This is a genomic window from Paraburkholderia flava (genome assembly GCF_004359985.1).
Taxonomy (GTDB): domain Bacteria; phylum Pseudomonadota; class Gammaproteobacteria; order Burkholderiales; family Burkholderiaceae; genus Paraburkholderia; species Paraburkholderia flava.
In genome coordinates, this window is sequence record NZ_SMRO01000003.1 from 1 (window position 1) to 115,343 (window position 115,343).

At 63.6% G+C, this 115,343-nt stretch carries 105 protein-coding genes, 1 pseudogene and 1 riboswitch (1 of these 107 running past the window's edge); of the genes and pseudogenes, 50 read left to right on the forward strand and 56 right to left on the reverse strand.

The window, feature by feature from the left end; translation table 11 throughout:
* Positions 1-462: 462 nt before the first annotated feature.
* From E1748_RS22410 to E1748_RS22420, 3 genes are all read right to left on the reverse strand, one after another.
* Entirely contained in the window at positions 463-1,725 is a 1,263-nt protein-coding gene (locus E1748_RS22410; protein WP_133649481.1) for an SGNH/GDSL hydrolase family protein, read from the reverse strand.
* Between the two features lie 44 nt (positions 1,726-1,769).
* Entirely contained in the window at positions 1,770-2,126 is a 357-nt protein-coding gene (locus E1748_RS22415; RefSeq protein WP_133649482.1) for a hypothetical protein, read from the reverse strand.
* 129 nt (positions 2,127-2,255) lie between these two features.
* The gene (locus E1748_RS22420; protein WP_240766762.1) at positions 2,256-3,089 is read right to left on the reverse strand and encodes a hypothetical protein; all 834 of its coding nucleotides are present in this window, start codon (positions 3,087-3,089) and stop codon (positions 2,256-2,258) included.
* A 279-nt stretch (positions 3,090-3,368) separates the two neighbouring features.
* Between E1748_RS22420 and E1748_RS22425 the strand changes: the two genes are divergently transcribed.
* Both E1748_RS22425 and E1748_RS22430 read left to right on the forward strand, forming a co-directional pair.
* The gene (locus E1748_RS22425; RefSeq protein WP_133649483.1) at positions 3,369-4,625 is read left to right on the forward strand and encodes an aconitase X; all 1,257 of its coding nucleotides are present in this window, start codon (positions 3,369-3,371) and stop codon (positions 4,623-4,625) included.
* A gap of 10 nt (positions 4,626-4,635) precedes the next feature.
* Positions 4,636-5,088: an aconitase X swivel domain-containing protein gene (locus tag E1748_RS22430; protein WP_133649484.1), complete on the forward strand. Its 453-nt coding sequence runs from the start codon at positions 4,636-4,638 to the stop codon at positions 5,086-5,088.
* Between the two features lie 240 nt (positions 5,089-5,328).
* On the opposite strand, the gene E1748_RS22435 is transcribed toward E1748_RS22430, so the two are convergent.
* From E1748_RS22435 to E1748_RS22480, 10 genes are all read right to left on the reverse strand, one after another.
* The gene (locus E1748_RS22435) at positions 5,329-6,051 is read right to left on the reverse strand and encodes a GntR family transcriptional regulator (RefSeq protein WP_133649485.1); all 723 of its coding nucleotides are present in this window, start codon (positions 6,049-6,051) and stop codon (positions 5,329-5,331) included.
* A gap of 87 nt (positions 6,052-6,138) precedes the next feature.
* On the reverse strand, positions 6,139-7,377 hold the full coding sequence (locus E1748_RS22440) for a metal-dependent hydrolase family protein (RefSeq protein ID WP_133649486.1): 1,239 nt from the start codon (positions 7,375-7,377) through the stop codon (positions 6,139-6,141).
* 48 nt (positions 7,378-7,425) lie between these two features.
* Positions 7,426-8,424: a 4-hydroxyproline epimerase gene (locus tag E1748_RS22445; RefSeq protein WP_133649487.1), complete on the reverse strand. Its 999-nt coding sequence runs from the start codon at positions 8,422-8,424 to the stop codon at positions 7,426-7,428.
* 59 nt (positions 8,425-8,483) lie between these two features.
* Positions 8,484-9,386: a dihydrodipicolinate synthase family protein gene (locus E1748_RS22450; RefSeq protein WP_133649488.1), complete on the reverse strand. Its 903-nt coding sequence runs from the start codon at positions 9,384-9,386 to the stop codon at positions 8,484-8,486.
* Positions 9,387-9,458: 72 nt separating this feature from the next.
* A complete protein-coding gene (locus E1748_RS22455; protein ID WP_133649489.1) occupies positions 9,459-10,733 on the reverse strand; it encodes an NAD(P)/FAD-dependent oxidoreductase in 1,275 nt (424 codons plus the stop codon).
* A 122-nt stretch (positions 10,734-10,855) separates the two neighbouring features.
* The gene (locus E1748_RS22460) at positions 10,856-11,410 is read right to left on the reverse strand and encodes a GAF domain-containing protein (RefSeq protein WP_240766763.1); all 555 of its coding nucleotides are present in this window, start codon (positions 11,408-11,410) and stop codon (positions 10,856-10,858) included.
* 9 nt (positions 11,411-11,419) lie between these two features.
* Positions 11,420-12,829 (reverse strand): MFS transporter, encoded by a 1,410-nt coding sequence (locus tag E1748_RS22465; protein WP_133649490.1) that lies wholly within the window; start codon positions 12,827-12,829, stop codon positions 11,420-11,422.
* A 382-nt stretch (positions 12,830-13,211) separates the two neighbouring features.
* A complete protein-coding gene (locus tag E1748_RS22470) occupies positions 13,212-14,723 on the reverse strand; it encodes an aldehyde dehydrogenase (RefSeq protein ID WP_133649491.1) in 1,512 nt (503 codons plus the stop codon).
* A gap of 30 nt (positions 14,724-14,753) precedes the next feature.
* Entirely contained in the window at positions 14,754-16,151 is a 1,398-nt protein-coding gene (locus E1748_RS22475; protein ID WP_133649492.1) for an MFS transporter, read from the reverse strand.
* 182 nt (positions 16,152-16,333) lie between these two features.
* On the reverse strand, positions 16,334-17,065 hold the full coding sequence (locus E1748_RS22480; protein WP_133649493.1) for an enoyl-CoA hydratase/isomerase family protein: 732 nt from the start codon (positions 17,063-17,065) through the stop codon (positions 16,334-16,336).
* Positions 17,066-17,167: 102 nt separating this feature from the next.
* Between E1748_RS22480 and E1748_RS22485 the strand changes: the two genes are divergently transcribed.
* On the forward strand, positions 17,168-17,950 hold the full coding sequence (locus E1748_RS22485) for a GntR family transcriptional regulator (protein ID WP_133649494.1): 783 nt from the start codon (positions 17,168-17,170) through the stop codon (positions 17,948-17,950).
* Here E1748_RS22485 and E1748_RS22490 read toward each other — a convergent pair whose 3' ends face one another.
* Complete coding sequence (locus E1748_RS22490) at positions 17,951-18,484, reverse strand: hypothetical protein (protein ID WP_133649495.1); 534 nt, start codon at positions 18,482-18,484, stop codon at positions 17,951-17,953.
* Positions 18,485-18,709: 225 nt separating this feature from the next.
* On the opposite strand from E1748_RS22490, the gene paaA reads away from it, so the two are divergent.
* From paaA to E1748_RS22530, 8 genes are all read left to right on the forward strand, one after another.
* A complete protein-coding gene (gene paaA, locus E1748_RS22495; RefSeq protein WP_133649496.1) occupies positions 18,710-19,708 on the forward strand; it encodes a 1,2-phenylacetyl-CoA epoxidase subunit PaaA in 999 nt (332 codons plus the stop codon).
* A gap of 38 nt (positions 19,709-19,746) precedes the next feature.
* Entirely contained in the window at positions 19,747-20,031 is a 285-nt protein-coding gene (paaB, locus tag E1748_RS22500) for a 1,2-phenylacetyl-CoA epoxidase subunit PaaB (protein ID WP_133649497.1), read from the forward strand.
* Between the two features lie 7 nt (positions 20,032-20,038).
* A complete protein-coding gene (paaC, locus tag E1748_RS22505; protein ID WP_133649498.1) occupies positions 20,039-20,842 on the forward strand; it encodes a 1,2-phenylacetyl-CoA epoxidase subunit PaaC in 804 nt (267 codons plus the stop codon).
* 17 nt (positions 20,843-20,859) lie between these two features.
* The gene (paaD, locus tag E1748_RS22510; protein ID WP_133649499.1) at positions 20,860-21,408 is read left to right on the forward strand and encodes a 1,2-phenylacetyl-CoA epoxidase subunit PaaD; all 549 of its coding nucleotides are present in this window, start codon (positions 20,860-20,862) and stop codon (positions 21,406-21,408) included.
* A 1-nt stretch (position 21,409) separates the two neighbouring features.
* Positions 21,410-22,498 (forward strand): 1,2-phenylacetyl-CoA epoxidase subunit PaaE, encoded by a 1,089-nt coding sequence (gene paaE, locus E1748_RS22515; RefSeq protein ID WP_133649500.1) that lies wholly within the window; start codon positions 21,410-21,412, stop codon positions 22,496-22,498.
* A 130-nt stretch (positions 22,499-22,628) separates the two neighbouring features.
* Positions 22,629-23,477 (forward strand): DUF1835 domain-containing protein, encoded by an 849-nt coding sequence (locus E1748_RS22520; protein ID WP_133649501.1) that lies wholly within the window; start codon positions 22,629-22,631, stop codon positions 23,475-23,477.
* 15 nt (positions 23,478-23,492) lie between these two features.
* Positions 23,493-24,098, forward strand: a complete 606-nt coding sequence (locus E1748_RS22525) for a TetR/AcrR family transcriptional regulator (protein WP_133649502.1) — start codon at positions 23,493-23,495, stop codon at positions 24,096-24,098.
* Positions 24,099-24,328: 230 nt separating this feature from the next.
* Entirely contained in the window at positions 24,329-24,997 is a 669-nt protein-coding gene (locus E1748_RS22530; RefSeq protein WP_133649503.1) for a GNAT family N-acetyltransferase, read from the forward strand.
* A gap of 71 nt (positions 24,998-25,068) precedes the next feature.
* On the opposite strand, the gene E1748_RS22535 is transcribed toward E1748_RS22530, so the two are convergent.
* Positions 25,069-25,572, reverse strand: coding sequence for an Lrp/AsnC family transcriptional regulator (locus E1748_RS22535; protein WP_133649504.1), 504 nt, complete (start codon positions 25,570-25,572; stop codon positions 25,069-25,071).
* A 154-nt stretch (positions 25,573-25,726) separates the two neighbouring features.
* Between E1748_RS22535 and hppD the strand changes: the two genes are divergently transcribed.
* Positions 25,727-26,824 (forward strand): 4-hydroxyphenylpyruvate dioxygenase, encoded by a 1,098-nt coding sequence (gene hppD, locus E1748_RS22540; RefSeq protein WP_133649505.1) that lies wholly within the window; start codon positions 25,727-25,729, stop codon positions 26,822-26,824.
* Positions 26,825-26,953: 129 nt separating this feature from the next.
* Here hppD and E1748_RS22545 read toward each other — a convergent pair whose 3' ends face one another.
* Positions 26,954-27,151, reverse strand: a complete 198-nt coding sequence (locus tag E1748_RS22545) for a hypothetical protein (RefSeq protein ID WP_133649506.1) — start codon at positions 27,149-27,151, stop codon at positions 26,954-26,956.
* A gap of 354 nt (positions 27,152-27,505) precedes the next feature.
* Here E1748_RS22545 and E1748_RS22550 point away from each other — a divergent pair, with 354 nt between their 5' ends.
* Positions 27,506-31,108, forward strand: coding sequence for an indolepyruvate ferredoxin oxidoreductase family protein (locus E1748_RS22550; RefSeq protein ID WP_133649507.1), 3,603 nt, complete (start codon positions 27,506-27,508; stop codon positions 31,106-31,108).
* A 114-nt stretch (positions 31,109-31,222) separates the two neighbouring features.
* On the opposite strand, the gene E1748_RS22555 is transcribed toward E1748_RS22550, so the two are convergent.
* The gene (locus E1748_RS22555) at positions 31,223-33,508 is read right to left on the reverse strand and encodes an NADP-dependent malic enzyme (protein WP_133649508.1); all 2,286 of its coding nucleotides are present in this window, start codon (positions 33,506-33,508) and stop codon (positions 31,223-31,225) included.
* A gap of 252 nt (positions 33,509-33,760) precedes the next feature.
* Positions 33,761-35,014 carry an MFS transporter gene (locus tag E1748_RS22560; protein ID WP_133649509.1) on the reverse strand — a complete coding sequence of 418 codons (1,254 nt, stop codon included), beginning with the start codon at positions 35,012-35,014 and terminating at the stop codon, positions 33,761-33,763.
* Positions 35,015-35,378: 364 nt separating this feature from the next.
* Here E1748_RS22560 and E1748_RS22565 point away from each other — a divergent pair, with 364 nt between their 5' ends.
* Positions 35,379-36,065: an orotate phosphoribosyltransferase gene (locus E1748_RS22565; RefSeq protein WP_133649510.1), complete on the forward strand. Its 687-nt coding sequence runs from the start codon at positions 35,379-35,381 to the stop codon at positions 36,063-36,065.
* Between the two features lie 123 nt (positions 36,066-36,188).
* Here the strand turns inward: E1748_RS22565 and E1748_RS22570 are convergent, their stop codons facing one another.
* The gene (locus E1748_RS22570) at positions 36,189-36,887 is read right to left on the reverse strand and encodes a response regulator (protein WP_133650489.1); all 699 of its coding nucleotides are present in this window, start codon (positions 36,885-36,887) and stop codon (positions 36,189-36,191) included.
* Positions 36,888-37,122: 235 nt separating this feature from the next.
* Between E1748_RS22570 and E1748_RS22575 the strand changes: the two genes are divergently transcribed.
* From E1748_RS22575 to E1748_RS22595, 5 genes are all read left to right on the forward strand, one after another.
* Positions 37,123-37,743 (forward strand): YbhB/YbcL family Raf kinase inhibitor-like protein, encoded by a 621-nt coding sequence (locus E1748_RS22575; RefSeq protein ID WP_133649511.1) that lies wholly within the window; start codon positions 37,123-37,125, stop codon positions 37,741-37,743.
* A gap of 177 nt (positions 37,744-37,920) precedes the next feature.
* Entirely contained in the window at positions 37,921-38,868 is a 948-nt protein-coding gene (argC, locus tag E1748_RS22580; protein ID WP_133649512.1) for an N-acetyl-gamma-glutamyl-phosphate reductase, read from the forward strand.
* A gap of 509 nt (positions 38,869-39,377) precedes the next feature.
* Complete coding sequence (locus E1748_RS22585; protein WP_133649513.1) at positions 39,378-40,805, forward strand: DUF2957 domain-containing protein; 1,428 nt, start codon at positions 39,378-39,380, stop codon at positions 40,803-40,805.
* A 103-nt stretch (positions 40,806-40,908) separates the two neighbouring features.
* Positions 40,909-42,138 (forward strand): DUF2957 domain-containing protein, encoded by a 1,230-nt coding sequence (locus E1748_RS22590; protein ID WP_133649514.1) that lies wholly within the window; start codon positions 40,909-40,911, stop codon positions 42,136-42,138.
* Positions 42,139-42,362: 224 nt separating this feature from the next.
* Positions 42,363-43,187 (forward strand): OmpW/AlkL family protein, encoded by an 825-nt coding sequence (locus tag E1748_RS22595; protein ID WP_133649515.1) that lies wholly within the window; start codon positions 42,363-42,365, stop codon positions 43,185-43,187.
* A gap of 285 nt (positions 43,188-43,472) precedes the next feature.
* Here E1748_RS22595 and E1748_RS22600 read toward each other — a convergent pair whose 3' ends face one another.
* Positions 43,473-44,126 carry a LysE family translocator gene (locus E1748_RS22600; protein WP_133649516.1) on the reverse strand — a complete coding sequence of 218 codons (654 nt, stop codon included), beginning with the start codon at positions 44,124-44,126 and terminating at the stop codon, positions 43,473-43,475.
* A 49-nt stretch (positions 44,127-44,175) separates the two neighbouring features.
* Complete coding sequence (locus E1748_RS22605) at positions 44,176-45,045, reverse strand: NAD(P)-dependent oxidoreductase (RefSeq protein WP_133649517.1); 870 nt, start codon at positions 45,043-45,045, stop codon at positions 44,176-44,178.
* A gap of 102 nt (positions 45,046-45,147) precedes the next feature.
* Here E1748_RS22605 and E1748_RS22610 point away from each other — a divergent pair, with 102 nt between their 5' ends.
* The 4 genes from E1748_RS22610 (at position 45,148) to E1748_RS22625 (ending at position 48,905) form a co-directional block, all read left to right on the forward strand.
* Complete coding sequence (locus E1748_RS22610) at positions 45,148-45,894, forward strand: Mut7-C RNAse domain-containing protein (protein ID WP_133649518.1); 747 nt, start codon at positions 45,148-45,150, stop codon at positions 45,892-45,894.
* An 82-nt stretch (positions 45,895-45,976) separates the two neighbouring features.
* The gene (locus E1748_RS22615) at positions 45,977-46,261 is read left to right on the forward strand and encodes a hypothetical protein (RefSeq protein WP_133649519.1); all 285 of its coding nucleotides are present in this window, start codon (positions 45,977-45,979) and stop codon (positions 46,259-46,261) included.
* A 745-nt stretch (positions 46,262-47,006) separates the two neighbouring features.
* Positions 47,007-47,198, forward strand: a complete 192-nt coding sequence (locus E1748_RS22620; protein WP_133649520.1) for a hypothetical protein — start codon at positions 47,007-47,009, stop codon at positions 47,196-47,198.
* Positions 47,199-47,255: 57 nt separating this feature from the next.
* Positions 47,256-48,905, forward strand: a complete 1,650-nt coding sequence (locus E1748_RS22625) for an Nramp family divalent metal transporter (RefSeq protein WP_133649521.1) — start codon at positions 47,256-47,258, stop codon at positions 48,903-48,905.
* Between the two features lie 177 nt (positions 48,906-49,082).
* On the opposite strand, the gene E1748_RS22630 is transcribed toward E1748_RS22625, so the two are convergent.
* The 3 genes from E1748_RS22630 to E1748_RS22640 all read right to left on the reverse strand — a co-directional run bounded on the left by E1748_RS22630 (position 49,083) and on the right by E1748_RS22640 (position 51,497).
* The gene (locus tag E1748_RS22630) at positions 49,083-49,292 is read right to left on the reverse strand and encodes a hypothetical protein (protein ID WP_133649522.1); all 210 of its coding nucleotides are present in this window, start codon (positions 49,290-49,292) and stop codon (positions 49,083-49,085) included.
* Positions 49,293-49,418: 126 nt separating this feature from the next.
* Positions 49,419-50,681: an SDR family oxidoreductase gene (locus E1748_RS22635; protein WP_133649523.1), complete on the reverse strand. Its 1,263-nt coding sequence runs from the start codon at positions 50,679-50,681 to the stop codon at positions 49,419-49,421.
* Between the two features lie 42 nt (positions 50,682-50,723).
* Entirely contained in the window at positions 50,724-51,497 is a 774-nt protein-coding gene (locus E1748_RS22640; RefSeq protein WP_133649524.1) for a MipA/OmpV family protein, read from the reverse strand.
* Between the two features lie 171 nt (positions 51,498-51,668).
* On the opposite strand from E1748_RS22640, the gene E1748_RS22645 reads away from it, so the two are divergent.
* From E1748_RS22645 to E1748_RS22655, 3 genes are all read left to right on the forward strand, one after another.
* Positions 51,669-52,391: a response regulator gene (locus tag E1748_RS22645; protein WP_133649525.1), complete on the forward strand. Its 723-nt coding sequence runs from the start codon at positions 51,669-51,671 to the stop codon at positions 52,389-52,391.
* 1 nt (position 52,392) lies between these two features.
* Positions 52,393-53,706 carry an ATP-binding protein gene (locus tag E1748_RS22650; RefSeq protein WP_133649526.1) on the forward strand — a complete coding sequence of 438 codons (1,314 nt, stop codon included), beginning with the start codon at positions 52,393-52,395 and terminating at the stop codon, positions 53,704-53,706.
* A gap of 81 nt (positions 53,707-53,787) precedes the next feature.
* The gene (locus E1748_RS22655) at positions 53,788-54,672 is read left to right on the forward strand and encodes a DMT family transporter (RefSeq protein WP_133649527.1); all 885 of its coding nucleotides are present in this window, start codon (positions 53,788-53,790) and stop codon (positions 54,670-54,672) included.
* 48 nt (positions 54,673-54,720) lie between these two features.
* Here the strand turns inward: E1748_RS22655 and E1748_RS22660 are convergent, their stop codons facing one another.
* A complete protein-coding gene (locus tag E1748_RS22660) occupies positions 54,721-54,987 on the reverse strand; it encodes a hypothetical protein (RefSeq protein WP_133649528.1) in 267 nt (88 codons plus the stop codon).
* Positions 54,971-55,186, reverse strand: coding sequence for a hypothetical protein (locus E1748_RS22665; RefSeq protein ID WP_133649529.1), 216 nt, complete (start codon positions 55,184-55,186; stop codon positions 54,971-54,973). The genes E1748_RS22660 and E1748_RS22665 overlap by 17 nt, the downstream gene beginning before the upstream one ends.
* Positions 55,187-55,723: 537 nt before the next feature.
* On the opposite strand from E1748_RS22665, the gene E1748_RS22670 reads away from it, so the two are divergent.
* The 5 genes from E1748_RS22670 (at position 55,724) to E1748_RS22690 (ending at position 62,428) form a co-directional block, all read left to right on the forward strand.
* Positions 55,724-56,914 carry a CaiB/BaiF CoA transferase family protein gene (locus E1748_RS22670; protein ID WP_133649530.1) on the forward strand — a complete coding sequence of 397 codons (1,191 nt, stop codon included), beginning with the start codon at positions 55,724-55,726 and terminating at the stop codon, positions 56,912-56,914.
* 13 nt (positions 56,915-56,927) lie between these two features.
* Positions 56,928-57,920: a hydroxymethylglutaryl-CoA lyase gene (locus E1748_RS22675; protein WP_133649531.1), complete on the forward strand. Its 993-nt coding sequence runs from the start codon at positions 56,928-56,930 to the stop codon at positions 57,918-57,920.
* Between the two features lies 1 nt (position 57,921).
* On the forward strand, positions 57,922-58,305 hold the full coding sequence (locus E1748_RS22680) for a VOC family protein (protein WP_133649532.1): 384 nt from the start codon (positions 57,922-57,924) through the stop codon (positions 58,303-58,305).
* Between the two features lie 62 nt (positions 58,306-58,367).
* Positions 58,368-59,804 carry an MFS transporter gene (locus E1748_RS22685; protein ID WP_205965288.1) on the forward strand — a complete coding sequence of 479 codons (1,437 nt, stop codon included), beginning with the start codon at positions 58,368-58,370 and terminating at the stop codon, positions 59,802-59,804.
* A 596-nt stretch (positions 59,805-60,400) separates the two neighbouring features.
* Positions 60,401-62,428 (forward strand): TonB-dependent receptor, encoded by a 2,028-nt coding sequence (locus E1748_RS22690; RefSeq protein WP_240766825.1) that lies wholly within the window; start codon positions 60,401-60,403, stop codon positions 62,426-62,428.
* Positions 62,429-62,499: 71 nt separating this feature from the next.
* Here E1748_RS22690 and E1748_RS22695 read toward each other — a convergent pair whose 3' ends face one another.
* From E1748_RS22695 to E1748_RS22715, 5 genes are all read right to left on the reverse strand, one after another.
* Positions 62,500-63,399, reverse strand: a complete 900-nt coding sequence (locus E1748_RS22695) for a LysR family transcriptional regulator (protein ID WP_133649534.1) — start codon at positions 63,397-63,399, stop codon at positions 62,500-62,502.
* A gap of 86 nt (positions 63,400-63,485) precedes the next feature.
* Positions 63,486-64,421, reverse strand: a complete 936-nt coding sequence (gene catA, locus E1748_RS22700) for a catechol 1,2-dioxygenase (protein ID WP_133649535.1) — start codon at positions 64,419-64,421, stop codon at positions 63,486-63,488.
* 57 nt (positions 64,422-64,478) lie between these two features.
* Positions 64,479-64,769 carry a muconolactone Delta-isomerase gene (catC, locus tag E1748_RS22705; protein WP_133649536.1) on the reverse strand — a complete coding sequence of 97 codons (291 nt, stop codon included), beginning with the start codon at positions 64,767-64,769 and terminating at the stop codon, positions 64,479-64,481.
* Between the two features lie 32 nt (positions 64,770-64,801).
* Entirely contained in the window at positions 64,802-65,938 is a 1,137-nt protein-coding gene (locus E1748_RS22710; RefSeq protein WP_133649537.1) for a muconate/chloromuconate family cycloisomerase, read from the reverse strand.
* 116 nt (positions 65,939-66,054) lie between these two features.
* Positions 66,055-67,002, reverse strand: a complete 948-nt coding sequence (locus E1748_RS22715; RefSeq protein WP_133649538.1) for a LysR family transcriptional regulator — start codon at positions 67,000-67,002, stop codon at positions 66,055-66,057.
* Positions 67,003-67,156: 154 nt separating this feature from the next.
* Here E1748_RS22715 and E1748_RS22720 point away from each other — a divergent pair, with 154 nt between their 5' ends.
* From E1748_RS22720 to E1748_RS22730, 3 genes are all read left to right on the forward strand, one after another.
* Entirely contained in the window at positions 67,157-68,137 is a 981-nt protein-coding gene (locus tag E1748_RS22720) for an amidohydrolase family protein (RefSeq protein WP_133649539.1), read from the forward strand.
* Between the two features lie 83 nt (positions 68,138-68,220).
* Positions 68,221-69,573 (forward strand): MFS transporter, encoded by a 1,353-nt coding sequence (locus E1748_RS22725; protein WP_133649540.1) that lies wholly within the window; start codon positions 68,221-68,223, stop codon positions 69,571-69,573.
* A 77-nt stretch (positions 69,574-69,650) separates the two neighbouring features.
* Positions 69,651-70,772: a porin gene (locus tag E1748_RS22730; protein ID WP_133649541.1), complete on the forward strand. Its 1,122-nt coding sequence runs from the start codon at positions 69,651-69,653 to the stop codon at positions 70,770-70,772.
* Positions 70,773-70,828: 56 nt separating this feature from the next.
* On the opposite strand, the gene E1748_RS22735 is transcribed toward E1748_RS22730, so the two are convergent.
* Both E1748_RS22735 and E1748_RS22740 read right to left on the reverse strand, forming a co-directional pair.
* Positions 70,829-74,245 carry a hypothetical protein gene (locus E1748_RS22735; protein WP_133649542.1) on the reverse strand — a complete coding sequence of 1,139 codons (3,417 nt, stop codon included), beginning with the start codon at positions 74,243-74,245 and terminating at the stop codon, positions 70,829-70,831.
* Positions 74,246-74,555: 310 nt separating this feature from the next.
* A pseudogene (locus E1748_RS22740) lies at positions 74,556-74,945 on the reverse strand (SIS domain-containing protein); the annotation flags it as partial.
* Between the two features lie 460 nt (positions 74,946-75,405).
* Between E1748_RS22740 and E1748_RS22745 the strand changes: the two are divergent.
* Genes E1748_RS22745 through E1748_RS22765 form a run of 5 tightly spaced genes read left to right on the forward strand, consistent with a single transcriptional unit; the run spans position 75,406 to position 79,701 of the window.
* Positions 75,406-76,275 carry an STAS domain-containing protein gene (locus E1748_RS22745; RefSeq protein ID WP_240766764.1) on the forward strand — a complete coding sequence of 290 codons (870 nt, stop codon included), beginning with the start codon at positions 75,406-75,408 and terminating at the stop codon, positions 76,273-76,275.
* 1 nt (position 76,276) lies between these two features.
* A complete protein-coding gene (locus E1748_RS22750; protein ID WP_133649544.1) occupies positions 76,277-76,660 on the forward strand; it encodes an STAS domain-containing protein in 384 nt (127 codons plus the stop codon).
* Positions 76,648-77,058 (forward strand): anti-sigma regulatory factor, encoded by a 411-nt coding sequence (locus tag E1748_RS22755; protein WP_166653643.1) that lies wholly within the window; start codon positions 76,648-76,650, stop codon positions 77,056-77,058. The genes E1748_RS22750 and E1748_RS22755 overlap by 13 nt, the downstream gene beginning before the upstream one ends.
* The gene (locus tag E1748_RS22760; protein WP_133649546.1) at positions 77,043-78,035 is read left to right on the forward strand and encodes a SpoIIE family protein phosphatase; all 993 of its coding nucleotides are present in this window, start codon (positions 77,043-77,045) and stop codon (positions 78,033-78,035) included. Before E1748_RS22755 ends, E1748_RS22760 begins: the two co-directional genes overlap by 16 nt.
* Position 78,036: 1 nt before the next feature.
* Positions 78,037-79,701 (forward strand): ATP-binding response regulator, encoded by a 1,665-nt coding sequence (locus tag E1748_RS22765; RefSeq protein ID WP_133649547.1) that lies wholly within the window; start codon positions 78,037-78,039, stop codon positions 79,699-79,701.
* Between the two features lie 210 nt (positions 79,702-79,911).
* On the opposite strand, the gene glmS is transcribed toward E1748_RS22765, so the two are convergent.
* The 5 genes from glmS to E1748_RS22790 all read right to left on the reverse strand — a co-directional run bounded on the left by glmS (position 79,912) and on the right by E1748_RS22790 (position 85,535).
* Entirely contained in the window at positions 79,912-81,729 is a 1,818-nt protein-coding gene (gene glmS / locus E1748_RS22770; protein ID WP_133649548.1) for a glutamine--fructose-6-phosphate transaminase (isomerizing), read from the reverse strand.
* Positions 81,730-81,792: 63 nt separating this feature from the next.
* Positions 81,793-83,154, reverse strand: coding sequence for a bifunctional UDP-N-acetylglucosamine diphosphorylase/glucosamine-1-phosphate N-acetyltransferase GlmU (glmU, locus tag E1748_RS22775; protein ID WP_133649549.1), 1,362 nt, complete (start codon positions 83,152-83,154; stop codon positions 81,793-81,795).
* Positions 83,155-83,275: 121 nt separating this feature from the next.
* Positions 83,276-84,250 (reverse strand): tRNA 2-thiocytidine(32) synthetase TtcA, encoded by a 975-nt coding sequence (ttcA, locus tag E1748_RS22780; protein WP_133649550.1) that lies wholly within the window; start codon positions 84,248-84,250, stop codon positions 83,276-83,278.
* Positions 84,251-84,253: 3 nt separating this feature from the next.
* Positions 84,254-84,649, reverse strand: a complete 396-nt coding sequence (locus E1748_RS22785) for a dihydroneopterin aldolase (RefSeq protein WP_133649551.1) — start codon at positions 84,647-84,649, stop codon at positions 84,254-84,256.
* Positions 84,650-84,713: 64 nt separating this feature from the next.
* On the reverse strand, positions 84,714-85,535 hold the full coding sequence (locus E1748_RS22790) for an SDR family oxidoreductase (protein WP_133649552.1): 822 nt from the start codon (positions 85,533-85,535) through the stop codon (positions 84,714-84,716).
* 13 nt (positions 85,536-85,548) lie between these two features.
* Here E1748_RS22790 and E1748_RS22795 point away from each other — a divergent pair, with 13 nt between their 5' ends.
* The gene (locus E1748_RS22795; protein WP_133649553.1) at positions 85,549-86,766 is read left to right on the forward strand and encodes a class I SAM-dependent methyltransferase; all 1,218 of its coding nucleotides are present in this window, start codon (positions 85,549-85,551) and stop codon (positions 86,764-86,766) included.
* A gap of 39 nt (positions 86,767-86,805) precedes the next feature.
* A complete protein-coding gene (locus E1748_RS22800) occupies positions 86,806-87,000 on the forward strand; it encodes a DUF2905 domain-containing protein (RefSeq protein ID WP_133649554.1) in 195 nt (64 codons plus the stop codon).
* A 19-nt stretch (positions 87,001-87,019) separates the two neighbouring features.
* Here E1748_RS22800 and E1748_RS22805 read toward each other — a convergent pair whose 3' ends face one another.
* From E1748_RS22805 to E1748_RS22820, 4 genes are all read right to left on the reverse strand, one after another.
* Positions 87,020-88,249: a multifunctional CCA addition/repair protein gene (locus E1748_RS22805; RefSeq protein ID WP_133649555.1), complete on the reverse strand. Its 1,230-nt coding sequence runs from the start codon at positions 88,247-88,249 to the stop codon at positions 87,020-87,022.
* Complete coding sequence (locus tag E1748_RS22810) at positions 88,246-88,893, reverse strand: glutathione S-transferase family protein (protein ID WP_133649556.1); 648 nt, start codon at positions 88,891-88,893, stop codon at positions 88,246-88,248. The genes E1748_RS22805 and E1748_RS22810 overlap by 4 nt, the downstream gene beginning before the upstream one ends.
* Before the next feature lie 42 nt (positions 88,894-88,935).
* Positions 88,936-89,889, reverse strand: coding sequence for a complex I NDUFA9 subunit family protein (locus E1748_RS22815; RefSeq protein ID WP_133649557.1), 954 nt, complete (start codon positions 89,887-89,889; stop codon positions 88,936-88,938).
* Between the two features lie 162 nt (positions 89,890-90,051).
* Positions 90,052-92,019: a lytic transglycosylase domain-containing protein gene (locus E1748_RS22820; RefSeq protein ID WP_133649558.1), complete on the reverse strand. Its 1,968-nt coding sequence runs from the start codon at positions 92,017-92,019 to the stop codon at positions 90,052-90,054.
* 8 nt (positions 92,020-92,027) lie between these two features.
* Here E1748_RS22820 and E1748_RS22825 point away from each other — a divergent pair, with 8 nt between their 5' ends.
* The gene (locus tag E1748_RS22825) at positions 92,028-92,639 is read left to right on the forward strand and encodes a 5-formyltetrahydrofolate cyclo-ligase (protein WP_133650491.1); all 612 of its coding nucleotides are present in this window, start codon (positions 92,028-92,030) and stop codon (positions 92,637-92,639) included.
* A gap of 24 nt (positions 92,640-92,663) precedes the next feature.
* Here E1748_RS22825 and E1748_RS22830 read toward each other — a convergent pair whose 3' ends face one another.
* Positions 92,664-93,176, reverse strand: a complete 513-nt coding sequence (locus E1748_RS22830) for a winged helix DNA-binding protein (RefSeq protein WP_133649559.1) — start codon at positions 93,174-93,176, stop codon at positions 92,664-92,666.
* A 190-nt stretch (positions 93,177-93,366) separates the two neighbouring features.
* Between E1748_RS22830 and pxpB the strand changes: the two genes are divergently transcribed.
* The 5 genes from pxpB to E1748_RS22855 all read left to right on the forward strand — a co-directional run bounded on the left by pxpB (position 93,367) and on the right by E1748_RS22855 (position 97,713).
* Complete coding sequence (gene pxpB, locus E1748_RS22835; protein WP_133649560.1) at positions 93,367-94,020, forward strand: 5-oxoprolinase subunit PxpB; 654 nt, start codon at positions 93,367-93,369, stop codon at positions 94,018-94,020.
* Entirely contained in the window at positions 94,017-95,075 is a 1,059-nt protein-coding gene (locus E1748_RS22840) for a 5-oxoprolinase subunit C family protein (protein ID WP_133649561.1), read from the forward strand. The genes pxpB and E1748_RS22840 overlap by 4 nt, the downstream gene beginning before the upstream one ends.
* 9 nt (positions 95,076-95,084) lie before the next feature.
* Positions 95,085-95,834, forward strand: a complete 750-nt coding sequence (pxpA, locus tag E1748_RS22845) for a 5-oxoprolinase subunit PxpA (protein ID WP_133649562.1) — start codon at positions 95,085-95,087, stop codon at positions 95,832-95,834.
* 173 nt (positions 95,835-96,007) lie between these two features.
* Positions 96,008-96,760: a DUF969 domain-containing protein gene (locus E1748_RS22850; RefSeq protein ID WP_133649563.1), complete on the forward strand. Its 753-nt coding sequence runs from the start codon at positions 96,008-96,010 to the stop codon at positions 96,758-96,760.
* On the forward strand, positions 96,757-97,713 hold the full coding sequence (locus tag E1748_RS22855; RefSeq protein ID WP_133649564.1) for a DUF979 domain-containing protein: 957 nt from the start codon (positions 96,757-96,759) through the stop codon (positions 97,711-97,713). Before E1748_RS22850 ends, E1748_RS22855 begins: the two co-directional genes overlap by 4 nt.
* A 47-nt stretch (positions 97,714-97,760) precedes the next feature.
* Here E1748_RS22855 and E1748_RS22860 read toward each other — a convergent pair whose 3' ends face one another.
* The 11 genes from E1748_RS22860 to E1748_RS22910 all read right to left on the reverse strand — a co-directional run bounded on the left by E1748_RS22860 (position 97,761) and on the right by E1748_RS22910 (position 109,144).
* Positions 97,761-98,906 (reverse strand): TraB/GumN family protein, encoded by a 1,146-nt coding sequence (locus E1748_RS22860; RefSeq protein WP_133649565.1) that lies wholly within the window; start codon positions 98,904-98,906, stop codon positions 97,761-97,763.
* A complete protein-coding gene (locus E1748_RS22865; protein ID WP_133649566.1) occupies positions 98,899-99,918 on the reverse strand; it encodes a peptide ABC transporter ATP-binding protein in 1,020 nt (339 codons plus the stop codon). Before E1748_RS22865 ends, E1748_RS22860 begins: the two co-directional genes overlap by 8 nt.
* Positions 99,915-100,913, reverse strand: coding sequence for an ABC transporter ATP-binding protein (locus E1748_RS22870; protein ID WP_133649567.1), 999 nt, complete (start codon positions 100,911-100,913; stop codon positions 99,915-99,917). Before E1748_RS22870 ends, E1748_RS22865 begins: the two co-directional genes overlap by 4 nt.
* Before the next feature lies 1 nt (position 100,914).
* Positions 100,915-101,832, reverse strand: a complete 918-nt coding sequence (locus E1748_RS22875) for an ABC transporter permease subunit (protein ID WP_133649568.1) — start codon at positions 101,830-101,832, stop codon at positions 100,915-100,917.
* A 5-nt stretch (positions 101,833-101,837) separates the two neighbouring features.
* Positions 101,838-102,848 carry an ABC transporter permease subunit gene (locus E1748_RS22880; protein ID WP_133649569.1) on the reverse strand — a complete coding sequence of 337 codons (1,011 nt, stop codon included), beginning with the start codon at positions 102,846-102,848 and terminating at the stop codon, positions 101,838-101,840.
* Between the two features lie 119 nt (positions 102,849-102,967).
* Positions 102,968-104,599, reverse strand: coding sequence for an ABC transporter substrate-binding protein (locus E1748_RS22885; RefSeq protein ID WP_133649570.1), 1,632 nt, complete (start codon positions 104,597-104,599; stop codon positions 102,968-102,970).
* A 336-nt stretch (positions 104,600-104,935) separates the two neighbouring features.
* Positions 104,936-105,766: a methylenetetrahydrofolate reductase [NAD(P)H] gene (gene metF, locus E1748_RS22890; protein WP_133649571.1), complete on the reverse strand. Its 831-nt coding sequence runs from the start codon at positions 105,764-105,766 to the stop codon at positions 104,936-104,938.
* A 30-nt stretch (positions 105,767-105,796) separates the two neighbouring features.
* The gene (locus E1748_RS22895; protein ID WP_133649572.1) at positions 105,797-106,150 is read right to left on the reverse strand and encodes a phage holin family protein; all 354 of its coding nucleotides are present in this window, start codon (positions 106,148-106,150) and stop codon (positions 105,797-105,799) included.
* A gap of 162 nt (positions 106,151-106,312) precedes the next feature.
* Positions 106,313-107,734 (reverse strand): adenosylhomocysteinase, encoded by a 1,422-nt coding sequence (gene ahcY, locus E1748_RS22900; RefSeq protein WP_133649573.1) that lies wholly within the window; start codon positions 107,732-107,734, stop codon positions 106,313-106,315.
* Between the two features lie 31 nt (positions 107,735-107,765).
* A riboswitch (S-adenosyl-L-homocysteine riboswitch) is annotated at positions 107,766-107,882 on the reverse strand.
* Positions 107,883-107,954: 72 nt separating this feature from the next.
* Positions 107,955-108,677 (reverse strand): LrgB family protein, encoded by a 723-nt coding sequence (locus tag E1748_RS22905; RefSeq protein ID WP_133649574.1) that lies wholly within the window; start codon positions 108,675-108,677, stop codon positions 107,955-107,957.
* A 29-nt stretch (positions 108,678-108,706) separates the two neighbouring features.
* Positions 108,707-109,144 carry a CidA/LrgA family protein gene (locus E1748_RS22910; RefSeq protein WP_133650492.1) on the reverse strand — a complete coding sequence of 146 codons (438 nt, stop codon included), beginning with the start codon at positions 109,142-109,144 and terminating at the stop codon, positions 108,707-108,709.
* A gap of 178 nt (positions 109,145-109,322) precedes the next feature.
* Between E1748_RS22910 and E1748_RS22915 the strand changes: the two genes are divergently transcribed.
* Positions 109,323-110,261, forward strand: a complete 939-nt coding sequence (locus E1748_RS22915; protein WP_133649575.1) for a LysR family transcriptional regulator — start codon at positions 109,323-109,325, stop codon at positions 110,259-110,261.
* Positions 110,262-110,325: 64 nt separating this feature from the next.
* Here E1748_RS22915 and E1748_RS22920 read toward each other — a convergent pair whose 3' ends face one another.
* The gene (locus E1748_RS22920; protein ID WP_133649576.1) at positions 110,326-110,703 is read right to left on the reverse strand and encodes a hypothetical protein; all 378 of its coding nucleotides are present in this window, start codon (positions 110,701-110,703) and stop codon (positions 110,326-110,328) included.
* A gap of 223 nt (positions 110,704-110,926) precedes the next feature.
* Here E1748_RS22920 and E1748_RS22925 point away from each other — a divergent pair, with 223 nt between their 5' ends.
* Positions 110,927-111,715 (forward strand): DUF3601 domain-containing protein, encoded by a 789-nt coding sequence (locus E1748_RS22925; RefSeq protein WP_166653623.1) that lies wholly within the window; start codon positions 110,927-110,929, stop codon positions 111,713-111,715.
* A 154-nt stretch (positions 111,716-111,869) separates the two neighbouring features.
* On the opposite strand, the gene E1748_RS22930 is transcribed toward E1748_RS22925, so the two are convergent.
* Positions 111,870-113,498, reverse strand: a complete 1,629-nt coding sequence (locus tag E1748_RS22930) for a GMC family oxidoreductase (RefSeq protein WP_133649578.1) — start codon at positions 113,496-113,498, stop codon at positions 111,870-111,872.
* Positions 113,499-113,840: 342 nt separating this feature from the next.
* Here E1748_RS22930 and E1748_RS22935 point away from each other — a divergent pair, with 342 nt between their 5' ends.
* Positions 113,841-115,343 carry the 5' portion of an isovaleryl-CoA dehydrogenase gene (locus tag E1748_RS22935; RefSeq protein WP_133649579.1) on the forward strand. The gene runs 186 nt beyond the window's last position, so the window shows 1,503 of its 1,689 coding nt (coding positions 1-1,503); its start codon is at positions 113,841-113,843; the stop codon falls past the right edge of the window.

A 115,343-nucleotide genomic window follows, 5' to 3' on the forward strand; every position in this document is an offset into this window, starting at 1 on the left:
CCAGGATCAAACTCTTCAGTTCAATGCCTGTTACTGTTTTCTGTCCTCTCGGACAGGTCGCTCACTCAAAGATGACAGGTCCTGAATCCTGAAATTCAAAAACCTGACTTACTTTAGTGTGAGACTCTCGATACTTATGCCGGCTTCAGACTCATCATCTGAAACCCGCCTTGCCATCGAGCGCCCACACTTATCGGCTGTTAGTTTTTAAAGATCGTTCACGTCGCAAACCGGCACTACCACCACCGACTCACTCCGCGTCTGCCGCCATGCAGCAGAGAAACGAGATTATGAAGACTCCTTCTCGCTTCGTCAACACTATTTTTTCGCTTTCGCTTAAAACCGGTCAGACGTCGCAACCGCTGGTTTCTGCAGCGGTCCTCGTTCGCAAACGAGGAGGCGAATAGTAGGCCAATCTGCGGCACGTGACAAGGGTATGTACCAATGATTTTTTCGAGGAACTTACTTCGCCCGCTCGCCAGCCACCTCTGCCAACGGAATCGCCGCTGCCATCGCCGCATAGCCGGCATCGCTGGGATGGATATGATCGCCGCTGTCATACGAGCGCCGCAGGTGCTCCGGCGCAGCGGGATCCTGCAACGCCTCTGAAAAATCGATCACCCCGTCGAATGTGTGACTCGTCCGGATCCACTTATTCACCGCCTGCCGGATCGCCTCCCGCTGCGCCGGCAGGGAAGCCGGCGTCAGCGTCGCACCGAAAATCCTGAGTCCGCGGTGATGCGCCGCTGAAATCACGTCCCGATAACCGTTGATCAAATCGTTCGCGGTCACCACCGTGTGCGGCGCATCGCAATCCAGCCCCGCGCGTGACGGCATCGCTGCGAAATTGATATCGTTGATGCCGATCAGCAGAACGACCGTCTGCACGCCCGGCTTCTGCAGCACGTCGCGATCGAACCGGCGCACCAGTGCGTCTCCGTAGCACCGCGAGTCGCTCAGCAAGCGGTTGCCGCTGATGCCCAGATTGACGACGGCCATCGGCCGATCGCCCGAGGCCGCCAGCCGACGAGCCAACGCATCTGGCCAGCGGCGATTCTGGTTGAGGCTCGAGCGCATACCGTCGGTGATCGAATCCCCGATCGCCGCGATCGCCCCGGCGGCCGGCGCCTCTACGGCCAACCCGGTGACCCACGCGTACTGGGTGAAGCGCTCGCGAAACGCGTCTCCACCAGCATCGCCGGTGCGATCGCCGGGCGTCGACACATAATTCACCTGATTCGAAACACGGTGCCACGCGACCATCCGCTGCTCACCGCCCATATAGCTGCTGATCGCATACGGTGCGCCGCCCTTGATATCCATCCGCACAGGATCGCTGTCGATCTCAGCGCCCACCGGAACCGTGACCGACGCCCTGCCGGCGAAAGTCACGCGCACATCCGTGCCGGGTCGCGCCGCCGCGCCCGACGTCGAACGCGCAATCCGCATCCCGTCGATCACGAGCGGCGCGCGCCCATACTCATTGCTGACGTGTAGACGGGCGACCGTTCCAGACAAGGTCGGATAGACCACCTGCCGAACAGTCCGCCCCGCCACGTCCGGTGCGCGATACAGAGGCGGCAGATCCGTCTGCTGCGGAATGGGCTGCAACGCCGTCGCCCAGGAAATTACCCAGTGCGGTGGCGCATCGGCGGCAACTGCGAAATGCGCAGCAAGGGACAGCAGAACAGCACCGCACGAGGCGGTCAGACGGCGAAAAGTCATGCGATTATCGAACGGCCAAGGATGAAGCCGGTCATTGTGCCCGATCATTCACTCATGGGGTATTCGTCGCCGTGCTGCATCAGTGCTACCGTCCGTGGTAGTCCCGAGACCCGCGCGTTATCGCTATAAAGTCGCGCATCGACAGGAAGAACCCGATGAACTGGACAGTCCTCTTCGTCGCGGTGTTGGTAGGTATCGATATCGCCGCTACCTCGGTAGTGATACGCAATGCGTCCTGGACGACGTCGCAGCGTGTGCTCCAGCTGGTTTTCATCTGGCTTGTGCCGTTGGCCGGGGCCGCGGTGTGCCTGATGTTCGCGAAAATCGGCAGGCAGGCCGAGGATCCATCGTCGAACGGCGGTTGGGGCGGCACCTTTATCGTCCCTGGAGCCGATGGCCATGGCCTAGGAAGCTTCGATGCCGGGAGCCATGGTTCGCACGGACATGGCCATGGCACCGGGGGGTTTCGACGCCGGGGGCCACGGCTCGGACGGAGGCGTTGGGCACCACTAGACCTACTCATGCGTCACTTATAGACAAGCACCAAACCACCGCCGCACCGCCTCATCCGAATAGCCATCTTCGCCTCGCCACGCGGCGGCATACATCCAGTCGCTTCGGCCATGGATGGCACGATCATGGGATCGAGGCACGAGGACCTCGATGCAGGCAAGCATTTCAATGAGCATGCGACGTTCGTTCTTCGACGAGGCAATGATCGCCGCGAGATTTTTCTCGAGCGTGCCCGGATGATCGCCTGCTTCGCTGGCCGCAACGACCTCGAGAAGGTTTCTGAAAATAGCGATGTCCTGCGCGGTCGGGTTGGGAATCTCGGTACGTGCCAGTTGCAGAAGGTCGAACCACGCGTAGTCGAGCCGACCGTGACGCACGCCACCCCACTTGAGACGCTCGGAGTTAAGCACGCTAACGTCGACTTCACTGTAGCGCTCCCAACCAACGACACCATCCTTCGTATCGCGGCACACACCGCAGGTATAGCTGATGCGCGTGACTTCTCCGCCGGGCCCGTAACTACGTCCACTTTCCACCGGCGTATAACGATGCGGCGAAAGCCGTCGAGCAATGTAGTACGACGCAATGCCGGATCGCCAGTCCAGACGCCTGCTCGAAAGACTGCTGAGAAACGCGCGTGCCGCGCTCGAAGGTGCGATGCGTTCGCGTAGCGTCAGGATGTCGGCGAGGCACTCATCGTGTGAAAAGCTGACAGGATCGAACATGACGCCTCTGGCTTTCGCATACGCGAAATCGTCGGGATCCGTGTACGGTTTGTCGTTCCAGCCCGAAGCCTTCCAATAGGTCTTGAAGAGAATATCTTTTGCCTTCCTGTCGATGGCGAGTGGCATCGTCGAACTTCCTCGTGGCTGAACGAACGCATCGGGTTTGCTTCACTGTGGCGTCGACCGTGATGAGACATCGATGGGCATCGTGCCACCTTATCCGGAGCCGGGCAATTACCCTCATTCACGCTCGCTCGACCCATCGCGTGCTTCGCATTTTTATCGACTTCCTTTATGCTCGTTCATCGCCGGAGCGCATTGCTAAAGTGCCGCGACGTCCCGGCTGACAGCAGCAATCGGATCACCCAAATCCGATGAAGTCGATCACACGAAGAGGCAACAACAGTGCTTGAATTAGCGGCTCGCGACAAGGCGATGTTGAACGGCGAATCAGGAGAAGGTGCCGCACTGGCCATGCGGATCGTCGCCGCCACCGCGCATGTGATGAACGCGCAGCGACTCATCGACGTCTCCTCCGCACACATCGACGGTTGCCTGTATCACGGACCGGTCAGTCTCGACTTCGTCGAACGGTTTGTCGCGTCGGGATCGCGAGTCGCGGTCCCGACGACACTCAACGTCGGATCGCTCGATCTGATCCATCCCGAGCTCTATCGCGGCAAAGCCGATACGGCGAGCGCCGCAAAGTGTCTGATGGATGCGCATATCGAACTCGGATGCGAAGCCACGTTCACGTGCGCGCCGTATCAGTTGAAGCATCGTCCCCGCACGGGCGATCAGATTGCGTGGGCCGAGTCGAACGCGATCGTCTTCGCCAACTCGGTCCTCGGCGCGCGGACGAGTCGCTATGGCGATTTTCTGGACCTCGCGGCAGCCATCACCGGTCGCGTCCCCTACGCGGGCCTGCACGTCACAGAAAACCGCGCCGCGCGCATCGTGCTCGAAGCGCCGAACCTCGCCGGCTCATCCCGCCGCGATGCCTGTTTTGCAGCGCTCGGTTTTCTGCTCGGTCTCAAGGCTGGCGCAACGGTAGCGGCGATCACCGGACTTCCTGCCGACACCACCGAAGACGAACTTAAATCGCTGGGCGCCGCAGCGGCATCCAGCGGTTCGGTGGCGCTTTTCCACGCGGTCGGCATTACGCCCGAAGCGCACACGCTCGATGAAGCGCTACAGGGCGCCGAGCCCGAGCAGACGATCATCGTCAGCGAAGCAGACCTGGTCGCGATCCATCGGATGTGGAACAACGCGCCCGCGAACGAGCCGCTCGCTGCAGTCAGTCTCGGCACGCCGCATTTTTCCGTGGATGAATTCCGCAGGCTTGCCGAACTGCTCGATCGACACGAAGGTCCGTTGCGATGCGACTTCTACGTCAACACGAGCCGCTTCGTTCTCTGGCAAATCGAAGAAGAAGGTCTAGCTGAACAACTCAGCGCACGCGGCATTCAGATCGTGGTCGACACCTGCACGTACATCACGCCCGTGATGAAGCAGATCAGTGGACTGGTGATGACCAACTCAGGTAAGTGGGCTCACTACGCCCCCGCGAATATCGGCGTGACGGTCGCGTTCGGGAGCATGGCCGAGTGCGTGCGTTCGGCATTCGAAGGAAGAGTGCGTATCGATGAGCTGGCCAACTAGGACGATGAACATGACCTCATCCAACCTCACGTTGACCGGCGACGTACTCGTGCCCGGACGAGCCGGCGGCCTCGCAATCGTGCTTTCTCCGCTGAGTTTCTGGGGCGGCTACGACGCGGAAAACGGCTTGATCGTCGACAAGACCCACGCTTGCTACGGACAAAGCCTGAAAGATCGCGTGCTGGTGATGCCGCGAGCACGCGGCTCGAGTTCCAGCAGCAGCGTGCTGGCCGAAGCGTTGCGCAACGGTACGGGTCCGAGCGGCATCGTACTGATGGAACGCGATCTGATTCTCGCCATCGGCGTGATTGCGGCCAACGATCTCTACGCGCTCAACGTCCCGGTCGTGTCGGTCGGCGAAGAGGCGTTCGCGCAGATTGCGTCGTCGGCTGGCGTACTGGAGATCGACGCCGGCGATACCGCACGTCCCGCCAGCATCGTGGTCAAGGAAACCGGGCCCTAGTTGTAACCCAGAATAGCGATCGAAACGACATCCGCCCGTTCAGGCGTGTTGCCAGCGAGGCCGGACAGCGGCAACGTCAACAACGACACATAAGAAGAAACCAGTTCGGGTTCGACGGGACGTCGATTGCTACGACGGGCAGCGTTCGCGACGCGTTGACGCGATAGCCGCATTGATTCGGTGAGCCGCATGACAGGCATTGTCCCGATCACAGATTGATAAAGTTACGCGACGCGGCGTTCACCGCGTCACCACCGCTTCGACGACCGTCATGATCTGCTCGGCGGCCGTCTTCACATGATGCTCGAGCAGCTTCGCACCGAGCTTCGCGTCGCGCTTCCTGCACGCGTCGACCAGCGCCATGTGCTCGGCGTGAGACTGCTCGCGGATCGGCACCTGCACGACCTGAAAGCGGAAATAGCGATCGCTGCGATCGTGCAGCACCCGCAGCATCTGCAGCGTGATGTCGCGCTGTGCGGGCAGATAGAGCGTCTCGTGAAGACGCCAGTTCAACTGCCCCCAGACTCCGGAATCCGACTTGTCCATTTCCTTGATCAAGCGCTCCGCCTTGCCCATCTCGGCATCGGTGATACGGGGGATCGCTTCGGAGAAAATCCAGGGTTCCAGTCGCAACCGGATGTCGAACGTTTCCTTGATCTCGTCGATCGACAGCTTCGCAACGTAAGCGCCCTTGTGCGGGACGTTCGTCAGCAGCCCTTCTGCGGTCAGTCGCGTGATGGCCTCGCGGATCGGCACCCGGCTCACGCCCAGCTCGTCGGCGAGCGCTTCCTGACGCAACGCTTCGCCGGGCGCCAGTTCGCCGCTCAGGATGCGTTGCCGAACGGCGGTGGTCACCAGTTCGACCGTCGTCGGCCGAACGATCTTTCGCGTGCTTTCGTCCGCGACGATCTGGCTCGTCGTGGAGGCTGCCTTGCTACGAGGTCGTGTGGCTACCGGGGACATGTCTATACATTCGAGGATTCCAGATACAGCGGAATGCTATCACGCCGCCGGAGCATCTCGGATCCAAAATCCAAAGCAACTTCGTCTTCACAGCGACGCCGACCGCCGCACCCACTTGCCGTTCTTCATGACGGCCGCGATACGCTCGCCCTGTCCGCCGAGAACGCCGATGTCCTTCAACGGATCGCCGTCGACCACCAGCAGATCCGCGTAGGCTCCCGCCGATACAACACCGAGACGCCCCAGCTGACCGACGATCTCCGCACCCACCGCCGTCGCCTGGCAGATGGTCTCGAACGCGCCGAGAATGCCGGCGCGGATCGTCAGCTCGTCGCTCTGGTACTGATGCATGTCGCCGAGCAGGTCGGTGCCGAGGCCCATCTTCACGCCGTTGCGCTTGAGCAGTTCGAGCGCTTTCAAACCCTGAATGCGCACTTTCTCGTTCTTCGCGAGCGTGCTCTCCAGCACGCCGGCCTTCGCGCCGACCTTGCTCATCGCGTCGTAGGTGACGAGCGTCGGCACCGCAAACGCGCCGAACTCGGCCATCACAGCTGCGGCTTCGTCATCGATCAGATTGCCGTGCTCGATCGTCCGCACGCCGAGTTTCACCACGCGCGCAATCGCCTTGCTCGTGTACGCGTGCGCCATCACGTAGGTCTGGTGCGATGCCGCTTCCTCGACGACAGCCATCACTTCATCGACAGAGAACTGCAGGTTGCCGATCGGATCGGTCGGCGATGCAACGCCACCCGACGCCATGATCTTGATGTGATGTGCGCCCCCGCGCATCTCTTCGCGAACCGCCTTGCGCACTTCATCGACCCCATCGACGATCCGTCCGATCGCGCCGAGATTGCGATGACAGCCGCACGGATCCGGGTCCGAGTTATCGAACCGTTCACGGAAGTCGCCGTGGCCGCCCGTCTGCGACAAGGCCTTGCCGGCGACGAACAGTCGCGGGCCGGCAATCACGTCCTCTTCGATTGCACGCGACAACGCGTAGTCGGCGCCACCGGCATCGCGCACAGTCGTGAAGCCTCGGTTGAGCATGCCGGCCAGGATAGGCACGGCTCGCAGCACTGCAAACGTATTCGGCAAGCGACCGTTGGTGCCCAGATGCGCGACCGACGCAATGACGTGCACGTGGCAATCGATCATGCCCGGCATCACCGTCTTGCCTTCGACGTCGACGACCTCAGCACCTTCGATCGACACCGGCTCGTGCGTCACGTCCTTGATGACGTCTCCGTCCACGACGACCGAGTAGCGAGCGGTGTCGCTTTCGTGATTCACGTCCAGGACGCGCGCATTTTTCAGGATCAACATATTCGATTCCCCAGCATGTTTTTGCAGCGGCCACCAGACCGCGCAGGATCATTTCAGCAGGAAGCCTTTGGCCAGCGGATCGCGATCGTCGACGAAGATCGTGTTGTGTCCCGTCACGCGCGCCCACCCTTCGATGCTCGGGACGATCGCGTCGAGTTCGCCGACCTTCGTCGCTTGCTCAGGCACACCGTTGAAAAGCGTTCCGATAATGCTTTCGTGCACGAAGCGCTCGCGGATCTTCAGCCGGTCCTTCGCGACCAGCTGCGCCATGCGTGCGGACGTCCCCGTCCCGCACGGCGAGCGATCGATCGCCTTGTCGCCGTAGAACACCGCGTTGCGCGCGCTCGCGCCTTGGACGGTCGGCTCGCCCGTCCACATCACGTGACTCAGTCCGCGAATCTCCGACTTCTCCGGATGAACGAACGCGTACTTCTCGTTGGCCTTCTGCCGCAGCACCGGACTGAGGCGCTGAATGTCCGAAGGCTTCAACGTATGCAGGCCGCCATAGTTCTGTTGCGGTTCGACGATCGCGTAGAAGTTGCCGCCGTACGCGACGTCGAAGCGCACCTCGCCGAGCCCGTCGATGTCGACGGAGAGATCAGTCGAGTGGAGGAAAGACGGCACGTTCACGAGCTTTACGGAGTCGACGTTATCGCCATCCATCCTGTAGGTCGCGACGACCAGACCCGCCGGTGTATCGAGACGCAGCACACCCGGTTCACGTGGGCGCACCAGCCCGTGCTCGATTGCCGTGGTCACCGTGCCGATCGTGCCGTGACCACACATCGGCAGACAGCCGCTGACCTCGATAAAGAGAATCGCGACGTCGCAATCCGCGCGGGTCGGCGGATACAGAATGCTGCCCGACATGACTTCGTGACCACGCGGCTCGAACATCAGCGACGTGCGGATCCAGTCGAACTCGCGCTCGAAATGCGCGCGCCGCTCGATCATGTTCGCGCCTTCGAGTTTCGGCGCACCTCCTGCAACGACCCTGACGGGATTGCCGCACGTGTGTCCGTCGATACAGAAGAATGTCGATTTCATAGCCGTATTCCGATGCGGGGCGCTGCCTTGTTTCAACACGCCGCCCCGCTCAATCCATCTTAGTTCGCAAGCGCACGCACATTGTCGAGCGTCTTCCGCACGATTGCCACGACCCGCTCGCGCTCTGCGCCTTCGAGCTTCAGACGCGGCGCCTTCACGTTTTCCGAATAGCCCGCCGTGATGTTCTCGGCCAGCTTGATGTACTGGACGAGCTTGACGTGCGTGTCCAGATGGAAAAGCTCGATGAGCGCACGATACAGCGTGCGAGCCCGTTCGAAATCGCCCTCGATCGCGAGATCCAGCAGTTCGACCGATTCGCGCGGAACCGCGTTGGCCATCCCCGACACCCAGCACTTCACACCAAGCGCCGCCGACTCCAGCACCAGATCGTCGACGCCGCAGACCACCGCAAGCCGGTCGCCGAAACGGCTGATCAGATCGGTTACGCGCGTCGTGTCATACGACTCCTCCTTCAGCGCCTCGATGGTCGGCATCTCGAGCAGTTTCGCGACGACGTCCGGCGTCAGATCCACGCCGTAGCCACGCGGGTTGTTGTAGAGCAGGATCGCGAGACCGGAAGCCTGCGCGACGGTCTTGTAGAACGTGATCGTCTCGTGCGCGTCGGACTTGTACGTCAGCGCCGGGAACACCATCAGGCCCTGCACGCCGAGTGCTTCCGCATCCTTCGCGTACTGGATCGCGCTGGCCGTATTGGTTTCGGCGAGTCCGGCGATCACCGGCACGCGACCGTTCACCGTCTCGACTGCCAGCTTGATCACCGTGCGCTTTTCTTCGGCCGTGAGCTGCGCGCTCTCGCCGACCATGCCCATCATGACCACGCCGCCGACACCGTTCGCGATGAGGCGGTTCAACCCGGCCTTGATCGCCTCGTGATCGAGCGAACCGTCGTCCTTCAGCTTCGTCGTCACAGCGGGGAAAACACCTTTCCAGTTCACTTGCATGGCTACACCTTTTCAAAAGAGACAAATAGAAGCGGGGCGTTGCGCGAGTCGATCGGCATCGCACGGGCCCCGTTAATTCCGGAAGCGGTTAATCGAATAGGGTTCAAGGCCGATTCCGGGCGTTCGGTTCGCAAGCAGATCGGCGACGAGCGCGCCTGTCGTCGCCGACTGCGTCAATCCAAGGTGACCGTGTCCGAATGCGTAAATGACAGACGACGCACGCGGCGAGCGGCCGATCACGGGTAGCGAATCCGGCGTGGCGGGCCGATGCCCCATCCACTTCACTGCGCCGGTATCGTCGATGCCCGGCAGAAAGCGTTTGCCCAACGCCAGCAGCGCATCGCTGCGCTGGTAGTTCGGCGGCGCCTTCAGTCCGGCGAACTCGGCCGCACCGCCGATGCGCACGCCGATATCGAGCGGCGTCGCGACAAACTTGCGCTCGGCAAAAATCACTTCACGCGACAGACCGATGCCGTGCGCCGGCAGCGTCGTGTTGTAACCGCGCTCGCTGTCGAGCAGCACGCGATCGCCGATCGACTCCGCCAGCGCAGCGGACCACGCGCCCGTCGCGACAACGACGTGACGGCCCGTCACGCGTTCGCCGGTCGCGGTGACGGCGGCCGGTATCGATGCATCGCTCACATCGAGCGACGTCACCGCACTTTCGACCAACGTTGCACCGAGTTGCCGCACGCGCTCGCGCAACTGCGTCACGAGACGCTTCGGGTCGCCGATATGCGACCAGTCGTCGAGAAACACGCCATGACGAAAAACCGGCGCGAGCGACGGCTCGCAGACGCGAATTTCGTCCGCGGACATCGCACGCCAGCGCACGCCGAGTTCGCGCTTGAATGCCCATTCGTGTTGATCGGCTGCAAACGCTTCGTCGGTCTCGTAGACCGTCAGCGCGCCACGGCGATAAAAGCATTCCATCGCGCCGATGTCGGTGAACATCGGAATGAGATCGTCATAGACGCGATTGTTCAGCTTCGCCAGTGCCAGCGAGATTTCACGGAAGCGCTCCTTGTTCGATGCGCGCCGAAACGCGAGGAACCACGGCAACGCGGAGGGGAAATGTTTCCAGTCGAGCGACAGCGGACCGAGCGGATCGAACAGCCACTTCAGCACCTGTATCGACAGACCGTTCACGGCAATCGGCGTGCTCTCGGTAACGGCAATACCGCCCGCGTTGCCATGCGACGTCCGGTCGCCGTCGAAGTCGCGATCGACGAGCGTGACCGTCGCGCCGTCGCGCAGCGCGGACCACGCACACGCGAGACCGACTATTCCGCTACCGATCACCACGACGTCGGGGGTTGCCTGAGAAGTTCGAGCTTGCTGGATCATTTCAGTGAATCGAGGTATTGCACAACCGTCTGGGCCTCCATGGCCCCTGCAGCACCAGGCTGCGACTGCGATAACGTTTTAAAGAAAGCGAGGCGCGATCTTCTGCCGCCCCGCCACAAGCGCTACACCTGTTCCATGAATTCCGGATCGTCGAGACCGCGCAGCCTGTGAACCTGGTCTTCGAGCGGTGAAACGGCCAGCTGCGCGAACACGAGCGCCACGGCAAGATCGGCATCGTCATACAGGCCCGCCTCGCCGAGCAGGTTCATCGTACCCAGCGTGACACCGTTCTTGCGCACAGGAATGTTCAGCACGCTTTCGCATCCGATCGACCACAGCACCCGATACTCCGAGAACACCGCCTGAATGTCTTCGCGCGTCGAGCCGATGAATATCTCGCCGTGCCGAAGCACCTGATCCGACCAGCGGCTTTGCGTCACCCGCTTGAGACCGCCGATTGGATTGATGTCGAGTCGATTGCTATGCAAACGTCCGAGCCGGCTCGACGCTTCGTCATAAGCCAGCACCGTGAAGAGCTTCTGTCCGAAGGCTTCGGTAAGGCCACGCTCGAACTCGTTCCACACGAGATCGGCGTGGCCGGCCGGCTGCTGTTCCTGCTGCATCCGTGCAATGCGTTCGATCGCATGGAAAGCGGATGCGTGGTTGGTACCGGTCACGAACACCCCTTATTTCGCGGTTCGAAATGCGGCGCCCTGCGCATCGGAACGCGCGAGGCCGTATTCGGTTTCGGAAATTTCCTCGAGCGTTTTGCCGCTCGTCGATACGCCGAGGATGATCACGGCGAGCGCACCGATCAGCAGAATGATGGTCGTCATCCCGAACACGCCGGCGAAGCCCCACAGCGGATAGATATAGCCGACCAGCATCGGCGAGCAGATCGCCCCGATGCGGCCGAATGCGGAGGCCGTGCCCATCCCGGTTGCGCGCAGATGAGTCGGAAATACCTCGGGCGTGTACGCATATTCGCCCGCGTTCACGCCGTTCATCGCGAAGGACATGAAGACCGACGCGAGCACGATCGACGTGTCGCTGCCCGCATTGGCCAGCCAGAGCCCGGCGATACACGCCATCGCCATGTACGCGACGATCGTCGCCTTGCGCCCGAGCTTTTCGCAGAAATACGCCGACGAGTAGTAGCCCGGAATCTGCGCGAGGTAGATCACGATCGAGATCGAAAAGCTCTTCGTGATCGTCATCCCGTGCTGAACGAGCAGGCCCGGAATCCACACGAAGAACGCGTACGAGCAGAACGTCACCGACAGCCACAGGCACCAGGTCATCAGCGTCGTTCTGGCGAGCGGTGGTTTCCACAGCAGCTTCAGGTTGCCGAAGAAGGAACCCGCTTGATCCAGATCCGCGATGCTGCCCGCGACGGGCACCACCGGCGGCAACGTCACGCCCGAGCGTTCGACCTGCCGCTCGATGTCCGACACCACCGCTTCGGCCTCGGCATGACGCCCGCGAATCTCGAGCCAGCGCGGCGACTCGTGCAGCGAACGCCGCCACCACAGCAGCACGACGACAGGAAGCGACACGATCACGAGCGCGATGCGCCAGCCTTCGGGATTCAGCGGAATCACGAAGTAACCGATCAACGCGGCGGCCACGAAGCCGAACGAGAAGAAGCCGGCCAACGCAGCGGTAAATGCGCCCCGATAACGGTTGCTGACGAACTCGACGAGGAACGGCGCGATGATCGCCCCTTCAGCGCCCATACCGATGCCGGCCACCGCCCGCAGCAGCGCAAAGGTATGCCAGTCGTTCACGAACGCGTTGGCGAACGTCAGCACGCAGAAAAACGTCAGCGCCCACATCATCACGACGCGACGCCCGAAGCGATCCCCGAGCAGGCCGGCAAACAGCGCGCCGACCAGAAAGCCAACATACGTGCTGCTGCCGAGCAGACCCGTTTCGAAACTCGTCAGATGCCAGCGCGTGCGAACGACGGGCAGGATGAACGCGATGATGGCTGCGTCGATCGCTTCGAACATGAAGCCCAGACCGCCCATCAACAGCAGCTTGAAGTGAAACCGGCTGAACGGCAGGCGTTCGAGCCGGGCGGCAATCGGAGACATGGCGTTGCTCCCGAAAATGAGGATCGACCGGTGAGGTACATTGCCGGTCGAGTTCGATAACAATATCCTGGATCCAAAATCCGAAGTCAAGGGCGGGTAAACCTAGCGTTAGCCTTATCAGCTCACAGCGCAAGCGAAGACCTTAGGGGAAAGAAAACCTGGAAACAGCGGCGAACGGCGACCTGACTGCTCGCCGACGATGGAGCGATAAAGGACAGTGTGGCGACGGCCTGCTTGCCGGTCGAGTCGAGGAAGAAGTTTGGCGACGTACGAGCGTGTCGACGCCGGTGCACCGTGAGTTCCCGCCGAAGACGACGCCACGCCCCGACGCTTTGTGAGCCCGTCCCCTCACACGAGACTGCCCACAAAGCAACCATCCCTATCAGTTAAGACGTTTCAACTCACCATCGTCCGCATACCAGTCGACAGTTTTGCCGCTCGTATTGATAGTCACCGCGCGCGGTTCGCTGAACTGATCGAACGATTCGACGCCCGTCTCGCGCCCCACGCCGCTGTTCTTGAAACCACCCCAGGGCGACGCCGGGTCGAGCCGGTGGTGATCGTTGACCCAGACCATGCCGAACTCGAGCTTGCTCGCGACGCGATGCGCGCGCGCGACGTCCTGCGTCCACACGGAAGCTGCGAGGCCGAACTGCGTATCGTTGGCGATGCGAATGGCGTCCGCTTCGTCGTCGAAGGGCATGACGACTGTGACCGGTCCGAACACTTCGTCCTGACCGATTTCCGAACGCGGATCAACGTCATACATTACGGTCGGCTCGATGAAAAATCCCTGCTTCAGATGCGACGGCACGCCGCCACCCGTCAGCACTTTTGCGCCCGCCGCCTTCGCACGCTCGAGCATCGCGAGAATGCGCTGACGTGAGCGGTCCGAAATCACCGGGCCGAGTTGGGTCTTCGCATCTTCAGGGTCGCCCACGCGAATGCCCATCGCCTTCACACGGAAGCGCTCGAGAAACTCCGCATAGATCGACTTCTGCACCAGAATCCGCGCGCCGCACACGCAGGTCTGCCCCGCACCGATGAAGGCCGCGAACGCCGCACCGTTGACTGCACGCTCCATGTCGAAATCGTCGAACAGCATGACCGCGCCCTTGCCGCCGAGCTCGAGCGTCGTCAACGCAAAGGTGCGCGCCGCTGCTTCGCCGATCGAGCGCCCGACGTCCGTGCCGCCCGTGAACACCACCTTGCGGATCAGCGGATGCTGCGCGAGCGCCGCGCCTGCTTCGCGCCCTTCCCCGTTCACGACGTTCACGACGCCCTTCGGCACACCCGCTTCATCGAGCAGACGCACCAGACGCACGGTGGTCAGCGGAGTCTGTTCGGATGCCTTGATCACGACGCTGTTGCCCGTCGCCAGCGCCGGCGCAAGACTCTTCGACAGGATCATCAGCGGATGATTGAACGACGTCATCAACGCGACCACACCGAGCGGCACGCGCTGCGTGTAGCACAGGTACGGTCCCTCGATCGGAATCACGTCGCTTCGGCGTGTCAGCGCGAGCGCCGCGAAATAGCGGTAGAACTGCGGCAGACGCGAAATCTGTGCGCGTGTCTCGGAGATCGGCCGGCCGTTGTTCAGCGTTTCGAGTTTATAAAACTGTTCGAGGTCCGCTTCGAACAGATCGGCGAAACGGTTCAGCACGCGTGCGCGCTGATGGATCGGCATGTCGCGCCACGCGCCGCTTTCGAACGCACGCTGACCCGCGCGCACCGCGCGGTCCACATCCTGTGCCGATGCGGCCGCGAGCGCGCCGATTACCTCGCCTGTCGCCGGATTGACGATATCCATCCGGCGGCCGTTGTCGGAGTCCGTCCATGCGCCGTCGATAAAAAGTTGTGCATCGAGATGCGACTGGTTCACTGTGTCCATAGCGTTCGATTCCATGTAGCTCACTTGAGATCACTTGAAGGGCGATGCATGCGCGTCGGGGCGCATCGCATCGTTGGCTTGCGGGTCGGCCGGCTGCAGGTCTTCGAGGCGCTGTCCGGTCGGCTCGACGCCGAGCCACGCAACCACGACGATCTGAATGACGAGCAGTCCGATCATCAGCGCCAGCACGCCGACGACGCCGTACTGCGAATACAGTGCGACGACGATAAACGGGGTGATGATGGTCGCGCCGCGACCCAGCGCATTGCAGATGCCGGATGCGCGCAGCCGGACTTCGGTCGGATAGAGTTCGGGCACGTAGATCGCGAACAGCAACGCGACCAGCACGTAGATCGGGATGATCAGCAACAGGCCGACAAGCGGCAGCAGCACCGGATCCGAAACGAACGGATAGATCGCGCCGAACACGATCGCGGCAAACGACGCACCGATGATGGTTGGCTTGCGGCCCCACGAGTCCGCCGTCAACGCGCCGATTGCGGACCCGATTGGCGCACCGAGCGACATGACGAGCGCGAAGCCGAACGACTTCGCGATGCTGAAGCCCTGATGCACGAAAAAGGTCGGCAGCCAGGTGACGAAGCCGTACAGCAGCGTATTGATGACAACAAGTGTCACGCAACCGACGATCAACCGTTGCAGCATCGTCCCGCTGAACAGCGAACCGAACGACAGCGGCGCTGCAGCAGGGTTGGGCTTCGCGACGACAGGTGGCGGCAACGGCTCGCCGCCGCGCGCTTCGGTTACTTCGCTTTCGATGCGATACAGGATCGCTTCCGCTTCGTCGCGACGGCCCACCGAATCAAGCCAGCGCGGCGACTCGGGCAGCGACTTGCGCGCATACCAGACACCCATCGCACCGATGCCGCCCAGGACGAACATCGCACGCCAGCCGAACGCGGGTATCAGCAGCAGGCCGATCAACCCCGCGACCGGCAATCCGGACACGACGAAAACGGCCATCAATCCCTGCAGCTTGCCGCGCTTTTGCGGTGGAACGAATTCGGTCAGCGTCGAATAGCCGACGACATTTTCCGCGCCTAATCCGAGGCCCATCATGAAGCGGCACGCGATCAGCACGCTCATGTTCGGCGCGAGCGCCGCACCGAGCGACGCGATGCCGAACACCGCGAGATTCGCCTGATAGGTGAAACGGCGGCCGAATCGATCGCCGAGAAAACCTGTGCCAATCGAACCGAGCATCATGCCCAGAAAGGTGAGCGAGACGAACAGCGCGTTCTGCCCGAGTGTCGAGAAGCCGGTCTTGAGCGTTGCACCGAGTACGGTCGACGCAACGTAGATGTCGAAACCGTCGAAGAACATCCCGATGCCGATCAGCCACATGATGCGCCGATGAAATCCCGACATCGGTAAGCGGTCTAGCCGTGGTCCTGCGTTAGCGTTCATGTCTGTCTCCTGTCGACCAGAGTCGGCTTGTCGGGCGGAGTAAGCGCATTAGCGCCCGCTCTGCTACGCGGCTGGACTCCGGTCCCATGCACGGTGATGGTTGGCAGCGTGCTGCGCAAACGCGAGTCTTCTAGGAACTCGTTCGCGCGCGGCACGTGTGATTGCGATGGATGAACTTGCGGTCAGCGCCCCTGCATCAGTCGCAGACTCGTGACGGTCAGCATGTCGGTCGCACTGCGGAAGTTCTGTTCGATCGGGCTTTCTTCTGCAGCCTGAAAGAACGCCTTGCACTGACGCGCGCCTTCGTCGTCGAGCGCGAGAATGCGATCGGTAAGCGCATCGGCGTCGCCGCGCAGCGCGGCAGGCTCGCAGACCTGCGTGATCAGCCCCGCCTGCAACGCGGAGGCGGGCGTCAGCGTGTCGCCGAACAGCACCATCGGAAACAGTGCCTTCGGCAGCGCGTAGCGGCCCACATAGGCCATGATCGCCGCGGGCGGCAAGCCCTTGCGCATCTCGGGAAACGCCAGCGTCGCGCTCGACGACACCAGCGTGAAGTCGCACAGAATCGCGAGTCCGAAGCCGAAGCCATGCGCGTCGCCATTCACCTCGGCGATCGAAATCATCGACGTGCTGCGCACAAGGCGCTTCAGTTCGATCAACCGCGCGACTTCCGGACGGATCGTCACGGCATCGCGCCCGGCGCGCTCGCGTCCGGTACAAAACACGTTGCCACTCCCGCGGATGCGCAGCACGCGCGCGCCCGGCTCCGCGACTTCACTGCGTAACGCCGCAGTCATCGCGTCGAACATCGGACCGGAGACCTCGTTGCCGTCGTCCGGGCGATTCAATGTGAAACTCAGCACATCACCCACTCTCTCGATCAAAACCGGCTGCTCAAACGGACTGCGATCCATAACTTCTCCTGTGTCGACCGGCGTTGACGCCTCGGCGTTTGGCCCGATCCCGTCATGATGTATAATCTGTATACAGAGTATTCACGAGACCATGAGGTGTCAATGCCTTCCAGCAAAACCGCAGTGAAGACGGCTAAAACCGTGACACCGAAGCACGCGAAAAATGCGCATGCGAGCACGCGTTCACTCGACGAGATCGCCGGCAAATACCACTCGCGCATGCGCACGGTCGACGCATCCAGTGATTCATTGAGCGAAGGTGTAGTGGTGCCGGCGTTGCGCGAGGCGATCGTTGAGGGCGTGCTCGCGCCGGGCAGCCGACTTTCAGAAGTCCAGGTCGCGAAGCAGTTGAACGTCAGCCGCACGCCGATGCGCGAGGCGTTCTCGCAACTTGAACGCGAGGGACTGGTGACGGTGCTGCCGCGAGTCGGCGCGTACGTGCGCGCGGTGACGCTGCGCGACGTCGAGGAGATTTACACGGTGCGCGCGGCGCTCGAATGTCTCGCGGTACAGCTCGCGCAGGAACGCATCACGAAGCTCGGCACCGCGCAACTCGATGACGTGATCGCAGCGATGAAATCGAGTGTCGATGCGGACGACCACGCGGGCTACGTCGATGCGCTGGACCGCTTCTACGCGATCGTGATGACGATCGCCGACAACCGCACGCTGCAGGACAGTCATGCCGGCCTGATCGGACCCGTGCGTCGTCTGCGACGTATTGCGATGACGCGCGGCGGTCGGATGCAGGCGTCGTTCAGCCAGGCGGTCAAAATACGCGATGCCGTTGTGAACCACTCGTCGAACGTGCAGGATTTGATGCGGGAACAGTTGGCAGGTGCATGTCGTGCTGCGCTGGATGTGTTGAACGAGTCGAGTGATTAGTCACGAACGAGGCGCTTCCGGTGGAAGCTCATCGTCGTCCATGTTGAGCACGATCTTCCCGACCGACGAAAAAATGATGTCGGGTATGGCGCACTCAAGCTCCTCACGCTCACTCTCACTCGCGTCGAAATACGCCACGCGTTCATGGCCAATTACAACGAAGAACGGGCTTCCGTCAGGCCGATAGAACGCGAGATCTTCGGGTAGATCGAAATGGACCCAATCGAAAGGACTTTTGGAACGTCGCTTCAGCAATCCGATGCTTCCGCCGGAGGTCGTCAGGTATGTGACTGTATTGGGGTCTCCCGGTCCGACGACGCCTCCACCGGGCCAGGAAGACTGCAGTTGCTCCAGTTCAACGTAGGGTTTTGCTTCGTCGAAAAACGATAAAGCCTTGGGGGTCAGCATGTAGCGCACCATCGTCCTGGTGACGAAGCTAAATTTCGGGCACCGGGCAGCACAAAAATCAAGTATCCGCTCATACCACCGGTCCGCCTCTACGTCTGCGACCTGAAGAACCGTCCGGTTCGACATGGCGTTACCTCTATCGAAGTGGGATATGGTTGATGGGGCTGATGGGTCCAAGGTGCTACCGCCGCCATACGGATCGTCGTACCCGGGTCAACTTAGGTGAAAAGCCGCTCGACTTAAAGGGAAACCGACCCAGGCACCGATCCGGTCCCGCAAAATATTTATAAACCGACCGGTCGGTTGATTTATAATCCCCCTCACTGACCACTCCGGACGAGAGCGCTCCCCATGTACACGCAATCCCTCGACATTCCGGGCAACGTCGCCCCGCTCGACGCCGCCACCGGTTCGCCGGAGCAGGCGCAGTTCAACGCTGTCATGGCCGCGGACGGCAAGATCGAGCCGCAGGACTGGATGCCCGACGCTTACCGCAAGACGCTGGTCCGGCAGATCTCGCAGCACGCGCACTCCGAAATCGTCGGCATGCTGCCCGAAGGCAACTGGATCAGCCGCGCACCGAGCCTCAAGCGCAAGGCGATCCTGCTCGCGAAGGTGCAGGACGAAGCCGGCCACGGTCTCTATCTATATAGCGCGTGCGAAACGCTCGGGGTCTCGCGCGATCAGCTGGTCGATGCGCTGCATGCGGGCAAGGCCAAGTATTCGAGCATCTTCAATTACCCGACGCCGACGTGGGCGGACGTCGGCGTGATCGGCTGGCTCGTCGACGGCGCGGCGATCATGAACCAGATCCCGCTGTGCCGCTGCACGTACGGTCCGTACGCGCGCGCGATGATCCGCATCTGCAAGGAAGAGTCGTTCCATCAGCGCCAGGGATTCGACGCGCTGCTGTCGATGATGAAGGGCACCGCCGCGCAACGCGAACTCGTGCAGCAGGCCGTGGACCGCTGGTGGTGGCCGGTGCTGATGATGTTCGGTCCGAGCGACAAGGATTCGGTGCACAGCAGCCAGTCGGGGCAATGGGGCATCAAGCGGATCTCGAACGACGACCTGCGTCAGAAGTTCGTCGATGCGACGGTCGATCAGGCGAAAGTGCTCGGCGTCACGCTACCCGACGCCGACCTGAAGTGGAACGACGCGCGCGGCCACCACGACTACGGCACGATCGACTGGGAAGAATTCTGGCGCGTCGTCAACGGCGACGGTCCGTGCAACAAGGACCGTCTCGCCACGCGCGTGAAAGCACACAACGACGGCGCATGGGTCCGCGAAGCCGCGCTTGCGCACGCCGACAAACAACGCCAACGCGCGCAGCAGCACGCCGCCTGACGCAAGCAACACGGGATACGAGAGACGGGAGATCGACAATGAACAAGGAATGGCCGATTTGGGAAGTGTTCGTGCGCAGCAAGCAGGGCCTCGATCACAAGCATTGCGGCAGTCTGCATGCCGCCGACGCATCGATGGCGCTGCGCATGGCGCGCGACGTCTACACGCGCCGCCAGGAAGGCGTGAGCATCTGGGTCGTGCCGTCGTCGGCGATCACGGCGTCGGCACCCGACGAAAAAGCGGAGCTGTTCGAACCGGCCGGCGACAAGATCTATCGCCATCCGACGTTCTTCACGCTGCCCGACGAAGTCAACCACATGTAAGCGCGTCATGGACATCACGCCCCAACATCTTTCCTACCTGCTGCGCCTCGCCGATACCGCGCTGGTGCTCGGCCAGCGCAACGCCGAGTGGTGCGGTCACGGCCCGATCCTCGAAGAAGACATCGCGCTCGCGAACATGAGCCTCGATCTGATCGGTCAGGCGCGCCTGCTGTATTCGCACGCGGCGACGCTCGAGCAGCGGCTCACTGGCACGACGCGCACCGAGGACGACTACGCGTACTTCCGCGCCGAGCGCGAGTTCGCGAATTACACGCTCGTCGAGTTGCCGCACTACGGCCCACTGTCCGGCACCGCGCACGCGGACAAGGACTACGCGGTCACGATCGTGCGCAACTTTCTCTACTCGACGCTGATGGCGCATCTGTGGACCGCGCTTGCGTCTTCTCCGGATGAACAGCTCGCCGCGATCGCCGCGAAGTCGATCAAGGAGACCCGCTATCACGTGCACCATGCACGCGAGTGGTTGATCCGTTTCGGCGACGGCACCGACGAATCGCACCGTCGCGCGCAAGCCGCACTCGACTATCTGATCCCGTACACGCGCGAGTTCTTCAGCACGGATGCGGTCGAAGAAGCGGTCGGCGATGCGGGCATCGGTCCGCGCACCGCTACGCTCGAAGAAGCATGGTTCGACGACGTGCGCGCCGCGCTCGACGAAGCGACGCTCGCACTGCCCGAACCGGTGAAGCATGTGACGACCGGCAAGCACGGCGAGCACTCCGAGCACATGGGCTATCTGCTGGCCGAAATGCAGAGCATCGCGCGGCAGCATCCGGGCGCGACCTGGTAACCGGCGCGGAGAGCGACATGAACGCCGGCATGAACCACGCGATCGACCCCACGCTGCAACACGCGTGGTCCGTGCTCGAAGCGGTGCCCGATCCGGAAATCCCGGTGGTGTCGATCCGCGAACTCGGCATTCTGCGCGACGTGCGCCGCGCCGCCGACGGCGCGCTCGAAGTCGTCATCACGCCGACCTACTCCGGCTGCCCGGCGATGTCGCAGATCGCGGAAGACATCGGGCTCGCGCTCGATGCGGCCGCGCTCGCGCCGTACCGGATCGACACGGTACTCGCACCCGCGTGGACCACCGACTGGATCACCGCCGACGCGCGCGAGAAACTGCGCGCGTACGGAATCGCGCCGCCCACCGGCGATTGCGGCGCAGGTGCTGCTTCCACATCGGCGAACAGCCAGGTCATCCGCTTCATCCCGAAACCGCTCGCCGCCCCCGCGTGCCCGCGCTGCGGCTCCGCGCACACGGAACGTCTCGCACAGTTCGGCTCGACCGCGTGCAAGGCGCTGTATCGCTGCATCGACTGCCGCGAACCCTTCGACTATTTCAAACCGTACTGACATGGCCACACCGCAATTTCATCCGCTGCGTATCCGGGAAGTCCGCCCCGAAACCGCCGACGCGGTGTCGGTCGCCTTCGAGGTGCCCGACGCACTGCGCGATCAATATCGCTTCACCCAGGGGCAGTTCGTCACGCTGAAAACGCACATCGACGGCGAGGAGACGCGCCGCTCGTATTCGATCTGTGTCGGCGTCACCGACTACGATCGCGACGGCGAGCTGCGCATCGGCATCAAGCGCGTGCGCGGCGGCCGCTTCTCGAATTTCGCGTTCGATACGCTGCAGGCCGGCCACACAATCGACGTGATGACGCCCGACGGCCGCTTCTTCACGCATCTGAACGCAGGCGACAGCAAGCAATACGTCGCGTTCTCCGGCGGCTCCGGCATCACGCCGGTGCTCGCGATCATCAAGACGACGCTCGAAGTCGAGCCGCGCAGCACGTTCACGCTGATCTACGGCAACCGCAGCGTCGACGCGATCATGTTCGCGGAAGAACTCGAAGATCTGAAGAACCGCTTCATGAGCCGCTTCGTGCTGTATCACGTGCTGTCGGACGATCTCCAGGACGTCGATCTGTTCAACGGCGTGCTCGATCAGCAGAAATGCGCGGACTTCCTGAGTACGCTGGTGCCGGCCGGCACTGTCGACGAAGCGTTCATCTGCGGCCCCACGCCGATGATGGACGCCGCCGAAGCCGCGCTGCAAGCGGCCGGCGTCGATGCGCCGCGCGTGCACGTCGAGCGCTTCGGCACACCGCTGCCGCAGGCGGGCGCACCGGTCGTCGAGATCACCGAAGACACGCCCGCCGCCGATCTCGAAATCGTACTCGACGGCAAGCGTCGCAAGCTGCGTCTGCCGTATCAGGGCGTGAGCGTGCTCGACGTCGGGCTGCGCGCGGGCCTCGCGCTGCCGTATGCGTGCAAGGGCGGCGTCTGCTGCACCTGTCGCGCGAAGGTGCTGGAAGGCGAAGTGAAAATGGACAAGAACTACACGCTCGAGGAACACGAGATCCGTGATGGGTTCGTGCTCACGTGCCAATGCCACCCGGTCAGCGATCGTGTCGTGGTCAGCTACGACGAACGTTGACGTTTTACGGGCAGATCGAGTCCGCGCGCCTTCCTGCGTGGCCTCGATCCGCTTACACTAGGGGCCGCCCGCAGCCGGAACGTCTGTTCCGCATGCGGGCGGCCTTTTTCATGTTGACGGGGTAGGCAAGTTGTCGACGAACTGGATCCACATTACGAACGGGGACGTCGCCGCGGAATCGCTGCGCACGGCGTTGCGCGCAGCGAACTGTGACGATCGCAACGACCGCGTGCTGTCGCTGCGCGACGATCTCGCGGTCGGCGCACTGCGCGGTATCGACGAATCGCCCGACGTGCGCGCCGAATTCTGGCAGCGCGTTGCCGGCGACAGCACCCGCGATCTCACCGCCGAATTCGCGGAGCAACTGGTCGAACTCGAGCGCGTGACCGGTGCCGACTCGCACGTGGTGATCTGGCATGCGGAAAGCGCCGCCGATCAACTCACATTGCGGCGCGTCTGCTATCACCTGCGCAACAGTCCGCAACGGTTGAACGAAGTCCGTCTGTCGATCCGCGATCTCACCGATCCCGGCGCATGGGCGCACAGCCGCCCCGATCACGCGACGTCGGTCGGCATGTTCGCGCCAGATGTTTTGCAGGCGCATCTGCTCGACGCTGCGCCGATCTCGGTGCTGCGTATCAGCCGGCTGGCGCTCGAATGGCAAGAGGTCAAGCAGGCGAACGGCGAAACGCGCCGGCTGCGCGACAACACGTTCATGAGCGGCAGCTTCGGCGAGCTCGACGCGTTCCTGCTCGCGCACACCACTGACGCGTGGCGGCCGGCCGCTCGCATCGCAGCAGAACTGATCGTGGCCAACGTCGGCTTTCTGGTCAGCGACAGCATTGCGCTGTGGCGCTGTCGCGAGCTCGCGGCAAGCGGACGCGTGCAGCTGCGCGGCGACGCGTCGTCGTGGCGCACGCTCGAACTGTGTGCCGCCGACGCACCTGAACCCGCCGCGCTTTCCATCTGCCCCGACTGACCACCCTACGCAACCATGGCCCGCACCCGCGCACCCGATCACGAGACCCAGCGCGACCAGATTCTCGAACTGGCCGCCGAAAAATTCGCGCAGACGAGCTACCCGAGTACGTCGATGTCCGATCTCGCCGCGGCGAGCGGCACGTCGAAAGCACGGCTGTATCACTACTACGAGAGCAAGGAAGCGATCCTGTTCGATCTGCTGGACCGCTACACGAAGCGACTGATGCTGATCATCGCGGAAGTGGAAGGCGCGAGCCAGCGACGCAGCCTCAGCGAACGCGACACGTTCGCCGAACTGGTCCGCGCGTTCCTCGCGGAGTACGAGACATCGCATAGCCGGCACGTGGCGCTGCTGAACGACGTCAAGTATCTGGTCGACGCACAGCGCGAAGTGATCCTGAACCGGCAGCGCGACGTCGTCGCCGCGTTCGCCCGGCAACTGGCGCGCGCGTACCCCGACCGGGTCACGCGCCAGAACCAGACCGCGCTGACGATGATGGTGTTCGGGATGATCAACTGGACCTTCACCTGGCTGAAGCCGGGCGGCAAGATGGGCTACCAGGAGTTCGCCGAACAGGTGGTCGGCATGGTCGATCACGGGCTCGGATTGGCAAAATAATGCGGCAAAGCAGCATTGCCGGGTGCATCAATGTATTCGGCCACGATTTGAAGTTAGCGCAAACTCACTTCAATAAAATACAGAAATATCAATAGCCTACGGAGCAAATATAACCGGCTAGAACATACGCTCGGTTCAGATTACGGGTTTTCCCTAGGTTCACCTTGTCGCTTCGGCTACAATTGATGTCGCAGCGCATCATGCTGCATGTCAGAAAAGGAGAACCGCCGATGAACAAGCTCGCTAAACGTGCCGATGAGCCGATCGTGACATCCGATCGCCTGATGCAGGCAAGCGGACGTGCGCCTGCGCTCGTGCGGGAACTCACGTCGGCCGATCGCGACCGCCTGCTGACCCACTTTCTTTCGCTCGACGAAGACGATCGCCTGTTGCGCTTCGGCCAGATCGTGCCGAACCACGTGATCGAGAACTACGTCCGCACCATCGACTTCACGCGCGACACCGTATTCGGCGTGTTCGACAGCCAGTTGCAGCTGACGGGCGTCGGTCACCTCGCCTATCTGCCGGACGACGGCAAGAAGCGCACTGCGGAGTTCGGCGTGTCGGTGCTGGAAAGCGCGCGCGGACAAGGCGTAGGCACGAGGCTGTTCGAGCGTGCCTCCATCCGCAGCCGCAACACGCATGTGACGACGCTGTACATGCACTGCCTGTCGCGCAACTCGACGATGATGCACATCGCGAAAAAGTCCGGCATGAAGATCGAGTACGCGTACGGCGAAGCGGATGCGTACCTGACGCTGACGCCGGCGGACCAATCGAGCATCCTCGCGGAGATGCTGCAGGAACAGGCCGCGGTGTTCGACTACGCGCTGAAGCGCCAGGCCCGGCAGACGTCGAAGCTGTTCGAATCGTTCATGCCTGCGGCAACGGCGGCCTGAAGCACCGGATAGCATCACGCGGCATCGAGAAGAAGGCGGCTCCGGCCGCCTTTTTTACGTCCGCAAAGACGCTACAGAATCGGCAACGCAGTCGTTTCCTTGAACTTCTCAAGCGAGAAGCTGCTCTTCACATCGATCACGGACGGATGGTGCAGCAACTGCTCCTGCACGAACCGCGAGAAGTGCGCCATGTCCTCGACCTGCACGCGTAGCAGGTAGTCCATCTCACCAGTCATCGCGTGGCAGGCGACCACTTCCGGCCACGTCTGCACCGCCGCGCGAAACAGTTCCGAATGCGTCGCGCCGGCCCTTCCGCGCGGGCTCACTACCGGACCGCCCCGCTTCTCGAGCCGCACATTGACGTACGCGAGCAGATCCAGCCCAAGCTTCTGCGGATCCAGCAACGCGACGTAACCTCGAATCACACCAGTTTCCTCGAGCCGGCGAATCCGTCGCAGGCACGGGCTCGGCGACAGATTCACCCGCTCGGCGATCTCCTGATTCGACAGACGGCCGTTCTCCTGGAGGATCGCGAGAATCCGCCGATCGATCGCGTCCAGCTCGATGCCCGCCATTTTCTGTCTCCTGTCCGTGAAACAACGCTATGAAGTAGCGCCAGCCTATCGATCTACGATTAAGTTCGCAAGTTTCCTCCCCGGATCGGCACTTAAACTTCCGTCATTCGATCGCGCTACGCGCACCCCGCAAATACGGAAGAAGGAGACACACATGCAGGTTCCAACCTGGGACAACCCCGTCGGCACCGACGGCTTCGAGTTCATCGAGTACACCGCGCCCGATCCGAAGGCGCTCGGCAAGCTGTTCGAGCAGATGGGTTTCACCGCGATCGCGCGGCATCGTCACAAGGACGTGACGCTGTATCGGCAGGGCGAAATCAACTTCATCGTGAATGCCGAACCGGATTCGTTCGCGCAACGTTTCGCGCGACTGCACGGCCCGTCGATCTGCGCGATCGCGTTTCGCGTAGCCGACGCGGCGAAAGCCTACCGTCGCGCACTCGATCTCGGCGCATGGGGCTTCGACAACAAGACCGGCCCGATGGAACTGAACATTCCGGCAATCAAGGGCATCGGCGATTCGCTGATCTATTTCGTCGACCGCTGGCGCGGCAAGAACGGCGCGCAGCCGAACAGCATCGGCGACATCGGCATCTACGACGTCGATTTCGAACCGATCCCCGGCGCGAACCCGAATCCGGCCGGCCATGGCCTCACCTATATCGACCACCTGACGCACAACGTCCATCGCGGTCGCATGCAGGAATGGGCGGAGTTCTACGAGCGCCTCTTCAATTTCCGCGAGGTGCGCTACTTCGATATCGAAGGCAAAGTGACGGGCGTGAAGTCGAAGGCGATGACGTCGCCGTGCGGCAAGATCCGCATCCCGATCAACGAGGAAGGGTCGGAAACGGCCGGCCAGATTCAGGAATACCTCGACGCGTATCACGGCGAAGGCATCCAGCACATCGCGCTCGGCAGCAACGACATCTACCGGACCGTCGACAGCCTGCGCGAATCGAACGTCAAGCTGCTCGACACGATCGACACCTACTACGAACTCGTCGATCGACGCGTGCCGAACCACGGCGAATCGCTCGACGAACTGCGCAAACGCAAGATCCTGATCGACGGCGCACGCGAAGACCTGCTGCTGCAGATCTTCACCGAAAACCAGATCGGACCGATCTTCTTCGAGATCATCCAGCGTAAGGGCAATCAGGGATTCGGTGAAGGCAACTTCAAGGCGCTGTTCGAATCGATCGAGCTGGATCAGATCCGCCGCGGTGTTGTGAAGGACCGCGCGTAAGCGTCGCTGAAAGAACCCGGAAAAAGAATAAGGGCGAAGATCATCCGATCTTCGCCCTTATCTTTTGAGAGAGCCGAAGCGTATGGCGCTTCGGCGAAAAATGGAACGACGCGCCGCGTCAGCGGCCCGTCACTTTTTCTGGCCGTCTTTCTCGACCGACGCCGATGCAAGCGAGCGGCTCATATCGGTCTGGCACGGGGTGATGTGCGTCGTCGTGCGGGTCATCGCTTCGGCGGTGCCTTCCGCAGCGTTCGAGCGCAACGGCGCGCTGATCGCGAAGAAAGCGGCGGAGACCGTCAGGAAGGTCTGGATGTGTCTCTTGTTCATGCGTACTCCTTTGTCAGACTGCCTGTCGCCGCGGGCCTCGCAACGTGAGGCGGGGCGCGCGCAGTGGCTACAGGTGGGGTATTAGACAGACACTTCAAGTCCGGTTCCTGAAACGGGCCGGCTTTTACAGGCTGTTACAGCGCCGCACATCCGGACACATTCACGGACACACGGGCGTCATAACAGCCATGTCGGAGATGCCGCAGCGCGGCAATTTCGTCAGCGATGCGGCGGGTTTCTACCAGTGCTACCATCGCCCAAAAGCCGTCAATATGGCGACCCCGGCCCGAGCATTCACAAGATGTCGAGGCCCTGAAGTTTTGGCGATCCCAAGCTGGTTGGAGGAGTACATCAATGAATGCCCCGCTAGACGCTGGTCAGAGAGCTTCGCTCGAAGCCGCGCTATCGTCTGTCACGCTCGACGACAAATACACACTCGAACGCGGCCGCGCGTACATGAGCGGCATCCAGGCGCTGGTCCGTCTGCCGATGCTGCAGCAGGAGCGCGATAAAACGGCCGGGCTCAATACCGCCGGTTTCATTTCCGGCTATCGCGGATCGCCGCTCGGCGGTCTGGATCTCTCGCTGTGGAAAGCCAAACAGCATCTCGCCGGACACCAGGTGGTGTTCCAGCCAGGCGTCAATGAAGACCTCGCCGCCACCGCCGTGTGGGGTTCGCAGCAGGTCAATCTCTATCCCAGTGCACGCTTCGACGGCGTGTTCTCGATGTGGTACGGCAAGGGCCCAGGCGTCGACCGTTCCGGCGACGTGTTCAAGCACGGCAACTCCGCGGGCTCGTCGAAGCACGGCGGCGTATTGGTGCTGGCCGGCGACGACCACGCAGCGAAATCGTCGACCCTCGCGCACCAGTCGGAGCATCTGTTCAAGGCCTGCGGCCTGCCGGTGCTGTTCCCGTCGAACGTTCAGGAATATCTCGACTTCGGTCTGCACGGCTGGGCGATGAGTCGCTACTCCGGCCTGTGGGTCGCGATGAAGTGCGTGACCGACGTGGTCGAATCGTCAGCTTCGGTGGACATCGATCCGCACCGCACACAGATCATCCTGCCGACCGACTTCGCGATGCCCGACGGCGGTCTCAACATCCGCTGGCCGGATGCGCCGCTCGTGCAGGAAGCACGGTTGCTCGACTACAAGTGGTACGCGGCGCTCGCGTACGTTCGCGCGAACAAGCTGGATCGCGTCGAGATCGATTCGCCGCATGCGCGCTTCGGCATCATGACCGCCGGCAAGGCGTACCTCGACGTGCGTCAGGCGCTGACCGACCTCGGTCTCGACGACGAAACCTGCTCGCGGATCGGCATTCGTCTCTACAAGGTCGGCTGCGTGTGGCCGCTCGAAGCGCAAGGCGCGCAAGCCTTCGCGCGTGGCCTCGACGAAATTCTCGTGGTCGAGGAAAAGCGCCAGATTCTCGAATACGCGATCAAGGAAGAGCTGTACAACTGGCCCGACACGCAACGACCGCGCGTGTACGGCAAGTTCGACGAGAAGGACGGCGCCGGCGGCGAATGGTCGGTGCCGATGGGCAAGTGGCTGCTGCCCGCGCACTATGAACTGTCGCCGGCGATCATCGCGAAAGCGATCGCGACGCGGCTCGACAAGTTCGACCTGCCGTCCGATGTCCGCGCCCGCATCGCGACGCGCATCGCCGTGATCGAAGCGAAAGAAAAAGCGCTCGCGCGGCCGCGTGTCGAAGTCGAGCGCAAGCCGTGGTTCTGCTCCGGCTGCCCGCACAACACGTCGACGGCCGTGCCGGAAGGCTCGCGTGCGATGGCGGGCATCGGCTGCCATTACATGACCGTGTGGATGGATCGCAGCACGAGCACGTTCAGCCAGATGGGCGGCGAAGGCGTCGCGTGGACCGGTCAGGCGCCGTTCACGAACGACAAGCACGTGTTCGCGAATCTCGGCGACGGCACCTACTTCCACTCGGGCCTGCTCGCGATCCGCGCGGCGATCGCGTCGAAAGCGAACATCACCTACAAGATCCTCTACAACGACGCGGTTGCGATGACCGGTGGCCAGCCGGTCGACGGCACGCTGACGGTGCCGCAGATCACGCTGCAGCTCGCCGCCGAAGGCGCGGCGAAGATCGTCATCGTCACCGATGAGCCAGAGAAGTATCAAGGCACGACGCAGCAGCTTGCCGCAGGCGTGACGATCCATCATCGCGACCAGCTCGACGACGTGCAACGCGAACTACGCGAGATCGCCGGCACGACGATCCTGATCTACGACCAGACCTGCGCGACCGAAAAGCGTCGCCGCCGCAAACGCAACGCGTACCCCGATCCGGCGAAGCGCGTCGTGATCAACGAGGCGGTCTGCGAAGGGTGCGGCGACTGCTCGGTGCAATCGAACTGTCTGTCGGTCGAACCGCTCGAAACCGAGTACGGCACGAAGCGGCAGATCAATCAGTCCACGTGCAACAAGGACTTCTCGTGCGTGAAGGGCTTCTGCCCGAGCTTCGTGTCGGTTGAAGGCGGCCAGTTGCGCAAGCCGAAGGCCGCAGCGGGCGTCGCAGGCGACACGCTGCCGCCGGTGCCGGATCCGCAGGTGCCGTCGATCGGCCGACCGTACGGCGTGCTCGTGACGGGCGTCGGCGGTACCGGCGTCGTGACGATCGGCGCGCTGCTCGGCATGGCCGCGCACCTCGAAAGCAAGGGTGTGACGGTGCTCGACGTGACCGGCCTCGCGCAGAAAGGCGGCGCGGTGATGAGCCACGTGCAGATCGCGAACCAGCCCGCCGACATCCACGCGACCCGCATCGCGATGGGCGAAGCGAACCTCGTGATCGGCTGCGATGCGATCGTCACCGCCAGCGACGAATGCGTGTCGCGGATGCAGAACGGCCGGACCAACGTCGTGCTGAACAGCGCATCGACGCCGACCGCGGAGTTCATCAAAAACCCGAACTGGCGCTTCCCCGGTTCGAGTACCGAAGCGGACGTGCGTGCAGGCGCAGGCGACGACGGTGTCTCATCGGTCGACGCGAACCGCTTCGCGCTCGCACTACTCGGCGACGCGATCTACACGAACCCGTTCATGCTCGGCTACGCGTGGCAGCGCGGCTGGATTCCGCTGACGCACGAATCGCTGACGCGCGCGATCGAGCTGAATGCGGTGCAGGTCGAGAAGAACCTCGCTGCGTTCGAATGGGGTCGTCGCACGGCGCACGATCCGGTTGCGGTGAATCGTCTCGTGAGCACGCAAGGCCGCAGCGATACGACCGATGCCGCCGCCAGCAAGATCGTCTCGCTGCATACGCCGAAGGCGCTCGACACGCTGATCGACAAGCGCGTCCAGTACCTGACCGCGTATCAGAACGCCGCGTATGCGACGCGCTATCGCGCGCTCGTCGACGAAGTGCGTAAGGCCGAAGCGGCACTCGATGGCGCCGACAGCCAGCAACCACTCACCGAAGCGGTCGCGAAGAATCTGCACAAGCTGATGGCGTACAAGGACGAGTACGAAGTCGCGCGTCTGTATGCGGACCCGGCGTTCATCGAGAAGGTGAAGGGCAACTTCGAAGGCGACTGGAAGCTGAAGCTGTATCTCGCGCCGCCGGCATTTTCGAAGAAGGACGCGCACGGTCATCTGATCAAGAAGCAATATGGACCGTGGGTGTTCAGCGCGATGCGCGTGCTCGCGAAGCTCAAGTTCCTGCGCGGCACGGGCTTCGACGTGTTCGGCAAGACCGAAGAGCGCCGGACCGAACGCGCGTTGATCGGCGAGTATGAAGCGCTCGTGCGCGAGCTGATCGGCGGGCTGACGGTGCAGAAAAGCGCGCTCGCGGTGGAACTCGCTAGTCTGCCGGACGGCATCCGCGGTTACGGTCACGTGAAGGAAAACAACCTGAACGGCGTGCGGACGAAGTGGGCGACGCTGCTCGCGAAATGGCGTGCACCGGAGGGCAGCAGCGAGCGTCACGTCGCGTGACGGCTTAACGCTGTGGGCGGTTAAGAGCCGATAAAAAAGGCGCCACGTTTTAACGACGTGGCGCCTTTTTCTTTGCAGCGGTCCCGCTACGACACGTAGCGGAACACGCCCGACTTACTTCGCCGCCGCGCGCTGCACGCTCGCGTTAGCCGAAGCAACGGCAGTCATGTTGATGATCCGTCGCACGGTCGCGGCCGGCGTCAGGATATGCACCGGCTTTTCCGCGCCGAGCAGGAACGGACCGACCGTCACGCCGTCGCCGCCGATCATCTTCAGCAGGTTGTACGTGATGTTCGCCGCTTCGACGTTCGGCATGATCAGCAGGTTCGCTTCGCCGGTCAGCGTCGAGCCGGGGAACGCCGCCTTGCGCACGGCTTCGGACAGCGCCGCGTCGCCGTGCATTTCGCCGTCCACTTCGAGCGTCGGTGCGCGTTGCGCGATCAGCTTGCGCGCCTCGGCCATCCGCTGCGACGACGCCGACGGCATGCTGCCGAAGTTCGAATTCGACAGCAGCGCGACCTTCGGCACGATGCCGAACTTCTCGATCTCGCGCGCGGCGAGGATCGTCATGTCGGCGAGCTGTTCGGCGGTCGGCACTTCGTTCACGTACGTATCGCAGATGAACAGGTTGCGCCCCTGCAGCATCAGCAGATTCATCGCGGCGAAGTTCTGCACGTTCTCTGCCTTGCCGAGCACCTGTTCGACGAACTTCAGGTGGCTGTGATACGTGTCGATCATCCCGCAGATCATGCCGTCCGCGTCGCCGAGACGCACGAGGATCGCGCCGATCAGCGTGTTGAACTTGCGCATCGCGGCCTTCGCGACTTCGGGCGTCACGCCTTCGCGCGCACCGATCTCGTGATACGCCTGCCAGCTTTTCTGGTAGCGCGGATCGTCTTCCGGATTGACGACCTCGAAGTCCTCGCCGCACTTCAGCTTCGAGCCCATCTTCTGCAGACGCATCTCGATCACCGACGGACGGCCGACCAGAATCGGCTTCGCGATCTTCTCGAGCAGCACGAACTGAGCGGCACGCAGCACACGCTCGTCCTCGCCTTCCGCGAACACGATGCGCGCCGGCTGCGACTTCGCGGCGGCGAACACCGGGCGCATCACCATGCCCGTGCGATAGACGGTCGCGCCGAGTTCTTCGCGATACGCGTCCATGTCCTTGATCGGCCGCGTCGCAACGCCCGAGTCCATCGCGGCCTGCGCGACGGCCGGCGCGATCTTGATGATCAGGCGCGGATCGAACGGCTTCGGGATCAGGTAGTCGGGACCGAACTCGAGCGAATGACCTTCATACGCCTTCGCGACTTCATCGCCCTGATCGGTCTCTTCAGCGAGTTCCGCGATCGCGCGCACGCACGCGAGCTTCATTTCCTCGGTGATCGTCGTCGCGCCGACGTCGAGTGCACCGCGGAAGATGAACGGGAAGCACAGCACGTTGTTGACCTGGTTCGGGTAGTCCGAACGACCGGTTGCGATGATCGCGTCGGGGCGCACCTTCTTCGCCTCTTCCGGACGGATTTCCGGCTCCGGATTCGCGAGCGCGAGGATCAGCGGCTGCGTGCCCATCTCCTTGACCATCTCCGGCTTCAGCACGCCTGCGCTCGAGCAGCCGAGGAACACGTCGGCGCCGCGAATCGCATCGGCGAGCGTGCGCGCATCGGTGTTGGCCGCGTAGCGTTCCTTCGACGGATCGAGGTTGCCGCGTCCTTCATAGATCACGCCCTTCGAATCGGTGACGAGCACGTTCTGCTTCGACAGACCGAGGTTCACCAGCAGATCCAGACACGCGATCGCCGCAGCACCCGCACCGGAGCAAACCAGCTTCACTTCACCCAGCTTCTTGCCGACCACTTTCAGCCCGTTGAGAATCGCCGCCGACGCGATGATTGCGGTGCCGTGCTGATCGTCGTGGAAGACCGGAATCTTCATCCGCTCACGCAGCTTCTTCTCGATGTAGAAGCACTCGGGCGCCTTGATGTCTTCCAGGTTGATGCCGCCGAGCGTCGGTTCGAGCATCGCGATCGCGTCGACGAGTTTGTCCGGATCGGACTCGGCGAGCTCGATGTCGAACACGTCGATGCCCGCGAACTTCTTGAAGAGGCAGCCCTTGCCTTCCATCACCGGCTTCGCCGCGAGCGGCCCGATGTTGCCGAGGCCGAGCACTGCCGTGCCGTTCGTCACGACGCCGACGAGATTGCCGCGCGACGTGTACTTCTGCGCGTCGAGCGGTTCGTCGAAGATCGCCATGCACGCGGCGGCGACGCCGGGCGAATACGCGAGCGACAGATCGAGCTGGTTCGATAGCGGCTTGGTCGGCGTGACCGAGATCTTGCCGGGCTTCGGATTCTGGTGATACGCGAGGGCGCTTTGCTTCAGTTGTTCGTCCATTTTTTGACCTGCGAGACGTGAGAGACGTGAAAGACGGGACCGGCGCGCCGCGGCACATGAGCCTCGCTTGCGGGAATCGAAGGGTGATCGACTGCGGCGGTCGTTGCCTGCGCCGGTTGGGCGCGGCACCAGACCTCGGCGAAAGGCAGACGGCGCAAAGCTACGCGGGTCGGTCAGTGTACACCCCGGGCGTGTCGCGACGGGCTGAGCGTATACGGCAGGTTCGTGCAGATCGGCACTGTGCTGGCCGGGTCACTCCAGCGCGACACCGCAGCGTTCGGGGATCAGGAAAAGCGTCGCGAGGATGTCGAGCACGTAGATCGATGCGAGCATCGCAAGCGCTACGCCAAACGAGAAGCGCGCGGCCAGCGCGCCGACCGCGACCGGCCCGAAACCGCCGACCGCGCGCCCGATGTTGAACAGCACGTTCTGCGCGGTTGCACGTGCCTGCGTCGGGTAAAGCTCGGAGATCAGTGCGCCGTAGCCGCCGATCATCCCGTTGACAAACACGCCCATCACCGCGCCGCCGATCAGCAGCGCGAACGGCGTGCTCAACTGCGCGTAGACGAACACCATCGCGACCGCGCCGGCCTGATAGACGAGAAAGGTCGGCTTGCGGCCGAAGCGGTCGGCCGCGATGCCGAACAGCCAGATGCCGGCGCTCATGCCGACGACGGTGGCTGCCGTCCATAGGCCGGATTTTGTCAGCGAATAGCCAAAGGTTTTCGACAGATAGCTGGGTAGCCAGATCATCAGACCGTAGTAGCCGAAGTTCTGCACCGAGCACAGCACGACGATGCCGAGGCTTGCGCGTGTGGTGCGTGCGTCGGTGATGAGTTGCTTCAACGGCGAAGTGCCACGAGTACCGCCCGCCGTGTTCGCAACGCGTCCCGTGAACAACTCGGGCTCCTCGACGTGCCGACGCACGACGAACGACACAACCGCAGGCAGCAGCCCAATCGCGAACATCCCACGCCAGCCGATCACCGGCAACAGCAGCGGCGTCAGCAGCGCTGCGGCAAGCACGCCGAGCTGCCAGCCGAGCCCGACATACGACGACACGCGCGCCCGCTGCGCGGCCGGCCACGCTTCGGCGACAAGCGTCATCCCGATGCCGAACTCGCCGCCCAGACCGATACCTGCGATCGTCCGGTAGACCAGCAAGTCGCCATAGCCCCGCGCGAGCGCGCACAAACCAGTGAAGACCGCGAAGATCAGGATCGTCCACGTCAGCATCCGGACGCGGCCGCAGTAATCGCTCAACACGCCGAAGATCACGCCGCCCGCCACCGCACCGATCAACGTCCACGTGACGAGCGAGCCGGCTTGCGCCGACGTCAGATGCAGATCGGCGGCGATCACCGGCAGCATGAAGCCGAGAATCAGCAGATCGAAGCCGTCCATCGCGTAGCCGAGCACCGACGCGAGCAGCGCGCGCGCCGGATGACCGGGCCGCACGGTTGAGGCCGAAGCGGACGAAGCAGAGGAAGAAGGCACGACGTTCATCGAAGACAATCCTGGCGGTGCGGGGCAGCGCGGTGGCCGGCAAAGAACCGGCGTTGCCGCGAAAATCGCGTGAGTGTAAAGGCCTGCGGCGATGGTCACAAGCCGGTCAAAATCGCGGTCGCGCGGCGGTTCGGCGCATAGGCACGTGGCCCGTGAACACACCGCATGCATGCGCGGCGCCTCGTCGGCGGGACGCTAATCGGGTAAAATGTCGGCCTACGCGTGCAGCAAACCGGCCGATCCAAAGCCGGGCCACGTGTTTCGCAGCGCTTCCCGCGAGACACCGCCCCCACGACCATTTGCCGCACCACCGGGCCGCGCCGCCCGCCTCTTCCGCTTTCCGCTCAATGCCAAGGACCCGCCCATGACAGGCTTCGATCGTCAGACGATCTCCGACACCACCGCCAAAATGCTGCTCGAAGTGCAAGCCGTGCACTTCAACGCCGAAAAACCGTACATCTTCACGTCCGGCTGGGCGAGCCCGGTCTATATCGACTGCCGCAAGCTGATCTCGTACCCCCGCGTGCGTCGCGGCCTGATGGACATGGCCGAAGCGACGATCCTGCGCGACGTCGGCTACGAACAGATCGACGCGGTCGCCGGCGGCGAAACCGCAGGCATTCCGTTCGCCGCATGGCTGTCGGACCGCCTGATGGTGCCGATGCAATACGTGCGCAAGAAGCCGAAGGGCTTCGGCCGCAATGCGCAGATCGAAGGCCTGCTGACCGAAGGCCAGCGCGTGCTGCTCGTCGAGGATCTGACCACCGACAGCCGCAGCAAGATCAACTTCATCAACGCGCTGCGCACGGCCGGCGCGCAGGTGAATCACTGCTTCGTGCTGTTCCACTACAACATCTTCAAGGAAAGCGTGTCGGTCCTGAAGGACATCGACGTCGATCTGCACGCGCTCGCAACATGGTGGGACGTGCTGCGCGTCGCGAAGGCCTCGGGCTATTTCGAAACGAAGACGCTCGACGAAGTCGAGAAATTTCTGCACGCGCCGGCTGAGTGGTCGGCGGCGCATGGCGGTGCGACCGCCGCGCCGCAGTAACCTGCTTTCATCGACCTGCCCTGCTTCGATGGGCGGCAAGGTCGGTGGATGGAAGATGCGTCAGACAAAGCCGCCTTGTCGTTGCGACAGGCGGCTTTTTTATCGCGCGCCGCTGGAGTCGGCTCACATCGCCGGGACGGGTTCACCCGCGATATCGAGCACACGCGACGACAGGTTCAGCAAACCATTGCTCTGCGCGTACTGAAACAGCTCCGAATCGCGCGCGAGCCCGAGCTTGCGCATCGCCGTCTTCTTCTGCGTGCTGATGGTCTTGATGCTGCGATTGAGCTGCGCGGCAATTTCCTTGAGCGTCATGCTCGACACGAAAAGCCGCACCACTTCCAGTTCGCGCTTCGACAGCAGCGTGCCGTTCGCGTCGCCGCCCGTGCCCGCGCGCAACGCGTCGAGCGAGGTCTGCACCGACGGGCTACGGTACTCGCAGCGCCGGCTCGCATGTTGAATGGCGACGCCGATATGGCGCAGATCGTCGGATTTGCTGACGACCGCAATCGCGCCCAGGTCGCACACCTGCTTTAGCAACGCGGCGTTCTCGAGCATCGTCAGCACGACGACGGGCAGATGTGGAAAGTGTCGGCGCAGATAGCCGATCAGCGGTAGTCCGTCGCCGTACTGGCCGCCGGGCATCGCCAGATCGGTGACGAGCACGTCGCACGACGTCGCGCGCAACTGCTTCACCAGATCGGTGGATTGCAACGCGCGCCCGACGACCTCGATGTCCGGAAACGCGAGCAGCGCCTGCGCGGCTCCCAGCAAAATCACCGGATGATCGTCGGCGATCAGCACCCTCACTCGACCTTCGATCGAGTTCGCCCGTTCGGTCTCTCTCACTGCGGCTCCTCAACCTTCGCGCGATGTTCGCAGCATATCCAGGCGTGGCTTGCCGGCCAGACAGCAGCGAATCGATTTATTGGTCAGACTATAGCCGAATTCATTGTCAGACGGCCCTCGCACGGAATATTCGACGCGTCTCGCCACTAAGGCAGAAAATAGGGACAATAATCAAGGATCGCTGCTCCCTTCCGAGGAGAACCGGCACATGCGACCGCAACACCTAGCATCGACTCTCGCCATTTCGTCGGCATCGTCCCGCGCATCGACACCGTCGCTCGGTTTCCTGCTGCTCAGTCTTGGACTCGCGCTTGCGACGGTGCATGGTCCGCGAGCGCTCGCCGAAGGCGCGTTCGAACTGACCAGCGCGAACTTTCGCAACGGCGCGACGGTCGATGCAGCCCAGGTGTACAACGCGGACGACTGCAAGGGCGGCAACCGTTCGCCGCAACTCTCGTGGCGCAACGCACCGGACGGTACGCGCAGCTTCGCGGTCACGGTGTTCGACGTCGATGCGCCGGGCCGCGGCTGGTGGCACTGGGCCGTGGCCAGCATTCCGGCCACTACAACGCAACTGCCGGAAAACGCGAGCGCATCGGGCTTCCTGAAAAAACTCGGCGCCATCGAGGCGCGCAACGACTTCGACGCCGAAGGCTACGGCGGCCCCTGCCCGCCGCCGGGCAAACCGCATCGATACATCGTCACCGTGTACGCGCTCGACACCGCCGATCTGCGGCTCGCACAGGGTCGTCCGGCGCTGATGTTCGATCACGAGATTTCGACGGCGACGCTCGGCTACGCACGCATGACCGTCATGTACGGGCGCTAGGCTGCAACGAACGGGGGCTGTCGATGGCCGGCTAACGCGCCATCAACGGCCGGCATCTGCGCATATCGTCTTTTTTCCGGCACATGCCGCGCGAATCCCGCACGTCCCCGCCAAAGGGTCTTAAAATATCGTTCCGGCACGCCACGGCGTCGCCTCTAGTCAGCCAGTGAGAATCAGATGAGCACGAAAGTTTTTGTCGACGGACAGGAAGGCACCACCGGCCTGAAGATCTTCGAGTACCTGTCGGCACGCGCCGATGTGGAAGTGCTGCGCATCGACGATGCAAAGCGCAAGGATCTCGACGAACGCCGTCGTCTCATCAACGCATCGGACGTGACGTTCCTGTGCCTGCCGGATGTCGCGTCGCGCGAATCCGCATCGCTGGTCGACAACGATCACACCGTGCTGATCGACGCGAGCACCGCGTTTCGTACCCATGCCGACTGGGCCTACGGCCTGCCCGAACTGACCCGCGCGCAACGCGAGCGCATCCGCACGTCGAAGCGCATCGCGGTACCGGGCTGTCATGCATCGGCGTTCGTGCTGGCAATGCGTCCGCTTGTCGAGAGCGGTGTCGTGTCGGCGGACTTCGCCGCGCACAGCTATTCGATCACCGGCTACAGCGGCGGCGGCAAGAAGATGATCGCGGAGTACGAAGCCGGCGGTAACGCGAAGCTGAAGAGCCCGCGTCCGTATGCACTCGCACTCACGCACAAGCATCTGCCCGAGATGGCTGCGCACACCGGCCTCAAGTCGGCGCCGCTGTTCACGCCGATCGTCGGTGACTTCTACAAGGGCCTTGCCGTGACGACGTACTTCACGGCGGCGCAGCTCGCGAAGAAAGCAAAGCCGCAGGACATTCAGGCGCTGTTCGCCGAGTACTACGCCGGCGAGGCATTCGTGCACGTCGCGCCGTACGGTGCCGACGATAATCTCGACGGCGGTTTCTTCGACGTCCAGGCAACCAACGACACCAACCGCGTCGACCTGTTCGTGTTCGGCAACGACGATCACTTCGTCACCGTCGCTCGCCTCGACAACCTCGGCAAGGGCGCATCGGGCGCGGCGATCCAGTGCATGAATCTGACCATCGGCGCAGCGGAAGACAGCGGCTTGAAACGCTGACATCGCGAGGCCGGGCGCGACCCGGTCATCCTCTGTGCGAACCCAGGCCGGCCTTCAAACGCCGGCTTTCTTTTTGCCCGTTTTTTGCCCCCGCATTTAGCATCAGTGTAATTACACAGAATTAGAATTAACCGGCCAATTGATAAAACCCAAATAGCGGCTAATTGCTCGCGTGATTTGGCGCCGGTAATTCATTCCCTTCTCTTATTCGGCTCGCATCGTTTTTTCCGCCCTGGGGAAATCACGGATTCTTCGACGAACGACCGTTCGCAGAAGATAGAGCCATTTTGCCGCCACCGTTGTCTGCAAAGCGCGTGCGGGCAAACAACGCTGCTGCCTCCGCATCGAAAAATCGTTTTTTGTTTAAAAGGCTCGTGACCGTCGCCGTAGTGGGAGTTTGGCGAAATTCGCGTTGTTTGAATCGGACTTTTTAGACGGTTCTATCAATTGACAGCCCATTTAAGCGAAGCGAAATTACATCGCACAATTACATGAAGGGAGACAGTGGTATGTCGTACGCCATTTCCAGAGGCGTGGCTCTAGCCATTGCTGCAGCGCCTCTGCTGATTGCCTGCAGCGGTAGCGGCAACACAGGCAGTCCAGGTCCGATCAATCCATCGCAATGTTCCGGCGCGAGTTGCGGCACTCAAGGTGCTCCAGCCCAGGGCGCAGGTGCGGCGTCGCTGTGTCCTGCGAATGCCGACATCGTGAAGAGCACGTATCTCGGTGGCGCGGGCAGTGGCGAAGTCGTCTCGCTGAACATCGATGCGGTGGCGATGACGTACACACTGAAATGGCTCGAGTCTCCGATCCCGCTGCATACCGGCCAGGTGACGCCGTCGCGCGCGGGCGTGCAAATCGCCGGCGCCGTTGTGCACCCGCCGGCGGGCACACTGCCGACGGCCGAACAGACGCGCTGCGCGTTCGTGCTGACACCGGGCAGCGGCACCGCTGCTGTCGACGGCAGCACGTACACCACCGCCACTTCGTTTAACCAGGCCAATCCGCCGATGATCCTCATCGGGCTCGGTGTAGCCGGTGGCGGCATTCCGGGTGCGACAGTGGAGTTCGACGGCCTGACGATTCCGATCGTTGGCAGCGGCGTCGGCGCAGTGAAGAACCGGCACTTCGACTTCTATCCGTTCCTCGGCTTCGCGAGCACGACTACCGACATCTCGAAGCTGCCGGGCACCTACAACGGGCTGCTCTATCACCTCGTGCCGTCGGGCAACTACCAGACGGTCGCGACCGACACGAACGAAACGTTCGATGCCAACGGCAACTGCACGTCGACGAGCACGGTGCCGAGCGGCGGTTCTGCAGGACCCGGCGGCTGTCTGACCACAGGCGCTGCGTGGACGGTCAACAGTAGCGGCTACTTCGATAGCCAGCAGGCACCGCAGATCCTGCCGCAATTCTCGAAGCCGATCGTCGGCCCGAGCGGCAAGTCCGGCACTGCACACATGGTGCTGGGTCAGGTAAACGGCGCAACGGTGCCGCTGGTGGTCCGCACGGGCTTCATCAACCTCGGCACGGCACCGTTCTATCTCGACGCAAAGATCGACGACGAATCCGGCATCGCGCTGCTCGCGAAAAACACCGCGATTTCCTCGGGCGGATTCGACGGTGGTTACGTCGGCGCCGATTCGAACTTCAAGTACACGGCAACGTTGATCCAGGGCGCAACGGGCTCGTTCATCAACCCGAACACGTCGCAGGTCGAAGAACCGCCGTTCTCGCTGAACTACGGTCTGTCGTCGCCGGGCTTGATCGGCGTCACCGACAGCAACGGCAAGACCGGCTTCGCGATCGCCTCAGGCGGCCTGTACGCGATCGCGATCCAGGGACAACAGAACGGCGGCATTACCTCGACGTCGGCGAATTCGGACACGCCGAACACACCGTACTTCGGCGTCGGAGCGCAAATTAGCAAGTAAGCCCGCGACACGGGGCGTGAGCGGCAGAGAAATTATTAAAGCAAGAAGCGGCCGGACAGGGAGCTGGCCGCCCACAACGAAAACATAGGATAGGAGGCGCAGTATGAAATGGAAGATCCTCTCGGCGCTCGCTGTTGCGACGCCGCTTCTCGGGGCGTGCACAGGCGGCGGGAACGATACTCCCGCGCCACCCGAAGCGCGGCTGTGTCCTGCCTCGCTCGACTACGGCACGGTATTCACTGGCGGCGGGGGTGACGGCGAACTGGTGAAACTGCAAATGGACACGACGAAGATGACCTGGCAGGTCACCTACGTCGAGTCGCCGATTCCGGCGGCCGTCGGCACCGTTGCACCGACCCGCGCGGGTCAATCGGCGAGCGGCACGATCACGCAGGAAACCGCGCTGCCGACGCAGAAGCTGAACCAGTGCGCGTTCCGCCTGAACGGTGCGAGTCTCGATCCGACTCGTATCGCGCGCATCTTCGTCGGCGAAGGCGTCGCGGGCGGCACGATCCCGGGCGCGGAAATTTCGTTCGGCGGGATTCTCGGCACGGGCGCGGTGCCCGACACGAAGTTCCCGTACTACCCGTTCATCGGCTTCTCGACGATTGAAACGAATCTCGCTAACGTCGCCGGTACGTACAACCAGCTCGGCTATCACCAGGTGCCGTCGCAAAGCTTCGGGCCGGTGGCCGTCGATTCGACGATCGTCATCAACGCGGACGGCACGTGGACCGAGCACGACAACAGCGGCGTCAACGCAGGTGTCACGCAGCAGCCGGGCTCGAACTGGGCGCAGTCGCCTGACGGCAGCGGCGCGTTCGTCACCAACGGCTTCCTCGGCCAGGCCAAACCGACGCTCGCAGTGACCCCTCAAGCGAAGGGCTACATGATCGTCGGCAAGCTGCGCAACCAGAACGTCCCGATCCTGATCCGCACCGGCGCAGCCAGTTCGTCGGCGACGAACGGCGGCCCCTACGCCGACGACGAATCGGGCATCTCGATCCTCTCGCCGCAGACGACCATCGCGAGCGGATCGCAGAACGGCGAGTACATCGGCGTGGATAGCCAGTTCGACTATCGCACGACGGCGATCGCCGGCACCCAGGCCACGTTGCTCGATCCGTTCCAGCCGTCGCAGGCATCGCTCGCGACCGCGCTGAACTTCGACTTCACGCAGACGGTTCCGGGTGTCGTCACGACGACGCAGGTCAACGCGAGCACGGGCACCACCCCGACCGGGAAGTTCATCTTCACGGGCGGCGTGTTCGGCTACCTCGACCTGACGAGTACGACGGCTCCGTACTTCACGATCGGCGCCTTCGTGCAGTAACGGGTGCGGCATACACGCCCGCCCCCCTGCTCGCCGCGCTCGATGCGGTGAGCAGGGCTCGAAGGGAGACGAAGTGCCAGGAGAGGATCGACGCTGGGGCAGGCGCTGAGACGCTGATCGGGATCGATGCCGGGTGCTGGGACAAGCGCTGAAACACCAAGAGAGGATCGATGCGGAGAAAGGCGCCGAAGCGCTGACTCGGGTCGACAAATAAGAGGAACAAAATGAAAAGAATCATCGTTGCAGCGCTGGCCGCCTGTCTGTCGGTGAGCGCCTATGCACAGCACGCCGGAGATAACGTCGTCGCACTGGGCTGGTTCCATGTGATGCCGCAGGACTCGAGTACGCCGCTCACCACCTACGTCGCGCCGACGCCGATCAACACGCCGCTGCGGCTGCCGAATTCGTTCACGTCGGCCGGCACGAAGCTGTCGACCAACAACGCCGAGACTGTCGGCCTGGTGATCAGCCACTTCCTGACCGATCACATCGCGGTCACGTCGGTGGCCGGTGTGCCGCCGACGTTCAAGATCTACGGCAGCGGCACGATCAGACCGCCGGGACCGGCCGGCGCGCTCGGCATCCAGAATCTCAGCGATCCGTCCGCGAATCCGATCGTGAAGAACGTTCGCCAGTGGAGCCCGGCGTTGATCTTCCAGTATTACTTCGCAGCACCGGACGCGAAGTTCCGGCCATACCTCGGTATCGGCGTGTCGTACAACTGGTTCTCCGACATCCAGCTGAACGACAACTTCGTCCGCTCGACACAGAACAATCTGGGCGCGATTCTCGCGGCCGGTGCGGGCAAGCCGGGGCAGACAACGGTGGAAGCGAAGGCGTCGTCGTCGTGGCAGCCGGTGTTCAACGCGGGCCTCGCCTACAACATCACCCAGCATTGGGGCGTCACGGCATCGGTGACGTATATCCCGTTGAAGACGACGTCGTCGGTGATCATCAAGGCCGCCGACGGCACGCAGCTCGGCGTGAGTAAAGCGGAGCTAAAGGCGGATCCGGTCATCACGTACCTCGCGGTAACGTACAAGTTCTGAGGGTCGAGCGTTCGCGATTCGCGGACGACGGGGCGGGCGCATGCGGTGTCGTGCGCTCGCCCCGTGTGCATTTGACAAAGAATCGGGGCAAATCGGGGCAAAAAAAAGCCCGCCTAGGTTGGCGGGCTGAATCCATATCAGTGGAGACATGGAGGAGACAATTCCAACTATAGCAAAGCACTTGATGCGATGCAACATTTCCTTCTGAGCAGATGCTCTAAACCGGCTCCAAAGCTACTACAGCAGCCAATATATGGGATTGTGCGGCGCACCTGAACCCTTTGCTCAGTGGCGCACCAGCGCCATCACCGCACCGAAACCCACGAACACGCCGCCCGTCAGCCGGTTAAACGCGCGCGCGACATTGCTGCTCTTCAAATGCGCACCGATGCGCGACCCGAACCCCGCATACACGCAGTACCAGCTGACCTCGATCACCGCCAGCGTCACGACCAGCACGCCGAATTGCGGCAGCGTCGGCTTCGATGCATCGATGAACTGCGGCAGCAGCGCGGCCGCGAACAGGATCGCCTTGGGGTTGCTGCCGGACACCAGAAAGCCGTTGCGGAACAGCGCACCGCGCGAGCGGATCTGACCGGCCGGCTGGGCATCCGGTCGCGAAACGGGCGAAACGGTTTCAACCGGCCGAGCCATCACCGGCGAACGCCACGTCTTGACACCCAGATAAACCAGATACGCGGCACCGATGATCCGCAGCGTGTTGAACATCGCGGGCCACGTCTGCAGAAACACGCCAAGCCCCGCCACCGACACCGCCAGCATCAGCACGAGCGCCGACAGGCTGCCGGCCATCGTCGGGGCCGAACGGCGCAAGCCGTGACGGGCGCCGTTCGTCATCATCAGCAGCATGTTGGGACCGGGAATCGCGCAGACGACGAACACCGTCGCGACGAACAACCACCACGTATGCAGACTCATGACCGGATCTCGCGAAAAAGGGAACGGCGATTATGCCCGCTCGACGCGCTCAGCGCCCGGCCCGACGGCTCGCCACTTTCCCGAGCACCGCGAAGTCCTTGTCGCCGTCGCCATGCGCAATCGCTTCGAGCAGGCTGTCGCGCACCGCGCTCCCGACCGGCAGCGGCGTCGACACGAGGTCGCCGGCCGCCAACGCGAGGCGGACGTCCTTCAACCCGAGACGCGCCTTGAAGAGCGCCGGCTCGTAGCGCTGTTCCGCGATCATCTTGCCGTAGCCCTGATAGACCGGGCCGGGGAACACGCTGCTCGTGATCACGTCGAGAAAATCCTGCATCGCGACGCCATGGCCCCCCAGCAGTGCCGACGCCTCGCCGAGCGTTTCGATCGCCGAGGCGATCATGAAATTGGCCGCGAGCTTCGTCACGTTCGCCTGCTGCGCGAGCGAGCCGATGCGCCACGTCTTCTGGCCGATCGCGTCGAAGACCGGTTGCACGCGATCGATCGCCTCGGCCGGGCCGGCTGCGATGATCGTCAGCTTTGCGGCTGCGGCGACGTCCGGGCGGCCCATCACGGGCGCGGCGACGTAATGTAGCCCACGGGCCGCGTGCGCATGCGCGAGTTCTTCGGCAAGCGTGACCGAGATCGTCGCCATGTTCACGTGAATCAGTCCGCGCGCGGCGCCTTCGAGCAGCGAGGCGTCGATGACCTCGCGCAGTGCGGTGTCGTCGGCGAGCATCGAGAACACGGCATCGCCGGCGAATGCCTCGGCCGGCGTCGCGACGATCTGCGCGCCTGCCTGCGCGAGCGGCTGCGCGCGCTCCGGCGAGCGGTTCCAGACCCGCACGCGATGCCCCGCCTTCAGCATGTTCGCCACCATCGCGGCGCCCATCCCACCGAGACCGATAAAACCGATGTCCATCTGTCACTCCACGTCTTCGAAAAGTGGAAGTAAAGCACAGCTGCGTGACGACTGCAGTGCGTACCGGCGGCGCACCGGCTGCCGCGGTGCGATACTGACGCGATGGTCACCGCGACATTCCGCTTCTATGAGGAGCTGAACGACTTCCTCGCGCGGCCGCTGCGCCGGCGTGCGTTCAGCTGTGTCTGCGCGCGCGACGCGACCGCGAAGCACATGATCGAAGCGCTCGGCGTACCGCATACCGAAGTGGAACTGATCGTCGTGAACAGTGAATCGGTCGGTTTCGACTACGCGTTGCGGGACGGCGATCGCGTGGCGGTGTATCCGAAGTTCGAGGCGCTCGACATCCGTCCGCTGCTACGCGTACGTGACCAGCCGCTGCGCGTGACCCGCTTCATCGCCGACGCGCATCTCGGCGGGCTCGCGCAACTGCTGCGGCTCGCCGGCTTCGATACGCTGTACGACAACCACTATCCGGACGCCGACATCGAAGCGCTGGCCGCACGCGAACAGCGCATCGTGCTGACCCGCGACCGCGAGTTGCTGAAACGCCGGACGATCACCCACGGCTGCTACGTCCGACAATTAAAACCGGAGGCGCAGCTGCGGGAGATATTCACGCGACTCGATCTGGCAGGCAGCGCGCAGCCGTTCCGGCTCTGCCTGACGTGCAATGCGCCGCTGCGCCGGATTCCGAAGGATGAAGTCGGCGACCGCGCTCCCGACGGTGTACTCGCGCGGCACACGCAGTTCGTCACCTGCGACGTATGCGGTCGCGTGTTCTGGGAGGGCACGCACTGGAAACACATGCGCGAACTCGTCGACAGCGTGACCGGTCCGACTGGCTAGCGCACCCGGACCTCAGGCGTACCCGCCCGCGATGCGTACAATGCGGGGCTTACTCTTTTCCGTTTTCCGCGAAGGCACCCCTATGGCGATGAAAAAAACCGACCTTGAGAAAAACAAGGCATTGAAGCTCAACAACGCGCTGAAGAAGGCCGCACCCGACCGCTTCGGCAAGGGTGCCGCGCAGCAGCCGCTCGATCGCCGCGAACAGCGCAAGCTCGACCAGGCACAGGGGCTCGTCCCGTTCGCGTGCAAGCTGGAAGCGGACCTCGTCGCCCAGTTGAAGACGCGCGCCGCCGATCACCCCGGCGGTCTGAACGGCCTGCTCGACGAACTGCTGAAGCGCGGCCTCGCCGCCGATGCGTCGTAGCGCGAAGCATTCTCCGGCACGCGTTGCGCGATGCCCGGCCGTAAACGGTCATGCCCGCATGAACCACGCAGTCGACGGACAAACGTGGCGGGCAAGCCACCCGTAAGAAAAAAGTCCGTCCTGCGAAGCATTTCTCGTTGACTCGTCCTTTGACGAGTGCCTAAAATCCAGCTGTTTTCACGAAAGGGGCGAACGCCTTGGACAGTAGCAGTAGTCGATCTTCGACACGTTTCTCTGCCTGACAGGCAGGACGCTCCGCGCTAAGCCTCTTCTCCAGCCGCCGTCTTGCCCATTGGGCAAACGGTGCGCGCCGCAGTTACTCGCAGCAGTATCCGCAGTACTTCTCCGTGCACATCCGCTGACCGTTGTCGTCACGGCATGCGTTCGTTCGCGTTCGCCTGCACGACGGCCGGTCTAACGCTTCGGGCCTGGCCCGTCGCGTTGCGCCATCGCGCCTGTCGTCCGCGTCCATGCGGCGAAGGCGTGCGAATCAACGCATCTGCGCAATACGAGCAATACGCGCAAAGGAGGCCGCCATGCCGGACAGTGACTCTAGTCCCTGTACTTCCGTCCGCCGCACGCATTCGCGGCCTGTGCCCGGCACTCATGCCGCGCGCTGCGCCGCCTGACTGATCGCCCGTCGCATTCTTCCGGTCGCCGCTGCACGTCGATGTCTTCGATGTGCCGGCCAACGAGCTGCGCAGGCCATCCGTGCGCCGCTCAACGTTTTACCGGAGGAATTGCCATGCACTTCGCTCTCCTCGTTTCGCAACTGCCGCACATCGACGAAGCACGCGCCCACTACGACGAACTGCTGTCGCTCGAACCGCGTCGTCATGCAGCACCTTTGCGTGACGCTGTCGCCCCCGTATCGATGCTCGCGGCGCTTCGCAACACCCTCGGCGCCGCGCTGCACGCGTGGCAGCGCCATCACTGAAAAAAACACGCGGCCCACGGGCCGCGACACCACACTCAAGCTTCGGAGAACGACATCATGTCCACGCCAACAACCCAGGTTTCACCACCACGCAGTGCTGTGCTCGACGAAGCGCATCTCGGCGACATCAAGGGCGCCTTCGGCACCATCTCGCGTCACGACACCGCGCCGCGCAACAACTGGTTCGCGCGTTTGCGCACGCTGCTCGCGATCCTCGGCCCCGGCCTGATCGTGATGGTCGGCGATAACGACGCCGGCGCGTTCGGCACCTATACGCAGGCCGGCCAGAACTACGGCACGACGCTGCTGTGGACACTCCTTCTGCTGATCCCCGTGCTGTTCGTGAATCAGGAGATGGTGCTGCGGCTCGGCGCCGTGACCGGCGTCGGTCACGCACGATTGATCTTCGAGCGCTTCGGCAAGTTCTGGGGGGCATTCAGCGTGATCGATCTGTTCATCCTGAACGCGCTCACGCTCGTCACCGAGTTCATCGGCATCACGTTCGCGCTCGGTTTTCTGGGCGTGCCGAAAGTGCCCGGCGTGCTGCTCGCCGCCGTGCTGACAGCTGCTGCGGTCAGCACCGGCAACTTCCGACGATTCGAGCGCTTCGCGCTCGCGTTGTGCGTGCTGAGCCTGCTACTCGTGCCGGTGCTGGTATCGATCCATCCGCCGATCGGGCAGATGACCCGCGACTTCTTCATCCCGAGCTGGCCCGCGCACTCGAAGCTCTCCGACGTGATGCTGCTCGTGATCGGTATCGTCGGTACAACGGTCGCGCCGTGGCAGCTGTTTTTCCAGCAGAGCTACATCGTCGACAAGCGCATCACGCCGCGCTTCATGAAGTACGAAAAAGCGGACCTGTGGATCGGCATCGCGTTCGTGATGATCGGCGCGATCGCGATGATCTCGTTCTGCGCGGCACTGTTCGAAGGCCGTCCGGAGTTCGGTAACTTCACCGACGCAGGCGCGGTAATCTCGGGCCTCGACAAGTACGTCGGCAAATGGCCGGCGGTGATCTTCGCGGTGGCGTTGCTCGACGCGTGCATCATCGGCGCGGCGGCCGTGTCGCTGTCGACCGCTTACGCGATCGGCGACGTGTTCCGCATTCGCCACTCGCTGCATCGCGGCGTGTCCGACGCGAAGGGCTTCTACTTCGTCTACTTCGGGATCATCGCGTTCGCGGCTGCGCTCGTGCTGATTCCGGGCAGCCCGCTCGGCCTGCTGACCGAAGCGGTGCAGACGCTCGCCGGGGTGCTGCTGCCGAGCGCGACCGTGTTTCTGCTGCTGTTGTGCAACGATCGCGCAGTGCTCGGCCCGTGGGTCAACTCGACGCAGCTGAACATCTTCACCGGCGCGGTGATCTGGGTGCTGGTGATGCTGTCGATCGTGCTGACCGCGTCGGTGATGTATCCGGACATCAGCGGCGAAACGATTCTCGCGGTGCTCGGAGGCGGCACGGCGCTCGCGCTGGCCGCCGCGGCTGTCGCGATCCCGTTGCGCAAGCGTGGCATTCACGCATGGGCGGACGCGCTGGCGGCGTCGCTGGAGAAAGGCACGCGCGACACGTGGCGGATGCCGCCGCTCGACGAACTGCCTGCCCCCAACCTCACGCTGAGCAAGCGGATATGGATGGGCGTGCTGCGCGGGTATCTGGTGATCGCGGTCGTGCTGGTGCTGGTGAAGGTGATCGAGATGGCGTTGCACTGACGGCGTCGTGCTCCCCGGTTTCCGCAGGGGAGCGCCGAAACACAAGGCCCCGAACTCCGGCGCCACAAACAGAAAAGCCAGGGCATCCGCCCTGGCTTTTCTTTTGTACCGCTACCGCACCGCGCCGGCCCTACCCGGTACGCCCGAGGGGCACCGGCAAGGCGACGCGTTGCCGGCTTACTGCGCTGCGCCCTTGTCGGCCGTACCGGCAGCCGATGCAGCATCCTGAACCTTGGCGCGCTTGCCGTGGTGCTTCAGTTGCTTGTGATGCTTCTTCGGCGTGCTGGCAGCAGCGGCCGGAGCGGCTGCATCCGATGCTTGCGCGAAAGCCTGAACGGATACCAGCGCAAAAGCAACGGTTGCGAGCGAGGCGATGATCTTCTTCATATGTTTATCCCCAAACCTGAACGGCACTTCGAATTAAATGGAAAAAGCAGAGCGGCGAAACGGGCGCAGCAGCACGGCTGCTGACCGATTCCCCGCCGGGGAGTATCACGCAGCGTAGGCGGTTTGTCATCTGATATGCGCCGGGATGTATTTTCCGGGAGACACGTTGTCTTTCGACAACCTTTCCGCCCACGGACGCTCGGTGCCGGGCCGCGCAAAGTCCCGTTTCATCTGCTCGAGGATGCCCATTCCGCCGGACGTCCGGACGCATTCGTTCAGGTAGTCGGTGAACGGCAGCGGGTCGAAGCCGATCTCCTCGCGCAAACGCCGGTTGTCGAACACGTAGTCGAGCTGCGCGAACGCCGCATAGACGCCCAGCACGCGTTCGAACAGACGCGCATGACCGGCGGCGTCCCCGCCGAGCGCTTCGCGCGCGACCGCGCGCAGGTCGCGCGGCGAGCACATCGAATAGCGGCGGCCCGACGTGTCGGCGGCTTCGTCCATCGCGTTGAGGATCTGCGTGAGCGTCGGCGAGTCGCGGCCGGCCGATACGTGATACGTGTCGTACGCGAGCGTCGGCTTCACGGTGAGCAGCGTCAGCGCGCGGGCGCAATCGTCGACCGACACCATGTCGATACGATTCGCTGCACGCGCCGCGAAGCGCCGCGACGCATGCACGACGCGAAACACCCAGAAGATCCGCGCCGACGGTAGCGTGCCGAGCACCGTATGCCCGACCACCGCCGACGGCCGCACGACCACCAGCGGCAGTCGCGGCAACTCCGCGCGTAGCCGTCGTTCGGCGTCGCGCTGGCTGCGTGTGTGCGGCATCAGATCGCCGGTGTCGCCGTGACCGAACACCGTTTCCTGCACGAGCGCGCCGCAGCGCGTCCCGCAGGCCATCGCTGTGCTGACGTGCACGAAGCGCTGCAGCACCTTGCTGCCGGCAAAGCGCGACGCGAAGCGCAGCGTGTCGCGCACATTCGATTCGAGTAGCCGCGGATGCGTCGAAAACGACGCCAGCGCAGCGCAATTGATCACGTGCGATGCCGCCGCGAGCCGCGCTTCATCAGCACGCGAAAATTCGCTGCCGAGTTCGCCGACGATTACGTTAGCCGCGCTCAGACGCTCCGCGCGATATTGCGGCAAACCGCTACGTATCGCGGACGCGCGCAACCGTGCAAGCGCATGCGCAACACTCGCGCCGCGCACGACACAGACGAGCCGGTCGAGCAGACCGGCATTGACCAGCGTCGCGAGCACACTGCCGCCGATAAAACCGGTCGCGCCGGTCAACACCAGCGCATCGACGCCCGGCGCATGGGTGCGCGCCGAACAGATCAGACTGTCCTGCCAAGCCGTGGACAGCGGGGTTTGCCAGGCAAACATCGCATACTCCGTGTGACGCGGCGGTCGATGCGCGGCCGCCGCTTAATATCGATAGGTCAGCGCCGTCATGCCGAACCAGTTGTTCTTCGTCTGCACGATCGGGCTGTTGCTCGACGACCCGACGAGGCGCGTGAGGCCGCCCGTCGTGGTCACCGACCAGCGCGGCGTGAACACATGGGTCCACGCGGTGGAAACCGTCGCCTTGTCGAAGCCGCCCTTGGTCGAATACGCCGAGAAGCGGCTGCTCGCCGCCTGCGCATCGGTGACGCCGAAGAAGGTCTGCGTGTAGCGACCGCTGCCTGCGTGCAGGCTGCCGGTCACGCCGATCTGATCGGCTGCGGTCTGCAGGATCGGCACCGTCAGGTCGACGTGGCCGCTGATGCCGCGCGTCGTGTGCGTGACCGGCTGATCGAGCGTCACGCTGACCGTCGAATCGCCGAACACGTGCGCGCCGGCCTGCACCGAAATCAGCAGCGAGCCGGGGATGTTGCCCATCCCCTTCAGGTAGTCGGAGCCGGCGCGGTCGAAGCGGTTTTCGTCGGCGCGGCCGTCGTCGTAGCTGAGCGCCGCCGACACGAACATCCCGTTCGCAAACGTCTTCTTGTACCCCGCACCGTCGAGCATGCCGATGAAAAAACCGTTGTCGAACTGCGCCGAAAACGCCGGGCCGATGATCGGCCGATAGTCGCGGCTGCCTTCGTAACGCGACGTCACGCCGCCGGCCAGCGAAAACAGATAGGTGTTTTCCGCGTGCGCCACCGGGACGCAGGCGAGGCCCAGCAGCGGAGCACAGCAGTGAAGGAGGCGTTTGCGCACGGTCAGGTCTTTTCGGGAGGGGATGCCGCAGTCTAGGGATAACCCCCGTGTGCGTCTGTCTCGAAATTCCTGGAATTTGTGCTGAATTGTGTGGAAGTGTTCGAGAGTGTCTACACGCCCCCTCGCGCGAGGCCGCACGGATAGAATCGGCGCCTCAGCGGGAGAAAGACGATGGACGGGACACCGCTCAAGTACACGGTATTGCTGATCGAGGACGACGATCGACTCGCACAACTGATCGCCGAATACCTCGGCGGCTACGAATTCGCGGTGACGATCGTGCGACGTGGCGACCTCGCCGTCGCGGCCGTGCACGAACACCGGCCGGCGCTCGTGATCCTCGATCTGATGCTGCCGAACATGGACGGCATGGAAGTGTGCCGCCGCATCCGTGGGTTTTCGGGCGTGCCGGTGCTGATCCTCACCGCGCGCGTCGACGTGTTCGACCAGATCGCCGGCCTCGAGACCGGTGCCGACGACTACGTGATCAAGCCCATCGAACCGCGCGTGCTGGTCGCACGTGCGCGGGCGCTGCTGCGACGCGCGCCGCGCGAGAACGTCCCTGCGCCCGTCGAGGGCGAGACGCTCGTGTACGGCGAGCTGCAGATCTCGCCGCCGAATCGCACGGTCACGTGGCGTGGCCAGGTCGTCGAGCTGAAGACCGCCGAATACAACCTGCTGCTGATTCTCGCGCGCGCCGCCGGCAAGGTGCTGAGTCGCGACGACATCCTGAAGCAGTTGCGCGGCATCGAGTTCGACGGCATCGACCGCACGGTCGACTCGGGCATCTCGCGACTACGCCGCCGTTTCGAGGACGCATCGCCGGAGCCGCACAAGATCAAGACGATCTGGGGCCGCGGCTATCTGTTCAGTCCGTCCGCGTGGGAGGAATGACGTGCTCCGCTCGCTGATCCGGTTGTACCTCGTCGTCGTGCTGTGCGGCGGCCTCGCGATAGCGTTCGTCAACTACTCGTTCGTGCGGCTGTTTCACGAGCGCGTGACCGAGAACACCCGCGATGCCGTCAAGGCGTACGCATTCGTGCTGACCGATTACCTCGCGCGTCATCCCGGCGCACAACGCGCCGACGCGCTCGCCGAGCTGCGCAGGCACGGCAGCGAGGGCTTCAGCCTGCTGACGATGGCCGACGTGATCCCGCTGCTCGACGACACGCAACTGCGCGATCTGCGCGACGGCAAGCTCGTGCTGAGTCTCGACGCGCGCGACTACTATCTGCCGCTGCCCGACGGCACGATCGTCCACGCGCATCCCGACGAACCGACCAACCTCGACATCCAGGTGCTGGCCTACGGCGTGATCGCACTCGCGACGCTGCTCGCGGTGCTGCTGTGGATCCACTACCACTGGCGCGATCTGCGCAAGCTGCAGATGGCCGCGCGCGCGTTCGGCGTGGGCAACCTCACGACGCGCGCGCAGCTGTCGAAGAAGTCGAACATCTACGAGCTGTCGCAGCAGTTCAACGACATGGCGCGGCAGATCGAAGCGTCGATCCTGCAGCAGCGCGACATGATGCACGGCATCTCGCACGAACTGAAAACGCCGCTCGCGCGGCTCGAGTTCGGGCTCGCGTTGCTGCAATCGCCGGAATCGGTCGAACGTCAGCGTGAGCGGCAACGGGCGCTGCGCGCGGACGTTCGCGAACTCGACGAGCTCGTGACCGAACTGCTGACGCTGAGCAGTCTCGAACAGGGTGCGCGGCAAGTCGCGCCGATGCAGGTGTCGATCGGCGAGCTGCTCGACAGCGTCGCGGCCAGCATTGCGCACGACGTCGCCGTGCGGACGCTGACGCTGTCCGTCACGACCGCGGGCGCGCCGGCGCAGCATGTCTGTGATCCGAAGCTCGTCGCGCGCGCGTTGCTGAATCTGATCCGTAACAGCGCGCGCTACGCGCGTCACGCGATCTCGCTGCGCGCCACGGTCGGTGCGGGCGGCGCGCTGGTGCTGACGGTCGAGGACGACGGCCCCGGCATTCCGGTCGAGGACCGCGCGCGCGTGTTCGAGCCGTTTCACCGGCTCGATTCGAGCCGCGACCGCCACACCGGCGGCTTCGGCCTGGGCCTCGCGATCGTGCGTCGGGTCGCGCTCGTGCACGGCGGCGACGTGCATCTCGACAACGGCACATGGGGCGGCGCGCGCTTCGTGATGATCCTGCCGCCGTTGCCGCTACCGGACGCCATGCGGGCCGCGTGATATGGTCGAGGCCCGCTCCTCGCTTCCCGCCACCCGCTTTTGAAAACCGCCGCCCGTAAACACCTCCGCGCCAATCTGCTGATGCTCGTCGCAGCGATGATCTGGGGCTCCGCCTTTGTCGCGCAACGGGTCAGTCTCGATGCGATCGGACCGTTCCTGTTCACCGGGCTGCGCTTCCTGCTGGGTGCGGGTGTCGTGCTGCTGTTCGTTGCGTGCACGCGGTTGCGACGCGCTCGCGTGAACCTCACCGTGCCCGCACGCGACACCGCGGCGCTGTTACGCGCGGGCGGCGCACTCGGGCTGCTGCTCGCGTTCGCGATCTCGATGCAGCAGATCGGTCTGCAGTACACGAAGGTCGCGAACGCCGGCTTCATCAGTTCGCTGTACGTGGTGATCGTGCCGCTGATCGGTGCGCTGCTCGGTCACCGGACAGGACTCGGCACCGCGCTCGGCGCACTCTTCGCGGCGGTCGGCATGTATTTTCTGAGCGTCAACGAGCACTTCTCGATCCTCTACGGCGACTGGTACCAGCTCGCCGGCGCGATCGTGATTTCGATGCAGGTGATGCTGGTGGGTCGATTCGCGCGACGGCACGATCCGCTGTCGCTGGCGCTGGTGCAGTTCGTCACGTGCGGGGTGATCTGTCTCGCGATCGCCGTCGCGTGCGAACCGCTGCGGCTCGGCGACATCGTTCGCGCGGCGCCGAGCATCCTGTACGGCGGAGCGCTATCGGTCGGCATCGCGTACACGATCCAGGTGGTCGCGCAGAAAGACGCGGCGCCCGCGCACGCGGCGGTGATCTTCAGCATGGAAGGTGTGTTCGCCGCGCTCGCCGGATGGCTCGTGCTCGGCGAGACGCTGTCGGCGCGCGCGTTTGTCGGCTGCGCGTTGATGCTGGTGGGGCTGATCGTGTGTCAAGTGTTGCCGCAGCCGACCGCGCGACGCAGCACGGCGTCCGCGAGCTAACGCGCGGGCACGCGCTTATTCTTCACGACGATATCGCCTGCTACAACGCTACAGCTCATCGAGCGCGAGCGCTTCTTCGGTGTGCCACAGTTTGTCGGGCGTCGGCGGAAACACGCACCAGCAGCCGTCGTCGTGACGGAAGAAGAACAGTGAACGCGGCGCGCCGGCTGTGCTGCCGTCGACCTCGACGCACACGTATCGTCGATGGTCCCAGCGCGTGCGGCTGAATTCGGTCACGTGAACCGGAAGAGATTGCGGCGGCGCGAGCCACTTCTCGACGAGAAACCGCAGCGAGTATTCATTGGAGGTTTTCACGGCGTGTCCCCCCGACGAGCAGCTTGTCCGGCGCGGCATCCTGCTCCTGCGCGACGTCCAGCCCTTCCTCGCATTCCTTGTCGTTCAGTGCGCGGTCGAGCTCCCTGCTCGCGGCCGCCGCACGCAACGCCGTGCAATTGGCAGCATAGCGAATGTCCGAAAGCAAACGGACCAGCTGCCGTGGCGTTCTTCTTTTCATCACACACCCCCTGCACTGCACAATAAACTTGAGAAAGCGCTTTAACTTTAGGCGTTAGCGCGCCGCTCCGTTTATTTTTTGACGAAATAGCAACAGCTCTTTTCAACATGTGTGGTGGTCTAGGTCACACAGGTCGCTATCAGGATGCGCGTACGGGATTGCATCGTATGTGCGATACCCGGCGAATCGCAGAAAGCGAACACAGTGCCGGTTGTTCACGTCTGGCCGAGCATGACGACCGCTGCACCGTTGAATTTATATTCGGCCAAAAAGCAGACGAAATAAATGAGGGTATTCAACATCCAGGGTATTCGACGAGAGTCGATGCGACGACTGCGACACGCGAATGCTCGGCTCGATTCGCTCGTTCGCCGCATGCGGAAAACGCCCTGAATACAGGGCTCCGCACGATCTTTGCACGTGACGATGCGGCGCCGCCCTTTCCGATCCGGAAAGGGTCCTTGAGAAACCGTCGATTATCACGGCCTCCAGAATCTTCCACTATGACCGTCAGAATCAAAGAACGGAGATGCGGAGATGAAGGGTCCTCTGGACGGTGTGCGGGTACTCGAGATGGGTCAGCTGATTGCTGGGCCCTTCGCCGGCAAGATGCTCGCCGAATTCGGCGCCGACGTCATCAAGATCGAGCCGCCCGGAACCGGCGATCCGCTGCGTAAATGGCGGTTGCTGCACGACGGCACGTCGGTCTGGTGGGCCGCTCAATCGCGCAACAAGAAGTCGGTGACGCTCGATCTGCGCTCGCCTGAAGGTCAGGACGTCGCGCGCAAACTGATCGCGGAGTCCGACGTGCTGATCGAGAACTTCCGCCCCGGCACGCTCGAAGGATGGGGGCTCGGCTGGGACGCGCTGCAAGAAATCAACCCCGGACTCGTGATGCTGCGCGTGTCCGGCTACGGCCAGACCGGGCCGTATCGCGATCGCCCGGGCTTCGGCGTCGTCGCCGAAGCGATGGGCGGCCTGCGGCATCTGAGCGGCGAACCTGGGCGCACGCCGGTTCGTGTCGGTATCTCGATCGGGGATTCGCTGTCCGCGCTGCACGGGATCATCGGCATCCTGCTCGCGCTGCGGCATCGCGATCAGCACGGCGGACGCGGCCAGGTCGTCGACGTCGCTCTGTACGAGTCGGTCTTCAACATGATGGAAAGCCTGCTGCCCGAATACTCGGTGTTCGGCGCAGTCCGCGAGGCTGCCGGCAGCGCGCTGCCGGGCATCGCACCGAGCAACGCGTATCGCTGCAGCGACGGCAAATACGCGCTGATCGCCGGCAACGGCGACAGCATCTTCCGTCGACTGATGGAGCTGATCGGCCGCCCCGATCTCGGCGACGACCCCGCGCTCGCGCAGAACGACGGACGCGTGAAGCAGGTCGGTCGGATCGACGTCGCGATCGAAGCGTGGACCGCCGAGCGTTCGCTCGACGACGTGCTCGCCGCGCTCACCGACGCACGCATCCCCGCAGGCAAGATCTACGACGTAGCCGACATCGCCGCCGATCCGCACTACCGCGCGCGCGACATGATCGTCGATACGCAGTTGCCCGACGGCACGCCGGTCCAGGTGCCCGGCATCGTGCCGAAGCTGGGCGCGACGCCCGGCGTGATTTCGCAGCCTGCGCCGACGCTCGGCCAGCACACCGACGAGGTGCTGGACACGCTCGGCATCGATCCCGCCACGCGCGACGCCTGGCGCGCGCGCGGCATCATCTGAAGGAGCCGCCGACATGCCGTCGAACGGAAAGAGACTCTACATCCAGGAAGTCGCCACGCGCGACGGATTCCAGAACGAAGCGCAATTCGTCGATACCGACGCGAAGATCGCGTTGATCGACCAGTTGAGCGTGTGCGGCTACGCAAAGATCGAAGTCACGTCGTTCACGTCGCCGAAAGCGATCCCCGCGCTGCGCGACGCGGAAGCGGTCATGCATCGGATCACGCGTGCGCCCGACGTGATCTATACCGTGCTCGTGCCGAATCTGCGCGGCGCCGAACGTGCGCTGTCGTGCAACGTCGACGAGGTCAACCTCGTGATGTCGGTCAGCGAAAGCCACAACCGCACCAATTTGCGGATGACGCGCGAGCAGTCGTTTGCGCAATTGAGCGACGTGATCAAGGTGGTCCGCGAAACGCCGGTCGCGATCAACGTGTCGCTGTCGACTGCGATGGGCTGTCCGATGGAAGGCGACGTCCCGCTCGAAACCGTGCTCGGCTGGATGCAGCGCTTCGCCGACCTCGGCGTTCACGGCGTCACGCTGTGCGATACGACCGGCATGGCGTTTCCGTCGCAGGTCACCGAGCTGTGCCGACGCGCCGCCGACGCGTTCCCGTCGCTTGAACTCACGCTGCACTTTCACAACACGCGCGGCATGGCGCTCGCGAACACGCTCGCTGCGCTGGGTGAAGGCATCGACCGGTTCGATGCATCGCTCGGCGGCCTCGGCGGTTGTCCGTATGCGCCTGGCGCGAGCGGCAACGTCACGACCGAAGAGCTGGTCCACATGCTGCAGCTCGATGGCTACGACACGGGCGTCGATCTCGCCGCCGTGCTGAACGCGTCCGCGCTGCTGCCCGGTCTCGTCGGACACGACGTGCCGAGCCAGTTGCTGAAGGCCGGTCGCCGCCTCGATCTTCATCCGATGCCGGCTACCGGCGACGACGGCGTTCCGCAGCAAGGCGTTGCCGCTGCTGCCTCTGCCGCTGTCCAGCAAGGAGCGTGAGATGCCCCTCATCGATCACCTCGACCATCTCGTCCTGACCTGCGTCGCCCCCGAAGCGACGAAGCATTTCTACACCGAAGTCCTGCAGATGCAGCTCGAAACCTTCGGCGCGGGCCGGCTCGCGTTCCGCTTCGGTAACCAGAAGATCAACCTGCACGTGCGCGGCGCCGAGTTCGAACCGAAGGCGCATGTGCCCGTGCCGGGCGCGCTGGACCTGTGCTTCATCGCGGCCGTGCCGCTCGACGATGTGATCGCGCATCTGCAGCGCGTCGAATGGCCGATCGTCGAAGGGCCGGTGGAGCGCACCGGCGCCACGCAAAAGATCCGCTCGGTGTACGTGCGGGACCCGGATCTCAACCTGATCGAAATTTCCGAACTGCTGTAGCGCGCAGTATGGATTCAGCAAGCCGATTCACGCAGGTTCAAACCAATAAATCTGGAGACTCGATGAACAGCAAACCTATCGGTCTGGACGCAGCGGCGGCTGCGCAGACCTCGCCATCCACAGCGGGCACGCCCCGCTCGACTCGCGGCATCACGCTGAGCAGCTTCATGGACGATATGCCGGTCGGTGCGTTGCACCGGTTCGTCGTGCTGGTCGTCGGTATCGGGTTGTTCTTCGATATGTACGAGATCTTTCTCGTCAGTTCGATCGGTACCGCGCTGCAGACCGAATACGGCATCGACCGGCACGGCAACGAATTCAAGCTGCTGCTCGCGTCGGCGTTCATCGGGATGTTCTTCGGCTCGTTCTTCCTCGGCAGCCTCGCCGACAAGATCGGCCGACGCAAGGCGTTCCTGTTCAACCTCGTCTGGTACAGCGGCTTCTCGCTGCTCGGCGCGTTCTCCGTCAACGGCACGATGCTCGTGCTGTGCCGCTTCCTGACCGGCATCGGCGTGGGCGCGCTGTACCCGATCGCTGACACGCTGCTGTCCGAAGTGCTGCCGAAAGAACGCAGAGGGCGACTCGCCGGCTGGGCGTACACGACGTCGTACATTGCGGTGCCGCTGGTCGGCTTTCTCGCGGTGTGGCTCAACCCGCTGCATCTCGGCGCGATTGCCGGCTGGCGGATCATTCTCGCGATCGGGAGTCTCGGTGGCGTGTTCGTTCTGCTCGTGCAGCATCGTTTGCCGGAGAGCCCGCGCTGGCTGCTGTCGCAAGGACGCGTCGGCGAAGCGCATGCGATGTTGGGCCGCTTCGCGCAAAGCGCGAATGTGCGCGTTCCGGTGCTCGTCGATGAAGTGAAGCCGACGCATGTGAAGCCGCGACTCAGCGATCGGATCGCACTGCTGCGCCTCGCGCCGTATAACAAGCGCTACCTGATGCTGGTCATCTTCCATCTGTTTCAGGCGTTCGGCTATTACGGCTTTGGCGTGCTGGCGAGCGTCGTCGTGAAGAGTCGCGGTTTCGACGTGACCGACAGCACATTGTTCGTGGCGCTGTCGTTCCTCGGTTATCCGGTCGGCTCGCTACTGTCGATTCCGCTGATGAACGTGATCGAGCGTCGGACGCTTGTGATCGGCTCGATCCTGTCGGTCGCGGCGTGCGGGCTCGCGTTTGCGTATTCAGGCAACACCGTGCTGATCGTGTGCTTCGGCGTATTGACGACGTGTGCGTCGAACGTGTTCAGCAACGCGTATCACGTGTATCAGGCTGAGATTTTCCCGGCTCGCGTGCGGTCGACAGCGATCGGTAGTACGTATGCGTTGTCGCGAATCGTCAGCGGGTCGCTGCCGTTCATTCTGCTGCCGGTGCTGAACGATCACGGTGCGGGTGCGATGTTCGGTGTGATCTCGGTCGCGCTCGCGATCGTCGCGGTGGTCGTGCGGACGTTCGGTCCGAAGACGACTCGGCTTAGTCAGGATGAGATCAATCCGGTTTGAGCGTGTGATGTGAATGGCCGGGAAGGCGGTGTGTCTTCCTGGTCGATGTATATGTTCTGTATTGAGACGTCGCGGTCACGCGGTGCTGTTGAACAACTGCAGCTGCAAACCGCTCCCTGCCACGCGAGCCTCGCAGGCAGAAAGCCCCCTCCTCCTCACGCATTCGCGGCAAGCTCATCGCGCGTTAATGCATTCGCCGATCAATCGCTCACGCTGGAATAGCAGCGTCAGCATGAGCACTTCACAGTGCTCATTGCGCAACGTCTTTCCCGCGCATTCAGCGTCGTTTCATTCGATGCGGCCGCCATTTTCCCGATCCGCCTGCTTACTTCAACTTCACCACTCGTAAGTTATGTTATATCATTTCGTCGGCGTCAATTGGGCAAATCGTAACGTCGTGAGGCTACGGGGTTTTTAGGCGTTCGAGGTCTTGATACTGGCGCCGGGCGGGCATGAGACCGATATATAAACGCTATGTTATATCGTTTCGATTAGTCCGATTTAGAACAAATCTACCCAGAACAACCACCGTGAACCGAACCACTTCCCGCTTCTCCAGGCGAGCGTACCGACTGTCGCCCCTTTCGCTGGCGCTGATGGCCGCATTGGCCCACGCCCAATCGCAGAACCAGAATGCGGCGCCCGACACGACGATCCCCGGTGGCTCGCTCGCACCGGTTTTCGTGACAGCCAATCCGCTGGGCGACACCGATCTGATCGCTCCGGCCACCGCGCTCTATGGAGATGCGCTGACCCGTCGACAAACGAATTCGCTCGGCGAAACGTTGAACGGGCTGCCCGGTGTATCGACGACGACGTATGGCCCGATGGTCGGTCGGCCGATCATCCGTGGGATGGACGGCGACCGGATCCGGATTCTGCAGAACGGCGTCGCAGCGTGGGATGCGTCGTCGCTGTCGTACGATCATGCGGTCCCGCAAGAACCGCTGACCATCGAGCGCATCGAGATCGTGCGCGGACCGGCGGCGCTGCTGTATGGCGGCAATGCGATCGGCGGCGTCGTGAATACGATCGACAACCGGATTCCACGCGAGCCGATCAAAGGCGTGACCGGCGCAGTCGATGCCAGTTACGGCGGAGCGAACAACGCACGCGCCGGCGCGGCGCAGGTCGAAGGCGGTAACGGCCAGTTCGCGTTCCACGTCGATGCATTCGATCGCGAGACCAGCAAGGAGCGCATCCCCGGATTCGCGCACTCGGATCGTCAGCGTGCGCTCGATGGCCCGGATGCCGACCAGGCCTCCGGCAGCATCCCGAACAGCGACGGCCGTTCGCACGGCGGCGCAGTCGGCGGTGCGTATACATGGGCCGACGGCTACGCAGGCCTGTCGTATAACGGCTTCGAAGCGAATTACGGCTCGGTCGCCGAGAGCGACGTGCGACTGCGGATGCATCAGGATCACGTCGCGTTCGCGTCCGAAGTCCGGAACCTGAGCGGACCGTTCACGCAGTTGAAATTCGATTTCGGCTACACCGACTACGAGCACCGGGAAATCGACAACGGCGAAACCAGCACGACCTTCCGCAATCACGGCTACGAAGCGCGCATCGAGGCACGCCACAAGAAGATCGGTCCGTTCGAAGGCGCGATTGGGATTCAGCTGAGCCAGAACACGTTCTCCGCGCTCGGCGACGAAGCGCTCGTGCCGACGACGCAGACCACCAACGTCGCGCTCTTCGGTCTCGAGGAGTGGAACGTCACCGACGCGTTCAAGCTGAGCGCCGGCGCGCGCTACGAGCACGTGAAGCAGGACCCGACCGCCGCCGGCAACGACAAGTTCGCCAGCGCGACGGACCGCGACTTCAACGCCGTGAGCGCGTCGCTGGGCGCGCTGTACAAGCTGACGCCGGTGTGGTCGGTGGCAGGCAACGTTGCGTACACGGAACGCGCCCCGGCGCTCTACGAGCTGTACGCAAACGGACCGCACGATGCGACCGGCCAGTACCTGATCGGCAACCCCGACGCACAGAAGGAAAAAGCCGTTTCAACCGACCTGTCGCTACGCTTTGCGAGCGGCCCCAACAAGGGCAGCATCGGCGTGTTCTACAGCCGCTTCAAGAACTATCTGACCGAATTCAACACCGGCCGTCTGGTCGACGACGGCGATCAGGTCGTCGCGCCCGGCACCGCCGACGCATTGAACGAAGCCGTCTATCGCGGCGTGCGCGCGGAGTTCTACGGCATCGAATTCGACAGCAAATGGCGCGTCTTCCAGAAGGGTGCGCATCAGGTGGATGTGGAATTGATCGGCGACTACACGCACGCACGCGACATGGACAACGACCAGCCGCTGCCGCGCATCTCTCCGCTGCGCGCGACGCTCGCCGTCGATTACGGCTACGGTCCGTTCGGTGCTCGTGCCGAGATGCAGCATGCGTGGGGCCAGCATCGTGTGCCCGAAGACGATCTGCCTACCGCGAGCTACACGAAGCTGGGGCTGATTTTCACGTACAAGTTCCACGTCGGCACGACAAACTGGCTGGCCTACGTGCGCGGCGACAACCTGACGAATCAGGACATCCGTTACGCGAGTTCGGTGGTCAGGGACATTGCACCGGAAGGTGGACGTAGTGTGATGGTTGGGTTGCGGACGCGGTTCTAGCAGACAGGGCCGGGACACGGGCAAACCGCGCCCCGGCCGCACTCGTTCACCGCACTACAAAGCGCAACAAGCTAGCGCCCACGCACACCCGCCCCAAACCGCTCGCGCGCAATGCGCGCAAACAGCACCGAATACGGCGAATGATCCTGCGTGCGTCGGCTGATGATGATCGGCGACGACGCCGGGTCCCCGGCAATGCGCCGGTACACCACACCACGCGAGCGCAATCCGTCGACACTCTCAGGCACCACCGTTACGCCCACTTGCGCAGCAACAAGACCAAGCGCGGTCTGCAGTTCACGCACTTCGTGAATCGCAGCAGGTTCGAGCGCTGCGTCCTTGAATGCGGACAGTTGCTGATCCGCGTAGCTCGGACGCGGCGTACTCGGATAGACGATCAACGTCTCGCGCGCCAGCATCGCGAGCGTCAGCGGCTCGTCGATCGATGCAAGCGGATGGTCTTCCGGCAGCGCCGCGATCAACGGCTCGTCGACGAGCACTTCGCGCGTCAGCGCATCGTCATCGAAACGCAGCCGGCCTACGCCGACGTCGATGCGTCCACCGCGCAGTGCACCAAGCTGCTCAAGCGTAAACATTTCGATCAGCGACACCTGCGCATGCGGCGCCGCTTCGCGAAACTCGCGGATCACATCGGGCAGCGGCCCATACAACGTAGACGGTACGAAACCGATCACGATGCGCTCGGCGAGTTGCGCCAGTTCGCGCGTTACTCTCACCGCGCTATCCGCGTCGTCGATCAGTTTGCGCGCGCGCGTATAGAACATCCGCCCCGCTTCCGTCAGACGCAGCGGACGCACGCCGTGTTCGAACAGCGGCATGCCGACGCTTTCCTCGATCTGCTGGATCTGCCGCGACAGAGGCGGCTGCGTCATATGCAAACGGCTCGCGGCGCGCGTGATATTCATCTCTTCCGCGACCGCCACGAAATAACGGAACTGGCGCAACTCCATGCGTCCCCCGACGTGTCGAACAGGCGAGGCCTTGCGGCCGTGTGCGCCAGTATCGCACCATCGGTCCGCGTGCTTATGCCTTGGACCTATGCCTCGACCGAACTACGCAGACGCGTCACCAGTCGATTGTCCTTGCCCTGCACAAGCGGGATCAACGTGAGGTTGAATTCGATCGACTGATAACGATCGTCCTTCAGACCCAACGCAACGCCACCCGTCCTGTCGACGACCTCAGGAATCAGCTCCTCACGCGTCGCATAAGCGAAGTCATCCCAGATCAGCGGATCGCCGTCGACGTTGAACTGCGTCGTGAGCTTGCGATGTTTGTCCGACGTGACGAAGAAGTGCACGTGAGCCGGCCGGTTGCCGTGTCGGCCGAGCGTGTCGAGAAGCTGCTGGGTCGCACCGTGCGGCGGGCAGCCATAACCGACCGGCATCAGCGTACGGAATTCGTACTTCCCGTCGGCGCCCGTTCTGACCGAACCGCGCAGATTGAAATCGCTCTGCGCGCCCGTCGGATCGAAGTGCGAATAGAAGCCGTGCGAATTCGCGTGCCAGCATTCCACCACCGCATTCGCGACCGGTTCGCCACCGGCGCTCGTCACCGTGCCGTGAATCACCAGCGGACCTGCAGCGTTGTCAGCGTCGATGTCGATCTTCGCGACACCGTCACGCACCGGCGCGCCCGCGACATACAACGGACCTTCAATCGTGCGCGGCGTCCCGCCGTCGAGACCGGCGGCCTTGTCCTCTGCATCCATCCGGATATCGAGGTACTTCTCGAGGCCAAGACCCGCAGCGAGCAATGCGGCTTCGCCATCCTTGCCGAGCTTGTTCAGATAGTTGATGCCGGCCCAGACTTCGTCGGGCGTGATGTCGAGATCGTCGATCGCCTTGAAGAGATCGCTGAGCAAGCGATAACCGATCTGCTTCGTGCGACGATCGCCGCCGTCGCCGCCGACGTTCGTCGCCGCTTTCAACAGGTCCTGCACCTCTTTCGAATCGAATACCTTGACGCTCATGATGGCTGTCTCCATGTGTTTGTGGGGGAATGATCCGCGTCGCGCGAGCACCCGCGTTCAGCTGTCGTCCTCGCGAACCGACGACGGATGACGGCACAGCGGCGTCACGGTGATCTTCATGTACGCGAACAGCGGCAGTCCGATCAGGATGTCGTGCAGTTCCGCATTGCTCTCGACGTCGAAGATGCTGAAATTCGCGTACTCGCCCGCGAGCCGCCAGATATGCCGCCACTTGCCGCTGCGTTGCAGCGCATGCGAATACGCCTTCTCGCGCGCCTTGATTTCGTCGGCGACGTCGGGCGCCATATCGACGGGAAGGTGTACGTCCATGCGTACGTGAAAGAGCATCGTCCAGGCCCTCTAGTCAGATGTAGTTGCGATTACTTCGTCGCCTTCACCCAGCCATCGCGGTTGAAGCGCTTGACCTTCGCCTCGTCCAGTTCGATGCCGAGGCCCGGCGCACCCGGCACCGTCAGTTCGAAGTCGCTGTAATCGAGCGGCTGCGTCAGGATGTCTTCGGTGATCAGCAGCGGCCCGAACAGCTCCGTGCCCCATTGCAGGTTCGCGAACGTCGCGAACAGATGCGCCGACGCAATCGTGCTGAACGCGCCTTCGAGCATCGTTCCGCCATACAGTTCGATGCCGGCTGCGTCGGCAATCGCAGCGACGCGCTGCGCGGCGAACAGGCCGCCGCTCTGTTCGATCTTGATTGCGAACACGTCGGCGCCTTTGTTCCTCGCGACCTCGAACGCACTCTCCGGACCTTGCAGGATCTCGTCGGCCATCAGCGCGACCGGAAAACGACGCATCAATCGCGCGAGCGCAGCAGCGGATGCAACAGGCTGCTCGACCAGTTCGCAGCCCACGTCGGCCAGCGCAGGAATCGCGGACGCGGCTTCGGTCTCGCTCCACGCCATATTGACGTCGACACGCACAGCAGCACGTTCGCCGACGGCACGCTTGATCTCCGCGACGTGCGCGATGTCGGTCTTCCAATCCTTCGCCCCGATCTTCAGTTTGAAGACGTTATGCCGGCGCGCTTCGAGCATCGACTCGGCTTCGGCGATGTCCTTCGCGGTATCGCCCGACGCGAGCGTCCATGCTACGGCGACTCGATCGCGTCTGCGGCCGCCTAGCAGTTCGCTGACCGGCACACCCAGTCGCTTGCCGTGTGCATCGAGCAGCGCGGTTTCGATCGCGCTCTTCGCAAAGTGGTTAACCTTGATCAGCCTGCCGAGATGCCCCATCAACGCCTGGATCCGCGTGGCGTCGCGGCCGATCATCGCGGGCGCGAAGTACGAATCGATCGTGAGCTTCATCGACTCAGGCGATTCCGCTCCATAGCCAAGGCCCGCAATCGTCGTCCCTTCGCCGATGCCGACGACGCCGTCGCTGCAGTACAGCTTCACGAGCATCAACGTCTGCCCGTGCATCGTCGCGACGGAGAGTTTGTGCGGACGGATCGTCGGCAGATCGACGAGAGAGGTTTCGATGCGTTCGATCGTCGCTGCGGTCATGGCAAAAGGTGCGTGTGGTGAAGTCAACGCACCGATTTATACGCTCGGGTACGCGCCGCAGTCCAACACCCTTTGGGTTGCTTTCCATACCTGGGCGGTATGGAAAGCGCGCTGCCTCACTTCCCCATCGCAGTCGGACTCGGATCATGAAACAGCCGATAAACCAGCGTGCGCAGCCACTGATGCCCTTCATCGCGATGAAAGCGCTCATGCCAGAACTGCGCGATGTCGATCGGTTCGATGTCGAACGGCAACGCGAGCGCATGCAGATCGGGCCGCGTCAGCACGCGGGCGAGCCGGCTCGGAATGCACGCGACGAGATCGCTCGATGCAACGATCCGGTCGAGCCCGAACGAATGCGCAAGCCTTAGCGCGACGCTGCGCGCGCCACCGTGCTGCGTCGACAACGCATCGAGCGCCGCTTCGAAGCGTGCGTGGCTACCGGCAGTCGGCGTGTAGACGACATGCTCCGCCGCGAAGAACTGCGCATCGGACAACTGCGCGCCGATCGACGGATGCTCGTGCCGCACCAGCGCCACATAGGTCTCATGAAAGAGCCGCTGCTGATGAAAGTCCGCATGCAGCCCGGTGAACATGCCGAGCGCGAGATCTATCTGGCCGAGCTTCATCATTTGCTGCGCTTCGTCGAGCGGCGGATCGCTGGTGACGATGCGCACGCCGGGCGCGATCTGCCGCAACTGTGCGACCAGCGTCGGAATGAAGATCGCCTGACCGAGATCGCTGACGTACAGGTGAAACGTGCGCGTCTCCGAAGCGGGATCGAACGGCCGCCCCGCCTGCATCGCGAGCCTCAGCGACGCGAGTCCAGCATCGACGAGCGTCGCGATGTCGTCCGCGCGCGACGTCGGCTGCATGCCGTCGGCGGTCTTCACGAACAGCACATCGTCGAACAGCGTGCGCAAGCGCTTCAGCGCGTTGCTGACGGCCGGCTGCGTCAGATGCAGCGACTGCGCCGCGCGCGTCGTACTGCGCGTCCGGTACAGCACGTCGAACACAAGCAGCAGGTTCAGATCGATGTTGCGCAGCACGGTATCGGGTGTCATCGCGAGGCGGGGTCCGGGTCATTGATCCGCTGAATACAGCCATTCAGTCGATCAATTTAACAGAGGCTCCGTCGATCCCTATGCTGAGTTCGAAGCGGATGCACCGAACACGATGCGCTTCCCGCTGACTTCTCTCACTCACTGTGGATCTGACATGGACAACAAGATTGCGCTCGAGGAGCACTTTGCATCGCCGGACACGATCGGCGATTCCGAACGCTTCTTCACCACCGATATCTGGCAGGTGCGCCGACGTCGACTGCTCGACTTCCAGGAAGAACGGATCGAGCGGATGGACGCGGCAGGGATCGGCTACGCGATCCTGTCGCTGAACGCGCCGGCCGTGCAGGCCATTCCCGATCGTCAGCGCGCAATCGACGTCGCGCGCCGTGCGAACGATCTGCTCGCCGAACAGGTCGCGCGCCGCCCGGACCGCTTCGGCGCATTCGCGGCGCTGCCGCTGCAAGACCCGGAAGCGGCGACGCGCGAGCTGCAGCGCGCGGTGTCCGAACTCGGCTTCAAGGGTGCGCTCGTCAACGGCTTCTCGCAGGTCGGCAGCGAAGACGATTCGACCTACTACGACCTGCCGCAGTACTGGCCGTTCTGGGCCGAAGTCGCGAAGCTCGACGTGCCGTTCTATCTGCATCCGCGCAATCCGTTGCCGGGGCAGTTGCGTTCGATCGAAGGTCATCCGTGGTTGATGGGACCCGCGTGGGCGTTCTCGCCGGAGACCGGTGTGCATGCGCTGCGTCTGATCGGCAGCGGACTGTTCGATGCGTACCCGAAGCTGCAGATCATTCTCGGCCACCTCGGCGAACTCGTTCAGAACAACATCTGGCGCACGTCGCACTGGGCGTCCGCGAACGGCAAGAATCCGCTGGGCGTGAAGGCGAAGCGGCCGTTCATCGACTACTTCCGCGAGAACTTCAACGTCACGACGAGCGGCAACTTCCGCACGATCGCGATGCGCAATGCGATCGACGAAATCGGCAGCGACCGCGTGCTGTTCTCGTCCGACTATCCGTTCGAGGAAATGGAAGAAGCGGGTAGCTGGTTCGATCTCGCGGAGATCGGCGAGAACGACCGGCTGAAGATCGGCCGCGACAACGCACGACGACTGTTCAAGCTCGACTGATTCGCTGCGTCTGCTGCACCTGCTGTACCCACATTGCCGGGCGACCCCGATCGCCCGGCTCACAACAAATCGAAGGAGACACCTTGCAACCCGCCCACGCATTCGACGTGCAGCGCTGGATCGACGCGCAGCCGTTTTCCCGCTTCCAGTTTTCGATTGCCGCACTGTGTTTCGCGGTCGTCGCGCTCGACGGTCTCGACACCGCGCTGATTGGCTTCGTCGTGCCCGCGCTACGCGCTGACTGGCACACGACGAGCACGACGGCCATCTCGCTGCTGCTCGCCTCCGGTCTCGCCGGGCTCGCGCTCGGTGCGTTCTTCGCCGGACCGCTCGGCGATCGCATCGGACGCCGACGATTGCTCATCATCTCGGTACTCGGCTTCGGCCTCTTCAGCATGTTGTGCGCGCTCGCGCCGGAGATCCATTCGCTGATCGTGTTCCGCCTGCTGACCGGCATCGGCCTCGGCGCCGCGATGCCGAACGCGATCACGATGACGTCCGAGTACAGCGCGCGTCCGCGTCGCGCGCTGATCGTCACGACGATGTTCTGCGGCTTCACGTTCGGCTCGGCGGGCGCCGGCTTCGTAGCAGCGCAGGTGATCCCGCACTACGGCTGGCACACGATGTTCCTGATCGGCGGCGCCTTGCCGCTCGCGCTCGGTCTCGTGATGCTCGCGGCGTTGCCCGAATCGATCCGCTTCCTCGTCCATCGCGGCGCCCCTGCGAAAGAGATTGCGGCACTACTGCGCCGCATCTCGCGCGATGCACCGGACGGCGACGTGCGCTTCATCGTCGATGAGCCGGTGACGACGTCCGTCCGTTCACCGGCCAGGCAACTGTTCGCGCCGACGCTGAAGTTCGGCACCGTTGCGCTGTGGTGCGTGTTCTGGATGAACCTGCTGGTCGTCTACCTCGTCACGAACTGGCTGCCGAGCCTCTTTCGCGACGCCGGCTTCGATCTCGCGCAGGCCGCGATCGTCACCGCGATGTTCCAGCTCGGCGGCACGGTCGGCTCGATTCTGATCGGTCGCGCGATGGATCGCTACAACGCGTACGCCGTGCTCGCCATCGCGTACGGCGCGGGGGTGCTGTGCGTGCTGCTGGTCGCGTGGCGTTACGACGAACTGCTGTCGCTGTGCGTCGGGATCTTCGGCGTCGGCTTTAGCGTCGCCGGTTCGCAGACGGGCGCGAATGCACTCGCCGCGGGCTTCTATCCGACCGGCAGTCGCGTGACGGGTGTTAGCTGGGCACTCGGTGTCGGACGGCTCGGTGCGATTTCCGGCTCGCTTATCGGCGCGCTGCTGATAGCAAGCGCGATCGGGCTGTCGAACATTTTCATGCTGCTGATCCTGCCGATCGGCATCGCAGGCGTCGCGATCAGCACGATGGGCTTTCACTACATGCGGACACCAGGCGTCGCGCGCGCGATCGAGTGAACGGGCTCTCGACCTTCAAAAGACTCACGCAGTTCAAAACACGCAGTTCAAAACAAAGAACAATCCAGGAGACATCAATGCATTCGTTCGACGAACGTCGCCGCATGGCGATGCTATGTACGCTGCTCGGCGCCACCCTCGCCGGCAACGCGTACGCGCAAAGCAGCGTCACGCTCTACGGCAGCCTCGACGCGGGCGTCGCGTACGTGAACAACCGCGACGGCGGCAGACAGGCCGCGATGCTGCAGGGCATCGCGCAGCCTGACCGCTTCGGATTCACCGGCACAGAAGCGCTGGGCGACGGCTGGAGCAGCGTGTTTCGCCTCGAAAGCGGCTTCGCGACCAACACCGGTGCGCTGTCGCGGCCCGGCGTGCTGTTCAGCCGGCAGGCGTATGTCGGCCTGTCGTCGACGCACTACGGCACGCTCACGCTCGGCGAGCAGAGTTCGCTCAACTACGACTGGGTCGCGCCGATGACGAACAACTTCCAGGCGGGCAATCTGCTCGCGTCGCATCCGGGCAATCTCGATGGGCTGGTCGAAACGACGTCCGCGCAGGAAGCGAATGCGATCAAGTACCGGTCGCCGGCATTTCATGGACTGTCGCTCGGCTTGCTGTATGGCCTCGGTGGTGTGGCGGGCAATTTCTCGAATGGGCGGATCGCGGGCGCGGCGCTCAATTACTCGAACGGTGCGTTATCGATCGCGGGCGCTTACGTGAACGAACACAACCGCGCGCTCGGCGCGATGCTCGGCGATACGACGGCCGGTCTCGGTCTCGCGACGTTCCAGGGGCAAAACGCGCTGTCGTATGTCGCCGACAAGGTCGAGAACGCGAGCGTCGGTGCGCGCTACGACTGGGGCCGCGTGCGGCTGCATGCGGTGTACTCGTATGTGAAGCTGGTATCGGGCGCATTCTCCGATACGTACCGCTCGTACGACACCGGCGTGAACTGGATGACGACGCCGGCGAACACGGTGTCCGCCGGCATCGACGAGGCGACGTTCATCGGGCGGCATTATCTGACCGCGATGCTCGGCGACGTGTATTCGCTGTCGAAGGCGACGCAGGTTTATCTGCACGTGGTCGCGCAGCAGGCTACCGGTACGGCGAACGCTCGGGCTGCGATTTTTGCGGTGGGGGCGTCGGGGACGCCGCGGCAGGTGGTGTTTGTCGCGGGGATTCATCATCTGTTTTGATGATGCGTGCGGGCCGATGTGCGACCTCACCTCAATGCACATCAACCCGCCAACGCCTACCCCGGCCCATTCGCCCCCGACGGCTGATTGTCCGCAATCAGATCGATCGGCGGCATGATGCCCGCGGTCAGCAATGCCTGATCGAACTCGGCCGCGTTCTTCTGCATCGGCTGGTTCTCCCATTGACCATCGCCGGCCTTCAGCGCGCTCGCGACCGCATCGGCCTGCTGCGGTGACAGCGAATTCAGCCACGCGACCATCTTCGATTGCGGCGCATTCGCGTAGTGGAAATACTGTGTGAGGAACGAGCCGGCGGTCGGTGCGTGCGCGTCGAAACTGAACGAATGCTTGGCCAGTTGCTCGGCGACCTCGGGCTTCACGCCGATCGCGACGAGGTACTGCTGATCGTTGCTATCGAACGCATGCGAATGGTTTTCCGCGCTGCCGATCGTGAACACGCCCGCGCCCGCCAGCATCACCGCGGCGCCGATGCCGGTCCAGCCGACCGCGCCCATGCCGATGCCGAACACCGTATCGACGCCCAGCGCCTCACCCGCCGTGCCGAACAGGAACGCGGTATCGCCCGCCACGCTCAGCGTCTCGCCGGCCGCATGTTCGTAGTCGCCCGGCGTTTTTGCATTGGCGAAGTACGTCACCGCGTTGGCCGCGTCGATGCCGAAATAGGCGAGATCCGCCGTATCGTGAAACACGGCGCCGGCCGTGCCTTTCAGCAATGCCTTCGTGCTGTCCGACACGCTCATGCCGTCGACGGCGCTCGACAACCGCTCGTAGGCCGCCGCGATCGGCGTCTGTCCGGAACCGGGGCGCACGGTCGCGAGCGCGCCGCTGTTCGGCAGTACGGCGGCCATCGATTGCGACAGGCCGAACAGACCGTGCTGCGCGGCATACGTGCCGTCCTCGATGATGTTCGCGACGCTATGCGGTTCCGTGGTGATGTTGTCCAGACAGAACGCCCCGTTCTGCAGAAACAGATAGCCGCTGATGCCCTTGTTAGCGCGCTCGATGATGGTGTTGAAACTCTTGCCGTCCGGGCTCAGCAACAGATTCTTCACCCCGTCGGGCAACTTGTCGCGCAGGCTGAATTTGCCGAGGCTCGCCGGCATCGACGAGGGGTCCTGGACCAGCAGCGCCTTCAGCGATTGATAGATCACGTTGCGCGACGAGCGCTGGAACCACAGCGTATTCGTGACCGTCGTATTGCGCGTCGTTGAATCGCCCGCCTGCGCCGAATCGGCAAACGTCGGCACCGCGTCGAGTGCGCGCAACACGCTCGGCGTAGCCTGCACTGCGCCCGGCGTGACGTCGCGCGGCGCGTCGTGATTGAAACCGGCGACGCCGTTCAGGTCCGGCGAATACGCGGCGACCGCCATCTGCATGCTGTTGTATTGCTCCTGCAGGGTGACTTCCTGCAAGCCGTCGGCATTGAGTTTTTTCGCGTCGTCGGGATTGTCGGCGAGCAGTTTCTGGATCGCTGCCTGCTGTTCGGCAGGCGTGCTGTCACCGCCCCAGTCCTGCAACGGCACGCCGAGGAACTGTGCGTCCTGCGCGGTCTTGCTGTTGAGGCTTTTCACCGAACCGGTGAACGCGTCGATGCCCGCGCGCGCCGCCTCGAGCGCGATCGTCTGCGTTGCCGGATCGTTTTTTGCCGCGACGGCCAGCGCGAGCGACACGTTACCCTGCGACGAGCCGTTTTCGAGCACCTTGAACATCACCGATGGGTCACCGATCAACTGCGGGGTGTTCTGCATGCTGCCCGACTCGGCGACCACGTCGGCGGCGATCTGATCCACCGCCGACTTGCCCATGCCGGGATGCCCCTGATCGCTTTCCACCGCGTGCTGACACGCGGCAGACAGATCGTTGGTGATCGAGATCGAATCCGGATCGCTCCACTGAATGCTACCAAGGCTCTTCTTGACGACCGCCTGAATGCGCGGGTCGGACATGATCTGCCCCACCTGCCCTGGCGTCATGGTCTGCGGATCGGTCATCTGGTTCAGCGTTTTCATCGCCGAGGCCGCGCCGCCCTTGTTGTAAGCGTCCTGAACCGCCTTGATGGGATTGTCGATCAGCACCTGCTGCTGCGCGTTCTTGATGCCCTGCTCGACCGCCTTCGCGAACTTCGGATCACCGCCCGCGTAAGTGAGGTAGACGCCGCCGCGCGCGGAAATATCGCCGACCGCCGCATCGCCCTGGTCCTTGCCGACGAACGTGACGATCTGCTGTTGCGTGAGGCTTTGCACTTGCGACCAGTTGCCCGCGGCGGCGGCTTTGTCGATTGCGCCAAGCTGATCCGGTGTGCGGCCCTGGGCGTTGAGATCCGCTGAGTATTTGGCGACGGCCGCATCCACTGCTGTGCTCAGCGTCGGATCGTTCGGCGCGCGCTGCTTGATCGAATTCGCCAGCGACGCGAGGTCCGGCACAGCCTGCTGCGTGCCCGCGTAGTCGAGTTCGGTATAGATCGTCGCGGCAAGCTGCTGCTCGTCGGCGGTCTTTTTGGTCGGGTCCGTCTCGTGTTCCGCTGTGTTGAGTTGCTGGCGCTCCTGCTCCAGCATGCCGAGTCGCGTCGAGTCGAGCACGGTCACGGTCTTGCCGTCCGTGATGTAGTAGACCGCGTTGGTCGGATTCGCGGGCCGGTTGCCGAACGGCTGACGGTCGAGGTACGGCGTGGCCGCGAGATTCGCGTCCAGCAGCGGCGTGGCATCGACGAGATCCTTGCCGTCGAACACGTGGTTCTTTTGCAGGACGCTCCACGCCGATTCGCCATCGGTGATCGTGTACTGCTGCTCGCCGAGCGGCGGCAGACCCGGCTTGAACAGTCCGACTGTTGCAGGCGGTTGCGCCTGGGTCGTGGGCGTCGTGCCAGGGTCGGGCGTATCCACCGTGAACGCCGCCGTGCCGGAACTCCAAACGCTTGCCGGCGGCTTCTTGTCGTCTTTCGCGCTCGCTTTGTGGATCACCGCGTTGCCGTCGTTCTGCAGCATCAGGCTCGCGCCGGGCGAACCAGTCGTCTTGCTCGACCAGACCGTCTGCGTGCCCTTGACGACGACGAGGTTGCCGTCCGTCTGCATGGTCGCCGACTGCGCACCGCTACCTGCCGTGCCGGACGACCACAGCACCTTGTGGTTCGCCAGATCGGTGAGGACCAGATTGCCGTCCTGCTGCATCTTCAGGTCGTACTGGCCGTTCGCGGAACGAATGTCCTGCCCCGCCTTGAGCGTCGTACCTGCGGCCAGTTGACCGGCGAGGGTACCCGGCGGCTGGCTCGGCGGATTGGCGGGCGGCGTCGCGGGCGCGGACGGTGTCTTGGGAGCGCTGCTCGCGGATGGTGTTCCGGCAGTCGACGGTTTCTGGCCCGGCGGTTGCGGCACAGGTCCCGGCGAAGGCTGCGGCGTGGGTTGCAGCGTCGGCAGGCCGGTGTAGGACGAGAAGGGGTTGAAACCGACTGACATTCGAAACTCTCCCAGAGCGCTTTTAACTTGTTGGGTCGTATAGACGACCTTTAGTTATAGCGGCGTAAGGGTGCAGGCTTGAGTGCTGCGTTTCGTAGTCCTACGATGAAAAGGCGGGTCGATATGCGGATGCACTACCTGTCTCGTCCGTGCGCCTGACCTCCCGCATCGCCTGTCCACCTTAAGCGGAAACAGGCGCGATCGCACGGGCCTCGTCACCTGATCTCGTGAAGATGTAGCGCTTGCGCGATTCGATCACCGTGGCCGATCTTCGCCTCGTTATGCTTCGGCGTGCGCAGCACTGCGGCCGCACGATCGGCGACAGCATCCCATAGTGCTCCGGCATCCGGATCACATGCATCCCTTCGTCGTTGACGATGCGCGTGTCCGCATCGGCGAACACATAGAGTTCGCCACCACGCGCACGCACTTCCTGAATGTTCGACTTCAACTTCTCGAGCAGCGCATCGTTCGGCGCGACGGTAACAACCGGCGTCGCCTCGGTGACGAGCGCAAGCGGCCCATGCTTCAGCTCACCAGCCGGATAAACTTCCGCGTGAATGTACGAGATTTCCTTGAGCTTCAACGCGCCGTCGAGCGCGATCGGATAGTGCAGCCCGCGCCCGAGGAACCGCGCATGTTCCTTGCGCGAAAACTCCTCCGACCACGCGATGATCGGCGGCTCCAGTGCCAGTGGCGAACGGGCGCGGCCGTCTCGCTGTTGAAACTGGATGCCCATCCATCGGCAATGAGTCGGAGCGCTGCGTGAGACGGCAGCGTCGAACAATCAGACCACCCGTTCCAGCATCAACGAACGCGTGGCCGCCCGACTCCCGTCGATCGTCACAATCATTACGGGGGCAAAAGCACCTGTCGACCATGGCCTGTCGCATCGAGAACGACTGGACTCGCACGTAGCTTGCAATCTGTCATCTCCAGTTCACATGCCAAAGACGCGCGCCTGGATTTCGACGGCCGGCTCGGCATTTTTTGCTGCCCCAATAGCGCTGTTTAGAGCGTTTTGCGTCAAACAATTCCGACTGCGCAAACGGCGATCCGGTTTCCCGGCCAGGCGGCACAAGAAGCGCTACTCCTCGAATCGTCGGCATGTATGATGTGACACTTGTTGCATGACGCATGCATCCACTCGGGAGCGAAGATTGAGCGATCAGAAAAATTTGGCGACCATTCTGGAAAAGAATGAAGGTTCGATCCTACCGGCCTGGGTCAACGAACAACTGGCCAGCAGCGCCCGCCAAGGCGTCATCTCCGAAGGAGAGTTGAGAGAGACATCGAGGATATTTCTGTCACTCTTTGCCAAAGCGATAAAAGGCGACTACGACTCGGAGCTGACGGGCGAAGCCTGGCAACCAATCAGAACGCACCTCACTACGTTGTCGCGAGAACGATTGATTCAGGGATTCTCGCCTGCAGAAACAGCCACCTTCGTTTTCTCGCTGAAAAAGCCGTTATTTGACACGCTGCGCAAGAATCTCGCCAACGATGCCGAGCGCCTTGCCGATGAAGTGTGGAAGCTGACGCTAATCCTCGACAAGCTGGGTCTCCTGACAGTAGAGGCGTACCAGCAAACGCGTCAGGAAATTATTGAGCGTCAGCAGCAGGAACTCCTGGACCTGACTACACCGGTGGTCAGGTTGTGGGATTCGATTGTCGCGCTGCCCTTGATCGGCACGCTCGACAGTGAGCGCACACAGGTCGTGATGGAAAGCCTTCTCGAAGCGATTGTCGATAATGAGGCCGCTATAGCCATTATCGACATTACCGGGGTTCCCACAGTCGATACACTGGTTGCGCAGCATCTGTTGAAGACCGTTGCCGCGGCGCGCCTGATGGGGGCGGAGTGCATCATCAGCGGTATTCGTCCGCAGATAGCTCAAACCATCGTGCACCTCGGCGTCGACCTCGGCGACGTGGTGACGAAGGCCACCCTGGCCGAAGCGCTCAAGGTCGCGCTGCGACGTGTCGGACTGGCAGTGGGCAAGGCCGTGTCGCCAAAGCAGGAAAACTGACATGGAGCAGATTCCAGTTCTCAAGCTCGGCGAGTTTCTGCTGGTGTCGATTCAGGTCGAGCTGCATGACGAATTGGTGTTAAGTCTGCAGGACGACCTGACATCGCGCATCGAGCGCACCCGCGCGAAAGGCGTCCTGATCGATATCTCTGCGCTGGAAATTGTTGATTCTTTCATCGGCCGGACGCTGGGCCATATTGCCGCAATGGCCCGCATCATGGACGCAGCCACGGTCCTCGTGGGCATGAGGCCTGCTGTAGCGATTACGCTAGTCGAACTGGGCATGTCGCTTCATGGCATCCGTACCGCGCTCGATGTTGATAAAGGTATGTCTCTACTCCGTGCTTCGCTGGACGATGCAGGAGAGTCACCATCGTTAACATAAGCGAAGTCGTACTGGATATTCGCTCAGGCGACCAGATCAATCTTGCTCGCAAGACAGTCCAGGATTGGGCTACCCGGTTGGCGTTCGGCACGCTTGAGCGGACCAAGTTCGTCACTGCCGCGAGCGAACTGGCTCGCAATACACTGGTCCACGGCAAGGGCGGCACACTGACGATCGCGGAAGTCAACCACGGTGGACGAACCGGCCTCAAGCTGGTCTTTCAGGACAATGGGCCCGGCATCGCCGATATTGACCGTGCGCTCCAAGACGGCTTCAGCACGGCGAAGAGCATGGGACTCGGACTGGGTGGAGCGCGCCGGCTCGTCAGCGAATTCGAAATCACATCCACGGTAGGCCAGGGAACCCGAGTGAGTATTACCCAATGGAAGCGACGCTAAGGCTGACCGATAAAAGTGGTGTCGCAGATGCGCGTCGACGAGCGATCCACATGGCACACATACTGGGTTTGTCCGAGCAGCGTCAAGCAGACGCTGCGCTGGTTGTGACAGAAGCCGCTACCAATATCCTCAAATATGCCGGCCAGGGCGAAATAACGCTCAGAAATTACGACGAAAACGGTAGTCAAGCTCTCGAAATCATTGCCCTCGATCGAGGACCCGGAATTGCGAACATCGCGTCTGCGATGACTGACGGATTTTCTACCGGGGGCAGTCTCGGGGCTGGGCTAGGGACGATTGAACGACATTCAACGCATTTCGATATTTATTCGGGCGCAGGTATCGGCACCGCATTGTTAGCGCAAATCGCGAACTCGTCAGAAGCAAAATCGGGCAGATTCCAGATAGGCGTTAAATCGACACCGAAAGCCGGACAGGACGTGTGCGGCGACGCGTGGGGGATGCGCCACGTTGGAGGCAACCTGTGGGTCACGCTGCTGGATGGACTAGGTCACGGGCCAATGGCGCTGGAAGCCTCGCATCGAGCGGTCGGTGTGTTCCTCGACGCTGATCCACGCGACCAGCCTGCCGATGTCCTCCGGCGCGCTCACCAGGGCATCAAGACAACACGCGGCGCAGTGATGGCGGTTGCGATGTTCGATGCGGACAAACGGGTTTTATCGTTCGCCGGCGTTGGAAATATCGTGGCAATCGTCACCTCCGGAGATAGCGCGCAGCATCTGCTCTCGACCGATGGAACCGTCGGCTACAACATGCGCACGGTGCGTCCCAGCGAGGCGCCCTGGGCGGTGGGCAGCGTGTACATTGCTACGACGGATGGCCTTTCAACGCGCTGGAATCTGACCCGGCATCCTGGTCTGGTTCGACGGCATCCGAGTCTGATCGCCAACGTTCTGCACCGCGACTTTGCACGCGATGCAGACGATGCGACGATCTTCGTCGTCAAGGCATCCTGACATGCGCCATCGAATCCTCTCGACCCCCATCAGCTCGAACCTGAGCCTCGTGGCCATTCGTGACCGCACGCGTCAGATCGGTGAGTTATTCGGACTGGACAATGTCCAGCGGACTCGTTTCATCACCGCGGTTTCGGAAATCGCGCGAAATGCGGTGCAATTCGCGGGCGGCGGTACATTGACCTTTCTTGTCGGTGACGCCACGGATTCCGATGGCTCGCAGTGCATCGTTGCAGTGGTTAGCGACAGCGGCCCTGGAATCAGTAACATCGACGAACTGCTGGGAAGCTCACGGGGACAGCGGGAGGGTGATGGCGTCGGTATCCCTGGAAGTCGACGAATGATCGATGGTTTCTTTATCCATTCTGAACCGGGAAAGGGAACCACGGTAACGCTAGAGATGTTTCTTCCCCGGGGCACGGTGCGACTGTCCGGACGCGAGGTAGGCGTGCGCGTGGATGAGCTGACCCGACGTAAGCCGCAGACGCCTATCGAAGAGCTGGAGCAGCAGAATCGCGAAATGATGCAGACACTTGAAGAACTGCGTCAGAAGAAAGCTGAACTTGAAGAAGCCGATACGCGAAAAAACGAATTTCTCGCAATGCTTGCCCATGAGTTGCGCAACCCGCTCGCCGCGATTTCGCTCTCGCTCGAGCTTGCCGAGCATAGCGATACCGACTCCCGCAAACAGACCTACGCGGTTATCGGGCGACAGACGGCGCAATTGTCCCGAATGGTCAGTGATTTACTGGATGTTTCTCGCATCACACGCGGCAAGGTCGAATTGCAGACAGAGGTCATCTCGATTTTCACGTTGATAGACGGTGGCATCGAAATGTCCCTGCCGGAATTGACGAAACGTGGCCATCAGGTGATCGTCGAGCGGTCCGATGGACCGATATCGGTTCGAGCCGATGCCGCAAGGCTCAAGCAGGTGTTCAACAACATCATCCACAATGCTGCGCGATATACGCTGCAGCCCGACACGATCCGGATACACGTGGCACGCGCAGACAACGAGGTGCACGTATCCGTGAGCGACCGGGGCGTGGGCATTGATTCGACCATGCTGCCACGGGTATTCGACCTGTTTGCCCAGGCACCGACCTCGATCGCCCGTAAGGATGCCGGGTTGGGCATCGGATTGACGGTCGTGCAGCGGCTCGTGCGGGACCACGATGGATCGGTAGAGGTTTTCAGCGACGGCGTAGGCGCAGGGACCCGAATGATGGTTACGTTGCCCATCGTTGACGAGCAGGTACCCGAAGTCGAGGCAGTGCCGCATCACGTCGCTGGAACGGCAGTGCATAAGGTGCTCGTCGTTGACGATAACAAGGATTCAGCAGATGCTCTGGCCGCGCTGCTTGAACTGCATGGCTATCAATGCGTGGTCGCCTACGATGGCGCAAGTGCATTGGCATTGACTGAGACTTTTGTGCCCACAGTTAGCGTGATCGATCTGGGCTTGCCGGACATGTCGGGATTCGACGTTGCGATCGCGCTACGCAAAAGACCTGGCCTTGGGACGTTGACCCTTGTCGCGCTGAGCGGATATTCGAGCGGCGACTATCGTAGCAATGCTTCCCGGGCCGGCTTCGATCACTACTTCGCGAAACCATTGTTGATCGGTGATTTCTTGAATTTTTTGTCGAGTGTCGAGACTTGATACGACTGCATGCACCGACGGCTCACACCGCCGATCGACAGATCCCTGCCTCCTGAAAGTCTCAGCATGGGGTTGCGAGCTTGACTCAGCGAACGCCCCCGAAAAAGCCGAAGCTTTGACTCACCGTCCGGGCGATATTCGGCCTGGGCGCCTTGCACCGGGGAGGATCGCAATAGAGTTGCGAACCACTCCCCAACGAATCACGCCCCCTCACTCCACCGTCACCGACTTCGCCAGATTCCGCGGCTTATCGACATCCGTCCCCCGCGCACAAGCCGTGTGATACGCCAGCAACTGCAACGGCACGACGTGAAGAATCGGCGACAGCATCCCGTAGTGCTCCGGCATCCGGATCACATGCAAGCCTTCATCGTTGACGATGCGCGTGTCCGCATCGGCAAACACATACAGCTCGCCGCCACGCGCACGTACTTCCTGGATGTTCGACTTCAGTTTCTCGAGCAGCGCATCGTTCGGTGCGACGGTGACGACCGGCATCGCCTCGGTGACGAGCGCAAGCGGCCCATGCTTCAGCTCACCAGCCGGATAAGCTTCCGCGTGGATGTACGAGATTTCCTTGAGCTTCAACGCGCCTTCGAGCGCGATCGGATAGTGCAGCCCGCGTCCGAGGAACAGCGCATGTTCCTTGCGCGAAAACTCCTCCGACCACGCGATGATCTGCGGCTCCAGCGCCAGCACGCTATTCAACGCCGCCGGCAGGTGACGCAACTGGCGGATATAGTCCGCTTCCTGCGCAGCATCCACATGGCCACGCAGCTTGCCGAGCGTCGCGGCAAGCACGAACAGGCCGACCAGTTGCGTCGTGAACGCCTTCGTCGATGCGACGCCGATCTCACGCCCGGCGTGCGTCAGGAACGAGAGTTCGGTCAACCGCACCATCGCGCTTGTGCCGACGTTGCACACCGACAGCGTATGCCGATGCCCCAACCCCTGCGCATGCTTGAGCGCGGCGAGCGTGTCGGCGGTTTCGCCCGACTGCGAGATCACGACGACGAGCGCCTTCGGGTTCGGCACCGAATCGCGGTAGCGATACTCGCTCGCGATCTCAACCTGCGTCGGAATCTTCGCAATCGATTCGAGCCAGTACTTCGCGGTCAGCCCCGAGTAGTAGCTGGTACCGCAAGCAAGAATAAGCAGGCTGTCGATTTCGCCGAATGCCTGCGCCGCGCCTTCGCCGAACATCGACGGGTCGAATGCATCGGCTTGCGGAATCGTGTCGGTGATCGCGCGCGGTTGCTCGAAAATTTCCTTCTGCATGAAGTGCCGGTACGGTCCGAGTTCGACCGCGCCGCCGTATGCGGCCACCTGACGCACTTCGCGCTGCACATCGTCGCCGTCGCGATCGGCGATACGCACGCGGTCGAGCGTCAGTTCGCAGACGTCGCCTTCTTCCAGGAAGATGAAGCGTTCGGTGCTGCCGGCCAGCGCGAGCGCATCGGATGCGAGGAAGTTCTCGCCGTCGCCCAGTCCCACTACCAGCGGCGAACCCTGCCGCGCGCCGACCACGGTATGCGGCTGGTCCTTATGCAGTACGGCGATCGCATACGCGCCGTGCAGTTGCTGCACAGCCTCCTTCACCGCTGCGAACAGGTCGCCTTGATACACGCTGTGGATCAGATGCGCGATCACTTCGGTGTCGGTCTGCGACACGAACACGTAGCCCTTAGCACGCAGCATGTCGCGCAGCGACTCGTAGTTCTCGATGATGCCGTTGTGGACGAGCGCGAGCGCGTCGCGTGAAAAGATCGGGTGCGCGTTGTCGGTGACGGGCGCGCCGTGCGTCGCCCAGCGCGTGTGCGCGATGCCGGTCACGCCTTCGAGATGCGTGTCCTTCACCTGCTCGTCGAGATCGGCGACGCGCGCGACGCTGCGCGCGCGGCGCGGTTCGCCGTTCGCGAGCACGGCGACGCCGCACGAATCGTAGCCGCGGTATTCGAGGCGACGCAGTCCTTCGACGAGAACGGGAACGATGTTACGTTGCGCTGCCGCGCCGACGATTCCGCACATGATCTATCTGTCCTTGAGCCTGGAGAATGGATGGCCGGGCACGCGCGGTGCCGGCGCGTCTGTTCAGCGTTTCTTTTTGGTCGGGCGCACGTAGCCGCTGCGGCTTGTCTGCGTCTTGTCGTTCAGTACGAGCTGGTCGGGTGCGACGTCCTTCCACACGGTCGTGCCCGCCGCGATCGTCACGCCGCGACCCACGCGCACGGGCGCGACGAGCTGCGTGTCGGAGCCGACGAACACGTCGTCTTCGATGATCGTGCGGTGCTTGTTCGCGCCGTCGTAGTTGCACGTGATCGTGCCCGCGCCGATGTTGACCCGAGCACCGACGTCGGCGTCGCCGATATACGTCAGGTGATTCGCCTTCGAGCCGTGACCGATGACCGCGTTCTTCACTTCGACGAAGTTGCCGACGTGCGCCTCGTCCTTCAGCAGCGCGCCGGGCCGCAGCCGCGCGTACGGTCCGAGCACCGCGTGCGCGCCGACTTCGGCGCCTTCGATGTGCGTGAACGCGTCGACGCGCGTGCCGGCGCCGATCTTCGCGTCGCGGATCACGCAGTTCGCGCCGACCGTCACGTCGTCGCCGAGCACGACGTGGCCTTCGAACACGCAGTTCACGTCGATCGATACATCGCGGCCGCATTCGAGCGTGCCGCGCACGTCGATCCGCGCCGGATCGGCGAGCGTCACGCCGGCGACGAGCAGCGCGTCGGCTGCATTGCGCTGATACACGCGTTCGAGTTCGGCGAGCTGCTGTTTGCTGTTCACGCCGAGCGTTTCCCACTCGTCGTCGGGCTGCGTCGTGACGATGTCGATGCCCGCTTCGATCGCGAGCTCGACGACGTCCGTCAGATAGAACTCGCCTTGCGAGTTGTCGTTCTTGAGCGAGCTTAACCAGCCCTGCAGCTGCGCGGTCGGCCCGGCGATGATGCCGGTGTTGATCTCGGCGATGGCCTGCTGTTCCGGCGTCGCATCCTTCTGCTCGACGATGCGCACCACGCGGCCGTACGAATCGCGCACGATGCGTCCGTAGCCGGAGGGATCGTCGAGCGTGACGGTCAGCACGCCGTAGCCTTGCTGGCCGACGGCATCGGTGAATTGCTTGAGCGTCGACGCACGCGTGAGCGGCACGTCGCCATACAGCACGAGCGTCGGCACGGTCGGATCGAGCAGCGGCAGCGCCTGCTGCACCGCGTGGCCGGTGCCGAGTTGCTGTTCCTGGGTGGCGAATTGCACGTCCGGCGCGGCAACCGCGGCGCGCACCGCATCGGCGCCATGTCCGACGACGACGACGAGCCGGGTCGGATCGAGCGTGCGGGCGGTATCGATGACGTGTTCGAGAAGCGGCCGGCCGGCCAGAGGATGCAGCACCTTGGGCAGCGAAGAACGCATGCGCTTTCCGGTGCCCGCCGCCAAAATCACGATGTTCATGGCGCAAGCGAGAGGACGATTGGATAGCGGCCGATTCTAGCACGCAGCCCGCATACGTCGCGGCAGCCGCCGGGCCGCCGCGCGGCCGTCCAAGGCGGCCAGGAGCCCAGTGGAAAAGCGCTTACAGATCGTCGAACTGGACGATCGAAATCGGCTTCGTGTTCGCGGAAAAACCGTCCGGTGTCGCGTCGGTCGAACACGGATCTTCGTCAAACGCGATGTCACCTTGCGAATCGGCCTCGCCGCTCGCGCGCAGACCGGCGAACGGAAACAGCCCGGTATCCATCAGATGCGACGGCACGACGTTCGACAGCGCGTTGAACATGTTCTCGACGCGCCCCGGAAAACGCTTGTCCCAGTCGCGGATCAGCGCCTTCATTTCCGCGCGCTTCAGGTTCGGCTGGCTGCCGCACAGGGTGCACGGGATGATCGGGAACTCGCGCAGCGCCGCGTACTTCTCGAGATCGGTTTCCTTCACGTACGCGAGCGGCCGGATCACGATGTTCTTGCCGTCGTCCGATTGCAGCTTCGGCGGCATACCCTTCAGCTTGCCGCCGTAGAACAGGTTCAGCAGCAGCGTCTGCAGGATGTCGTCGCGATGGTGGCCGAGCGCGATCTTCGTCGCGCCGAGTTCGCCGGCGACGCGGTACAGAATCCCGCGACGCAGCCGCGAGCACAGCGAGCAGGTCGTCTTGCCTTCGGGCACCAGACGCTTGACGATGCTGTACGTGTCCTGGTTCTCGATATGGAACGGGATGCCGAGCGCGCGCAGATATTCGGGCAGCACGTGCTCCGGAAAACCCGGCTGCTTCTGGTCGAGATTCACCGCGACGATGTCGAAGTGGATCGGCGCGCGTTCGCGCAGGCGCAGCAGCACGTCGAGCATCGCGTAGCTGTCCTTGCCGCCCGACAGGCACACCATCACCTTGTCGCCTTCCTCGATCATGTTGTAGTCGCCGACCGCCTGGCCGACGAGCCGCGCAAGCCGCTTGAACAGCTTGTTGTTCTCGTACGCTTCTTTCTGCTCGCGGCGCGTGAGCGCGGGGCGGGCTTCGGTGGCAACTTCGGTGGCGACGTCGAATTCAGGCGCGTTCATCGCTCAATCCTCCTTGATGCGGAAAACTTCGACGCCCACCGCGTCGCAGTCCGGATAGACGTCCGGCTTTTCCGTCGACAGTTGCACTGCGCGCACGTGCGGATGCGCGAGCAGTGCGGTCGCGAGATCGTCGCACAGCGTTTCCTGCAGATGGATGTGCCCTTGCTGCACGCGATGCGCGATCGTCGAGCGCATGAAGTCGTAATCGACGACTTCGCGCAGCTTGTCTTCGACCGGCGTCGACAGCGCGAGCGGCACGAACAGATCGACGTTGATCACCACGCGCTGTTCGCCGCGCTTTTCGAAATCGTGCACACCGATGTTGATGTGCACTTCGTAATTGCGCAGGAAAAGCCGGCGGCAATCGGCAAGGCGGGGGTGAGAAAGAGCGGCAAACATGTTCGTTCCAGTCGTAAGAAGCGTGCGGACACGCAGGGGGCCTCGCGGCCCAAGGTTGCGCGTGTCAGGCGCCCGTCAAAAACATCACGTCGTGCGGTAGCGGCAGAAGATGCTGCCCGCCGTCGACGACCAGCGTCGTGCCCGTCACACCCGACGCATCCGCGAGATACAGCGCCGCCGCGACGATGTCCTCGGGCCGCGACGCACGGCCGAGTGGCGTCGCGCGATGCGCGGCGGCGAAGCCCTCCGGCGTCTGTCCCGCCGATTGCAGCGTGAGCCCTGGCGCCAGCCCGACCACGCGCACCTTCGGCGCCAGCGCCTGCGCGAGCGACACGGTCGCCGCCTGCAGCGCAGCTTTGGTCAGCGTGTAGGACAGGTAGTCCGGGTTCATGTTGTACAGCTTCTGGTCCAGCATGTTGATGACCGTGGTGCGCTGCTTCTCGTCGCCGAGGGCGGCATCGGGCGTCGCGTCGAACAGCATCCGCGCGAGCACCAGCGGTGCGCCGACGTTGATCGCCGTGAGCTTCAGCAGACGCTCGTAGCCGACGTCCCGCGCGGTGTCCTCGTCGAACAGCGACGCGTTGTTGACGATGCACGCGGGCAACCCGAGCGCCGCCGTGCAGGCCGGCAGCAGCCCGGCGACGTCCGCCTCGACCGCGAAGTCCGCCTGCAGCGCGACCGCGCGGCGGCCCAGCGCGACGATCTCGGCGACGGTACGTTCTGCCTCGTCGCCCGACCGGTCGAAATGCACCGCCACATCCCAACCCCGCGCGGCAAAGCCCAGCGCGAGCGCGCGACCGATCCGGCGGGCACCGCCGGTGATCAGCACGACGCGGGCCGCGCCGTTGGGCGTGCTCACGGGGGAAAGGTCGGAAGAAGCGGTCATTTACAATGCGGGGATGAATCCGAAAGCTCACGAACCCGATAGTTTACCTGCTCCCGGCCCGACCGCGCTTGCGCAGTCCGACGCGCTGGCCGAGCAGATTCGCGCGGAACTGGACGTGGCCGGCGGCTGGCTGCCGTTCGATCGCTATATGGAACGCGCGCTGTACGCGCCGGGGCTCGGCTATTACGGCGGCGGCTCGGTCAAGTTCGGTCGACGCGCCGACGACGGCAGCGACTTCGTCACCGCCCCCGAACTGTCGCCGCTGTTCGCCGCGACGCTCGCGCGGCCGGTCGCGCAGGCGCTCGCGGACAGCGGCACGCGCGACCTGATGGAATTCGGCGCGGGCACCGGCAAGCTTGCCGCCGGCCTGCTGCGCGCGCTCGACGCCGCGCAGGTTCCGTTCGACAGCTACTCGATCGTCGATCTGTCCGGCGAACTGCGCGCGCGTCAGCGCGATACGCTCGACACACTCGACGCCGAAGTGCCCGGCCTCTCGGCACGCGTGCGCTGGCTCGACGCGCTGCCCGAGACATTCGACGGTGTCGTCATCGGCAACGAGGTGCTCGATGCGATGCCGGTGAAGCTGTTCGCACGGGCGAATGGCGTGTGGCATCAGCGCGGCGTCGCATTGAAGGACGGCGCGTTCGTCTTCGAAGACCGTCCACTAGACACCGCTGCTTCTACGGAAGATCTCGCACTGCTGCAAGAGATCGATGCCACCGACGGCACCGACCACGACTACGTCACCGAAACCCACGGCGCCGCACGCGCGTTCACACGCACCGTCTGCACGATGCTCGCGCGCGGCGCGGCGTTCTTCATCGATTATGGCTTTCCGCGCAGCGAGTATTACCACCCGCAACGCGCGCAGGGCACGCTGATGTGCCACTACCGGCATCGCGCGCATGGCGATCCATTCGTCTATCCGGGTCTGCAGGACATTACCGCACACGTCGAATTCACCGGCATCGCGGACGCAGGTATCGAGACGGGTGCCGAGCTGATCGGTTATACGTCGCAGGCGCGCTTTCTGTTGAACGCGGGCATCACCGAGGCGCTGTCCGCGATCGATCCATCCGATGCGCGACAGTTTCTGCCGGCTGCCAACGCGGTGCAGAAGCTGCTGTCCGAAGCGGAGATGGGCGAGCTGTTCAAGGTGATTGCGTTTTCGCGCGGCATCGACGGTGCGCTCGATGCATTCGCGAGCGGCGATCGCTCGCATACGTTGTAGCGCGACGACCGTGACCTCTATGCGCGAGTGCCGACCATCATGATCCGCTGGCTGCTGACCACCTTCATCGCCGTCGCGATCCTGTCGGGCTCGTGGCCGTGGCTGCGCAAGATCGGTATCGGCCGGATGCCGGGCGATGTCACGCTGCGGCTGTTCGGCCGCGAGTACCCGTTTCCGTTCATGTCGACGCTGGTGCTGACGATGGCGTTGTCGTTGATTGCGCGGGTGCTTTAGATAGAAGGTGCAGCGCCGACTACAACACCGCCTCAACCGCACTCACCCGCGCACGATGTACCGCTTCCTTGATCTGCTCCGGCTTGTCCGCGAACGACTGCGCAACCGCGCCCGCATCAACCGCACGCGCCGCGATCAGCGCAATGCGCAGCCGCTCGGCCTGCGGATACTCGCGCGCCTCGAAGCCTAACCGGCCGCGCGCATCCGCCTCGCACGCCTGCAGCGCCTCCGCGAAACGCGCGGGCTTGCGCAGCGCGTCGCAACGTTCGAAGAGCCGCACCAGCGCCGCCGCGCCCATCTCCATCACGCGATGAATGTTGCCGTGCTCGCGCGCGACCAGCACCGCGAGATCGCGGCACTCGTTCGGCACGCGCAGCCGGTCGCACAGCGGTTTCAGCAGATCGACGCTACGGCCTTCATGACCGATATGACGCGGCAGCACGTCGGCGGGCGTGGTCGCCTTGCCGAGATCGTGCGTGACCGCCGCGAACCGCACGGGAAGCGCGTAGCCCTGCGCGGCCGCGTGATCGACGACCATCATCACATGCACGCCGGTGTCGACCTCGGGGTGATAGTCGGCGCCCTGCGGCACGCCGAACAGGCTGTCGATCTCCGGCAGGATGCGCGCGAGCGCGCCGCATTCGCGCAGCACCTCGAACATCCGCGACGGCCGCTTTTCCATCAGCCCACGCGACACCTCTTGCCACACACGCTCGGGCACCAGCGCGTCGACCTCGCCTGCGGTCACCATGCGGCGCATCAGCGCCATCGTTTCCGGCGCGACCGTGAAGTCGGCGAAGCGCGCGGCAAAGCGCGCGACCCGCAGAATCCGCACCGGATCTTCGAGAAACGCGTCGCCGACATGCCGGAACACCCGCGCGCGCAGATCCGCCTCGCCGCCGAACGGATCGATCACCGGACCGGTGAGTTCACCATCGGGTCGCACTTCGCGGGCCATCGCGTTGACCGTCAGATCGCGGCGCGCGAGATCCTGCTCGAGCGTCACGTCGGGCGCGTAGAAAAACTGGAAGCCGTGATAGCCCGCCGCCGTCTTGCGCTCGGTGCGCGCGAGCGCGTATTCCTCGCGCGTGTCGGGATGCAGGAACACCGGAAAGTCCTTGCCGACCGGCTTGTACTTCTGCGCGACCATCTGTTCGGGCGTCGCGCCAACCACCACGTAGTCGCGATCCTTGACCGGCACGCCGAGCAGCGCGTCGCGGATCGCTCCACCTACGGCGTAGATATTCATTCGCAGACGTCTTCGCTGGGGATGCGGTGCGTCTCGCGCCGCGCATCGTCGATCCAGGCGCGCACGGCCGGCGATTCGGTAACGCGCCGCGCGTACGCGCTCGCCGCGTCGGACAGCGCCGGCTGCCACGTGTTGAAGCGCATCACGACCGGCGCGTACATCGCGTCGGCGATGCAGAAATCGCCGAACAGGAACGGACCGCCGGAGGCCTTCAGGCAATCGCTCCACAGCATGTCGATGCGCGCGATGTCGGCGAGCGCGCCGGGCGTCGCGCCCTTGCCCGGCCACGATGCGCGGATGTTCATCCACATGTTGCTGCGCAGATCGACGAACCCCGAATGCATCTCGGCGCTGATACTGCGCGCGTGACAGCGTGCCTCCTGCGCGCGCGGCCACAGCACGTGCTGCGGAAAACGCTCGGCGAGCGTCTCGGCGATCGCGAGCGAATCCCACACCGAGTAGCCTTCGTCGGTGATCAGGCAGGGCAGCTTGCCTGACGGCGAATGCGCGAGGATCGCGTCCTTCGTGCCCGCTTCGCGCAGTTCGATTGCGACTTCTTCAAACGGGATGTCGAAGTGCTTCAGCAGCACCCACGGACGCATCGACCACGACGAATAGTTCTTGTCACCGATAATCAGTTTCATGCCGCGTGTCTGATAAGAGAAAGAAAAAGGAACCAGCGAGTATCAACGCCCCGCGTTCGCGCGGAACGCGTTGAAGCGCGAGCGCATCGACGCGCCGGTTAAATATACAGGCGCGATGGTCTCGATACTGGCCGGGTCGATATCGAGTTCCGGTGCGAGCGGTCCGGTCAGCACGTTATCGACGCTCATCGAGTCGAGATTGTCGCGCGAGATGACCGGCTCGCCGGGCGCCATTTCGAATGTCAGCGCCTGTAGCCGCGCGAGCGCGTCGGGCAGCCGGATGATCTTCGCATGCCGGCCGATCACGTCGCCGCAATACCGGACCAGCTGTTCGAGCGTATAGACGGTCGGGCCACCGAGTTCGTATGTGCGGCCGCTCGCGGCATCGAGATCGAGCACGTTGACGATCGCCTTCGCCACATCGCCGACGAACACCGGCTGAAACTTCGCATCGGGCTTCGCGAGCGGAATCACCGGAAACACGCGCTGCAGGAACGCGAACTGGTTGAGCAGCGCATCCTCGGGACCGAACACGACCGACGGACGGAACACGGTCGTCGCGAGCGACGATGCATGCACCGCTTTCTCGCCGTCGCCTTTCGAGCGCAGGTACATGCTGGGACCATCGGACGCAGCACCGATCGCGCTGATATGGATCAGCCGATGCACGCCCTTGCCTTCGCACGCGGCGGCGATTTTTGTCGGCAGCTCGACGTGCGTGCGCGCGAACTCAGGACCGTACGGATCGCCGCGCTTGCCGTGCAACGTGCCGACCAGGTTGATCACCGCGTCGGCGTTCTCGAGGAAGCTTGCGAGTTGCACGGGATCGTAGACATCGGCTTCGATGACGTCGATGGGGAGCAGTGTGAGATGGCTCGCATGAGAGCGGCGCCGTGTGGCGATGCGCACGTCCTTGCCGATCTCGACCAGCGCGTTGACGAGATGGCTGCCGATAAACCCGGAGCCGCCGATGACCGCAATGGCTTGATGTCGCATGTCGGACTCCCTGCGGGAAGCTGCGGCATCGATCGACGCAGCGTTCAATACTGCGGCGGTTGATGCTGCTGTGACGGCGGGCGGCATTCAATGCTGCGGATCGACTGCCAGCACGACCGCCGCCGCAACGTCAGCAGCCCGCGCAGCGCAACGACCCAGCGCTTACGGCGCGATATACCCGAGCCGAGCCTTCAACGATTGCGGACGGCCTTCGAACAATGCCGCGTAGTAGACGGTGTTGGACAGGACGTTCTTCACGTAGTCGCGGGTTTCCTGGAACGGAATCGCTTCGGCGAAGATCGCGCCTTCCACCGGACGCTGCAACGACTGCCGCCAGTTGCGCGGCCGGCCGGGACCGGCGTTGTAGCCGGCGGTGGCCAGCACGGCGGACCCGTCGAATTGATTGTAGATCATCGACAGGTAGTTGGTGCCGAGCAGGATGTTCGTGTTGATGTCGTTCATCTGCGCGCGCGAAATCGTCCCGAGACCGATCTTCTTCGCGACCAGTTGCGCGGTGGCGGGCATCAACTGCATCAGGCCACTCGCGCCCACTTCGGAGCGCGCGTTCATGATGAAGCGCGACTCCTGGCGGATCAGCCCGTACGCCCATTCCACATCGAGTCCGTTGGATTGCGCATCGCGCTCGACGATGTCACGGAACGGCGACAGATAGCGCAGCGAGAAATCGTGTTCGGTCTTCGTGCGGTCGGCGGTGTTGACCGTGCGGTCGTACAGCTCGATACGACGCGCGTACTCCGCAGCCGCGAGCAGTTGACGGTCGGTCATCCCGCGCAGCGGCCAGTTCCACTCGCGATTGCCTTCGAGCCGCAGATTCAGCTGATAAAAGCGCTGTGCAAGGGCGAAGCCCGGTGTGTTCGCAGCCTGCTGCACTTCGGCATCGGTGACGGTGGTTTTCGGCGGGACGGTGATCTTCTGGCCGAGTTCTTCCAAAGCAAGCTGCCCGTAGAAATTGAAATTCTGCGCGATCTGCTCGAACTCCTGGTTCGCCTGCGCAGTTTCGCCCGCCTGCTTCAACGCGCGCGCATGCCAGTAGACCCACGTGGGCTGACTGCGCAGCGCCGTCGGCATCTGTTCGATCGACCAGCGCACCATCGTCCAGTCGCCGGCAAGCAACGCAGAGCGCGTGCGCCATTCGTAAGCGGGATTCGACAGCGGCGCGTTCGCCGACAGCCGATACCAGTCGACCGCGCCGGGCATCTGCTTCGCGGCGGCCTGATAACCGATGGTGCCCCAGCCGATCGCGCGCTCGGGCGTGGTCAGCGAAGGCGCCACCGACGCGAACGTCGCAGCCGCCGTCGCCGGATCGTTGCGCGCCATCCGCGTGATCGCGAGCAGCGCCAGTTGATGCGACTGCGGATCGGGACCGACGCCGCGCGCGAGCAGCAGCGGCGGCGTGCTCGCTGCCTGGCTGAACAGCGTCGGATCGGGCCGCTGGTTGCCGAGCGCATCGAGCAGCTTGCTGCCGGTGTCGGTCTGGTTCTGTTCGTACGCGGTGCGAATGAGCTGCCACACGTCGTCGGTATTGAACTGCTGTTTCAGCGTGAGCGCTGTGACCAGATCGATACAGCCGTCGCCATAGGTGCGCGGCTCGACGAGCAGCGCGCGGGCCGCATCGGCGACATTCTCGCCGTGTGCCGCACGCGATTCGAGCGCGTAGCACTTCACCTGCGTATCGTCGTTCAGCACGAAGCGCGAATACTGCTGATCGAAGTTGCGCCAGTCGTGACGCGCGCCGAGCACGACGAGATAGTCGTTGCGCATCCGGTCGGCGATCGCCTGGCCGTCGTACTTCTGCAGGAACTGCAGCACCGGTGCATCGGGCGCGTCGACGCGCGGATGACCCGAGCTGTCGAACAGCTGCGGCTTCAGCTGAAAATATTCGAGATAAGAAGGCGCCGGATAATCCGGGATCATCGCCGCGAGTTGCGCGGCACGCGCCGGATCGTTATTGCGTGCGGCCTCGCGAAGCTGCACGAAAATCTGGTCGTCGTTCGTCAGTTGCGAAAGCGGGACGGGCCTCACCGCGGAAGCCGTACTGCACGCGACGAGCGCAGCGGTGGCGAGCGCCACGCCGACCGCGCGATATACTCGATGGAAGCTGTTTGACATCGTTGTTTCTGGAGCGCGAAGTGAAACCAAGCATAGCACGCAACCCCATCGCAAAATCGAAAAGCGAGCTGCGGCGTGCACTGCTGGAAACACGTGTCGAAGCGGCTCGCGAGCCGGTTTTGAACGATGCGTTGAAGCGTCGCGTGCATGATCTGCTGAACGATCGCGCGCCGGTCTCAGTCGGATTTTACTGGCCGCTTTCGGGCGAGTTCGATGCGCGCGATGCGATCGCTTCGTGGCTCGCGGCGGACTCTGCACGCATCGCGAGTCTGCCGGTCATCGTGCAGCGTGGCGCACCGCTCGAATTCCACGCATGGACCCCCGACATGCCGATGCGCGACGGCGAGCATCGGATCCCCGAACCGACGTCGGCGCGCATCGTGATTCCGGATCTGTTGCTCGTGCCGTGCGTCGGTTTCGATGCGGACGGTTATCGGCTCGGCTACGGCGGCGGCTACTACGACCGCACGCTCGCCGCATGGCCAGGCGCGCAACGGCCGGTCACCGTCGGCATCGCGTACGAAGCGTGCCGCACCGATGCGCTCACGCGCGAAGCACACGACATTCCGCTCGACGCGATCGTTACAGACTCGGCGATCTATCCTCAAGCGCAGTCATAGGCAAGCCCCGAGCGGAGCCGAAGATCACAGCGACGCCGCCGCGCGCGCCGCCGTGTCGTACAGCCCCGAGGCGTTGCGCATCAACTGCGCGGCCTCGCCGATCTGCTGGTTCGTCAGCCCGCTTTCCTTCAGCGTCGCGATCAGACAGCTCTCGCGCACCTCGCGATAACGCGCGCACAGATCGCGTCCCGCCTGGGTCGCCGAGAAAAACACTTCCTTGCCGCTCTTTTCGCTTTTTACATACCCTCTAGCTACGAGCTTCTTCAGCGCGTAGGTGGCGACATGGGTGTCTTCGATGTTCAGCACGAAGCAGATATCGGCAAGCTTCTTGCGGCGTTCGCGATGGCTCACGTGGTGCAGCAGCGAGACCTCGATCGCGGTCATGTCCTTCTCTCCGGCCGCCGATATGCAGCGGACCATCCATCGGTTGAACGCGTTGCCGACCATGATGAGGCCGTATTCGAACTCGGAAAGCTCGGCGCTCGTTTCGGAAACGAGATGTTCCGAAGAGACGATTTTGGTCGGATGACGCGACATGGCGGACGTTCCCGGTTCGCAATAAGGGGGTGTCCGGAGTGTACGACGGCATCGATCCGCATGGGCCTGGCATAAACGCTTATTGATAATTTGTTGATAAATTATTGAAAATGTATGCTATTCATCGTGGATATCTGTCGCGACCTGCACCCGGTCCGCTGACGGTTTTCCGCCCCAACCCGGAACCCTCATGAGTTCACCCCGTATTTTTCCGCTCGGCGATACCGCGCTGGTTTGCGAGGCGCCCCCGCCCGCGACGCTCGACTGCCAGCGCCGCGTGTGGGCGGCTGCGCAGGCCGCGCGCGCGTGGCCGCACGTCGTCGAGGTGGTGCCGGGCATGAACAATCTGACGATCGTCTTCGACCCGCTCGCAGCCGACGCCGACGCGCTCGCCGCCAGCCTGCGGGAAGCATGGGACAAGGCCGGCGATACACCCGCCACGTCGCGCGAAGTCGAGATTCCGGTGCAGTACGGCGGCAAGTTCGGCCCCGACCTTGACGTCGTCGCGCGCCATACGGGTCTGTCCGCCGAAGAAGTCGTGCGCCGTCATGCCGGCGGCAACTACGTCGTGTTCTTCCTCGGCTTCCAGCCTGGCTTCGCGTATATGGGCGGCCTCGAGGACGCATTGCACACGCCGCGCCGCTCTGAGCCGCGGCTCGAAGTGCCGGCCGGCTCGGTCGGTATCGGCGGCGCGCAGACGGGGCTTTATCCGGCGGTGTCGCCGGGCGGCTGGCAACTGATCGGGCACACCGACGTACCGCTCTTCGACCCGTCCCGCACGCCGCCCACACTGCTACAACCGGGCGACCGCGTGCGCTTCTCGATCGCGGGGATCCACGCATGATTGACGTGATCCGCGCGGGTGTCCTCACCACGGTTCAGGACCTCGGTCGCGAGGGCTATCGCCATCTCGGCATTGCGATGGGCGGCGCGCTCGACCGCCTCGCGCTCGAAGTCGGCAACCGTCTCGTCGGCAACCGGCCCGACGCGGCCGGTCTCGAAATCACCTTTGGCCCGGTCGTGCTGCGCTTCGCGCGCGCGACCCGCGTCGCGATCACCGGCACCGAGTTCGGTGCGACGCTCGACGGCCAGCCGGTCCATTCATGGTGGAGCCTGCCGGTGCGCGCGGGCCAGGAGTTGACCTTGCATGCGGCGAAGCGCGGCATGCGCGGCTACGTGTGCATCGCGGGCGGCATCGACGTGCTGCCGATGCTCGGCTCGCGCAGCACCGATCTCGCGGCGGCCTTCGGCGGCCTGGGTGGCCGTGCGCTGCGCGACGGCGACCGTCTGCCGCTCGGTGCGATTTCGTCGCGTCATGGGCTCGGCCCGGACGCGCCCGAATTCGGCGTGAAGGCGCCGGAGTGGTGCAAGTTTTCGCTCGCGCCCGAGCCGCTGCGCAGAGGCCGGCATCCGGCCGGGCTCGCATGGGCCGAACCGATCCGCGTGTTGCCCGGCCCCGAGTACGACAGCTTCACCGAGGACGCGCAGCAGGCGTTCTGGTCCGACGAATGGGTCGTCACGCCGAACAGCAATCGCATGGGCTACCGGCTGTCCGGCACGGAACTCGCACGCACTCGCAAGACAGAACTGCTGTCGCACGGGGTGCTGCCCGGCACGATCCAGGTGCCGCCGAACGGCCAGCCGATCGTGCTGATGAGCGACGCGCACACCACCGGCGGCTATCCGAAGATCGGCGCGGTGATCCGCGCGGATTTGTGGAAGCTCGCACAGGTGCGGCTGAACGGCGGCCTGCGCTTCGTCGCGACGACGCCCGACGAAGCCCGCCGCGCGCTGCGCGACGAACGCACGTATCTGCAGCAGATCGACACGGCGATCGCGATGCATGAAGAAAAACGCGGCGCGCGCCAGCCGGCGCCCGCAGCACTGCAAGACTCGTAGAGGAACATCATGGAAATCGATCTCAACGCCGACCTCGGCGAAGGCTGCGGCTTCGACGAAGCGCTGCTCGACCTCGTCAGCTCGGCCAACATCGCGTGCGGCTGGCACGCGGGCGGCGCGAACGCGATGCGCGACTGCGTCAAATGGGCGGTCGAGAAAGGCGTGTCGATCGGCGCGCATCCGAGCTTCAACGATCCGGAGAATTTCGGCCGCAAGGAAATGGATCTGCCGGCCAGCGAGATCTACGCGGGCGTGCTGTATCAGCTGGGCGCGCTGTCCGCGATCGCGCAGGCCGAAGGCGGCCGCATTGCGCACGTGAAGCCGCACGGCGCGCTGTACAACCAGGCCGCACGCGATCCGAAGATCGCCGACGCGATCGTGTCGGCGGTACATGACTTCGATCCGTCGGTGGCGGTGTTTGCACTGGCGAACAGTGGGCTCGTTGCGGCTGCGCGCGGCGCCGGCCTGACGGCGATCGAAGAAGTGTTCGCCGACCGCGGTTATCGCGCGGACGGGTCGCTCGTGCCGCGCAAGGAGCGCGGCGCACTGCTCGACGACGAAGATGCCGTGCTCGTACGCACGCTCGCGATGATTCGTGAGCATCGCGTGCAGGCTGTCGACGGTCACTGGGTCGAGTTAAACGCGCAGACCATCTGCCTGCACGGCGACGGGCCGCATGCGCTCGCGTTCGCGCGGCGCATCCGTGCGGCGCTCGACGAAGCGGGTATCGATGTGCATCCGGCGTCGGCGCCGCAGTGAGCTCACAGAAGTAAAACAGCACCACCCCAAACCCGGCTCACGCCGGGCAAGCAGTCCGCACCACCGCAGTCCCGAGAGAAAGCAGTCGATACACGGCCACCAAGAGCCGAGCAATGCACGAACCGGCCGTCCCGTGAGGCAGCCGGTCAAAACCCTGTTTGGAGATCAACAGAATGCAGACAACAGTCAATTTATGGCCGCTCATCGGCGTGGCCGTCATCATCGTCGGGTTTTTACTGCGCTTCAATCCGATGCTGATCGTCGCAGCCGCGTCGATCATCACCGCGCTTGCCGCGCACTTCCCGCCGGACAAGATCCTCGCCGCGATCGGTAGCGGCTTCATCAAGACGCGCAACATCCCGCTGATCATCCTGCTGCCGCTCGCGGTCATCGGGCTGCTCGAGCGGCACGGGCTGCGCGAGCGCGCACAGATATGGATCGCGGGCATCAAGGCGGCCACGGCCGGCCGTCTGCTGATCGTTTATCTGCTCGTGCGCGAGCTGACGGCAGCAGTTGGCCTGACGGGTCTCGGCGGTCACCCGCAGATGGTGCGTCCGCTGATCGCGCCGATGGCCGAGGGTGCCGCCGAAACGCGCTTCGGCAAACTGAGCGACGCGGTGCGCTACAAGCTGCGCGCATTCGCTGCCGCGACCGACAACGTCGGGCTGTTCTTCGGCGAGGACATCTTCGTCGCGTTCGGCGCGATCGTGCTGATGGTCACGTTCCTGAAAGAACTCGGCATCGTCGTCGAACCGATGCACGTTGCGGTGTGGGGCATCCCGACCGCGATCTGCGCGTTCCTGATCCACGGCTTCCGTCTGATGCTGCTCGACCGCAGGCTCGAACGCGAACTGCGCGGTAGCGCCGCTGCGTCGAATGCATCGACCGCTCAAACCACGCAACCGGCCGCTGGAGACGAAGCATGACGATCACGCTCAACTATCTGTTCTGGCTCGTCGGCATCGTGCTGCTGGTGGTCGGCGGCATGATCGTCACCGACCGCGACCATCCGCGTCGCTTTAGCGCCGGCGGTTTCTGGATCCTCTACGCACTGGTGTTCCTGATCGGCGACTGGCTGCCGGTCGACGTGGTCGGCGTACTGGTGATCGCGATGGCGCTGATCGCAGGCTTCGGCGGCGTCACGGCGGCGAAGCCGAAGCTGCTTTCCACCGAAGCACGCGTCGCCAGCGCGAAGCGGCTCGGCAACAAGCTCTTCATCCCCGCACTGACGATCCCGCTCGTCACCGTCATCGTCACGCTCGGCGCGAGTTACCTCGTATTCGGCGGCGTGCCGCTGGTCGAGAAGAAGAACGTCACGCTGATCGGCTTCGGCATCGGCTGCGTGATCGCACTGGCGGTCGCGTGCGCGATGACGCGCGACACCGTCGGTCAGTCGATGAAGGAAGCGCGCCGGCTCGTCGATGCGCTGTCGTGGGCCGCCGTGCTGCCGCAGATGCTTGGCATGCTCGGCCTCGTGTTCTCGGACGCGGGCGTCGGCAAGGCGGTCGCGCACGTGACGACCGCGTACATCAGCCTCGACTACCGGCTCGTCGCGGTCGCGGTGTACTGCATCGGGATGGCGCTGTTCACGATGGTGATGGGCAACGGCTTTGCCGCGTTCCCGGTGATGACGGGCGGCGTCGGCGTGCCGATTCTCGTCAACGTGTTCCACGGCAATCCGGCGGTGATGGTCTCGATCGGGATGTTTTCCGGCTACTGCGGCACGCTGATGACCCCGATGGCCGCGAACTTCAACATGGTGCCGGCCGCGCTGCTCGAACTGCCGGACAAGAACGCGGTGATCAAGGTGCAGGTGCCGACCGCACTCGCGCTGCTCGTCGTGAACATCTTCCTGCTGAACTTCCTGATGTTCCTGTGATGTTCCTCTGAACGCCGCATCGCCGCCCGCGACAACGGGCGGCGAGTTCAATAAGGATCGACCGTAAAGCCGTGCTGCCTCAACAGCTGCAGCACGCCGCGCGGACCACCCAGATGCAGCGCGCCGATCGCAACGAACACCGGCTTGTTCGGCGCGGCGATCAGCAGCATCCGCGACACGAAGCGACGGTTTCGATCGAACAGGATCTTGTTGTTCACCGACGCGGACACACGCGGATCGCGCGCGAGCGTTTCCACTTTCGCCGCCTGCCACGCGGCAATCGCATCCGCATCGCCGACACGCCACAGACGCAGCAGCGTCTCGACGTCGGCGACATTTTGCGCGGGCGTCTGCACGAGATCCTGCGCGAGCATTTCGCGCTGCTGCGGCAGCGACAGGCCGGTGAACGCGCGCATCTGCTCGCTCAATGTCTCCAGCCCGACGATCTTCCCCTTCGTGCGCAGATAGACGTTCTGCAGCTGCGCCTCGGTGCCGTATTCGGTCTGCAGACCGGCGCTCAACGAATCGTAGGTTTCGACCAGCAGCGATGCGAGCCACGGCCGCATCTTCTTGATTTCGTCGAGTGCGGCGGGGTTGCCGCGCAGGCGCGTCTCGAGCTTGTGCCACAGCGGCTCGGGCAACAGCTTCGGCAGACACGGTCGCGAACAGATGCCGTAACGCGACACGTCGTCCTGCGACACGAGCAGATCGTCGGGTGAGAGTTCGAGCGCGAGCGTCGGCGATGCGGCGAGCGCGCCGAGAATCGGCGGACGGAACGGTTGATTCGGCGGATAGTCGGCCGGGTCGCCGACGTGCAGCGTGCCGAGCAGATAGATCGTCGTCGAGCCGCGCGTCGCGACGTAGAACGGCATCCGCGCGGGCTGCGTGCGCACCGGACCGCTTGTGGTCGTACGCGAGGGCGGCGGCGGATTGAAGCCGGGCAGCGTGGCTCGCGGCGGTGGCGGAACAGGCAATGCGGGACGACCGGCCTGCGCCGGCGTATTCGCCGACGCGCCGGCCGCATAGGCGACGGCAACGAAGGCGAGCGGCGACGCGGAAGGCCACGTCGCGAGTGCGAGCACCCCACAGCAGAGACCGATCGCGAACACCGCACAGCGCCGCGTGAAAGCGGCGCGGCGGCCGCCCTCACGCAGGCGGCGCGCAGGACGACGCGCCGCCGACGCTTCAGGCATCCGCCTCCCCTACCTCCTCGGCCCGATGACACGCCACCTGGCGACCGTCCACTTCGCGCAGCTTCGGTTCTTCGCTGCGGCAGCGGTCGATCACGTACGGGCAGCGCTGATGGAACGTGCAGCCCGACGGTGGGTTCAGCGGCGATGGCATTTCGCCCTGCAGCTTGATCTTGATGCTGCGGTCCGCCTCGAAGATCGACGGCGTCGCCGACATCAGTGCACGCGTGTACGGATGCCGCGGCTTCGAGAAAATCCGCGGCTTGTCGCCCAGCTCCACGACGCCGCCGAAGTACATCACCATCACATCGTCGGCGATGTGCTCGACCACCGACAGGTTGTGCGAGATGAACACGTAGCTCGTCTTGAACTGCTCCTGCAGATCCATGAACAGATTGAGAATCTGCGCCTGGATCGACACGTCGAGTGCGGAGACGGGTTCGTCGGCGACGACGATCTGCGGATCGAGGATCATCGCGCGCGCGATCGCGACGCGTTGCCGCTGGCCGCCGGAGAACATATGCGGATAGCGCTTCGCGTGCTCCGGCCGCAGGCCGACCGTGCGCATCATCTGCGCGATACGTTCGCCGCGTTCCGCCGAACTGGCCGGCGTGTTGATCGCGAGCGGTTCACCAAGCGTCTGCTCGACGGTCTTGCGCGGATTCAGCGACGCGAACGGATTCTGGAACACCATCTGCACGCGCCGCCGCAGCGCGGCGATCTTCGCGTGGTCGGCGCCCGCGACGTCTTCGCCGTCCACCAGCAGACGGCCCGACGTGGGCGGTTCGATCATCGTCAGCTGACGGGCGAGCGTCGATTTGCCGCAGCCCGATTCGCCGACCACCGCGAGCGTCTTGCCGCGTTCGAGCGAAAAGGACACGCCGTTCAACGCCTTCACCGTGCCGTGGCCGAACATCCCGCGCCGCACGTCGTAGTGCTTCGCGAGCTGATCGGCGACGAGCACGCGGTCGCCGCCTTGACGCGCATCGTGGCGCACTTCGGGTACTGCATTCATCGTGCGCCTCCTGTTTGATGGGCATCGGCCGCAAGATTGAGCGGCTTGATGCAGCGAACCTGCGCGGCATCGTCGTGCTGCGGCAACGGCGCGAGCGCGGGCCGCGCCTTCATGCAATCGTCGACGACGTACTTGCAGCGCGGCGCGAACATGCAGCCGCGCGGCCGGTCGTCGCGACCCGGCACCATGCCCGGCAGCGCGGCGAGCCGCACCGCTCCGACATTGTGCTCGGGAATCGCCGCGAGCAGCGCTTCAGTGTACGGATGATGAGGCGCCGCGAAGATGTCCGGCACGCGGTTGGTCTCGATGACCTCGCCCGCGTACATCACCGCGACGCGCTGCGCGACCTCGGACACGACGGCCAGATCGTGCGAGATCAGCACGAGCGCCATGCCGCGTTCCTTCTGCAGCTTCACGAGCAGTTCCATGATCTGCGCCTGGATCGTCACGTCGAGCGCGGTGGTCGGCTCGTCGGCGATCAGCAGCTTCGGATTGCACGCGACGGCCATCGCGATCATCACGCGCTGGTTCATCCCGCCCGACAGCTGATGCGGAAACGCGCCGATGCGGTTCTTCGCGTCGGGAATGCCGACCTGATCGAGCAGCTCGATCGTGCGCTTTTCGAGCGCCGCGCCGCGCAGCCCTTCGTGCAGCTTCAGCACTTCCTTGATCTGGAAGCCGACGGTGTAGCTCGGGTTCAGGCTCGTCAGTGCGTCCTGGAACACCATCGCAATGTCCTTGCCGATGATCTTCCGGCGCTGCCTGGGTGTCGAGTGCAGCAGATCCTTGCCGTCGAACGTGACTTCGTCGGCGCTCACCTTGCCGGGCGCGTCGATCAGGCCCATCAGCGCCATCATCGTGACGCTCTTGCCCGAACCCGATTCGCCGACGACGCCGACGACTTCGCCTGGCGCTACGTCGAGATTGATGCGGTCGACGGCGGGCAGGCCGTTGAAGTCGACCGCCAGGTTGCGGATGGTCAGTAATTTGTCCATGTCAGGCCATCCGTTTCAGTTTGGGATCGAGCGCGTCGCGCAGACCATCTCCGAACACGTTGATCGCGAGCACCGAAATCACGATGGACAACCCGGGCAGCGTGACGATCCACCACGCGCTGTCGATGTAGTCGCGTGCGGACGCGAGCATCGCGCCCCACTCCGCCGACGGCGGTTGCACGCCGAGGCCGAGGAAGCCGAGCGCGGCCGCATCGAGAATCGCCGACGAGAAACCAAGGGTGGCCTGCACGATCAGCGGCGCGGTGCAGTTCGGCAGCACCTGCGAGAACATCAGCCGCAGCGTGCCGGCACCGGCGACGCGCGACGCGGTCACGTACTCCTTCTGCAACTCGCCGAGCGCGGACGCACGCGTGAGCCGCACGTAGCCGGGCAACGCGACGATCGCGATCGCGAACATCGTGTTCGTCAGGCCCGGGCCAATGATCGCGACCACCGCGACCGCGAGCAGCAGCGACGGCAGCGCGAGCAGCACGTCCATGATGCGCATGACCGGCGTATCGGCCCACTTCTGGAAGAACGCGGCGACGAGCCCGAGCACGATGCCCGGGATCAGCGCGAGCACGACGGACACGAAGCCGATCCAGAACGACAGACGCGCGCCGTACATCAGACGCGAGAGGATGTCGCGACCGGCTTCGTCGGTACCGAGGATGAACTTCCAGTTGCCGCCGTCGAGCCACGCCGGCGGAATCTTCACGGAATCGCGGTACTGCTCGATCGGGCTGTGCGGCGCGATCAGCGGCGCGAAGATCGCGACGAAGATCAGCAGCAGCACGATAACGCCCGCACCGACCGCACCACGGTTACGCGAGAAGTTGGCCCAGAATTCGCGCGCGGCAAGCGAGCGACCGCTGGGGGGAGTGACTGCTCGGGGGACTGTATTTTGTAGGTCAGCCATCTCTTTTACCTCGTATGGCGAATGCGTGGATTCAGCACGCCGTACAGCAAATCGACGAGGAGGTTCACGACGATAACCAGCGTCGCGATCATCAGGATGCCGCCTTGCACGACCGGATAATCGCGCCGGCCGATCGCATCGATCAGCCACTTGCCGATGCCCGGCCACGAGAACAACGTTTCCGTCAGCACCGCGCCGGCGAGCAGCGTGCCGACCTGCAGACCGATCACCGTCACGACCGGAATCAGCGCATTGCGCAGCGCATGCACGACGATCACGCGCGCGGGCGACAGCCCCTTCGCGCGCGCGGTGCGGATGTAGTCTTCGCGCAGCACTTCGAGCATCGACGAGCGCGTCATCCGCGCGATGACCGCGAGCGGAATCGTGCCGAGCACGATCGACGGCAGGATCAGGTGACTCAACGCCGACTTGAACGAGCCTTCATCGGGCGCAAGCAGCGCATCGATCAGCATGAAGCCGGTGGTGTGCGGAATGTCGTACTCGACCGCGATGCGTCCGGACACCGGCGTCCAGCCGAGGTTCGACGAGAAGACCATGATGAGGATCAAGCCCCACCAGAAGATCGGCATCGAGTAACCGGTGAGCGCGGCGCCCATCGCGCCGTGATCGACGATGGTGCCGCGTCGCAGCGCGGCGAACACGCCGGCCGGCAGTCCGATGATCAGCGCGAACAGCAGCGCGCAGATGGACAGTTCGATGGTGGCGGGGAAGCGGGCGAGGAATTCGTCCATCACGCTGGTGTTCGTGATGATCGATGTGCCGAGGTTGCCGTGCAGCGCGTGGCTGACGTAGTGCAGATACTGCATCGGCAGGGGCTCGTCGAGCCCGAGGCGGTGCAACGCTTCGGCGTGCAACGCAGGATCGACCCCGCGTTCGCCCATCATCACTTCGATGGGATCGCCGGGGATCAGGTGAATCAGTGCGAACGCGAGGATCGTGATGCCGATGAAGGTCGGTATCACCATTCCGATGCGACGCAAAACAAATCGGAACATGGTTCGTCCCTATGGTCTTGATGAAAGAAAAACGCAACCGGCGACGAGGGCTCGTGACCCCGGTCGCCGGACCATTTCGACCAGTTTTCTAACCGTGCGAAAAGCGTAATGCGCAAACCTTACTTCACGCTCACTCCGTCAAAGCGTGCGTAGCCGAGCGGTTCGATCCGCATATCGACTACCTTCTTGCTGACCGGCTGATACACCGTCGAGTGAGCGATCGCCGAGAACGGCAGTTGCTGCGCGAAGATCTGCTGCGCCTGCACGTAGAACTTCGTGCGCTGACCCAGATCCGTCGTCTCGCGGCCCTTCTTCACTAGATCGTCGAACGGCTTGTAGCACCACTTCGAGAAGTTGTTGCCGTTCACCGCGTCGCAGCCGAGCAGCGTGCCGAGCCAGTTGTCCGGATCGCCGTTGTCGCCGGTCCAGCCGATCAGCATCGAGTCGTCTTCGCCTGCGTGCGCGCGCTTGATGTACTCGCCCCACTCATACGTGACGATCTTCGCCTTCACGCCGATCTTCGCCCAGTCGGCCTGGATCATCTCGCCCATCAGCTTGCCGTTCGGGTTGTACGCGCGCTGTACGGGCATCGCCCACAGCGTGATGTCGAAACCGTTCGGGAAGCCGGCCTTCGCGAGCAGGGCCTTGGCCGCGTCCGGGTTATAGGCGGCGCTCTTCAGGCTCTTGTCGTATGACCATTGCGTCGGCGGCATCGGATTCGTCGCGGCCTGGCCTGCGCCCTGGTACACGGAATCGACGATCGCTTTCTTGTTGATCGCCATGTCGAGCGCCTGACGCACCTGGACATTGTCGAGCGGCTTGTGCGTCACGTTGTACGCGAGGTAGCCGAGGTTGAAGCCTGGCTGCGACGGCATGTCGATGTTGGCTTCGGCCTTCAGCGGCGCGATGTCGGCCGGACGCGGATAGGTCATCACCTGGCATTCGTCGCGTTTCAGTTTCTGCACGCGCACGCCCGGATCCGGCGTGATCGAGAAGATCAGCTTCGAGATCTTCACCGCATTCGGCTTCCAGTAATCCGGATTGCCGTCGAAGCGGATCGTCGCGTCCTTCGTGTAGCTGCGGAAAATGAACGGACCCGTGCCGACCGGCTTCTGGTTGATGTCGGCGGCCTTGCCTGCCTTCAGCAACGAATCGGCGTATTCAGCGGACAGGATCGACGCGTATTCCATCGCGATGTTCTGGATGAACGGCGCGTTCACTTCCTTCAGCGTAAAGCGCACGGTGTACGGATCGACCTTCTCGACTTTCTCGATCAGCTTGTCGAGACCCATGTCCGTGAAGTACGGGAACGACACCGGGTAGGCCTTGCGGAACGGCTGGTTCGGATCGAGCATGCGCTCGAACGTGAACACGACGTCGTCCGCGTTGAATTCGCGCGTCGGCTTGAAGAACGACGTAGTCTGGAATTTGACGCCGTGGCGCAGATGGAACGTGTAGGTCTTGCCGTCCGGCGAGATGTCCCACGATTCGGCGAGGCCGGGCTCGACCTTGGTGCCGCCGCGCTCGAATTCGACGAGGCGGTTATAGACGGTGAACGTATTCGCGGTGAAATCGACGCCCGTCGTGTATTGGGCAGGATCGAAACCCGCTGGGCTGCCTTCCGAGCAGTAGACGAGCGTCTTGTTCGGGATATCGGCGGCGTTCGCCAGTTGGGTCCCCGCCATCGATGCCGCTGCGGCAAAGGCGAGCGTCGTGAGCCGCGCCGTGCGCAACAGGTTGTTTTGCTTCATGTTTCCTCCAGGTTTCGTGCCGGCCTTGGCCAGCGTAGCGCGATATTACTGAGCTTTGCTGGCCCCTACAAGCGGACGAAATTCATGGATCCACCCGCCGGGAAGCCGGTTTCGCGCATCTGAGCGGACGATTGCCGCTCTTCGCGGGAAGGTTACCCGCCTGCCGGGAATCGTGCGCGGAAACATGCTCGCCCTGCGTGCGTGAACAACGGATGACAACGCGCGTCGAGCCCGTTCGCGGGGAAATGGAAGGAAAGGGAAAGAAGCCGGGAAATAGCAGCGAAAGAAGCAGGGAAGAAGCCGCGCCGGACACCCGGCGCGGCGGAACAGCAGGGATCAGACCGCGAGCCGTTCGCAGATCGACTTCGTCGCGGCCGCACCGTTCAGCGTGTAGAAGTGCAGTCCCGGCACGCCCGCACCGATCAGCCGACGGCACAGGTCGGTCACCACGTCGAGCCCGAACGCGCGGATCGCTTCGCGGTCGTCGCCGAAACTTTCCAGACGACGCGCGACCCAGCGCGGCACTTCGGCGCCGCACATTTCGGAGAAGCGCATCAGCTGCGAGAAGTTCGTGATCGGCATGATGCCCGGCACGATCGGCACATCGACACCGAGCTTGCGCGCATCGTCGACGAAACGGAAGTACGCGTCCGCGTTGAAGAAGTACTGCGTGATCGCCGAGTTCGCGCCCGCCTTCACCTTGCGCGCGAAGTTCTCCATGTCGTGACGCGGCGAGCGCGCCTGCGGGTGGTATTCCGGATAGCCGGCCACCTCGATGAAGAACCAGTCGCCGAACTCGGAGCGGATGAAGCTCACCAGTTCGGACGCGTGACGCAGTTCGCCGACTTCGCCCATGCCCGAGGGCAGATCGCCGCGCAACGCGACGATGTGACGGATGCCGTGCGAGCGGTACTCGTTGAGAATGCCGCGCAGGCTTTCACGCGACGAGCCGATGCACGACAGGTGCGGCGCCGCGTCGAGACCTTCCTTCGCCATATCGACGACGGTATCGAGCGTGCCTTGCTGCGTCGAGCCGCCTGCGCCGAACGTGACGGACACGAATTTCGGCTTCAGCGGCGCGAGCTGCGCGCGCGTCGCACGCAGCTTGTCGACGCCTTCCGCCGTTTTCGGCGGGAAGAATTCGAATGACAGTTCTATCGGATTCATGATTCTGGAGGGTGACCGGTAGCTTCGGCGTTAACCGAGCGAACGGTTACCGAAAATGAGCGCGGACAGCAGCCACGACACGATGCTGTACAGAATCGAGCCGAAGAATGCGGACCAGAAACCCGACACTTCGAATCCCTTCAGCAGCGATGCGCACAGCCAGAAGCACAGCGCATTGACGACGAGGATGAAGAGGCCGAGCGTGAGTATCGTCACGGGCAGCGTCAGCAGGATCAGCACCGGACGCAGCACCGCATTGATCAGCCCGAGCACGATCGCGACGATCAGCGCGGTACCGAAGCTGCGGATGTGGATCGACGGAACGATGTACGTGATGATCAGCAGCGCGAGCGCGTTGACGAGCCAGGTCAGCAGTAGAGACATGAAGAGCTCCTCGAAGACGAGTGGTCCGGAAGACGAATGCGGCGGGCACCGTGCTTGCGATATCCGCCGCCCCGCTTTGTTAACAGCTTTGCATCGCTACGCGTTGACCGCCGCGCACACGACCCGCGTTGCAGCAGCGGGCCATGTGCACGGGATCAGCGATCAGTAGCGGTAGTGGTTCGGCTTGTACGGACCGCTCTTGTCGACGCCGATGTAGCCGGCCTGTTCGTCGGACAGCACGGTCAGGTTCGCGCCGATGCGCGCCAGATGCAGACGCGCGACCTTTTCGTCGAGTTGCTTCGGCAGCACGTACACCTTGTTCTCGTACTTGTTGCCTTCGGTGAACAGTTCGATCTGCGCGAGCGTCTGGTTCGTGAACGAGTTCGACATCACGAACGACGGGTGACCCGTCGCGCAGCCGAGGTTCACGAGGCGGCCTTCAGCCAGCAGGATCACGCGCTTGCCGTCCGGGAAAATGATGTGGTCGACTTGCGGCTTGATGTTGTCCCACTTGTACTGACGGGTCGACGCGATATCGATTTCCGAATCGAAGTGGCCGATGTTGCAGACGATCGCGTTGTGGCGCATCGCCTTCATGTGGTCGTGGCCGATCACGTGATAGTTGCCGGTCGCCGTGACGAAAATGTCGGCCTTATCCGCCGCGTATTCCATCGTGACGACACGATAGCCTTCCATCGCTGCCTGCAGTGCGCAGATCGGATCGATTTCGGTGACCCACACCGTCGCGCCCAGACCGCGCAGCGATTGCGCGCAGCCCTTGCCCACGTCGCCGTAACCCGCGACGACCGCGATCTTGCCTGCGATCATCACGTCGGTTGCGCGCTTGATGCCGTCGACGAGCGACTCGCGGCAGCCGTACAGGTTGTCGAACTTCGACTTCGTGACCGAGTCGTTCACGTTGATCGCCGGGAACGGCAGACGCCCTTCCTTTTCCATCTGATACAGACGGTGCACGCCGGTCGTCGTTTCTTCGGTGACGCCCTTGATGTGCGCGAGACGCGTCGAGTACCACACCGGGTCCGCATCGAGGTGCGAAGCGATCGACTTGTACAGCGCGACTTCTTCCTCGTTGGTCGGCTTCGAGATCACCGAGCGATCTTTCTCTGCCTTCGAGCCGAGGATCAGCAGCAGCGTTGCATCGCCGCCGTCGTCGAGGATCATGTTGGCGAACTGACCGTTCGGCCATTCGAAGATGCGGTGCGAGAACTCCCAGTATTCGTCGAGCGATTCGCCCTTGAATGCGAACACCGGCGTGCCGCCCTTCGCGATCGCGGCGGCAGCGTGGTCCTGCGTCGAGAAGATGTTGCACGATGCCCAGCGCACATCCGCGCCGAGCGCGGTCAGCGTCTCGATCAGCACGCCGGTCTGGATCGTCATGTGCAGCGAACCGGCGATGCGCGCGCCCTTCAGCGGCTGCTGCGCCTTGTACTCTTCGCGCGTCTGCACGAGGCCGGGCATTTCGGTTTCAGCGATGTCGAGTTCCTTGCGGCCCCAGTCGGCAAGCGACAGGTCTGCAACGACGAAATCTTTGGAGTTTTTGGAATCGTGAACTGCGGCGTTCATCACGCCCTCCTTTCTAAAAATGACTAGAAATTTGACGTGAGCGCCGTTCGATGCGGGGGTAAGAAGCACTTACAACAGGCTTCAGACCACCCGGATTGAAAGCCTCCGAGCCTGGCGGGTAGAACCCGTCGCAACGCTCCTCGGAGGCGAAACGCGATTGTAGCAAATCGGGATGACTGCGGCGGGGGCTTTCGCGCAGAGAAATCGCTAAGCGAGAGAACTAAACCGGCAGGAAGCCGAGCAGCGGCGCGGCCAGCACCATCACGATGCCGGCGATCATCATCGTCAGGCTCGCGACGACGCCTTCCTCGCTACCCAGCTCGCGCGCCTTCGCGGTGCCGACGCCGTGCGCGGCCGCACCGAACAGCGCGCCGCGCGCGAGCCGCGTGCGCAGCGGCAGCAACGCCAGCACGATCTCGCCGAACAGCATCCCGCAGACACCGGTCGCGATCACGAACAACGCGGTCAACTCGCGCGGCGCGTGGATCCGGTCGGACACTGCGAGCGCGAACGGCGTCGAGATCGAGCGCGTCATCAGGCTGCGCTGCAGATCCGGCGACAGATGCAGCAGTTTCGCGAGCACGAGCGATCCACCGACCGCCACCACCACACCGACACCGACACCCACCGCAAGCGAGATCCAGTGCTGCTTTAACAGCGCGCGGTATTCGTAGATAGGCACCGCGAACGCGACGGTCGCGGGCCCGAGCAGCCACATCAGCCAGCGGGTGTCGCGGAAGTAGACCGCGTACGGAATGTGCGCGACCAGCACGATCGCGGCGAGCACAGCGGGCACCGAAACAAGCGGCGTCAGCCACGGCGACGGATAGCGCGCGTACAGCGCCTTCGACGCGAAATACAGCGCAACCGTCAGCACGAAGCAACCGGCCGCGATCAGGCGCGAGGCGTCGTCGGCGAAGAGTGACGCGTAGAGGGTGCTCATCGGATGGCCTGGTCGAGAGGTGGGTGCGGTCAGTACTGTTGGTACGAAGGGCCACGCGATTCGATCACGCGCGCGACCCGCACGCGCCGCAATGCGACGCGGCGTTCAAGCCGAGCCGCCTGCTCGACCGCGAACGCGACGGCAATCATCACCATCAACGTCCCGCCGATCACGACCAGCGCGAGGCGCCAGCCGTCTTCGCGAAATAGCCCGCCGTACTGCACGGCCGCGACCGCCGCCGGGATGAAGAACAGCAGCATGTCGGACAGCAGCCAGTCGGCACCGGCCTTGACCCAACGCGGCGCGACGCCGCCGCAGAACAGCAGCGCCAACAGCGCGATCAGACCGACCACGCCGCCGGGCAGCGGCAGGTCGAGCGTGCGCACGACGAAGTCGGCGGCGAACCACACCGCGCCGAGCGCTGCGCTCTGCACTGCGATCCGGCCGATTCGCGCGATGCGCTGCATGCCGCTCTTGCCGAAGAAAGGCAAACGAGACAGCAAGGCAAACAAGCGGCCGATCATGGCAAACCCCTAGTGATTTCCGATGACCTTGAGTATAGGGAGCCCCTTGACATAAATATAATGACTTAGAATCATCTTCTTCATTCCGAATCGGAATCTCACCGTCGAGGAGCTACTTGCCGTGGAACTGCGCGCACTCCGCTATTTCGTCGAAGTCGTTCGTCAGCAGAGCTTCACCGTCGCGGCCGAGCAGATGTTCGTCACGCAGCCGACCATCAGCAAGATGGTCAAGGCACTCGAGGACGAAGTCGGCTCGCCGCTGCTGCTGCGCGACGGTCGCCAGATGGTGCTCACCGACGCCGGACGCATCGTGTTCCAGCGCGGCCAGGACGTGCTCGCCGCGCATGCGCAGCTGCAGGCCGAACTCAACGATCTCGACAAACTCGGTCGCGGCGAACTGACCATCGGCATCCCGCCGATGGGCGGCGCGCTCTTCACGCCGGCCATCGCAGCGTTCCGGCAGCGTTATCCGAAGATCGATCTGAAGCTGTTCGAGCAGGGCTCACGTGGGATCGAGACCGCGCTGATCAGCGGCGAACTCGAACTGGGCGGCGTGCTGCAACCGGTCGATCCCGAGACGATCGACGTGCTGCCGATGTCGCGTCAACTGCTGTGGCTCGTCGCGCGTCGCGGCTCGCGCTGGGATGGCGCGCAGCAGGTGCGGCTCGCCGATCTCGCGAGCGAGCCGTTCGTGTTCTACGGCGAAAGCCTCGCGCTGAACGACGTCGTGCTGAACGCGTGCCGCACCGCCGGTTTCGCGCCGACGATCGTCGGCCGTAGCGCGCATTGGGACTTCATGGCCGCGCTCGTGCAGGCAGGCGTCGGCATCGCGCTGCTGCCCGAGCCGTACTGTCGACGGCTCGATACCGCGCAGCTCGCGTGCTGTCCGGTGGTCGAGCCGGAGATTCCGTGGGAGATGGCGATCGGCTGGCGACGCAACGGCTACCTGTCACATGCGGCGCGTGCGTGGCTCGAGGTCGCGCGTGAGACGTTAGCCGCGCAGACGGATGATGAGTTCATGCCCATGCCGGCCGCCCTGAAGCATCCGGCCGCGAAATAGAAAACGCCCGCCTCGCGAGTGAGCGGGACGGGCGTCGTCAATCTTGAAACGTGAAGTGCAACGATCAGTCAGCGTGCGGATCGTGTTCGCAGCGCGGGTCCCAGCGGCGGTCGATATCCGGCGGCAAGTGCGCCTTGTATTCGCCCGTTTCGGTAAACCGCCATGCGCAGTAGCCGCACAGGAACCAGCGCCCTAAGGGCACGCGCGTCATGACTTCCAGCTCTTCTTTCGAGTGATGCCAGCGCGGCGGCAACAGCGCGAAGAACAGATCGTTGACGATACGTTTCGAACGTAGCGCAACGGACAGACGGAAGTGCCGCAAACTGCCTCTACGCGCGACGCGATCGACATCCGGATGCGAGTAGAAATAGCGGATGCCCTGCGCGGCCTGACCGATGTTAAGTACCGCGTGCTTCGCGTACTCCTCGATGGGTTGAAACATGGATGAACCTCGATGATGCTGCATGCGACGATGCCAGCCGTTGCGCGGAAGCGGCGCCGACGGCGAGGCGCTTGAGCGAGGGATGGAAAAGTTGTCTCATGCCGGTTCTCCTGGTCGTTAGAGGTTCGGGATGGATTGTAGCGGCGGGCAAGGTGGATTCGCGAAGGTGCGATGCCGCGACGCGACACCTGTAGATCATCAACAACAGAAGGAACCCGTCGACATGCAAGGACCCCGAGCGCCGCAGACGTGGACCGCGCAGACGCCGGCACGCAGCTACGGCACGCTGATCCCCGGACGCCGCTACGAAGTGCAGCGCCCGTTCGTCGATTATGACGGCGACATGCACATGCCCGGCGAACGCTGGACGTTTCTCGGCAGCAATTTCTTGCCGTACGACGATGGGCTGTCGCTGTTCGTTTCGCTGGACGGCAAGCAGGAATGGCACATCCGTCTGCAGGATCGACCGGAAGAGCAGGCGGCGATCATCGCCACGCTCGCGCAGCATGTGGTCGAGGTGAAGGAGAACGACGCGGGCTCGCCACCGCCCATACCGGCGACGCCTGCCGTTTCGCCCGGCACGGCATCGAGTGCTGCACGCTCGCTCGCCGTCACCGCGTTGCCGGGTGTGGTCGTCGGTGCGGTTGCGGGTTATGCGATCGCGGTATCGATGTACGACGGTGAGGCTGCGCGGATGTCGACTGCGATCGCGCTCGGTGGTGCTCTTGTGGGTCTTGTCGTGGGTGTGCTGCTGGGTCTGCGCATGCATGCCGCGCGGCAATGGCAGGCGCTGCGCGCTGCCGTGCCGATCGGGTTGCCGGCGGCGTCGGTCGAAGCGCTGCTCGGCAAACCCGATAGACAGATGGAGCTATTCCCGTCCAGCGCGGCGGCGACGACCTGGACCTATGTGCACGCGACGTTCGCGGGCATCCGTTTGCGCTCGGGTACGGCAATCGATTTCGACCGTCGCGATCGCGTGCTCGATGTTCGCAGGCTGCGTGGTTGGAGGTAGCGTCGCCGCACAGCATCGTCGCGTCATGCGACGATGCACGGTTTCCAACAGCACATGCCTGCGCGATTCCCTCGGCACTCGCGATGCCAGACATTCACGACGGCGAATCGATGGAACACGTCTGCTTCGACTCCCATCGATTCACCTCGCCCCATCAAGCCATCACCTTCTCCGCCGCCGTCTCGCTCACGCGACGCGCCTCTGCAATCAACTCCGCCGCCCGCTCCCCGATCATCACCGTCGGCGCATTCGTATTCCCGCCGATCAGCGTCGGCATCACCGATGCATCGACGATCCGCAGCCCCGACACCCCACGCACACGCAACTGCGGATCGACCACCGAGCGCTCATCGCTGCCCATCCGGCACGTGGCGACCGGGTGATAGATCGTGTCCGCGTGCGCGGCGATCGTGTCGCGCAGTTCCGCATCGCTTTGCCCCGGATCCGTGTACAGCTCTTTACCACCGCACAGCGCAAGCGAAGGCGCATCGAGAATGCGTCGCGCGATATGCGCACCATCGACCAGCAGATCGAGATCGCGCGAGTCGCTGAAGAAACGCGGATCGATACGCGGCGCGACGCGTGCATCCGCACTCGCGAGTGCGACGGTGCCGCGACTCTTCGGCCGCAGCACGCATACGTGCAGCGAATAGCCGTGCCCCCAGTGCATGTGACGGTTGTGATCGTCGACGAGTGCCGCGCAGAAATGCAGTTGCAGATCGGGCCGGTCGAGCGTCGGACGGCTCTTCACGAAACCGCCCGCCTCCGCGACGTTGCTCGACAGCATCCCGCGACCATGCCGCGAAAATTCGACGAACTGCGGGACCATTCGCGCAATACCTCGCAGCGAGATGCCGGTCGGCTCGATCGAGCGCACGCGCTTGTTGATCGTGAAGTCGATGTGATCGATCAGGTTCTGTCCGACGTCCGGCGCATCGTGCAGCACGCGCACACCGAATGCGCGCAGATGCTCGGCGGGTCCGATGCCCGAACACATCAGCAGTTGCGGCGTATTGAACGCGCCCGCCGCAAGCACGACTTCTGCGCGCGCCTCGAGTATTTCGGTGCGACCGCCGCGCACGACTTCGACACCGCTCGCGCGCGTGCCGTCGAAGGTCACGCGCAGCACGGTCGCATCGGCGATCGTATGCAGGTTCGGCCGCGCGCGGTCGTACACGTATGCGCGCGCGACGCTGCAGCGTCGGCCGTCGCGTTGCGTCACCTGATAGAAGCCGACGCCTTCCTGGTCCGGTCCGTTGAAATCGGGGTTCGCGCGATAGCCGGCTTCGAGCGCCGCCTGCACGAAGCGCTGCGAAAACGGATTGCGAAAGCGCAGATCGCTGACCGTCAGCGGGCCGTCCGCGCCGTGCAGCGCGTCGGCGCCGCGCTCGTTGCCTTCCGCGCGACGGAAGTACGGCAGCACGTCCTGCCACGACCAGCCGGTGCAACCGAGTTCGGCCCATTCGTCGTAATCGAGCGGATGACCGCGCGTGTAGATCATCGCGTTGATCGCACTCGATCCGCCGAAGCCGCGACCGCGTGGCTGATAGCCGCGTCGTCCGGCGAGTCCCGGCTGCGGTTCGGTTTCGAAACCGTAGTTGGTCTTCAGCTTGTACGGCACGACCGCCGCGACGCCGGTCGGCATGTTGACGAACAGATTGCGGTCGGTGTGCGGCCCCGCTTCGATCAACGCGATCGTCGCGTCGGGGCAGCGGTCCGCGAGCCGGCTCGCCAGCGAACAGCCGCCGGAACCCGCGCCCACGATGATGTAGTCGTATTGCATCGAAGCCTCCCTCAGTCGCGCGCGTTGCTCGCACGCCATGTCTCGTGCACACTTGTCTACGTGTGTTTCAAGCCGCATTGTAGGGAGCGCGGCGGCGCGCGCGGCGCTCGACGTCAGAGCGATTCCTCTAAACGGCGCGAGGCCCTACCCCTATGATGAAAGACGCGGCCGGCATCGTCGGCCCGGCTTCCTGCCGGTTCAAACAGCGTGTGCCGCACGCACTCGCAGCACGACAGGCACGCGACGCCCCGATGAAACAAGCCGCACGCGCAGACACTGCGAGCCAGGCGCAAACCGGCGCATCGAAACACGAAGCATGCCCACGACAGCATGGAGACAGCAATGGAACGGCACGGCCCAGGCATCACACACGAAGTGACGAATCAGGTTCCGCCGCTCGCGGACTACAACCTGTTCGCCACCGATGCCGCGCTCGCCGACGCACTCGAACGCGACGGTGCGGGCTGGCATCGCGAGGCCCTGCTGCGCGACGGTGCCGAACTCGGTTCGCCCGACACGATCGCGCTCGCGTCGCTCGCCAATCGCCACACGCCCGAACTCTTCACGCATAGCCCACGCGGCGAACGCATCGACGCGCTCGAATTCCATCCGGCGTGGCACACGCTGCTCGGACTGCTGCGTCGCGAGGGACTGCATGCGCTGCCGTTCTCCGATCCGCAAAACGGCGCGATGGCCGCGCGCTGCGCCGGCTACTTCCTGCATGCGCAGCTCGAATCCGGTTCGCTGTGTCCGCTGACGATGACGTTCGCGAGCATCCCCGTGCTGCAACGCGAGCCCGCGTTGTTCGACACGCTGCGCGACAAGCTCTACTCACGTACGCACGATCCGCGCGACGTGCCGCTCGCACAGAAGACATCCGCGATGATCGGCATGGGGATGACCGAGAAACAGGGCGGCTCCGATGTGCGCAGCAATCGCACGCATGCCTACGCCGAGAACGGTAGCGGTGGACGCGGCGCGGGCTATCGGCTCGTCGGTCACAAGTGGTTCTTTTCTGCGCCGCAGTGCGACGCGCATCTGGTGCTCGCGCGCACCGACGATCACGAGGGCCTGTCGTGCTTCTTCGTGCCGCGCTTCGCACCCGACGGCAGCAAGAACGCGGTCCAGGTGCAGCGTCTGAAGGACAAGCTCGGCAATCGCTCGAATGCGAGCAGCGAGGTCGAATTTCTCGACGCGTGGGGCACGATGATCGGCGACGAAGGCCGCGGCGTGCCGACCATCATCGAGATGGCGAACTACACGCGGCTCGACTGCGTGATCGGCAGCGCGGCGCTGATGCGCGCGGCACTTGTGCAGGCCGTGCATCACGCGCGGCATCGCAGCGCGTTCGGCCGGCATCTGGCGGATCAGCCGCTGATGCGCAACGTGCTCGCCGATCTCGCGCTCGAATCGGAAGCGGCGACGGTGCTGTTCATGCGTCTCGCGCACGCATTCGAGAACGCGACGAACGCGCCCGAAGAACGCGCGTGGCGCCGCATCGTGACGCCCGCCGCGAAGTACTGGGTCTGCAAGCGCACGCTCGAATTCACCGGCGAAGCGATGGAGGTGTGGGGCGGCAACGGCTACGTCGAGGAAGGTCCGATGGCGCGCTTCTATCGCGAGGCGCCGGTCAACTCGATCTGGGAAGGCTCCGGCAACGTGATGTGTCTCGACGTGTTGCGCGCGATCGAACGTGAGCCCGATGCGGCACAGGCGCTGCTCGCTGCGTGGCGTGCGGACGCGCATGCGCATGCGCATGCGCATCCTGCACTCGGCGCGGCGCTCGAACGTTTTCTGGCAGCACTGAATGATGCACCCGATGCACGCGAAGCATCGGCGCGCCGC

Coding starts and splice junctions, on each gene's coding strand:
- E1748_RS22410 (WP_133649481.1), bottom strand. CDS start 1,725: ATGACTTTTCGCCGTCTGACCGCCTCGTGCGGTGCTGTTCTGCTGTCC.
- E1748_RS22415 (WP_133649482.1), bottom strand. CDS start 2,126: ATGGCCATCGGCTCCAGGGACGATAAAGGTGCCGCCCCAACCGCCGTT.
- E1748_RS22420 (WP_240766762.1), bottom strand. CDS start 3,089: ATGCCACTCGCCATCGACAGGAAGGCAAAAGATATTCTCTTCAAGACC.
- E1748_RS22430 (WP_133649484.1), top strand. CDS start 4,636: ATGACCTCATCCAACCTCACGTTGACCGGCGACGTACTCGTGCCCGGA.
- E1748_RS22435 (WP_133649485.1), bottom strand. CDS start 6,051: ATGTCCCCGGTAGCCACACGACCTCGTAGCAAGGCAGCCTCCACGACG.
- E1748_RS22440 (WP_133649486.1), bottom strand. CDS start 7,377: ATGTTGATCCTGAAAAATGCGCGCGTCCTGGACGTGAATCACGAAAGC.
- E1748_RS22445 (WP_133649487.1), bottom strand. CDS start 8,424: ATGAAATCGACATTCTTCTGTATCGACGGACACACGTGCGGCAATCCC.
- E1748_RS22450 (WP_133649488.1), bottom strand. CDS start 9,386: ATGCAAGTGAACTGGAAAGGTGTTTTCCCCGCTGTGACGACGAAGCTG.
- E1748_RS22455 (WP_133649489.1), bottom strand. CDS start 10,733: ATGATCCAGCAAGCTCGAACTTCTCAGGCAACCCCCGACGTCGTGGTG.
- E1748_RS22465 (WP_133649490.1), bottom strand. CDS start 12,829: ATGTCTCCGATTGCCGCCCGGCTCGAACGCCTGCCGTTCAGCCGGTTT.
- E1748_RS22470 (WP_133649491.1), bottom strand. CDS start 14,723: ATGGACACAGTGAACCAGTCGCATCTCGATGCACAACTTTTTATCGAC.
- E1748_RS22475 (WP_133649492.1), bottom strand. CDS start 16,151: ATGAACGCTAACGCAGGACCACGGCTAGACCGCTTACCGATGTCGGGA.
- E1748_RS22480 (WP_133649493.1), bottom strand. CDS start 17,065: ATGGATCGCAGTCCGTTTGAGCAGCCGGTTTTGATCGAGAGAGTGGGT.
- E1748_RS22485 (WP_133649494.1), top strand. CDS start 17,168: ATGCCTTCCAGCAAAACCGCAGTGAAGACGGCTAAAACCGTGACACCG.
- E1748_RS22490 (WP_133649495.1), bottom strand. CDS start 18,484: ATGTCGAACCGGACGGTTCTTCAGGTCGCAGACGTAGAGGCGGACCGG.
- paaA (WP_133649496.1), top strand. CDS start 18,710: ATGTACACGCAATCCCTCGACATTCCGGGCAACGTCGCCCCGCTCGAC.
- paaB (WP_133649497.1), top strand. CDS start 19,747: ATGAACAAGGAATGGCCGATTTGGGAAGTGTTCGTGCGCAGCAAGCAG.
- paaC (WP_133649498.1), top strand. CDS start 20,039: ATGGACATCACGCCCCAACATCTTTCCTACCTGCTGCGCCTCGCCGAT.
- paaD (WP_133649499.1), top strand. CDS start 20,860: ATGAACGCCGGCATGAACCACGCGATCGACCCCACGCTGCAACACGCG.
- paaE (WP_133649500.1), top strand. CDS start 21,410: ATGGCCACACCGCAATTTCATCCGCTGCGTATCCGGGAAGTCCGCCCC.
- E1748_RS22525 (WP_133649502.1), top strand. CDS start 23,493: ATGGCCCGCACCCGCGCACCCGATCACGAGACCCAGCGCGACCAGATT.
- E1748_RS22530 (WP_133649503.1), top strand. CDS start 24,329: ATGAACAAGCTCGCTAAACGTGCCGATGAGCCGATCGTGACATCCGAT.
- E1748_RS22535 (WP_133649504.1), bottom strand. CDS start 25,572: ATGGCGGGCATCGAGCTGGACGCGATCGATCGGCGGATTCTCGCGATC.
- hppD (WP_133649505.1), top strand. CDS start 25,727: ATGCAGGTTCCAACCTGGGACAACCCCGTCGGCACCGACGGCTTCGAG.
- E1748_RS22545 (WP_133649506.1), bottom strand. CDS start 27,151: ATGAACAAGAGACACATCCAGACCTTCCTGACGGTCTCCGCCGCTTTC.
- E1748_RS22550 (WP_133649507.1), top strand. CDS start 27,506: ATGAATGCCCCGCTAGACGCTGGTCAGAGAGCTTCGCTCGAAGCCGCG.
- E1748_RS22555 (WP_133649508.1), bottom strand. CDS start 33,508: ATGGACGAACAACTGAAGCAAAGCGCCCTCGCGTATCACCAGAATCCG.
- E1748_RS22560 (WP_133649509.1), bottom strand. CDS start 35,014: ATGAACGTCGTGCCTTCTTCCTCTGCTTCGTCCGCTTCGGCCTCAACC.
- E1748_RS22565 (WP_133649510.1), top strand. CDS start 35,379: ATGACAGGCTTCGATCGTCAGACGATCTCCGACACCACCGCCAAAATG.
- E1748_RS22575 (WP_133649511.1), top strand. CDS start 37,123: ATGCGACCGCAACACCTAGCATCGACTCTCGCCATTTCGTCGGCATCG.
- argC (WP_133649512.1), top strand. CDS start 37,921: ATGAGCACGAAAGTTTTTGTCGACGGACAGGAAGGCACCACCGGCCTG.
- E1748_RS22585 (WP_133649513.1), top strand. CDS start 39,378: ATGTCGTACGCCATTTCCAGAGGCGTGGCTCTAGCCATTGCTGCAGCG.
- E1748_RS22590 (WP_133649514.1), top strand. CDS start 40,909: ATGAAATGGAAGATCCTCTCGGCGCTCGCTGTTGCGACGCCGCTTCTC.
- E1748_RS22595 (WP_133649515.1), top strand. CDS start 42,363: ATGAAAAGAATCATCGTTGCAGCGCTGGCCGCCTGTCTGTCGGTGAGC.
- E1748_RS22600 (WP_133649516.1), bottom strand. CDS start 44,126: ATGAGTCTGCATACGTGGTGGTTGTTCGTCGCGACGGTGTTCGTCGTC.
- E1748_RS22605 (WP_133649517.1), bottom strand. CDS start 45,045: ATGGACATCGGTTTTATCGGTCTCGGTGGGATGGGCGCCGCGATGGTG.
- E1748_RS22610 (WP_133649518.1), top strand. CDS start 45,148: ATGGTCACCGCGACATTCCGCTTCTATGAGGAGCTGAACGACTTCCTC.
- E1748_RS22615 (WP_133649519.1), top strand. CDS start 45,977: ATGGCGATGAAAAAAACCGACCTTGAGAAAAACAAGGCATTGAAGCTC.
- E1748_RS22620 (WP_133649520.1), top strand. CDS start 47,007: ATGCACTTCGCTCTCCTCGTTTCGCAACTGCCGCACATCGACGAAGCA.
- E1748_RS22625 (WP_133649521.1), top strand. CDS start 47,256: ATGTCCACGCCAACAACCCAGGTTTCACCACCACGCAGTGCTGTGCTC.
- E1748_RS22630 (WP_133649522.1), bottom strand. CDS start 49,292: ATGAAGAAGATCATCGCCTCGCTCGCAACCGTTGCTTTTGCGCTGGTA.
- E1748_RS22635 (WP_133649523.1), bottom strand. CDS start 50,681: ATGTTTGCCTGGCAAACCCCGCTGTCCACGGCTTGGCAGGACAGTCTG.
- E1748_RS22645 (WP_133649525.1), top strand. CDS start 51,669: ATGGACGGGACACCGCTCAAGTACACGGTATTGCTGATCGAGGACGAC.
- E1748_RS22655 (WP_133649527.1), top strand. CDS start 53,788: ATGCTCGTCGCAGCGATGATCTGGGGCTCCGCCTTTGTCGCGCAACGG.
- E1748_RS22665 (WP_133649529.1), bottom strand. CDS start 55,186: ATGAAAAGAAGAACGCCACGGCAGCTGGTCCGTTTGCTTTCGGACATT.
- E1748_RS22670 (WP_133649530.1), top strand. CDS start 55,724: ATGAAGGGTCCTCTGGACGGTGTGCGGGTACTCGAGATGGGTCAGCTG.
- E1748_RS22675 (WP_133649531.1), top strand. CDS start 56,928: ATGCCGTCGAACGGAAAGAGACTCTACATCCAGGAAGTCGCCACGCGC.
- E1748_RS22680 (WP_133649532.1), top strand. CDS start 57,922: ATGCCCCTCATCGATCACCTCGACCATCTCGTCCTGACCTGCGTCGCC.
- E1748_RS22685 (WP_205965288.1), top strand. CDS start 58,368: ATGAACAGCAAACCTATCGGTCTGGACGCAGCGGCGGCTGCGCAGACC.
- E1748_RS22690 (WP_240766825.1), top strand. CDS start 60,401: ATGGCCGCATTGGCCCACGCCCAATCGCAGAACCAGAATGCGGCGCCC.
- E1748_RS22695 (WP_133649534.1), bottom strand. CDS start 63,399: ATGGAGTTGCGCCAGTTCCGTTATTTCGTGGCGGTCGCGGAAGAGATG.
- catA (WP_133649535.1), bottom strand. CDS start 64,421: ATGAGCGTCAAGGTATTCGATTCGAAAGAGGTGCAGGACCTGTTGAAA.
- catC (WP_133649536.1), bottom strand. CDS start 64,769: ATGCTCTTTCACGTACGCATGGACGTACACCTTCCCGTCGATATGGCG.
- E1748_RS22710 (WP_133649537.1), bottom strand. CDS start 65,938: ATGACCGCAGCGACGATCGAACGCATCGAAACCTCTCTCGTCGATCTG.
- E1748_RS22715 (WP_133649538.1), bottom strand. CDS start 67,002: ATGACACCCGATACCGTGCTGCGCAACATCGATCTGAACCTGCTGCTT.
- E1748_RS22720 (WP_133649539.1), top strand. CDS start 67,157: ATGGACAACAAGATTGCGCTCGAGGAGCACTTTGCATCGCCGGACACG.
- E1748_RS22730 (WP_133649541.1), top strand. CDS start 69,651: ATGCATTCGTTCGACGAACGTCGCCGCATGGCGATGCTATGTACGCTG.
- E1748_RS22735 (WP_133649542.1), bottom strand. CDS start 74,245: ATGTCAGTCGGTTTCAACCCCTTCTCGTCCTACACCGGCCTGCCGACG.
- E1748_RS22750 (WP_133649544.1), top strand. CDS start 76,277: ATGGAGCAGATTCCAGTTCTCAAGCTCGGCGAGTTTCTGCTGGTGTCG.
- E1748_RS22760 (WP_133649546.1), top strand. CDS start 77,043: ATGGAAGCGACGCTAAGGCTGACCGATAAAAGTGGTGTCGCAGATGCG.
- E1748_RS22765 (WP_133649547.1), top strand. CDS start 78,037: ATGCGCCATCGAATCCTCTCGACCCCCATCAGCTCGAACCTGAGCCTC.
- glmS (WP_133649548.1), bottom strand. CDS start 81,729: ATGTGCGGAATCGTCGGCGCGGCAGCGCAACGTAACATCGTTCCCGTT.
- glmU (WP_133649549.1), bottom strand. CDS start 83,154: ATGAACATCGTGATTTTGGCGGCGGGCACCGGAAAGCGCATGCGTTCT.
- ttcA (WP_133649550.1), bottom strand. CDS start 84,250: ATGAACGCGCCTGAATTCGACGTCGCCACCGAAGTTGCCACCGAAGCC.
- E1748_RS22785 (WP_133649551.1), bottom strand. CDS start 84,649: ATGTTTGCCGCTCTTTCTCACCCCCGCCTTGCCGATTGCCGCCGGCTT.
- E1748_RS22790 (WP_133649552.1), bottom strand. CDS start 85,535: ATGACCGCTTCTTCCGACCTTTCCCCCGTGAGCACGCCCAACGGCGCG.
- E1748_RS22795 (WP_133649553.1), top strand. CDS start 85,549: ATGAATCCGAAAGCTCACGAACCCGATAGTTTACCTGCTCCCGGCCCG.
- E1748_RS22800 (WP_133649554.1), top strand. CDS start 86,806: ATGATCCGCTGGCTGCTGACCACCTTCATCGCCGTCGCGATCCTGTCG.
- E1748_RS22805 (WP_133649555.1), bottom strand. CDS start 88,249: ATGAATATCTACGCCGTAGGTGGAGCGATCCGCGACGCGCTGCTCGGC.
- E1748_RS22810 (WP_133649556.1), bottom strand. CDS start 88,893: ATGAAACTGATTATCGGTGACAAGAACTATTCGTCGTGGTCGATGCGT.
- E1748_RS22815 (WP_133649557.1), bottom strand. CDS start 89,889: ATGCGACATCAAGCCATTGCGGTCATCGGCGGCTCCGGGTTTATCGGC.
- E1748_RS22820 (WP_133649558.1), bottom strand. CDS start 92,019: ATGTCAAACAGCTTCCATCGAGTATATCGCGCGGTCGGCGTGGCGCTC.
- E1748_RS22830 (WP_133649559.1), bottom strand. CDS start 93,176: ATGTCGCGTCATCCGACCAAAATCGTCTCTTCGGAACATCTCGTTTCC.
- pxpB (WP_133649560.1), top strand. CDS start 93,367: ATGAGTTCACCCCGTATTTTTCCGCTCGGCGATACCGCGCTGGTTTGC.
- E1748_RS22840 (WP_133649561.1), top strand. CDS start 94,017: ATGATTGACGTGATCCGCGCGGGTGTCCTCACCACGGTTCAGGACCTC.
- pxpA (WP_133649562.1), top strand. CDS start 95,085: ATGGAAATCGATCTCAACGCCGACCTCGGCGAAGGCTGCGGCTTCGAC.
- E1748_RS22850 (WP_133649563.1), top strand. CDS start 96,008: ATGCAGACAACAGTCAATTTATGGCCGCTCATCGGCGTGGCCGTCATC.
- E1748_RS22855 (WP_133649564.1), top strand. CDS start 96,757: ATGACGATCACGCTCAACTATCTGTTCTGGCTCGTCGGCATCGTGCTG.
- E1748_RS22860 (WP_133649565.1), bottom strand. CDS start 98,906: ATGCCTGAAGCGTCGGCGGCGCGTCGTCCTGCGCGCCGCCTGCGTGAG.
- E1748_RS22865 (WP_133649566.1), bottom strand. CDS start 99,918: ATGAATGCAGTACCCGAAGTGCGCCACGATGCGCGTCAAGGCGGCGAC.
- E1748_RS22870 (WP_133649567.1), bottom strand. CDS start 100,913: ATGGACAAATTACTGACCATCCGCAACCTGGCGGTCGACTTCAACGGC.
- E1748_RS22875 (WP_133649568.1), bottom strand. CDS start 101,832: ATGGCTGACCTACAAAATACAGTCCCCCGAGCAGTCACTCCCCCCAGC.
- E1748_RS22880 (WP_133649569.1), bottom strand. CDS start 102,848: ATGTTCCGATTTGTTTTGCGTCGCATCGGAATGGTGATACCGACCTTC.
- E1748_RS22885 (WP_133649570.1), bottom strand. CDS start 104,599: ATGAAGCAAAACAACCTGTTGCGCACGGCGCGGCTCACGACGCTCGCC.
- metF (WP_133649571.1), bottom strand. CDS start 105,766: ATGAATCCGATAGAACTGTCATTCGAATTCTTCCCGCCGAAAACGGCG.
- E1748_RS22895 (WP_133649572.1), bottom strand. CDS start 106,150: ATGTCTCTACTGCTGACCTGGCTCGTCAACGCGCTCGCGCTGCTGATC.
- ahcY (WP_133649573.1), bottom strand. CDS start 107,734: ATGAACGCCGCAGTTCACGATTCCAAAAACTCCAAAGATTTCGTCGTT.
- E1748_RS22905 (WP_133649574.1), bottom strand. CDS start 108,677: ATGAGCACCCTCTACGCGTCACTCTTCGCCGACGACGCCTCGCGCCTG.
- E1748_RS22910 (WP_133650492.1), bottom strand. CDS start 109,144: ATGCAGCGCATCGCGCGAATCGGCCGGATCGCAGTGCAGAGCGCAGCG.
- E1748_RS22920 (WP_133649576.1), bottom strand. CDS start 110,703: ATGTTTCAACCCATCGAGGAGTACGCGAAGCACGCGGTACTTAACATC.
- E1748_RS22925 (WP_166653623.1), top strand. CDS start 110,927: ATGCAAGGACCCCGAGCGCCGCAGACGTGGACCGCGCAGACGCCGGCA.
- E1748_RS22930 (WP_133649578.1), bottom strand. CDS start 113,498: ATGCAATACGACTACATCATCGTGGGCGCGGGTTCCGGCGGCTGTTCG.